The 115,343-nt window shown below is 53.4% G+C and carries 100 protein-coding genes and 9 pseudogenes (1 of these 109 running past the window's edge); 31 read left to right on the top strand and 78 right to left on the bottom strand.

Translation table 11 applies throughout. The annotated features are described in order from the left end of the window. The 5 genes from AC1DKH_RS00545 to glcC form a co-directional block, all read right to left on the bottom strand. Positions 1–1,154 carry the 5' portion of a DUF262 domain-containing protein gene (locus AC1DKH_RS00545; RefSeq protein ID WP_223616332.1) on the bottom strand. 802 nt of this gene lie to the left of the window's left edge, so 1,154 of the gene's 1,956 nt are visible here — the first part of the coding sequence; it begins with the start codon at positions 1,152–1,154; its stop codon lies beyond the left edge, outside the window. Continuing rightward, a complete protein-coding gene (locus AC1DKH_RS00540) occupies positions 1,151–2,629 on the bottom strand; it encodes a DUF262 domain-containing protein (protein ID WP_223616333.1) in 1,479 nt (492 codons plus the stop codon). The genes AC1DKH_RS00545 and AC1DKH_RS00540 overlap by 4 nt, the downstream gene beginning before the upstream one ends. Positions 2,630–2,841: 212 nt before the next feature. Further along, a complete protein-coding gene (locus AC1DKH_RS00535) occupies positions 2,842–4,047 on the bottom strand; it encodes an MFS transporter (protein ID WP_223616334.1) in 1,206 nt (401 codons plus the stop codon). Between the two features lie 187 nt (positions 4,048–4,234). After that, positions 4,235–4,870, bottom strand: coding sequence for a TetR/AcrR family transcriptional regulator (locus AC1DKH_RS00530; RefSeq protein WP_223616335.1), 636 nt, complete (start codon positions 4,868–4,870; stop codon positions 4,235–4,237). A 641-nt stretch (positions 4,871–5,511) separates the two neighbouring features. Next, the gene (glcC, locus tag AC1DKH_RS00525; protein ID WP_477797122.1) at positions 5,512–6,291 is read right to left on the bottom strand and encodes a transcriptional regulator GlcC; all 780 of its coding nucleotides are present in this window, start codon (positions 6,289–6,291) and stop codon (positions 5,512–5,514) included. A 264-nt stretch (positions 6,292–6,555) separates the two neighbouring features. On the opposite strand from glcC, the gene glcD reads away from it, so the two are divergent. Genes glcD through AC1DKH_RS00505 form a run of 4 tightly spaced genes read left to right on the top strand, consistent with a single transcriptional unit; the run spans position 6,556 to position 10,755 of the window. After that, a complete protein-coding gene (glcD, locus tag AC1DKH_RS00520; RefSeq protein ID WP_223616337.1) occupies positions 6,556–8,055 on the top strand; it encodes a glycolate oxidase subunit GlcD in 1,500 nt (499 codons plus the stop codon). Beyond that, complete coding sequence (gene glcE, locus AC1DKH_RS00515; RefSeq protein ID WP_223616338.1) at positions 8,055–9,107, top strand: glycolate oxidase subunit GlcE; 1,053 nt, start codon at positions 8,055–8,057, stop codon at positions 9,105–9,107. The genes glcD and glcE overlap by 1 nt, the downstream gene beginning before the upstream one ends. Before the next feature lie 7 nt (positions 9,108–9,114). Further along, complete coding sequence (glcF, locus tag AC1DKH_RS00510; protein WP_223616339.1) at positions 9,115–10,332, top strand: glycolate oxidase subunit GlcF; 1,218 nt, start codon at positions 9,115–9,117, stop codon at positions 10,330–10,332. A gap of 9 nt (positions 10,333–10,341) precedes the next feature. Then, on the top strand, positions 10,342–10,755 hold the full coding sequence (locus AC1DKH_RS00505) for a heme-binding protein (RefSeq protein WP_223616340.1): 414 nt from the start codon (positions 10,342–10,344) through the stop codon (positions 10,753–10,755). Between the two features lie 104 nt (positions 10,756–10,859). Here AC1DKH_RS00505 and AC1DKH_RS00500 read toward each other — a convergent pair whose 3' ends face one another. Then, on the bottom strand, positions 10,860–11,327 hold the full coding sequence (locus AC1DKH_RS00500; RefSeq protein ID WP_223616341.1) for a 6,7-dimethyl-8-ribityllumazine synthase: 468 nt from the start codon (positions 11,325–11,327) through the stop codon (positions 10,860–10,862). A gap of 236 nt (positions 11,328–11,563) precedes the next feature. Here AC1DKH_RS00500 and AC1DKH_RS00495 point away from each other — a divergent pair. Beyond that, positions 11,564–11,836: pseudogene (locus AC1DKH_RS00495) on the top strand (IclR family transcriptional regulator domain-containing protein); the annotation flags it as partial. A gap of 697 nt (positions 11,837–12,533) precedes the next feature. Here AC1DKH_RS00495 and AC1DKH_RS00490 read toward each other — a convergent pair. From AC1DKH_RS00490 to AC1DKH_RS00450, 9 genes and pseudogenes are all read right to left on the bottom strand, one after another. After that, the gene (locus AC1DKH_RS00490) at positions 12,534–13,328 is read right to left on the bottom strand and encodes an acetoacetate decarboxylase family protein (protein ID WP_223616342.1); all 795 of its coding nucleotides are present in this window, start codon (positions 13,326–13,328) and stop codon (positions 12,534–12,536) included. A gap of 215 nt (positions 13,329–13,543) precedes the next feature. After that, a complete protein-coding gene (locus tag AC1DKH_RS00485) occupies positions 13,544–14,299 on the bottom strand; it encodes a methyl-accepting chemotaxis protein (protein ID WP_477797260.1) in 756 nt (251 codons plus the stop codon). A 102-nt stretch (positions 14,300–14,401) separates the two neighbouring features. Next, positions 14,402–14,602, bottom strand: a pseudogene (locus AC1DKH_RS00480) (HAMP domain-containing protein); the annotation flags it as partial. A 1,402-nt stretch (positions 14,603–16,004) separates the two neighbouring features. Continuing rightward, complete coding sequence (locus AC1DKH_RS00475) at positions 16,005–16,349, bottom strand: cupin domain-containing protein (protein ID WP_223616344.1); 345 nt, start codon at positions 16,347–16,349, stop codon at positions 16,005–16,007. A gap of 14 nt (positions 16,350–16,363) precedes the next feature. Next, positions 16,364–17,749 carry an NAD(P)/FAD-dependent oxidoreductase gene (locus AC1DKH_RS00470; protein ID WP_223616345.1) on the bottom strand — a complete coding sequence of 462 codons (1,386 nt, stop codon included), beginning with the start codon at positions 17,747–17,749 and terminating at the stop codon, positions 16,364–16,366. A gap of 214 nt (positions 17,750–17,963) precedes the next feature. Continuing rightward, positions 17,964–18,734, bottom strand: a complete 771-nt coding sequence (locus AC1DKH_RS00465) for an SDR family NAD(P)-dependent oxidoreductase (RefSeq protein ID WP_477797121.1) — start codon at positions 18,732–18,734, stop codon at positions 17,964–17,966. Between the two features lie 12 nt (positions 18,735–18,746). Continuing rightward, positions 18,747–20,147, bottom strand: coding sequence for an APC family permease (locus AC1DKH_RS00460; RefSeq protein ID WP_223616347.1), 1,401 nt, complete (start codon positions 20,145–20,147; stop codon positions 18,747–18,749). A 63-nt stretch (positions 20,148–20,210) separates the two neighbouring features. Then, entirely contained in the window at positions 20,211–21,677 is a 1,467-nt protein-coding gene (locus AC1DKH_RS00455) for a purine-cytosine permease family protein (RefSeq protein WP_223616348.1), read from the bottom strand. Positions 21,678–21,762: 85 nt separating this feature from the next. Further along, positions 21,763–23,091 carry an OprD family outer membrane porin gene (locus AC1DKH_RS00450; RefSeq protein WP_223616349.1) on the bottom strand — a complete coding sequence of 443 codons (1,329 nt, stop codon included), beginning with the start codon at positions 23,089–23,091 and terminating at the stop codon, positions 21,763–21,765. Between the two features lie 243 nt (positions 23,092–23,334). Between AC1DKH_RS00450 and AC1DKH_RS00445 the strand changes: the two genes are divergently transcribed. After that, positions 23,335–24,081: an SDR family NAD(P)-dependent oxidoreductase gene (locus AC1DKH_RS00445; protein ID WP_223616350.1), complete on the top strand. Its 747-nt coding sequence runs from the start codon at positions 23,335–23,337 to the stop codon at positions 24,079–24,081. A 63-nt stretch (positions 24,082–24,144) separates the two neighbouring features. Here the strand turns inward: AC1DKH_RS00445 and AC1DKH_RS00440 are convergent, their stop codons facing one another. From AC1DKH_RS00440 to AC1DKH_RS00420, 5 genes are all read right to left on the bottom strand, one after another. Beyond that, positions 24,145–24,477 carry a DMT family transporter gene (locus tag AC1DKH_RS00440; RefSeq protein ID WP_223616351.1) on the bottom strand — a complete coding sequence of 111 codons (333 nt, stop codon included), beginning with the start codon at positions 24,475–24,477 and terminating at the stop codon, positions 24,145–24,147. Positions 24,478–24,587: 110 nt separating this feature from the next. After that, on the bottom strand, positions 24,588–26,042 hold the full coding sequence (locus AC1DKH_RS00435) for an aldehyde dehydrogenase family protein (protein WP_223616352.1): 1,455 nt from the start codon (positions 26,040–26,042) through the stop codon (positions 24,588–24,590). A 50-nt stretch (positions 26,043–26,092) separates the two neighbouring features. Continuing rightward, positions 26,093–27,337, bottom strand: coding sequence for an MFS transporter (locus AC1DKH_RS00430; RefSeq protein WP_223616353.1), 1,245 nt, complete (start codon positions 27,335–27,337; stop codon positions 26,093–26,095). 119 nt (positions 27,338–27,456) lie between these two features. Beyond that, entirely contained in the window at positions 27,457–28,242 is a 786-nt protein-coding gene (locus AC1DKH_RS00425; RefSeq protein ID WP_223616354.1) for an acetoacetate decarboxylase family protein, read from the bottom strand. A 321-nt stretch (positions 28,243–28,563) separates the two neighbouring features. Then, positions 28,564–30,108, bottom strand: coding sequence for a PucR family transcriptional regulator (locus AC1DKH_RS00420; RefSeq protein WP_223616355.1), 1,545 nt, complete (start codon positions 30,106–30,108; stop codon positions 28,564–28,566). Between the two features lie 442 nt (positions 30,109–30,550). Here AC1DKH_RS00420 and AC1DKH_RS00415 point away from each other — a divergent pair, with 442 nt between their 5' ends. After that, positions 30,551–31,228, top strand: a complete 678-nt coding sequence (locus AC1DKH_RS00415) for a TetR/AcrR family transcriptional regulator (RefSeq protein WP_223616356.1) — start codon at positions 30,551–30,553, stop codon at positions 31,226–31,228. A gap of 175 nt (positions 31,229–31,403) precedes the next feature. Here the strand turns inward: AC1DKH_RS00415 and AC1DKH_RS00410 are convergent, their stop codons facing one another. The 4 genes from AC1DKH_RS00410 to AC1DKH_RS00395 all read right to left on the bottom strand — a co-directional run bounded on the left by AC1DKH_RS00410 (position 31,404) and on the right by AC1DKH_RS00395 (position 35,158). Then, positions 31,404–32,444 carry an ABC transporter substrate-binding protein gene (locus AC1DKH_RS00410; RefSeq protein ID WP_223616357.1) on the bottom strand — a complete coding sequence of 347 codons (1,041 nt, stop codon included), beginning with the start codon at positions 32,442–32,444 and terminating at the stop codon, positions 31,404–31,406. Positions 32,445–33,139: 695 nt separating this feature from the next. Then, positions 33,140–33,934, bottom strand: coding sequence for an acetoacetate decarboxylase family protein (locus AC1DKH_RS00405; RefSeq protein ID WP_223616358.1), 795 nt, complete (start codon positions 33,932–33,934; stop codon positions 33,140–33,142). Between the two features lie 58 nt (positions 33,935–33,992). Next, a complete protein-coding gene (locus tag AC1DKH_RS00400; protein ID WP_223616359.1) occupies positions 33,993–34,673 on the bottom strand; it encodes a type 1 glutamine amidotransferase domain-containing protein in 681 nt (226 codons plus the stop codon). A 38-nt stretch (positions 34,674–34,711) separates the two neighbouring features. Then, positions 34,712–35,158, bottom strand: a complete 447-nt coding sequence (locus AC1DKH_RS00395; protein ID WP_223616360.1) for a cupin domain-containing protein — start codon at positions 35,156–35,158, stop codon at positions 34,712–34,714. Between the two features lie 128 nt (positions 35,159–35,286). Between AC1DKH_RS00395 and AC1DKH_RS00390 the strand changes: the two genes are divergently transcribed. Beyond that, positions 35,287–36,255 (top strand): NAD(P)-binding domain-containing protein, encoded by a 969-nt coding sequence (locus AC1DKH_RS00390; protein WP_477797120.1) that lies wholly within the window; start codon positions 35,287–35,289, stop codon positions 36,253–36,255. A gap of 52 nt (positions 36,256–36,307) precedes the next feature. On the opposite strand, the gene AC1DKH_RS00385 is transcribed toward AC1DKH_RS00390, so the two are convergent. Both AC1DKH_RS00385 and AC1DKH_RS00380 read right to left on the bottom strand, forming a co-directional pair. Continuing rightward, the gene (locus AC1DKH_RS00385; protein WP_223616361.1) at positions 36,308–37,288 is read right to left on the bottom strand and encodes a helix-turn-helix domain-containing protein; all 981 of its coding nucleotides are present in this window, start codon (positions 37,286–37,288) and stop codon (positions 36,308–36,310) included. Between the two features lie 266 nt (positions 37,289–37,554). Continuing rightward, positions 37,555–38,319, bottom strand: a complete 765-nt coding sequence (locus AC1DKH_RS00380) for an SDR family NAD(P)-dependent oxidoreductase (protein ID WP_223616362.1) — start codon at positions 38,317–38,319, stop codon at positions 37,555–37,557. A 307-nt stretch (positions 38,320–38,626) separates the two neighbouring features. Between AC1DKH_RS00380 and AC1DKH_RS00375 the strand changes: the two genes are divergently transcribed. The 4 genes and pseudogenes from AC1DKH_RS00375 (at position 38,627) to AC1DKH_RS00360 (ending at position 42,613) form a co-directional block, all read left to right on the top strand. Next, entirely contained in the window at positions 38,627–38,848 is a 222-nt protein-coding gene (locus AC1DKH_RS00375) for a hypothetical protein (protein ID WP_223616363.1), read from the top strand. Next, positions 38,845–40,338 (top strand): cytosine permease, encoded by a 1,494-nt coding sequence (locus tag AC1DKH_RS00370; protein ID WP_223616364.1) that lies wholly within the window; start codon positions 38,845–38,847, stop codon positions 40,336–40,338. Before AC1DKH_RS00375 ends, AC1DKH_RS00370 begins: the two co-directional genes overlap by 4 nt. A gap of 133 nt (positions 40,339–40,471) precedes the next feature. After that, positions 40,472–41,755, top strand: a pseudogene (locus AC1DKH_RS00365) (methyl-accepting chemotaxis protein); the annotation flags it as partial. Between the two features lie 153 nt (positions 41,756–41,908). Next, positions 41,909–42,613 carry a methyl-accepting chemotaxis protein gene (locus tag AC1DKH_RS00360; protein ID WP_477797259.1) on the top strand — a complete coding sequence of 235 codons (705 nt, stop codon included), beginning with the start codon at positions 41,909–41,911 and terminating at the stop codon, positions 42,611–42,613. A gap of 405 nt (positions 42,614–43,018) precedes the next feature. Here the strand turns inward: AC1DKH_RS00360 and AC1DKH_RS00355 are convergent, their stop codons facing one another. Together AC1DKH_RS00355 and AC1DKH_RS00350 are read right to left on the bottom strand one after the other, a co-directional pair. Then, positions 43,019–43,942 carry an alpha/beta hydrolase gene (locus tag AC1DKH_RS00355; RefSeq protein ID WP_223616386.1) on the bottom strand — a complete coding sequence of 308 codons (924 nt, stop codon included), beginning with the start codon at positions 43,940–43,942 and terminating at the stop codon, positions 43,019–43,021. A 10-nt stretch (positions 43,943–43,952) separates the two neighbouring features. Next, positions 43,953–44,831 (bottom strand): phytanoyl-CoA dioxygenase family protein, encoded by an 879-nt coding sequence (locus AC1DKH_RS00350; protein WP_223616366.1) that lies wholly within the window; start codon positions 44,829–44,831, stop codon positions 43,953–43,955. Positions 44,832–45,029: 198 nt separating this feature from the next. Between AC1DKH_RS00350 and AC1DKH_RS00345 the strand changes: the two genes are divergently transcribed. Next, positions 45,030–45,776 carry an SDR family oxidoreductase gene (locus AC1DKH_RS00345; protein WP_223616367.1) on the top strand — a complete coding sequence of 249 codons (747 nt, stop codon included), beginning with the start codon at positions 45,030–45,032 and terminating at the stop codon, positions 45,774–45,776. 120 nt (positions 45,777–45,896) lie between these two features. Here AC1DKH_RS00345 and AC1DKH_RS00340 read toward each other — a convergent pair whose 3' ends face one another. The 6 genes and pseudogenes from AC1DKH_RS00340 to AC1DKH_RS00315 form a co-directional block, all read right to left on the bottom strand. Next, on the bottom strand, positions 45,897–46,469 hold the full coding sequence (locus tag AC1DKH_RS00340) for a carboxymuconolactone decarboxylase family protein (protein WP_223616368.1): 573 nt from the start codon (positions 46,467–46,469) through the stop codon (positions 45,897–45,899). A 273-nt stretch (positions 46,470–46,742) separates the two neighbouring features. Next, positions 46,743–50,714: pseudogene (putA, locus tag AC1DKH_RS00335) on the bottom strand (trifunctional transcriptional regulator/proline dehydrogenase/L-glutamate gamma-semialdehyde dehydrogenase). 463 nt (positions 50,715–51,177) lie between these two features. Continuing rightward, positions 51,178–51,543: a histone-like nucleoid-structuring protein, MvaT/MvaU family gene (locus AC1DKH_RS00330; RefSeq protein WP_477797119.1), complete on the bottom strand. Its 366-nt coding sequence runs from the start codon at positions 51,541–51,543 to the stop codon at positions 51,178–51,180. A 278-nt stretch (positions 51,544–51,821) separates the two neighbouring features. After that, positions 51,822–52,064 carry an AbrB/MazE/SpoVT family DNA-binding domain-containing protein gene (locus tag AC1DKH_RS00325; RefSeq protein ID WP_477797118.1) on the bottom strand — a complete coding sequence of 81 codons (243 nt, stop codon included), beginning with the start codon at positions 52,062–52,064 and terminating at the stop codon, positions 51,822–51,824. 237 nt (positions 52,065–52,301) lie between these two features. Continuing rightward, positions 52,302–52,799 (bottom strand): 3'-5' exonuclease family protein, encoded by a 498-nt coding sequence (locus AC1DKH_RS00320; RefSeq protein WP_477797117.1) that lies wholly within the window; start codon positions 52,797–52,799, stop codon positions 52,302–52,304. A gap of 153 nt (positions 52,800–52,952) precedes the next feature. Continuing rightward, the gene (locus tag AC1DKH_RS00315; RefSeq protein WP_477797116.1) at positions 52,953–53,252 is read right to left on the bottom strand and encodes a hypothetical protein; all 300 of its coding nucleotides are present in this window, start codon (positions 53,250–53,252) and stop codon (positions 52,953–52,955) included. A 198-nt stretch (positions 53,253–53,450) separates the two neighbouring features. On the opposite strand from AC1DKH_RS00315, the gene AC1DKH_RS00310 reads away from it, so the two are divergent. After that, entirely contained in the window at positions 53,451–53,750 is a 300-nt protein-coding gene (locus AC1DKH_RS00310) for a hypothetical protein (protein ID WP_150763540.1), read from the top strand. A gap of 126 nt (positions 53,751–53,876) precedes the next feature. Here the strand turns inward: AC1DKH_RS00310 and AC1DKH_RS00305 are convergent, their stop codons facing one another. From AC1DKH_RS00305 to AC1DKH_RS00285, 5 genes are all read right to left on the bottom strand, one after another. Further along, positions 53,877–54,062 (bottom strand): type II toxin-antitoxin system prevent-host-death family antitoxin, encoded by a 186-nt coding sequence (locus tag AC1DKH_RS00305; protein WP_477797115.1) that lies wholly within the window; start codon positions 54,060–54,062, stop codon positions 53,877–53,879. A gap of 48 nt (positions 54,063–54,110) precedes the next feature. Further along, the gene (locus AC1DKH_RS00300) at positions 54,111–54,467 is read right to left on the bottom strand and encodes a hypothetical protein (RefSeq protein WP_477797114.1); all 357 of its coding nucleotides are present in this window, start codon (positions 54,465–54,467) and stop codon (positions 54,111–54,113) included. Between the two features lie 49 nt (positions 54,468–54,516). Further along, positions 54,517–54,921 (bottom strand): DUF6957 family protein, encoded by a 405-nt coding sequence (locus AC1DKH_RS00295; protein ID WP_477797113.1) that lies wholly within the window; start codon positions 54,919–54,921, stop codon positions 54,517–54,519. Between the two features lie 67 nt (positions 54,922–54,988). Next, positions 54,989–55,717: a metallophosphoesterase family protein gene (locus tag AC1DKH_RS00290; RefSeq protein WP_477797112.1), complete on the bottom strand. Its 729-nt coding sequence runs from the start codon at positions 55,715–55,717 to the stop codon at positions 54,989–54,991. A 3-nt stretch (positions 55,718–55,720) separates the two neighbouring features. Continuing rightward, positions 55,721–56,314, bottom strand: coding sequence for a hypothetical protein (locus AC1DKH_RS00285; protein WP_477797111.1), 594 nt, complete (start codon positions 56,312–56,314; stop codon positions 55,721–55,723). Positions 56,315–56,543: 229 nt separating this feature from the next. On the opposite strand from AC1DKH_RS00285, the gene AC1DKH_RS00280 reads away from it, so the two are divergent. After that, on the top strand, positions 56,544–57,002 hold the full coding sequence (locus AC1DKH_RS00280) for a helix-turn-helix domain-containing protein (RefSeq protein ID WP_477797110.1): 459 nt from the start codon (positions 56,544–56,546) through the stop codon (positions 57,000–57,002). Between the two features lie 1,149 nt (positions 57,003–58,151). On the opposite strand, the gene AC1DKH_RS00275 is transcribed toward AC1DKH_RS00280, so the two are convergent. The 5 genes from AC1DKH_RS00275 to AC1DKH_RS00255 form a co-directional block, all read right to left on the bottom strand. Beyond that, positions 58,152–58,415, bottom strand: a complete 264-nt coding sequence (locus AC1DKH_RS00275; protein WP_477797109.1) for a hypothetical protein — start codon at positions 58,413–58,415, stop codon at positions 58,152–58,154. After that, positions 58,408–58,872, bottom strand: coding sequence for a hypothetical protein (locus AC1DKH_RS00270; RefSeq protein ID WP_477797108.1), 465 nt, complete (start codon positions 58,870–58,872; stop codon positions 58,408–58,410). The genes AC1DKH_RS00275 and AC1DKH_RS00270 overlap by 8 nt, the downstream gene beginning before the upstream one ends. Before the next feature lie 850 nt (positions 58,873–59,722). After that, the gene (locus tag AC1DKH_RS00265) at positions 59,723–61,528 is read right to left on the bottom strand and encodes a TniQ family protein (RefSeq protein WP_477797107.1); all 1,806 of its coding nucleotides are present in this window, start codon (positions 61,526–61,528) and stop codon (positions 59,723–59,725) included. 398 nt (positions 61,529–61,926) lie between these two features. Further along, positions 61,927–62,892, bottom strand: coding sequence for a TniB family NTP-binding protein (locus AC1DKH_RS00260; RefSeq protein ID WP_477797106.1), 966 nt, complete (start codon positions 62,890–62,892; stop codon positions 61,927–61,929). Continuing rightward, positions 62,889–64,847 carry an integrase gene (locus AC1DKH_RS00255; protein WP_477797105.1) on the bottom strand — a complete coding sequence of 653 codons (1,959 nt, stop codon included), beginning with the start codon at positions 64,845–64,847 and terminating at the stop codon, positions 62,889–62,891. The genes AC1DKH_RS00260 and AC1DKH_RS00255 overlap by 4 nt, the downstream gene beginning before the upstream one ends. A 773-nt stretch (positions 64,848–65,620) precedes the next feature. On the opposite strand from AC1DKH_RS00255, the pseudogene AC1DKH_RS00250 reads away from it, so the two are divergent. Both AC1DKH_RS00250 and AC1DKH_RS00245 read left to right on the top strand, forming a co-directional pair. Then, a pseudogene (locus AC1DKH_RS00250) lies at positions 65,621–66,281 on the top strand (LysE family translocator). Between the two features lie 196 nt (positions 66,282–66,477). After that, on the top strand, positions 66,478–66,657 hold the full coding sequence (locus tag AC1DKH_RS00245; RefSeq protein WP_477797104.1) for a hypothetical protein: 180 nt from the start codon (positions 66,478–66,480) through the stop codon (positions 66,655–66,657). 130 nt (positions 66,658–66,787) lie between these two features. On the opposite strand, the gene AC1DKH_RS00240 is transcribed toward AC1DKH_RS00245, so the two are convergent. Together AC1DKH_RS00240 and AC1DKH_RS00235 are read right to left on the bottom strand one after the other, a co-directional pair. Further along, positions 66,788–67,003, bottom strand: coding sequence for a hypothetical protein (locus tag AC1DKH_RS00240; protein ID WP_477797103.1), 216 nt, complete (start codon positions 67,001–67,003; stop codon positions 66,788–66,790). A gap of 267 nt (positions 67,004–67,270) precedes the next feature. Next, on the bottom strand, positions 67,271–69,166 hold the full coding sequence (locus AC1DKH_RS00235) for a sigma-54-dependent Fis family transcriptional regulator (RefSeq protein ID WP_477797102.1): 1,896 nt from the start codon (positions 69,164–69,166) through the stop codon (positions 67,271–67,273). 245 nt (positions 69,167–69,411) lie between these two features. On the opposite strand from AC1DKH_RS00235, the gene AC1DKH_RS00230 reads away from it, so the two are divergent. After that, positions 69,412–71,235, top strand: coding sequence for an NAD(P)-binding domain-containing protein (locus AC1DKH_RS00230; protein ID WP_477797101.1), 1,824 nt, complete (start codon positions 69,412–69,414; stop codon positions 71,233–71,235). A gap of 258 nt (positions 71,236–71,493) precedes the next feature. Here AC1DKH_RS00230 and AC1DKH_RS00225 read toward each other — a convergent pair. Continuing rightward, positions 71,494–71,877 (bottom strand): annotated as a pseudogene (locus tag AC1DKH_RS00225) (helix-turn-helix domain-containing protein); the annotation flags it as partial. Between the two features lie 637 nt (positions 71,878–72,514). Here AC1DKH_RS00225 and AC1DKH_RS00220 point away from each other — a divergent pair. From AC1DKH_RS00220 to AC1DKH_RS00210, 3 genes are read left to right on the top strand one after another with little or no spacing between them, the layout of a single operon-like run. Then, a complete protein-coding gene (locus AC1DKH_RS00220) occupies positions 72,515–73,672 on the top strand; it encodes a M20 aminoacylase family protein (RefSeq protein WP_477797100.1) in 1,158 nt (385 codons plus the stop codon). Positions 73,673–73,722: 50 nt separating this feature from the next. Continuing rightward, positions 73,723–75,381: a sodium:solute symporter family transporter gene (locus AC1DKH_RS00215; protein WP_477797099.1), complete on the top strand. Its 1,659-nt coding sequence runs from the start codon at positions 73,723–73,725 to the stop codon at positions 75,379–75,381. A 27-nt stretch (positions 75,382–75,408) separates the two neighbouring features. Then, entirely contained in the window at positions 75,409–75,780 is a 372-nt protein-coding gene (locus AC1DKH_RS00210; RefSeq protein WP_477797098.1) for a DUF485 domain-containing protein, read from the top strand. Here the strand turns inward: AC1DKH_RS00210 and AC1DKH_RS00205 are convergent. From AC1DKH_RS00205 to AC1DKH_RS00175, 7 genes are all read right to left on the bottom strand, one after another. Beyond that, entirely contained in the window at positions 75,738–76,670 is a 933-nt protein-coding gene (locus tag AC1DKH_RS00205) for a LysR family transcriptional regulator (protein ID WP_477797097.1), read from the bottom strand. The genes AC1DKH_RS00210 and AC1DKH_RS00205 overlap by 43 nt on opposite strands. Before the next feature lie 666 nt (positions 76,671–77,336). Further along, entirely contained in the window at positions 77,337–77,954 is a 618-nt protein-coding gene (locus AC1DKH_RS00200) for a nucleoside/nucleotide kinase family protein (RefSeq protein WP_477765032.1), read from the bottom strand. Continuing rightward, positions 77,875–78,117, bottom strand: a complete 243-nt coding sequence (locus AC1DKH_RS00195) for a hypothetical protein (RefSeq protein WP_477754948.1) — start codon at positions 78,115–78,117, stop codon at positions 77,875–77,877. The genes AC1DKH_RS00200 and AC1DKH_RS00195 overlap by 80 nt, the downstream gene beginning before the upstream one ends. A gap of 95 nt (positions 78,118–78,212) precedes the next feature. After that, positions 78,213–79,112: a LysR family transcriptional regulator gene (locus AC1DKH_RS00190; RefSeq protein WP_477797096.1), complete on the bottom strand. Its 900-nt coding sequence runs from the start codon at positions 79,110–79,112 to the stop codon at positions 78,213–78,215. A 114-nt stretch (positions 79,113–79,226) separates the two neighbouring features. Continuing rightward, the gene (locus tag AC1DKH_RS00185) at positions 79,227–80,369 is read right to left on the bottom strand and encodes an FAD binding domain-containing protein (RefSeq protein ID WP_477797095.1); all 1,143 of its coding nucleotides are present in this window, start codon (positions 80,367–80,369) and stop codon (positions 79,227–79,229) included. Between the two features lie 53 nt (positions 80,370–80,422). Continuing rightward, the gene (locus AC1DKH_RS00180; RefSeq protein ID WP_477797094.1) at positions 80,423–81,535 is read right to left on the bottom strand and encodes an alkene reductase; all 1,113 of its coding nucleotides are present in this window, start codon (positions 81,533–81,535) and stop codon (positions 80,423–80,425) included. 37 nt (positions 81,536–81,572) lie between these two features. After that, positions 81,573–82,217, bottom strand: coding sequence for a DsbA family oxidoreductase (locus tag AC1DKH_RS00175; RefSeq protein ID WP_477765036.1), 645 nt, complete (start codon positions 82,215–82,217; stop codon positions 81,573–81,575). A 286-nt stretch (positions 82,218–82,503) separates the two neighbouring features. Here AC1DKH_RS00175 and AC1DKH_RS00170 point away from each other — a divergent pair, with 286 nt between their 5' ends. The 3 genes from AC1DKH_RS00170 to AC1DKH_RS00160 are packed head-to-tail and all read left to right on the top strand — an operon-like array spanning position 82,504 to position 86,491. Next, positions 82,504–83,769: a cytochrome c gene (locus AC1DKH_RS00170; RefSeq protein WP_477797093.1), complete on the top strand. Its 1,266-nt coding sequence runs from the start codon at positions 82,504–82,506 to the stop codon at positions 83,767–83,769. A 5-nt stretch (positions 83,770–83,774) separates the two neighbouring features. Beyond that, positions 83,775–84,239, top strand: coding sequence for a (2Fe-2S)-binding protein (locus AC1DKH_RS00165; RefSeq protein WP_477797092.1), 465 nt, complete (start codon positions 83,775–83,777; stop codon positions 84,237–84,239). Continuing rightward, on the top strand, positions 84,236–86,491 hold the full coding sequence (locus tag AC1DKH_RS00160; RefSeq protein ID WP_477797091.1) for a xanthine dehydrogenase family protein molybdopterin-binding subunit: 2,256 nt from the start codon (positions 84,236–84,238) through the stop codon (positions 86,489–86,491). Before AC1DKH_RS00165 ends, AC1DKH_RS00160 begins: the two co-directional genes overlap by 4 nt. A 230-nt stretch (positions 86,492–86,721) precedes the next feature. Here the strand turns inward: AC1DKH_RS00160 and AC1DKH_RS00155 are convergent, their stop codons facing one another. The 13 genes and pseudogenes from AC1DKH_RS00155 to AC1DKH_RS00095 form a co-directional block, all read right to left on the bottom strand. Then, on the bottom strand, positions 86,722–88,059 hold the full coding sequence (locus AC1DKH_RS00155; RefSeq protein WP_477797090.1) for an OprD family porin: 1,338 nt from the start codon (positions 88,057–88,059) through the stop codon (positions 86,722–86,724). A 136-nt stretch (positions 88,060–88,195) separates the two neighbouring features. Beyond that, a complete protein-coding gene (locus tag AC1DKH_RS00150; RefSeq protein ID WP_477797089.1) occupies positions 88,196–89,851 on the bottom strand; it encodes a cation acetate symporter in 1,656 nt (551 codons plus the stop codon). Beyond that, positions 89,848–90,210 (bottom strand): DUF485 domain-containing protein, encoded by a 363-nt coding sequence (locus AC1DKH_RS00145; protein WP_477797088.1) that lies wholly within the window; start codon positions 90,208–90,210, stop codon positions 89,848–89,850. The genes AC1DKH_RS00150 and AC1DKH_RS00145 overlap by 4 nt, the downstream gene beginning before the upstream one ends. A gap of 31 nt (positions 90,211–90,241) precedes the next feature. Further along, positions 90,242–91,462: an FAD binding domain-containing protein gene (locus AC1DKH_RS00140; RefSeq protein ID WP_477797087.1), complete on the bottom strand. Its 1,221-nt coding sequence runs from the start codon at positions 91,460–91,462 to the stop codon at positions 90,242–90,244. Further along, on the bottom strand, positions 91,459–91,941 hold the full coding sequence (locus AC1DKH_RS00135) for a VOC family protein (protein ID WP_477797086.1): 483 nt from the start codon (positions 91,939–91,941) through the stop codon (positions 91,459–91,461). The genes AC1DKH_RS00140 and AC1DKH_RS00135 overlap by 4 nt, the downstream gene beginning before the upstream one ends. Positions 91,942–92,230: 289 nt before the next feature. After that, positions 92,231–92,950: a TetR/AcrR family transcriptional regulator gene (locus tag AC1DKH_RS00130; RefSeq protein WP_477797085.1), complete on the bottom strand. Its 720-nt coding sequence runs from the start codon at positions 92,948–92,950 to the stop codon at positions 92,231–92,233. 91 nt (positions 92,951–93,041) lie between these two features. Then, entirely contained in the window at positions 93,042–93,959 is a 918-nt protein-coding gene (locus AC1DKH_RS00125) for a LysR family transcriptional regulator (protein WP_477797084.1), read from the bottom strand. A 115-nt stretch (positions 93,960–94,074) separates the two neighbouring features. Beyond that, complete coding sequence (locus AC1DKH_RS00120; RefSeq protein ID WP_477797083.1) at positions 94,075–95,286, bottom strand: MFS transporter; 1,212 nt, start codon at positions 95,284–95,286, stop codon at positions 94,075–94,077. Positions 95,287–95,816: 530 nt separating this feature from the next. Beyond that, complete coding sequence (locus AC1DKH_RS00115) at positions 95,817–97,007, bottom strand: MFS transporter (RefSeq protein ID WP_477797082.1); 1,191 nt, start codon at positions 97,005–97,007, stop codon at positions 95,817–95,819. Positions 97,008–97,122: 115 nt separating this feature from the next. After that, positions 97,123–97,311: pseudogene (locus tag AC1DKH_RS00110) on the bottom strand (SAM-dependent methyltransferase); the annotation flags it as partial. Between the two features lie 83 nt (positions 97,312–97,394). Then, a pseudogene (locus tag AC1DKH_RS00105) lies at positions 97,395–97,520 on the bottom strand (hypothetical protein); the annotation flags it as partial. Positions 97,521–97,594: 74 nt separating this feature from the next. After that, a complete protein-coding gene (locus AC1DKH_RS00100; RefSeq protein WP_223542649.1) occupies positions 97,595–98,212 on the bottom strand; it encodes a LysE family translocator in 618 nt (205 codons plus the stop codon). A 249-nt stretch (positions 98,213–98,461) separates the two neighbouring features. Next, positions 98,462–99,889: a sensor domain-containing diguanylate cyclase gene (locus AC1DKH_RS00095; protein WP_477797081.1), complete on the bottom strand. Its 1,428-nt coding sequence runs from the start codon at positions 99,887–99,889 to the stop codon at positions 98,462–98,464. A gap of 507 nt (positions 99,890–100,396) precedes the next feature. On the opposite strand from AC1DKH_RS00095, the gene AC1DKH_RS00090 reads away from it, so the two are divergent. Continuing rightward, positions 100,397–100,585, top strand: coding sequence for a CopG family transcriptional regulator (locus tag AC1DKH_RS00090; RefSeq protein ID WP_477757018.1), 189 nt, complete (start codon positions 100,397–100,399; stop codon positions 100,583–100,585). 21 nt (positions 100,586–100,606) lie between these two features. Here AC1DKH_RS00090 and AC1DKH_RS00085 read toward each other — a convergent pair whose 3' ends face one another. Continuing rightward, positions 100,607–102,268, bottom strand: a complete 1,662-nt coding sequence (locus AC1DKH_RS00085) for a SulP family inorganic anion transporter (protein ID WP_477797080.1) — start codon at positions 102,266–102,268, stop codon at positions 100,607–100,609. Positions 102,269–102,443: 175 nt separating this feature from the next. On the opposite strand from AC1DKH_RS00085, the gene AC1DKH_RS00080 reads away from it, so the two are divergent. From AC1DKH_RS00080 to AC1DKH_RS00065, 4 genes are all read left to right on the top strand, one after another. Further along, entirely contained in the window at positions 102,444–102,674 is a 231-nt protein-coding gene (locus AC1DKH_RS00080) for a hypothetical protein (RefSeq protein ID WP_046043128.1), read from the top strand. A 243-nt stretch (positions 102,675–102,917) separates the two neighbouring features. Next, positions 102,918–103,862, top strand: coding sequence for a chromate resistance protein ChrB domain-containing protein (locus tag AC1DKH_RS00075; protein ID WP_477797079.1), 945 nt, complete (start codon positions 102,918–102,920; stop codon positions 103,860–103,862). Then, complete coding sequence (chrA, locus tag AC1DKH_RS00070; RefSeq protein ID WP_477760238.1) at positions 103,855–105,213, top strand: chromate efflux transporter; 1,359 nt, start codon at positions 103,855–103,857, stop codon at positions 105,211–105,213. The genes AC1DKH_RS00075 and chrA overlap by 8 nt, the downstream gene beginning before the upstream one ends. Before the next feature lie 82 nt (positions 105,214–105,295). Continuing rightward, positions 105,296–105,748 carry a chromate resistance protein ChrB domain-containing protein gene (locus tag AC1DKH_RS00065; RefSeq protein WP_477760237.1) on the top strand — a complete coding sequence of 151 codons (453 nt, stop codon included), beginning with the start codon at positions 105,296–105,298 and terminating at the stop codon, positions 105,746–105,748. A gap of 20 nt (positions 105,749–105,768) precedes the next feature. Here AC1DKH_RS00065 and AC1DKH_RS00060 read toward each other — a convergent pair whose 3' ends face one another. From AC1DKH_RS00060 to AC1DKH_RS00035, 6 genes are all read right to left on the bottom strand, one after another. Beyond that, complete coding sequence (locus AC1DKH_RS00060) at positions 105,769–106,977, bottom strand: nickel/cobalt efflux transporter (RefSeq protein WP_477797078.1); 1,209 nt, start codon at positions 106,975–106,977, stop codon at positions 105,769–105,771. 7 nt (positions 106,978–106,984) lie between these two features. Beyond that, on the bottom strand, positions 106,985–107,278 hold the full coding sequence (locus tag AC1DKH_RS00055; RefSeq protein WP_477797077.1) for a metal-sensing transcriptional repressor: 294 nt from the start codon (positions 107,276–107,278) through the stop codon (positions 106,985–106,987). Positions 107,279–107,554: 276 nt separating this feature from the next. After that, a complete protein-coding gene (locus tag AC1DKH_RS00050; RefSeq protein WP_477756176.1) occupies positions 107,555–108,286 on the bottom strand; it encodes an MBL fold metallo-hydrolase in 732 nt (243 codons plus the stop codon). A gap of 8 nt (positions 108,287–108,294) precedes the next feature. Beyond that, positions 108,295–109,071, bottom strand: coding sequence for an amino acid ABC transporter ATP-binding protein (locus AC1DKH_RS00045; protein ID WP_477788131.1), 777 nt, complete (start codon positions 109,069–109,071; stop codon positions 108,295–108,297). 31 nt (positions 109,072–109,102) lie between these two features. Beyond that, positions 109,103–109,783 (bottom strand): amino acid ABC transporter permease, encoded by a 681-nt coding sequence (locus tag AC1DKH_RS00040; RefSeq protein WP_477765053.1) that lies wholly within the window; start codon positions 109,781–109,783, stop codon positions 109,103–109,105. Positions 109,784–109,794: 11 nt separating this feature from the next. Continuing rightward, positions 109,795–110,616 carry an ABC transporter substrate-binding protein gene (locus tag AC1DKH_RS00035; protein WP_477756179.1) on the bottom strand — a complete coding sequence of 274 codons (822 nt, stop codon included), beginning with the start codon at positions 110,614–110,616 and terminating at the stop codon, positions 109,795–109,797. A gap of 137 nt (positions 110,617–110,753) precedes the next feature. On the opposite strand from AC1DKH_RS00035, the gene AC1DKH_RS00030 reads away from it, so the two are divergent. Together AC1DKH_RS00030 and AC1DKH_RS00025 are read left to right on the top strand one after the other, a co-directional pair. Beyond that, positions 110,754–111,659, top strand: coding sequence for a LysR substrate-binding domain-containing protein (locus tag AC1DKH_RS00030; protein WP_477760236.1), 906 nt, complete (start codon positions 110,754–110,756; stop codon positions 111,657–111,659). 218 nt (positions 111,660–111,877) lie between these two features. Further along, positions 111,878–112,783, top strand: a complete 906-nt coding sequence (locus AC1DKH_RS00025) for a LysR family transcriptional regulator (RefSeq protein WP_477755691.1) — start codon at positions 111,878–111,880, stop codon at positions 112,781–112,783. An 8-nt stretch (positions 112,784–112,791) separates the two neighbouring features. On the opposite strand, the gene AC1DKH_RS00020 is transcribed toward AC1DKH_RS00025, so the two are convergent. The 4 genes and pseudogenes from AC1DKH_RS00020 to AC1DKH_RS00005 all read right to left on the bottom strand — a co-directional run. Next, positions 112,792–113,214 (bottom strand): VOC family protein, encoded by a 423-nt coding sequence (locus tag AC1DKH_RS00020; RefSeq protein WP_477755684.1) that lies wholly within the window; start codon positions 113,212–113,214, stop codon positions 112,792–112,794. 69 nt (positions 113,215–113,283) lie between these two features. Next, a complete protein-coding gene (locus AC1DKH_RS00015; RefSeq protein ID WP_477797076.1) occupies positions 113,284–114,003 on the bottom strand; it encodes a hypothetical protein in 720 nt (239 codons plus the stop codon). A gap of 188 nt (positions 114,004–114,191) precedes the next feature. Next, positions 114,192–114,722: a DMT family transporter gene (locus AC1DKH_RS00010; RefSeq protein ID WP_477755686.1), complete on the bottom strand. Its 531-nt coding sequence runs from the start codon at positions 114,720–114,722 to the stop codon at positions 114,192–114,194. A 481-nt stretch (positions 114,723–115,203) separates the two neighbouring features. Then, positions 115,204–115,343: pseudogene (locus tag AC1DKH_RS00005) on the bottom strand (glutamine amidotransferase); the annotation flags it as partial.

Here is a 115,343-nt window from a genome sequence, read left to right as displayed (position 1 = left end):
AACTGATATCGCACCTGCCACAAGCACTCGATGAAGGCCTTGGCCTGTTTCGCCTCCGCACTATCGATAAAGCTTTCAAAATATTCGTTCAGTCGACTTTCATGCAGGCGAACTTCGACATCCTCACCGCCATGCATTTGCTGGTAGATCCGGAAGGTGTGCATCAACAACAAGCTGAAACTGATAATGGGCCGGCAGTACCGGATACGCTCCACCTTCTCTTTTGCCTCATCGCTGGCTGGCACTGCTTGCTTAGCCAGCTGGGCAATGCTCACACCCTGTCCAACCTGCGACGCGACAGGTTGAAGCGGAAAGGTCTCTGCACAATACTGAGCCAGATCTTCATTCTTGAGACGCTTCCAATCAGCGGCAGGGAAAACCCGACGTAGATTACGCTCAAAAAAATCGTCCATATTTTCGCAGGCTTGCCAAATCGCATCGTAACGCAGCTTCAATCTTTCGATTTTGCTCAACAGACGCGCCTTGAGAATGTCGCTTTGCTCGAGCTGCACACCGCTATTGTTCATGGTGGAAAAAAGACGGTTCAGATCCATGCCCTTAGGCATGATGTTATTGACCCATCTCACCTTCGAAAAGATGTAGTCCGCGATACTCGCCAGATACTCCTCATCCTTCTGCTTCAACAAGAAGTCCAGATGATCCGCGAGAGCCTTCCGGGCCGCGGACAGATGCTTGAGGTAGTCTTCGTCTGCAGGTGACGATTTCCTAGGGCCCTCCTCCTCTTCAAGCCCGGCCCAAGCGCCGAACAGCCGCTGGACTTCATCACGAATGGCGAACACGAGCCGTGGCTTCTTATCCAGCACGACGAATTGCGCAAGAGCGTTGTCGGGTACTACTGCAGTGAGAGCGAGCGCCAGGAGCATCAACGTTGTCATGCGCTGCTGGCCGTCAATGACCTCATAAGTAATACGCGCATGACTTGGTGCCCGCGGCGTCACAACAGAGGTCAATACCGTGCCAATGTAGTAATGAGGCGCCTTTGTGTCGTGGGCAGTAGTGATCTGATCCAGTAGAGCAATCACATCCTCGCTAGGCCATACATACGGGCGCTGATAGCTGGGAATGATCAGAGCAATGTCCGTGTCACACAACACTGAAGGCGCCTGGACATAGGAAAGGACGCAGGTGCTCATAGGGCACCTACCTGGTTCAAGGAATGCTTCACGAGCATCCGGTCGATAGCTTGCTTGAGCTCCTTGTCGTAAGTGTCTTGCAGTGCTTCGCCGGGCTTTGCCAATGGCATTGAAAAGTACTCCTGCACTGTACGCACGAACCGAAATTTCACACTGTTTTCGTCAAGTCGATTGGATATTGGGCATTCGAACCTCTTCAACGTCTCGACCAACTCATCGTGAGTGAAACTGCTCGCAATCCAGTCCAACACAGGGTTTTTATGGACAAAACTCTGCGCGGTGCTCTCACGCACTGCCTTGTCATTTATCAACCGAGGTGCAAAAACCACGCGGAATAGCCAATACCCAGCTTCCATCAGTCTCTGCCGACCAAACTGACTGACGTACAACAACACAGCGCAATCAAAAAGCCTCAGTAAGAACTCGCTGCCGTTGGCCCTTTTCACCAAGTGATCGTAAAACTGATGAAAGGACTGAAGGTTGCCATCATCGCGTTGGAGCAGCACACTTCGCCTCAACTGCTGAAAGTAATCAAAGTACTGAATGACGTTCACACCAGCGTTCAACGGCTGGCGCATTGCGTACCCTCGCATTACCGCCTGATGCGTTTCGTCTTGAAGGAAGTGACTGATTTTGGCGGTGCGATAGGCCACATCTGCACCCCGCCCCGTGCTCTCAGCAAGTTCAGTGACAATTTCCTCTCTCGCCTGAATAGGCTGACGATGACTGGATAGCGCACGCCATCTGAGTGCTTGCCAGTGGCGCGCTTTCATCACCGAATCCATCGTACCGTTCAAGTCACCCCACGCTTCCCACCGTCTCGCAAAGTTATCTTGATCAACCTGCGGCACCACCCGTAGATGATGTGCTTTCAGAATCGCGGCACCATTGAGCCTGACGCCACCGGTATTCTGGGTTTCAAAAAACCGGTACGCGTCATCCTCATGTGGTGTCACCACCAATGTGACGTTTACCCTGGAGAAGTCTACCTTTGGCAAGGCCTGTTGCTTGAGCCATTGTAGGTTCTGTTGGGCGCGCATCTGAGACTCTGGTGAAGCCAACCAAACACCATTGGCCAGCGTACGCTCTCCAAGCAGATGAGCGAGCAACGCCATGCTGATTAAGCGCTGCTGACCATCGATAATGTTCAGTTGGCCTTTATGCCTCCAAGACTCTCGAGTCTTGTGCACGATAATGCTACCCAGATAGAAATCATGCTGGGGGAGAGTTGCATCTGCAGGCGGGGAAAAATATTCAGTGAGGTCATTCAGCAAACGCTGAAGATGCTTTGTTTGCCAACGATACGGGCGCTGGTACTCGGGAATGTTTAAACGCCCTTCAATCAGACTACCATCGCTCCCACGAATCGATTCGGCAGCCAACAACGCCGCAACCGATGTGCTGGCGACCGCGATTTCGGGAGTTACAAGACCACTGACCAAAGTCAGGTGTTCATCCTTGAGTTGTTCGGTCATTCGCACCCGTTTCCTGAGGTTGAGCATGCCTGGACAGTGGCGTGAGCTTGGAAAATCCTAGCCACACATATAGTGGCCAGATGATCTCAACCAATTTGATCAAAGACAAGAACAGAAGCCTGCGCATTCACCCAGAAGGAGGTGAATCGAGGCCTAACGTGTTTTGTAGGGCCCCGTTTACGGAAAGGTTGTGTAACCGTGTTCGAGGAGCTTTATCGCTGAAGCCCTTCCTCAACCGTGCTCGTAGTACTTACAAGTGATTTACGCTCTAGAGCGTAAGACCAGAAGTAAATCAGGCATCCGATGAATGCCATGGCAGCCCCCACATACCCCGTTGAAGTCCAGCCCCAGCCGGCGTTAATCGCCACTCCACCTAACCACGGGCCTAGAGCATTGCCAAGGTTGAGAGCTGCATGGTTGGACGCGGCAACAAGCGATTGCCCATGTTTACTGACATCCATAAGCCGCATTTGCAGTGCTGGGCAGAGCGCGACCATGCATCCGAGCATCATTGCGCCAACAGCCACACCTGGCAATGTCAGCGACAGCACGGGGAACGCAAACAACGCGAAAAAGCTGAACACCATGATGTATTTTACAGCAGAAAACTTGAATCGATCGTATAGCGCGCCTCCTGCGTAATTCCCGATCAATGTGCCCAGGCCAAACATCACGAGCATTGGCGCGATCCACTCGACCTCAAGTTTTGTGACATTCAAAATCATCGGCGCGAGATAGCTGTACACGCCAAACATGCCAGAGAAACCTATTGAGGCGATTGCCAAAGCAAGCCATACCTGTGGGTTGGCAAATGAAGCCAATTCCTCTCTGACATTGAGTGGTCGCTCACCCTCAACTTCAGGCGCGTTGCGATAAAGCAGAAAGAGACTTGTTAGACTCAGTACAGTGATTGCTGCAAATACTGACCGCCAGCCAAAAATCTGACCAAAATACGTTGCACCTGGCGCACCAACCAGAATTGCTGCCGTCACACCCAGAAGAACCCTACTGACTGCTTTTCCTCGCTTATTAAAAGGCGCCATGGAGGCTGCGAGCACTGCAGCGACCCCGAAATACGCAGCGTGAGGGAACCCAGCCACGAGCCTTGAAAAAAGCAAGGTCTCATAGTTTGGCGCAATTAAACTCACAGCATTTGCAAAAGTATATATTCCCAACAAAAACAGAATGAGCTTTCTCTTGCTCAGATAAACACCGACAAAAACCATAACAGGCGCACCTATCACAACCCCAAGCGCATATGCACTGATTAGGTGAGCCACACTCGTCTCGGGCTTGGAGAAGGCCTCCGACAGGTTTGAGATTAGCCCCATCATCGCAAATTCGCCGGTGCAAAGGGAAAACACACCGACAATCAAAGCCAGTTCAACTAGAAAGTTTTTATTCCTAATCCAATTCACAAATAACTTCCTCTCGAGAAGCGGTAGATTTCCCCTCCACAGCAAACTGAAGCCGCGAACAGGGCAACATTAATTGAAACTTAAAACAACCATGAAACTGAAACCAATTGAAGCCTACCCTGTGCACGAGAGTGAGTCCGCGCCTAAACTGCGTTACCCACCTTTTTCATCCCATAAAAAACAAACATTACAATTTCAATATTCTTTTAGAAACCTCAACACAATAGACCACCGCCGCTTCCAAGCTGGCTTCACTTCCATCCCACTTCCACCAAGCCCCGATACTGTCAAATAGTTTTCTCAAGGCTCGCGCTTCAATAGAACACTGCTTAGCACCCAGGTTCTGCGCAATGGAAAAATACATAAAATCAACAAACCCTTCCCAATCTTCAATTTCTTCGCGCAACCCCTCAGGAAGCAACTTAGCGATCCTGTCGGTAGCGATAAGCGTGTCCCAGATATCATTTTCAGGCCGCTGCAATTGTTGACGGACGTGAAAGTTTATCAATGCATACCAACTTTCCTCTGGTGCTCGCAGATTCTTTAAATCTTCAAATAGTCCATGCGCATAGTGGTTATAGTGCCAGCGCAAAGCGTTAGATAATATTTCGTCTCGGCCACCCGGAAAATGAGAATAAATTGTAGGTGGCTTCAATCCCACTGCAGCAGCGAGGGTACGCATAGAAACACTAGCAATACCATCACGCGTTGCAACCCTGAGAAATGCTTCGAGAATTACCTGTTTACTTGTAGTCAGGCCATTCCAATCGAAGGTACCGAGATACTTCTCCAGTCGTGCAAGTAATTCCTTTGAGCTTTCCATAATTCCCCCGCCCTGTCAGCCACTAGAGCTTGTATCGATTGCGCTCTTAACGCAGTGCGTCATCAAATCAACTGAGACTTCCCTCGCTGGGCCGCATCGCCTCACCGAGAAGGCGTTTTGAAGCCCATACCGCCAACCGCACGAACAGTCGTTCGGGTGCAGTATATGGCAAATGAAGCTCACCAAGCAATCAGATACCCGGCACGCTTTATCAAAAAAATTAACTGTTTAAAATCAATGACTTAACTATAAAAACACTTAGAAAATCATTAACATAAAGCTGAAAAGCGCGCGAGAAAATGCGTTCCGATAACCTAATCGACAGAGCGAACGCCGATCTGCAGACAATTTCTTCCACCAGGCGACGTCGACAATCGCGCAGGCATGAAAACATCAGGAGCAGGCATGAACTGTCTCCTAATGAAAGGTGAGTGCCTGCCGATGAGCCTCAACGTGGGTCGTGAATATCTTGCTGGTCACAGATACCGCTACATGCAAGGCGCAGAAGCGGCCGGTCACGTCGCAGACAATAACCAATGACGCTTAGCCCATAACAGCCTGATTGCTGACACGAGGACGAAGCAACCGATGACAACAAGCCCAGCTTGAGTGCCTAGGCTTTTCGACTTCCAACCTCGCCCTTAGCTCCAACCCTCCATACGCATTGTGGCTCGCACCAGGCGCTGTTCCTCCTGCTCAATCTCCCTGAGGTTATCTCTGATGCTGTGGATGTGTTCCCGCGCTGCTCGTTGAGCCTGTTCAGGTAATTGTTCCATTACGGCGTGATAAAGCTTTGAATGCTGGCGGTCAATTTGGCGTTTCTGAGGAGGGCGACAATAGAGGTTGTTAACCGAAGCAAACACTGTGCTCAACGTCAACTCGCTGAGTGTTTGCAGGGTATGTACCAGTACAGGATTATGAGACGCCTCACTAATCGAACGATGGAACGCGTGATCCAGTTGAGCCTGCACACGCGGATCATGGCGATTTGAGTCTTCTTGCGATCCGACCATTTCGTCGAATCGACGCTTGATGATCATCCGATCTACATCAGTTGCACGCAATGCTGCCAATCGTGCCGATTCACCTTCCAGCAACGCGCGAACCTCCAGCAAATCAAACAGCGTTCGCGGCTGCGAGCTGAAAAGGTGCATCAGGGGCGTGACGTTGTCGGAGCTGCTTAGGCTCGCGACATACGATCCTCGGCCATGCTCTGTTTCAATGATCCCTTTCCCCCGCAAAACCCTTAAGCCCTCCCGCAGAGCTGTACGAGAGCAACCCAGCTTCTCAACCAAGCGCCTTTCCGATGGAAGCGCCTGGCCCACTTTCAGAACCCCGTCAACGATGAGCCGTTCGATCCTCTCCGCTACATGATCAGCAACTTGTGGCTTGCTCTGTTTGTTTGAACTGGAATCATACATCAAAACGCACTCCACAACTGGTACTACCAGAGGATAACGGCCATGAGGCCTCTATCTGATTCTATCGTGATAGCCCTCATTACACCTCTATCAAGCACCATATCCGCGAATAAAGTGGTAGTACCAGTTTAAATCCACATCGACCTAGGTGTTCCCTACCTGCATTGTTGAGTTGTTCAGCTTCGCGAGCCAACACCCGATCACATCGTGCACCAACCTTCGGGAACCGGCCCAAACAACAATAAAAACTGACAAGTGAGCTTCATGAACATTCTCTATGACGAGCGCGTCGATGGCGCACTGCCGCGGCCAGACAAAGCAAAGCTGCTCGCTCAGCTTAGCGATGCCATGCCCAGTCTCGAAATCCTTCATACCCCGGAAGATCTAAGACCTTATGAATGTGATGGTCTGTCTGCTTATCGTGTTATGCCTCTGCTTGTAGTGCTTCCAGATCAAATTGATCAAGTCCAAACGATCCTTAAGCTCTGCCACTCCAATAACGTACCGGTGGTAGCTCGCGGGGCCGGAACGGGGCTTTCCGGAGGTGCACTTCCCCTGGAGCAAGGTGTCCTGCTAGTCATGGCTCGCTTCAATCGAATCATTGAGGTGAATCCGGACTCTCGGTATGCACGAGTACAACCAGGCGTGCGCAACCTTGCGATTTCCCAAGCTGCAGCCCCTCACGACCTGTATTACGCGCCCGACCCCTCCTCCCAGATTGCCTGCTCGATCGGTGGCAACGTTGCAGAAAATGCCGGTGGCGTGCATTGCTTGAAGTACGGACTCACCGTCCACAATTTGCTTCGGGTGGATATTCTCACTGCTGACGGCGAGTTCATGACGCTCGGGAGTGATGCACTTGACTCCCCTGGCTTTGATCTTCTCGCTCTTTTCACTGGCTCCGAGGGGATGCTTGGGGTTGTCACGGAGGTCACCGTCAAACTTTTACCAAAGCCACAAGTAGCGCGGGTGATGCTGGCTAGCTTCGATTCGGTGGAAATGGCGGGCCGCGCGGTCGGAGACATCATTGCGGCAGGCATTATTCCCGGCGGCCTTGAGATGATGGATAACCTATCTATCCGGGCAACAGAAGACTTCATTCATGCGGGATACCCTATCGACGCAGCAGCCATGTTGCTTTGTGAACTCGACGGGGTTGAGGCTGATGTACATGAAGATTGTGAGCGCGTTGAGCAGGTACTGAACCTGGCCGGTGCGACAAGTGTTCGCTTGGCGCGCGATGAGGCCGAACGAGCTCGATTCTGGGCTGGCCGCAAAAACGCGTTCCCGGCGGTGGGTCGGATCTCTCCAGACTACTACTGCATGGACGGAACCATTCCAAGGCGGGAACTACCGAAAGTTCTCAAAGGTATCGATGAACTCTCGAATGAGTTCGGGCTACGCGTTGCTAACGTCTTCCATGCTGGAGACGGAAACATGCACCCACTTATCCTTTTCGATGCCAATCAACCAGGCGAGCTGAATCGAGCAGAAGCACTGGGCGCCAAAATTCTTGAGCTTTGCGTTGCTGTGGGCGGAAGCATTACCGGTGAACACGGGGTAGGTCGCGAAAAGATCAACCAGATGTGTGCCCAGTTCAACAGTGACGAGATCACGCTTTTCCACGCAATTAAAAAAGCCTTCGACCCCAACGGCTTGCTCAATCCCGGCAAGAACATTCCTACGCTCAATCGATGCGCCGAATTCGGATCTATGCACATTCATCGCGGAAACCTACCCTTTCCAGAACTGGAGCGATTCTAATGGGACAAGATCACGACGACTCCACTTCGATGATGGAGCAGGTGATTTATGCGCTCAACGAACGTGTCCCGTTGCGCATCCAAGGTGGTAACACCAAAGCCAATATTGGTCGCAGAGTGGCAGGTGAGATACTCGACACGCGCGTTCACCGGGGCATCATCTCCTACGATCCGACCGAACTGGTGCTCACTGCGCGCGCCGGCACTCCACTAAAAGAAATCGAGGCGGCGCTCGAAGCAGAAAACCAAATGCTGCCTTTCGAACCTCCGCACCTTGGTCAATCCGCGACGCTGGGTGGCATGGTCGCTAGCGGGATGTCAGGGCCGCGTCGTCCGTGGGCCGGCTCCGTCCGAGATTACGTGCTGGGCACACGTATCATCACTGGCCATGGCAAGCTTCTGCGCTTCGGTGGAGAGGTGATGAAGAATGTTGCGGGCTACGATCTCTCGCGCCTGATGGCGGGGAGCTTTGGATGCTTGGGTCTGCTGACAGAGATTTCCCTCAAGGTACTTCCAAAGCCTCGACAGTGTGCCAGCGTGAAACTGGAACTGAATACACATCAAGCCCTCGCAAAACTTGCCGCCTGGGGTCAGCAACCGATCCCCATCAGCGCAGCCTCCCACGACGGTAAATTTCTCCAACTGCGTTTGGAAGGTGGTGAAGGATCGGTGAAGTCAGCCTGTGAGCGCCTAGGTGGCGAAGCGCTGGATGGCAGTTACTGGTCGAAACTGCGTGAGCGGCAGCTTCCATTCTTCGACACATCAGAACCACTCTGGCGAATCTCTGTTCCGAACAACTCTGCCGTCCTAAACCTGCCTGGTAAGCAACTGTTGGACTGGGGTGGAGCACAACGTTGGTTGGTCACTGACGAACCGGCGGAAGTTGTCCGTCTGGCTGTAACGGCGCTAGGTGGCCATGCCACTCGCTTTGGTACTCATGAGTTCCCTTTTCAGCCACTGCCTGAGCCACTGCTGCGTTACCACCAAAGGCTAAAACTGCAGCTTGATCCACAGCGCATCTTCAACCCTGGCCGCATGTACGCGGAGGTCTGAGTACGCCATGCAAACGAATTTGAGCGAACAAGCAAAACGCCACCCTCGCGCAGAGGAAGCCGAGCGCATTTTGCGGTCATGTGTGCATTGCGGATTCTGTACTGCAACCTGTCCAACTTATCAGCTTCTAGGTGATGAACTAGATGGGCCGAGAGGCCGCATCTACCTGATCAAGCAAGTGCTAGAAGGGCAAGAGGTCACCGCTAAAACACAACTCCATCTTGATCGCTGCCTGACCTGCCGTAACTGCGAAACAACCTGTCCATCGGGTGTGCAGTATCACAATCTTCTCGACATCGGGAGAGCAGTTGTCGAGGAGCAGGTACCGCGCGGAATCGGAGAGCGTTTGTTACGCGAGAGCCTGCGCGCCGTTGTCCCGCGCCCGGCTGTATTCAAGGCATTGACCATGGCAGGCCAGCTGTTCCGACCACTTCTGCCAGGAGCGCTGCAAGCCAAGTTACCGCGTCAAGCTTATCCAGCTAAAGCTCGTCCTTCCGTTCGCCATGATCGCAAGGTACTGATGCTCGAGGGCTGCGTGCAACCTTCGCTGTCCCCGAACACTAATGCTGCGGCTGCACGTGTGCTGGACAGACTCGGTATATCCGTAGTCCCCTCTCGGGAAGCAGGCTGCTGCGGCGCTGTCGACTACCATCTGAACGCTCAGGATAAAGGCCTTGATCGTGCAAAACGTAATATCGATGCGTGGTGGCCAGCCATTGAACAAGGTGCGGAAGCAATCGTTCAAACGGCTAGCGGCTGCGGCGCTTTTGTGCGGGATTACGGGCACCTGCTGAAAGACGACCCAGCTTATGCCGCAAAAGCGCAGCGGGTGACCTCACTCAGCAAAGATCTGGCCGAAATACTCAGTGCCGAACCCCTTGAGCAACTTGGCATCCAGTCGGATCTTCGCTTGGCCTTCCATTGCCCTTGCACTCTACAGCACGCCCAAAAACTCAGCGGCGCCGTGGAAAGCATCCTCGGTCGTTTCGGGTTTAGTCTCACAGAAGTACCTGATAGCCACCTGTGCTGCGGCTCAGCTGGCACCTATTCAATCACACAACCAGCTCTATCCCGCCGCCTGCGCGACAACAAACTCAACGATCTGGAAAGCGGCAATCCTGAAGTTATCGTGACCGCCAATATAGGTTGTCAAACTCACCTCGACAGTGCCGGCCGTACCCCAGTACGCCACTGGATCGAATTGGTGGAAGAAGCTCTCGCCTAGGAGAAACTCATGCAACGCAAAGCTGTTCTTGAAAGCGCTGAAATCAACCGTATTGTCACCGCTGCTCGCGAAGAGGCCCTGCGAAACAAATGGTCAGTGACTGTAGCCGTGGTTGACGACGGCGGGCATTTACTCGCTTTAGAGCGCCTTGATAACTGCGCCCCAATTTCCGCCTACATAGCAGCCGAAAAAGCTCGCACTGCAGCGCTGGGTAGGCGGGACACCAAAAACTACGAAGATATGGTCAATTCGGGACGTACGGCCTTCATTAGCGCCCCCCTACTAACTTCATTGGAGGGCGGTTTACCCTTGCTTGTAGAGGGGGTAGTTGTAGCTGCCATCGGCGTGTCGGGGGTCAAACCAGAGCAGGACGCTCAGATTGCCGCAGCTGGAGTTGCAGCGCTTTGTAGTAATCAAGCTTAGAGCTACAGTTTTTTCTGTTTACGTGCCCTCGCGTGAGCGGCAGATCGGGCAGGCCTCAATCTGTTTATGGACTATGAGGTTTCGCCCGATTCAAGCTTAAGGATCTACATAGGCCACAGCCATCCAACAACATTCTTCGGAAAGGGTAGAGAAGACATTAATTTAGAATCTTTCAATGCCGCACTCGCAGTGGCACGCCCTTTAGCTAGAAAATAATCGCAAAAATCATCATGCTGCCATGTCGCTTCTTGACCATTACGAGGGAGCAGCACGATAGGCAGAACCAACGAATCAGTATCAAGACCCACCCTCACCAATCCAGATGTTACTGCATCAGCAATATGATCCTGTCGGAAATTGATATCCTCAAGAATCATCATAGAAACAACAATCGCGTGATAATAACCGGTTTTTGCCAAATCCCTAGCTAAGGTCGGCACTGAAAATGGATCCGCTATCAAGAATGTATCAACTTGACTTTGAGGAATAACCTCACAGAAGCCTTTGAACGTTCTTTCAACAAACTCATCTTGTTCGCCGACCTTGATGAATGCATATTTATCGATTCTCATGGCACCTACCCTTTCTTCTTATCATGTGTCATACCACTGGCTGCATGACCCTTCAAGGGTGCTGAGCGCTTTCTGACACGCAAAGCTCGTAGCGCGATGTTAACGATCGGCTTGGATCAATCAGTCGAACGGAAAGCTCCCAAGGTAGCCTGCCTCACGCAAATCACGTCGAACTATCCTATATTGAATCACTGTAGAGCAGGATCTGTAACCGTGTGAATAGCTTCATGAGGCCTTTAAATACATATTCCTCACCTGCACCTCGAATTCCTCCTGAGCTACAGGCCCTGATCCTAAACGACCGCCAGCGAGGCTGGGTACTGCATCGATCCGATTACTCAACTGCAATTGCTACATCGATCAAAGACCATAAGGGGGTGGTCACTGCTGCGATCAACCTTTCAGGCCCCGATGCAATGATGGATCCTCCTGGTGTGCAGGATCAGTTCAAAAACTTGTTATTGACGTGCAGCGCAGATATCAGCCGCGAGCTGGGCTATGCCCCATAATTGGCATTCTGAAGCGCGCTGAAAACGTGAGACAAGACGCAGCTTTCTCTGTTATCACGGAAGGTAACTGATGGTTGGCGGCGTAGTAAGAAAATAGAGTGATTAAACGTCCATGCGCTTCAGGTGGACTCATGTCTTTTCGGACGAACTATTGAGGCGAAATTGGAGCGACTGACAGCGTCTCACCCGTTTTAGGTCAAGACTGCCCCAGCCTTCCCATGAACATTCGCAGTGTACTCGAAAAAGTTCTGCTGTCACTCGTGAGTCCATTCGGGATCGCCACAGTCATTAAGAGTCCGAGGCAATACTGAGACTTTCCCACCTCCAAACTACTGCTAGGTTCACGGTGACGTGCCGTGGTGGGCTAGATTGCGAACTTAGGCAAATATCTTAACGGGCTACCGACACGGACAGAGAGCCAAATAGCTGGAACACCCAGCCCATTGCGATCAACCAGGTTGCGGTAGGCCCCATTTGCCACTGTTGCACGAAATCTTCCTCTCGTTCAAAAAACTCGAGAGCGATCACTTGACCCCACACCTGTCAAGCGACGGAAACGTAGGTAGCCACGCGACACAACCGCTTGAATATCTGTGCCCTAGGCAAATTCAGCACCAAGACGACCCTATCGATCATAAAATATATCCAGGGTCAGTCGTGATGCTCATGCGCTTTTAATCACTAACAGTTTCAGTTGTTAGCGACGGACGTCAGGCCAGTCGTCGTAAAGACGGCCCATTAGGTATGGTGCATAGTCAACGCCGTCCTTACTGAGATCGACCACCTGCTCGATGATGTAAGACGTCTCGCCACCGAGATGGCCACCGTCTAGGAAGTGTCCCACCGGCACTGTTCCAACACCCGAATCGAAAGGCGAGCCTTTCAAAACGAGATCAGCGGAAACAATAGGACGGAATCGGTTGATTTTGGTTGAGTTTTTAAAGATGGCCAATTCGGGGTTGCGGATCGACCGGCCATTGACCTCGAAACCACAACGCATGTCGAAGTAGTACTCAGGGGCTTCTTCAGACCCTCCCTGCTCCTCGCCGAGCTTGGCGTCGAGGAGGATCAGATCATGGCTTTTACGCCCTGCGACACCATGGAAACCGTTACCGTCCTCGAAGTAGTCGATGAAGCCTTGCTTCTTTGGCATACCCCAAAACTCGCGACCCGTTACGATGTTGACCTCTTCGGTTTCCAGTACGGTGAGGTAGTAGCTGCCTTCCACCCCCTTATACATTGCGTTTACACCAACAATGGCTGCACGATCACGGCCCGCTCGGTTGGATACGCCATGGATCCACTCCATGAAGGAGAGGAAGCCAATGGTGACCTTGGGCTGATCTGGTACATCGAGACATGGCGGGAGAACGCTGCGAACGAATTCTGCTGTAGTCGAGAAATTCACGTAGCTATAGGAGTGATGGGTACGAATATTGTCGTAATAACGGCGATATTCTTCCAGTTGACGCTGAGTCCAGACGTAGCTCATAAGTATCCCTAATTATTATTGATGGAATTACCCGAATTAGATATTTTGCCCTAGCCTCGGTCAATCATACGTTTGGACAAAAAACAAAAGTTTTCCCATACGATGACTCAGCATCTCCTAACAAAGTATGAAACTAGACTGTTAGCCGCCTTATAAGGTGGCAAAAGTAGCAGTAACACACCTTCAAACCATTCGCGCTAAAACGCTCCAAATGATCAATATTTGAACTGCTGAATCAACTTCTTTTGCTGAGCGCTTAGCAGGGTCATAGCCTCACTTGCCTCTGCGGTATGCTTCGCCTCTTTGGCCACTTCAGCAACAGCGAGGCTGATACTTTCGATGTTCTTACTGATGTCTTCCGCAACCATGCTCTGTTCTTCTGCAGCGCTGGCAATCTGGATGTTCATGTCCGAGATCAACAGGACTGCCTCAGTGATTGCACTGAGGGCAGTTGCTGTACCTTCAGCATGCCGAACGCTCTCGCTCATGCGCTTGCTACTGCGATCCATGGCATGCACAACTTCATGGATCCCAACGTTGAGCTTTTCGATCATCGTATGGATCTCCAGGGTGGAGCTCTGGGTCTTCATTGCAAGGTTGCGAACCTCATCGGCGACGACGGCAAACCCTCGTCCCTGCTCACCGGCTCGCGCTGCCTCAATCGCAGCGTTGAGGGCCAGAAGGTTCGTCTGTTCGGCGATAGATCGAATGGTGTTCAGGATCTGGTTGATGTCTTCACTGTCGGTGGCGAGGGCTTGAACCGTCTCTGAAGCGTGCAGTAGGTCATCATGAAGCATTTGCGTCGTCTTGGTACTAGCCTCAACCACCGTCTGACCCGACTGCACAAAGCGATCTGCATCGCCGGCGGCTTCCGCCGCCTTCGCCGCGCTACGTGAGACTTCTTGCGCAGTAGAGGTCATCTCTTGGGCGGCGGTCGCGATAAGCTCGATTGCGGATAACTGGCGCTGCACTTTCGTGTCTGTCAGGGTAGAGTTTTCTCGTGTTTTTTCGGAGGCATCGGCGATGTCTCCCGACAGGGCTGCAATCTGACTTACCAGAAGCCGAAGTTTGCTCAGAAAGCTGTTGAATCCAGTGCCAATGTCACCGAGTTCATCTGATCGCCCTATGCTCAACTCTCTTGTCAAATCACCCTCTCCACCTGCAATGTCACGGAGTCGGATCGCAGTTTCCCTCAAAGGCCTTCCTACTCCGAAGCTAATCAGCCAGAGTAAGAACACTCCTACGGCTGTCACTAAGGCACCCCCAATTCCCATGAAACGAAGGCTGGACTGGGTATTAGATAAAAGAGACGCTTGAAGCTCCCTAGCCTGGTTCATGACCACACTTAAAGGCACCTTTACTAGGAGATTCCAGAACACACCTGTATCAGCAACGCTGATAGGGATGACCAAACGCACCGTGTCATTTGCTTCATCCACTTCGTATTTAGGAGCTCGATCACCAGCGGCCTGTACAAGCAAAAGGTCGCCCGGGGTCAGTGACACGGAGGAAAGCTCACCAAGCTCATTAGGCGCCTGAGTACTGGCCACGTAACGCCCATTACTGGAAAGCAAGCTCATACTTCCCACCCCGGCATACAGGCTGTGATTACTGGTCTCTAGCAAATTCTGAATAAAGCTAAGAGCATAATCGACGCCCGTAATGCCCTCGAATTTGCCGTTGACAAAAATGGGGACTGTAAATGATGTCAATAAAACTTTGCTGCCATCTGTTAAATCATAAGCAGCAGGGTCGATTACGCAGTTTTTCTTGGTCTCCTTCGCACAAAGATAATACTCTCCCTCACGCACCCCGGTTGGTAGACGATTTTGACTTTCTACTGTCGGGGCCGGTTCCACCAGAATTTCTTGCGCCTTACTTCGATACCACGAAGGCATGAATCGGCCTGTTCCATCATAGCCATCTGAACTTCTTCCAGCATATCTAATATCCGATGAACCAAAGGCATTTGGCTCCCATATAACATAGACACTCAATATCTGAGGACTGGCAATCAAAGTTTCGCGAATTAAGTTAGACAGCTGCTCTCGAGACACACTTAATAGCGGATTCCCATCAGCATCGACCTTTCCGATAGACATGTTAACGACCGCTAATTGTTGCGCAACTTGAAGCGCAGATTGGAGCCTGGCTCCTATTTCAAGTGCCTTCGCCTGCCCAAGGCTTGTTAACTCCGCCTGTGTACGGGCAGCCGCCTGCGTATCAGTTGACTCGCGCACAAACTCATTGCTGTTCTCAGTAGTGAAATAACTGATACCCAGAAGCGTCACGCTGATAAAAAGCATGGCGCATCCCGCCTGAACAACAAAAAATGTCTGTATGGATTTAAACTTCATTCTGACATGACTCCAGCAGGGGTTCATAAGGACACCCGAGGATATGATTTGGTTTTCAGCAAACGGGCACCGCCATTTGCAACGTTATTGTTATTTCAAACCCTTCAGTACGCAGGTACTCGGCAACAGCATCACAAGCAGCAGGAAAATCGATGAATTAGAAAAAATCAGTCCCTCCCTGGTAGCGTATCCAGCCCGAGAAAACTCCGCTCTAGAATGTCCGACTTAATATGTGCGAAAAAAAGCCGCCCTCGTGGGCGGCAAAAATTCCGGTTGGTTAGGCCGGAGACAAGCGTGGGGCAATGAACACACCCGTAAATCAAGGCATGATCAAAAAACTTTTTCGAACAGTCTCGCGAACATCCCATTCGCCATGGCAGTTCGCGGGGAACAGAATCGCATCGCCGGCACGGAGCTCGATGGGCTCCCCATCATCAGGAATAAAGAAGCAGTGGCCAGCGACAAAATGACTGAACTCACGCGAAAGCACTTGGCGGCGCCACCTGCCTGGTGTGCACTCCCAAATCCCAGTCAGCAACTGGCTTGGCCCTTCTACCGAATGGGTAGACGTCTCGGAGACCAAATCGCCAAAAGGTTGTGTGACAGGTTTAGAGTCAGGGAGCAGAAAAGCTTCGACGTTCGAAAGAAGAATTGGTTGAGTCATCATCTACTCCAGCATCAAAGGGTTTTGTCTTCAAGGCCCGACGGAGCGAGGCTTGCGAGCTTGCGATCCAACCATGCGGGATTTTCATCCTCAGCTTCGGCGGCTTCTTTACGCTGAACAGCACCACGAACCATCAAGCCACCAAAATAGCGGAACGGCTCCGGAGGGAATCGCTTAGGCTCACGCCCCACGAGACCGCAGCGACTCCACTCATCGTCTAATCCAAGAGCCAAACTTGCCAAAATCCGCCCGCCAAGGCGGCTCGGGCCGACGCCGTTTCCACTCCAGCCAATACCGTAGAAAATGTGAGGCGAGCCATCTAAATGACCGAAGACAGGCAGACTGTCGTAGGTACGATCGATCGGGCCGCACCAGGAGTGAGTGATTGGCACATCGTTTAGCTGCGGATAAGTACGTCGAAAATCGCGTTCCGTATCTTCGCTGAGGTTTGGATTGTCGTCATATCCGCCATCCACACGGCTGGCGAAACTGATCATCCCGGTGCCCTTACCAAACGCGATTCGACCATCCTGCGTGGTACGGTAGTAGTCAACCATCAGCTGAGAGTCAGTGATCGCCTCCCCCCCAGTCCAACCGATTCTTTCCAAACGATCCGGAATTGGCGCGGTGGCAACGATGGTACTCGTAACAGGCAGAATCGTCCGGCGTAGCTCAGGGATCTCGGCAGACCAAGCGTTATGTGCAAGCACGACACGGGTAGCGGCAATCGAACCGTTGGGCGTCTGTAGCAAGGCAGGAGATGAACGCTCGAAATTACTCATGGGGGTATTCTCAAAAATCTTGATACCCTTTTCTAGTGCGACTCGGCGCATGCCGCGAACCAGCCTTGCGGGTTGCACAGTGGCGTTGCTTACCTCCAACACACCCTCAAGATGCTTTCCTGAGCCCGCACGGCGAGCAACTTCATTGTTGGATAGTGGTAGAAACACAGACTCGCCGAGGCGCTGGCACGTTTTCACCACATCCTTCCAGGCACCACGTTGAGCATTGGTGGTGGCTGTCCACAGCCAACCTGCGCGGCGGAAGTGCGCATCAATATTATGCTTAATGCAGAACTGCTCGATTTCGCCAATTGCGGCAGCAGAGGCTCGAGCCAATCGCACCGCCTCATCTTTGCCACATTGCGCCGACAAGGAGCTGATCTTTGGCCACCACGACATGACGAAGCCACCGTTGCGACCGGAAGCACCACCACCGCAAATGTCGCGTTCGATGATAATCACCTTGCACTTAGGATCTAGCTCGACAATCTGCAGCGCCGTCCATAGGCCTACGAATCCACCACCAACGATGGCGACATCCGCCACATGATTACCCTCCAACGAAGGCAAAGGAGTCAGCTCGGAGGAAATCTCCTCCAACCACAGCGAACGCTTCATTTTATTAGCCTGTTCGTGAATCTATCGGTATGTCTACTTTCAGCCGACGAACACAATCATTCAATTGTGAATTAGCCAGAAAATAAAGACTCGACTCATACGATGATATGAGTTTTTCATATTTAAATAAAAATAATAAAAAAGTCGCAAATGCTAATTCGGGTAAATCAGCATTTGCGATGCACAACTGTGCAAAACGTGCATCTAACGAAACTTAAACTAGAGGGCTAAAATGGCCCGCTGTTGCGCCACCGTCCAACGAATATATAGCACCGTTGGTATATGAAGCGTCATCGGAGGCCAAGTGCAGGATCACTTTAGCCACTTCATCAGGCCGAGCAAAACGCCCCAGCGGAACTTCCTTTGCATAGGACTTCATTTCAGCTTCAGGATCACTGGAATCGGAAAGCAGAGCATCCATCATCGGTGTAAGCACGAAACCCGGGCACACCGCATTCGAGCGGATGCCCAACGGGCCGTAATCCAGTGCCAGGCAGCGCACCAGGCCGAGAACACCGTGCTTTGAGGCGCAATAGGCCGCATAAACAGAAGCCCCACGCACAGAGGCATCGGAACCCACTGCTATAAACGAGCCCTTTCCTTGTTTGAGGAAGATGGTCATCGCAGACTTCGCAGTAAGCCATACACCTTTAAGGTTGATATCTACGATAAAATCCCAGTCTTCTTCGCTTTGCTCATGTACCGCGCTTGTTTTTGCCACACCTGCGCAAGCAGCTACAGCGTGGAGATTGAGCCCAGTAGACCTTACGTATTTGAACGCCTCAGCAACCTGCACCTCGTCTCGAACATCCAAGTCCACAGCATGAAAACGATCAGCAGCTATGAACGATTTCGTCTTCTGCAGACCCGCCTCGGAAAGATCGAGACCAACTACAAAATGGCCTTGCTTAGAGAATGCAATGGCGGTGGCCTGACCAATGCCAGACCCAGCTCCGGTTACCACCACAACGGACTGTTTATCCATAAATAACCCACCTCAAATTTTATTTTTATTCAGTACATCCACTACACTGAACACGATAAAGGCAGCAACTGTGAGCGCCACCATTACATAAGGCAGCGCACCAAAAACCCCACCTGGATCAGAGGCAAAGTTATAAACCAAGAGCGCAATAAAAACGAACACACCAATTGAAATCACACCTATCTTAATCAGCTCCCTCTTGCCATCAAGGATTACTTCCTTAATTGCCCCAACACCAAGTAGCACATACGGGGCAATCCAGAACAGCGAATACAGCGTTGACAAGTAAGCAGTAGATTGTAGCGGTGGCGACTCTGCCAGCATTTGTAACGCGACAGGGATAAACGCTGCAGCAACACCCATTAGCACAGTAGAACCAGTTGGTGAACCAAACTTAGGATGAATGCGGGAAAACACCTGGGGAATGAAACGGTCAACAGCAGCAGTGGCAAACACCCGACTTCCGTAATTCATGAACGCCACTAAACTGGCGAACGTGGCAGCACCAAGAAGAAAATCAATCGGCATCTGCAGAAACTCAAGACCAGCAGCAGTAGCCAAGATCTGGGTCGGCGAGTCCCCATTCACAAGCGCGGTCAAATGCTCCGCCATCAGGGGCGCACTCAGGATCAAAATTGCAACGAAGCTGAGACCAGTGATGAGCAACACGTTACGTAGAAGTAACGGAACGTTCTTTTTTGGGGCATCTGTTTCGGCTGCTAGAGCTGCCAAAGCATCACAGCCTACGAAGTAGGCCAAAGCCACAATTGTGCCTTCCGCCAGACGAGCTAACGATACGCCGTCCAAGCTCAACTGAGCATTGAGATCAACACCCGTATTCATGGCAGCGACGATAGTTACCAGTGCAAGCAAAGGCACCGGCAGGAAAGACAACCAGGCTGTCACAGAGATCGAGGCATCTAGCCCACGCCAAGTCAGAATCCCTGCCAGCAGCGAAATCACGACCGCTGTAACAGCCTGAAACCATCCGGCCAGAGCAAACTCCACGCCGAGTGTATGCAGCAAACTGCTGCTGAACGTAACAAAGCAAGCCGAGAGAGCCGCGCATACCACTAAAAAGCCAACGAGATATGAAGCTGCAACGACCCGCTGAGGCAACCTTCCAAGCGCTATACCCACGTATGAAAGAAGCGATCCGGTCACAACGTATTTTCGGGCAAATACGTTAACAGCTGCCGTCATGCAAAGGGCTGCCAGGAGAGCGAGCGCCATGGCGAGCCAGGAACCGTACCCCGCATATAAGGGAATCGAACCGGCAGCAATGGCGGCGCTTGGCCCCAACTGCTGACCCGAGAGCCCCAACATAGTCACCCGCGTTAATGAAACTTTCTGCGCTGGAATCGCAATGCGCTCAGCGTCAACTCCAACACTATCGAGCTCTATCGTTTTCATTATTATTTTCTCATGACATGTTTAGAAGCGGCTTCACATCCAACAAACCGCAGGAAAGGCCCGTCACAGAATTGGTGCGGCGTCCTTGTCTAGATCCGCATCTGCATCTTTGATTAACAGCAACTCAGATCGAACATCGAGACTCATGCAAAACAACCAATAGAGAATGCCGCCCACCGGAATCCCCACAAAGAACGCGTAATCCACACCACCGAACCAAGCAGCGACAGGGCCTTGATAAAACGGCAGGTACATGAAAGGAATCATGGCGACAAACGAGATGACATAAGCTGCCATGCCTCTCCAATTCCATTTCCCATAGATTCCATCAGACCGAAAAATCTCACGCACCGAGTATTGGCCTTTGCGGACAATGAAATAGTCAACGAGATTGACTGCTGTCCAAGGCGCCATGAGATATGCCAGAACGGCGAGCACTGTGTAGAACGTGGTATTGATAAACGTATCGGGCAACAGCACACCTACTACCGTTGCCGAAATACCTAGGATCACGATGGCCTTGATACGTAGTGAACGGCTTGGGTTCGTCGGGACAATACTGTCCAGCGCAGTGATCAGGGTTAATGCCCCCCCGTAAACGCACATGCCGTTGAAGATCAGCAGCGCGATACCCCCTACCACGAGAACCACCGCCCCAAAGCCCGGATAGATCGAATCACCGGCCTGTTGCAGACCTTGAGTCAATGCATCCTTTGGGTAAAAAGCAGCGCAGATAGCACCTACTGCCTCCATGCTGAACACACCGAGACCAGCCCCTATCGCCGTGTAGGCGATAATCGAACGATGGCTCGTAGTTGGAGGCATGTACCTGGAGTAATCAGAAACGAAGAACGCCCACGACAACTGATAGGCTAACGCAGCCGACGTCACCATTAGGAAAGGTGTGAATGAAAACGACCCTTCCAGAGCGAGCATTCCCGAGGTAAATCCCCCGGCCATCGCAAGCCCCACGACGAACACCCCCAGCACAGCAACCAAGGCCATAGTGGTGTATCGCTGCCCAACGTGGAGTAGATTGTAACCGAAGATGGCCACAACAATAGAAACGACACCCAGCACTATCCCCGAAATCGTCGCTGTCCCCAGCTCCAATTGTTGAGCGGTAGCACCCATCAAATTTACGTTCAGAACGACGTAACCCCAATACACCAGTACAGCTACGATCCAAATAAACACCGCACCGTAACGACCAAACTGGGGCCGTGTTTGAACCATCTGGGGCAAGCCGAGATGAGGGCCCTGACTGGCATGCGCTGCGACCGGAATAGTCCCTAGGAACGTGCCTAGGGCTAGGCCAATCAACGTCCAGACAAGATTCAACCCTAAAGCGATACCAATCGCCCCGGTCGCCAAACTGAGCAACTGAGCACTGCCTGCGAACCAGATGGTTGCCTGATCACCAAGACGTCCATGCCGCTCTGACAAAGGCACATAGTCAATCGATCTCGCCTCGACAATTGCGGCACGCCGCTCTCCCTGCGAAGACTCAACGCTAACATTTTCACTCATGTTATTACTCCTACGGAGGGCAGCCTGTCGACAATCATGACCAACTGATCTATTGCACTAGATCAAGCATTTATTATTCTGCGGTTCAGAAAATTTCGAGTGGATAGCTCAACGAGAACCGCGTTTGAGTGATGGAACCTCCGGTACTCGACGCCCCGGAATGCCATGACTGGAAAACTTTCGCCGAAAGATCTTTCGCCGGCCCTGACTGAACAACATATTCTGCAATTATGTTTGTCTCGTGCTCTTTCTCGGATTTTCCATATAAATCAAAGTAAGCTGAGTCTTCAGATAAGTGGGTGCCGTCAATGTCATACCCGCGGAGATGCTTGAGCGTAAACTTCGCCCCAGGGACACCAAAAGTCGACATATCTAGATCATATCGAACCTGAACTGACCGCTCGTTAGGGGCATTGAAATCGGAAATTTCGGTTGCGTTAGCAAGATAGATACCACCACTGTAAACGCCAGCAGCTACACCCGGCCGAGTACTGCCGATAGCAGCATAGTCCTGAGGCTGGTCGCCATCATTTCGCTGTATCGCAAGCAAAAACTTATGTGGGCCAGTTGAGAAAGCAGCAGACACGGATGCTGCAGTGAGATTGATATCACCCGCCTCGGCTTGACCCGAATCAACACTGCGATAGATATTGAAATCAAATGTGAACGCCTGAGTATCCGAAAGCGGCAGTATGTAATTCACATTCGAGTAATACTGATTCATAAGGTCTTTGAACTGGGCCGCGTAAAGCATTACCGACAACTGATCACTGAAGGAGTACGCTCCGCCGGCATAGTCAATTTGTGAAGTGCTCTTTCCGGCATAAGCGAGCCCCAAATCACCGTCATGATTAGTCGAAATGTAGCCAGTACCAGAAGTGAAGTGACCAGCCCCCAAGGCCAGGCCGGAGAGCTCAGCGCTGTCGAGCATCCAACCGGTCGCAGTTTGATTCAGTTGGTAGTAGTTACCAGTAGCGAACACAGGGACTTGAGGTTGCAGGTCACCGTACCGAAGCGTTGTGCTCGACAGCCTTAATTTCACACTGCCGCCAGCCTTGCTGTAGCTATCCGCTGGATTGCCATCATCACGAAAAGGCAATGTCATCGAGCCTACTTGCCCGCTTCCACCATCGAGCTTTGCTGCACCGTAAGCAAAGGCGTCTAGGCCAAACCCAACAACACCCTGGGTGAATCCAGATGTGAAATCCAGCATTTCACCCTGAGTCCAGTCCTTCTGCTTACCTGCATCTCCGGTCTGGTGCCAGTAGTAGTTGCGAGAAAGGAGCTTGAGGTGGCTGCCTTCTACAAAGCCAGCAGCATCGGATTGCTGCTCAGCGTGCGACATAGCGACTGGAAGAATGAATGCACCTACGCAAACATGCCAACGTACTGGGAATTTATTCTTGTTCTTCATTTGTGAAATCCCGAATTAACTACTGATATGAGGGGAACAACCCCCAATACTTAAATCAAACGTAAACTTCCCAGAACTACACTTACGAAGCCATACTAGGCAAAATCCTCCCCACAAGTCACTCGTGCGAAGATACTAATTTGCACACCCAACCCGTACATTCGATCAATTGAGTTTACGAACCAACAGGATTTAACTACTAATGCGGATCCATGTAAAATTACAAATAAACATGGTTAACTTATGCAAGCACGACTGGCAAATAAGCACGTATTTATCACTGGTGGCGCCCGTGGAATGGGTGCCTCTCATGCAATGGTACTTGCCCAACACGGAGCAAAAGTCCACATCGCTGATGTGTTGCACGACGAAGGACGCAAACTGGCAGCACAAGCAAGAGAAGATGGGCTAGCCATTCACTACCTCGAACTGGACGTGACGAGCGAGCAGTCTTGGCAAGACGCAGTTGAGGCTGCGGAGGAGCGCTGGGGTGACATCAATGTGCTGGTGAACAATGCCGGCATCACAGGGCAACCAGGCGGATTTGCTATAGAAGACCCTCAGTTCTGGAGTCGCACAATTGCCGTCAACCAAACAGGTGTTTACCTCGGGATGCGGGCGGTCGTTCCATCTATGCAGCGAGCGGGAGTAGGCTCAATCGTCAACATCTCGTCAATCCTGGGGTTCGTGGGCGATTCGGAATATTTCGCCTATAACGCTTCCAAAGGCGCGCTGCTGACAATGACTCGCAGCGCTGCACTGAAACTGGCAAAACAAAACATCCGGGTGAATACGGTCTGCCCTGGCATGGTCGCCACACCCATGAACGAGGCGGAAGTCGAATTGCAGGCATACATTGACGCAACGCCAATGGGCCGCATGGCGAAACCTGAAGAAGTATCAAACGTTGTGCTGTTCCTGGCTTCTGACGAGTCGTCCTACGTGACCGGCACAGATCTCGTTGTGGATGGAGGCTTCCTAGCCCAGTGACCCCCAACCCAGCCTGCCCTAACCTTAGGGCAGGCCATACTGCACTACATCTCTCGCAGTCAATTAATGCGGCTTCATCGACGAGAACAGTTGAATCGTAACTACCCCCGCCACAATCATCCCCATCCCCACGATTGCCGCCATATCTGGTTTTTGGCGATAGATGACAACACTCACTAGCGTAACCAGCACAATTCCCATACCCGACCATATTGCATAAGCGATGCCGATCGGAATGGTCTTAACCACAATGGCGAGCATATAGAAAGACGAGACATACCCTATGATAACAGCCAACAGAGGAAGTGGTTTTGTTAAACCTTGAATCGATGCCAACGCACTTGTGGCAATAACTTCCATACAGATGGCGATGGCGAGCGCTAAATGTCCGTTCATGCTTCAAACTCCCAATAAAAAAAGCCGGCCAACTTCGTTGGGCCGGCAATTCAGAGAAGCAATAAGCGACCTGCTCAGCACCACAGGTCGCCTTGCTCACATCAGACTGATTAAATGTCTGGGCGAGTGTAAGGGAACCACCAACCCTGAGTTTCAGCCTTAAATTGCATGTGAATGTGCTTCACATCAGTAAAGGCATTAATGCCATCCAGACCGAGCTCACGACCCAGGCCGGACATCTTCTTGCCACCGAACGGAGCGGCAACGTTGTCTTTCAATGGGTCATTGATCCATACGTGGCCAGCATCGATCTCGGTTGCAGCACGCATGGCCGACTCGAAGCTGGAAGTAAAGATGCAAGAGCCAAGGCCGAAGTCGGTATTGTTGGCATGCGCGATTGCCTCATCCAGCGAGCGAATACGGCAGAACGTAGCTTGCGGGCCGAACAGCTCATGGCGCGGCTGTTGTTTCAGCGGGTCAGTGATCTCGACAATAGTCGGCTCGAAGAAGTGACCGCGAGTGAAGCCACCACGGGTGCCACCATGACGGATGGTCGCGCCCAAGCTTTGCAGATGCGCCAAACCTTTTTCGACAGTGTTTACAGCAGCCTTGTTGACCAGTGGGCCGAGGTCAACATCACCCATCGGGTCGCCGATGCGCAGAGTGCGAACCGATTTGACCAACGCATCCATGAAATCGTCATAGATCTTTTCGTGGATGAAGAAGCGCTCGGAACCGGTGCAGACTTGGCCCGAGTTAAGGAAAGCCGAGAAAGTAGCGGCCTTCACTGCCATATCGAAGTCGGCATCATCCATGACGATGAATGGATCGGAGCTGCCCAATTCAAGGAGCAACGGCTTCATACGCTCAGTCGCGCCCTGCATGATTTTCTGACCGGTAGGTACCGAGCCGGTGAATGCAATCATGTGAGTGTCAGGGTGCGAAACCAGGTAGGCCGAGCCTTTGGCACCACAGGTGACGACGTTGAAGATGCCCGGTGGCAGGTGATCGAAGATCTTGGCCAGCAGCAAAGCGGTCATCGGGGTGACTTCCGATGGCTTGACGATGCAGGTGTTACCCGCCGCCAGAGCCGCTGCAACCTGCCAGGTCATTAACAGAATCGGGAAGTTGAAAGGAAGGATGCTGACAATAACGCCCAGCGGCTCACGCACCACCAGGTTCATCTGACCATGCATGTTTGGCTGAACAACCTGGCCACCTTGGGTTCGAGCCACTTCTGCCAGGTGGCGGTAGGCATCAACGCTCCACTCGACTTCGTCGAGAGATTCGCGCAGCGGCTTGCCGCTTTCCTGGGTGAGCAGGCGAGCCAGCTCAGGAGCATGTTCACGCAGACGCGCAGCACAGGTGTGTAGCAGTTCAGCACGCTCGCCGGCACCGACGCGCACCCATTTGCGCTGAGCAGATAAGGCAGAAGCGACGACTGCATCCAGCTCGCTCATGGTGGCCTCAGCGACTTCGGCAAAAATCTCTTCGGTTGCCGGGTTTTCAACTGGAATAGCCGAGCCTTGGCTCTGGACAAACTTGCCATCGTAGTAAATGTTCATTGTTAACTCCTGCTTACTCTACTTAGTTTTTGTTGCACTTTGAATTCGAGTTATGCAAACGCCGAATGCGGTTTAGCTGCTACGTGTTCGCGAGCAAATATCACGGCGATTATATTGAGCACGATCAGGGAAAATGATGCTGCAATAAAGCCATCGGTATAATGGCCAGTGCTGTCTTTCACCATCCCAAGAATAATGGGATAAACAACGCCACCTAACAGAAACCCAACACTCATGATGATTCCATTAGCTGTTGCAGCGAGCTTGATCCCGACAGAATCAGCCGCCAAGCAATATGCTAACGGTATGCCACCGTAAGCAAACAAACCGGATATAGGAAGCATTGCCGCGAGAAGCGTGTAGTTCTTGTTTGCCAAGGCAAACGCACAACCAAAGAAGGCGATCGTCATGCCAATGCCAGAAATAAACATTAGTGGCTTCCTGCGACCCAGACGATCAGAAAGCAACCCAAAACTTACCGCGCAAATCATACCTACCAGCGGATAAAGCGCACCGATCAAGCCGGCATCACTTTCAGTCCAGCCGTTTTCCTCCATCAGGATCGTAGGAACCCAATAGACCGCCACCGCATAGGAACCCCAAACACCGACGAGGAATACAGACGCAACCAAAACGTTTCTATGCGTCAGCGCTGTGAGGAAATCTCGAAGAACCGATTGCAATTTTGGTTGTGAATCTAGCTCCGCGAAATGCTTTGGCTCCTTCAAGAAGAAGATCGCCACAAACATCGTGACAACAAGCACAATCGCACCCATAGCCGACCCGTCACGCCAACCGTAGGCGTTCAGGACATGCGAGTAGGCGTACAGCGCCAACAAGGTGCCAATGCCGTCAGTAGCCAACATTGCCCCCATTGCGACACCAGTCTTACCCGACTGCTCAAACCAACGAAGAGCGAGCGTATAAGGCCCGATGAACAAAAGCGGAATGCCCGCACCAAGGAAAATCCTAGAAAGCAACATGGCGTCATAGGTGGGCACATAGGCGAAAGCCACTTGCCCAACCGCAGATATGAACAGCCCAACAACGGTAATTTTCTTAGCACCCCAGCGATCAACCAACATACCCGCAAAAGGAAGCATAATACCGCCGGCCACAGCTGACGCGGATGCCAACGTGCCTACCATCGCGTAAGTCATGTTCAGATCGGTCATCATTGTGACGATCTGAGTCGAGTAACCTACATAGGGGACAAAAATCGCTACCGTTGCAATGAAGCAAAGAAACAGGGCAATCCATTTCCCCTGGTCACTCGCATGATTATTAGTAGACATGATGTAGTTTCACCTGTTAGCTGAAGTAACTTGTGAGCCGCATACCCCGGAACAACCGGGGCATGCGAGTTACAACTTGTTCTTCATTTCTTGTATGGTGGAAATAGCGCAGTCGCTGATTACTCCGCGAAACGCTTTGGTTTTGGGAAGAATCGGAAATCGTCGTACTTCTGACCGTAGATAAACGGCACATAGGCGTCACGATCTGGCAGCTCATCGAACCATGGAACAGTCCAAGAGGAAGCACCTTCTGCGTAGAAGGCCTCACCCACAGACACGATCGGAATAGTGTCCAGCGGATCCATCTGGGAGCCGTTGAGCTTCAGAGTGCCCTTACCAACGCGAGTACTACGGTACGACTCTTCGGTTTTCATGCAGTTGAGAACTACGTCGTTCTGCAGGCCGATCCCAGTGACGTGCGGCTGAGCTTTGATTTCGAAGTCGTAGTTGCTGGCTTCCAGCGGGCCGAGTTCCGGGCCAAATTCCGCAGAGATCTCGATCAAACGAACACCATTGCGCTCGGTGTAACCGTAGGCATCGTTGCCATCGAAGTACAGCTGGGAGGAAGCGAGCTTCTTGCCTTCACCCCACATTTCACGACCGATAGTCACAGGCATATCGCCGCTCACGAAGAGGGTAAGCATGGTAGTACCGGTGAACTCTTTGTAGCGGCAATTCAGATAGATGACGCCGCAGTCGAACTCGCCGCACAGGGCGCTCTGCCAGCGGGATACGTTAGCGATAGCGATCGGTTTCTCTGGCAACTCAAAGCACGGAGGCAGAACCTTTCGAAGGAACTCGAAAGTAGTTTCGAACTCGATGGAAACTGATTCTACAGTAAAGCGTCCTTTTGAAAGAAGCGCTTGGATTTCTTTTACTTCTTCGGGAGTTTTGACAAAGCCCATAATTATTATCCTCGCTATTGTTCAAATAATTGTTGTTTTCCCGATTCGACGAGAACCGTACCCCATCTTCAGCCCCCCCCACTTGACGAGCAATAGTTCAAACGTAAAAAAATCACCAACCCTGCTGTTCGATCGTACAAGCCAACTTAATACATCTACAAACCACTGACGACATCATAAAAAAACCGAAAAACAGTGAGCATCCTTAAGGGCATAAAAGCGAAACTATAAAAACTGCAAGAACTACAAATAACTAAAAAATAGACGAACGAATCCACGCCTTAGCTAGACGCGAAATTCAGAAACGAATAAATCTTATTTCTAGCCTACTGCTTTATAATTCTCTTCGGCTTGTGCTGACGCCATTGATCCACTTGTACGCTTTGCAAGTGCTCCAGCCAAGTCAGCTGCTTTTAAGGCAAACCATAAGATTGAAACATCGTCCGTGGAATCAAGCGACCTGCCAGTTATATCTTCAATCCGGCGAACGCGATAAACAAGCGTTTGCTTATGGATATGGAGTTTAAGAGCGGTATTTACCCACGAACGGTTATTTTCAAGGAATGTGCGGAGGGTGTGAACTAAGGGAGCATGCTGAGCCTTATCGTACTCTGCAAGCCCCCCCAACACCTTATGGAAGGCCTCGGTCGCATCGTGCAGATTTTGAGGAAGCCAAGGAGCGCTCACTCCGGCATCCGAATAGAAACTCAATGGCATTGAAGTAGTAGCGTGAGCTAGCGCAAGACGAGCTTCACGCAGTGCATTCGTAAAGTCATCCAGGTAATCAAAAATATCGCTTACACCGATTAGGACGTTAAGCGTGGATTGCAGACGCTCTAATGACACATCATCCCAGCAGAGAAAGATGATCTCCTCACCTTGCGCACGAATGATCAGCTCAAAACCCTGCCGGACAAGCGCCAGGTCAATCTCCTTGACGGAAATTATCGCCCCTTCACATACCGCCATTCGCAAATGTTCGACATCCGCACCAGACGCCTCCAGTCGACTTTGAGCCTGGCGAGGAAGAACACGCTTATGAAGCAGGTCGTCAATAAGCTCGCTGCCAAGTCGGAGCTTGGTCTCTCTTTCAACCTTTAGACGTTCAAGTTCAATGCCGATCACTGCGACGATATGGTGAAGCAAGCCATAATCCAAGGCTTCAGCGCTATGAGCCGCTAGCAAACCTCCTCTATATGACGGTACCGACATCAGCACCGTCTCCCCCCCCTCGATAGCACAACGCTGGACGATAGGAGTACTTTGGACTGAGCGAGGACGCAGGAGCAGAACCTCACGATGTGAATCAGGCAACTCCCGCAGTCCTGCCATCCACGGACGCAGTGTTTCTGGCTCGACCAAATGCAGCACAGCACCAACATCGCTGCCTAACGACTTCATCAGTTGCGGCAGGCCAATGCCCTGGATGCTGAGACGAGCGGTTTCATAGATCTTCGTTATGGCAGTACGTCGCGCGTATTCTAGCTGCTTGTAGGCCTCCATCACCGCCTTCGTTACTGCCGAGAAAGGAACGCCGTATTCAGTCATCAGTATGGGAAAACCGAGACTTTCAGCCTCTTTGATAAGCGCATCAAGACAAGCAGGTGCTTTCATGTTGTCGCCAATCATCATCCCAGCCACTCCCCCCGCATGAAGTCGCTGGATGTATGACGCTTGTTGCGAAGCATCGACGGGAATGCCGATGCCTGTGGTCATAAGCACATCACCTTTGCCCAGCCATTCAGAGGGATCGGGCAGCTCGCAAACGTGCGCCCAGCTCACCAACTCATTACCGCCCCTCTCGCCAGCAATCACGCGCGAGCGAAGCTCTGGAATTTGGGCCAGGTCATTCAAGGTAATTGGCATGATGGGCTCCCATTGACAAAACAACCGGTGAGCATTCGATCCTCACCCATAGATACATGCATCAAGCAAAAGATGAGCCAAGCAGGAGTTGTGCCTCATTCACGAGAGGTGCGGGCGATGTAAATTTTAATTTTAACTAGCTATATCAGCTAGTTATGGGCGCAAGCATCGGCCTTATTGATACCTAAAGCCCACTGCGATTCCGACAAGTGAATGGCATGAAATTGTGTATAAACGCATCAACCTAGGTCGAGCGACCGATTTTGTAACCTTTCCCTACGCCACAGGAACACCCGAGTGACACTGGGCACCTCCACCCCACTTGCTCACTCGCCAGATACCTTGTTTCAAATTGCCCACTTTCAGACTTGCCAACATCGTCAATTCCAGCAACTCTTAACGTATACCGCCTGTGCGAGAGCAATTTGTACAAATGAACAGCATGACCAACGAAATGAATAAGCCAGTAAAATATAGCCGTGCCGAAAAACGGTCGCGAAAACTTGACGAGATCAATGATGCGGCTGCGGCAATTTTTCTTCGCGATGGATACGCTGAATTTTCCGCCCGCAAGGTCGCCAAAGAAGTCGGAATAAGTCTAAGCAATTTACAACACTATTGCGGAAACACTGAGAAACTCTACATCGAAATGATAAAATCGAAACTAGAGCGGTACGTCATTAGATTCGAAGAAATTTATCTTAACGATTCAATGCCACCCCTCGAACGATTTGAGTTAGCTATTCGAGAGAACATGCTAGCAACGATGGACGATATGACGGGCAGGCTTTTTTTTCAAATTGGAGCCCTAGCAACTCAAGATGATCAAACCAAGAAAATAATGATCGACCAATACGACCATTTTCTTAGCGGAATGAAATATTTGGTCACTCTTATCAACCCTCATCTCAGCGCAGAGAAGGTTCAAACATACAGCGGACTCATAGCCACGATGATTGAAGGAAACTTCTTCTATCAATGGCAACCAAGCATGCCCCCGCAGGTACGCGCTGACATGATCACCACCGCCGTTGATCTTTGGTGCCAGATACTAACGGGCAAGCCATACTCCAGTAAAACGAACGATGCGAAAACAGTTTTTCATGATTCGCAAATCTAAAACCTAGGGCATTATTAGTGGAACTCTAAGCAGAGATGATTGCGCCCAGAGCGAAACCTCGGTGAATTGTGGGAAGCCCAGAGCCTTGATACTCTTATGGAAATTTATCAAAACATTTAGCCTTTAAAATATAAAAAAGCCGCCCTAAGGCGACTTAACGGTAGGCGCAAACAATCTATTGTTTGACGGCCCAAGCATTGAAGCGCTGCTCCAGCTGCTCTCCATGATCTGCCCAGAAAGATGCGTTCATAGCCACCTGGTGAGCTAGGTTTGTCTCGTCTGTGGGCATATTGCTGCGTCGTGCTGCATCTACAAGCGGAACCGCGGCCCGGTTTACTGGGCCATAAGCGATTTGCTGGGCGAAAGCTTTCTGAGCGTCTGTTTGCAATACAGATTGAATGAAGCGAATGCCTTCCTCTGGGTTTCGGGCGCCTTTAGGAATAGCGTAAGCGTCCATGTCATAAATACCCCCGTTCCAGACAACACGAAGATTGCTCTCGTTCTGCACCGCAGCGATGCGTCCATTGTAAGCAGAGCTCATTACGACGTCGCCGGAAGCGAGATATTGAGGCGGTTGAGCGCCTGCCTCCCACCATTGAATATAGGGTTTAATCTTGTCGAGCTTAGCGAAAGCTCTATCTTGACCTTCCCGCGTACTAAGTACGGTATAAACGTCCTTTGGCTCAACACCGTCAGCCATCAGTGCGAACTCCAATGTATACATTGCTCCCTTACGCAGGCTCCTCTTGCCTGGGAATTTCACAACATCCCAAAAATCAACCCAACCAGTTGGTGCGGTTTTGAGTTTGTCTGCATTGTAGGCAAGCACAGTAGACCATACAAAAAAACCTACCCCACACGTCTGCACCGCACCAGATAACAGATCAGGAGCAAGTTTAGAAATGGCGTTTTGCTCACCAATCTCTTCCAACATACCATCATCACATGCACGCGCCAGTTCTGGCATTTCCATCTCGACTACGTCCCAAGATACGCTGCCGGTATCGACTTGCACCTTAACCTTGGCCATCTCACCGTTGAATTCATCAGCGATGATTCGAGTGCCTGTTTTCTGCGTGTATGGCTCATAAAAAGCCTTTACCTGTGCAGTTTTATTAGCGCCACCATGTGAAACTACAGTCAGGTCTGCGTGGGCCTGGATAGTAAAGGCGCACCCCAAAGCCAATGAAAGGGAAGTACTGAGGATTTTTTGCATTATTATCATCTCCGGTGCTCATAAATCGTCCCTGATTTTGAAGTAATGGTGCCGCTTTAGGCCTCGCCGGCTCACGAGCCGCTGTCTAGTCTTGAGGGGGCGCGCACTCTCAAGCAATCAGACATAACAATGATTTCAAGAGGCATACTCGTACGTCTGTATAAAGGACAGACCGCCAAAGAAAAGCCTATGGTGCGTCACCCATTTGCTCCGCGAACCTAGGCCCATCACTCTCGGACTTACCATGCCTTTTTGCATCCAAGACATCATCGACAACACGAGCCTCCGGACTCGCCTTCTTGGCGGCGCTGATGGAGCAAATCGACGTCTGTGATGGGCTCATGCCTGTGAATTGACTGACCCAACAGAATGGCTCGGATAGGGTGACCTGTAGATGACAACAGGCATTGGTATTCCTCACTCACATGAAGAGCAACAAGCATATGCGGAGCGCTTGGTGCGAGCGAAGGTTACGGGACTTATGATCGGCGAAAACATGCAGGCGCCTGCTGATAGAGCTGCAGTGCGTTGCCCCGTATAAGTTTGCTTTGAGCTGAAAAAAAGGCGCCCTTTCGGGCGCCTAAAAACATCCGCCATGCTGGATGTATCTGCTCAATTTTACGCAGCGTCTGGTACCGCCGCCTGAGCAAAATGAATGACAGGGGCGTCGCTACTTTGAACAATCTGACTCCGTATTATTTGTTCAGATTTTGGAACCGGGCCGGCTTACGGAACAAACGGAAATCGTCAAATTTTTGCCCATAAATAAAAGGTAGGTACGCATCAGGGTCTGGCAGTACTTCCAAGCGCGGTACAGTCCAACTCGACTCGCCTTCGGTGTAATAAGCCGTTCCAACCGATACGACTGGAATGGTGTGAAGCGGATCCAGCGCTGTCCCACTGAGCTTAAGAGTCCCTTTACCTTCACGCTTTACTCGAAGGTTTTCCTGGTTCTTCATGCAGTTCAGAATCGGATCGTGCTGAAGACCAAAGCCAGTAGAGTGAGGCACCGCTTTGATTTCAAAATCATAGCTTTCACTGCTTGAAGGGCCAAGGTCGTCTCCAAATTCGGCTTCAATCTCGATCAAACGTGCACCGTTGCGCTCGCAGAATCCGTAGGCCTCATGGCCGTCCATGTAAACTTGGGCAATGCCCGTTTTCTTTGCCTCCCCCCACATCTCACGACCGATCGTGACTGGCATATCCCCGCTCACAATCAACACGAGCATGGTGGTGCCTTCAAGTTCTTTGTATCGGCATTTAAGCGAGATAATCCCGCAATCAAATTCGCCGCACAGCTCGCTCTGCCACCGTGAAATGCTGGCGATTGCAGTAGGTGTTTCAGGTAGATCAAAACAAGGAGGTAGCACCGACCGTAAGAACTCGAAGGTTGTCTCGAACTCAATCGATACGGCTTCAATAGTGCAACGACCTTCAGAGAGAATTCGTTGAATTTCCTGAAGCTCTTCTTTCGTTTTAACGAAGCTCATGGCAGTCGGTATCCTTAGTATTTTTATAAGGTTTAAAGGTGACAATCTGACGTGTAATTCAAGCTTTTAAGCGTTTGATCACTGCTTCGGCTACTCCCAGAGAAGACGCTGGATTCTGGCCGGTAATCAACGATCCGGAGACAACAACGTGACTTTCCCAATCACCGGACTTCGAGTACACCGCTCCAAGTGCTTTCATTTCAGTTTCGACGAGATAAGGAACAACCTTTTCAAGGCCAACAGCGGCTTCCTCACTGTCACTAAATGCAGTCACCTGGATGCCTTCAACTAGGGGGCGCCCATCGCTCTTGCGAGCATCGAGCAATGCGCAGCCCGCATGGCAGATTGTGGCAACAGGCTTGCCTGACGAAACAAACGACTCAATCAGCGCCACAGAATGGGGGTTATCGCGCAAGTCCCACAGAGGGCCATGGCCACCCGGATAAACAAGCGCGCTTATATCCGATGCCGAGACAGATGAAAGCTTGGCGGTGCCGTTCATGCGCTCTGCCAGAATGAGATCAGACTTATAGCGTTGGTAAAAAGGGTTGCCCTTCAGAGCATCTACCGAAGCTGGATCTACAGGAGCATTACCTCCCAGTGGCGAGCAAAGGCGAACCGGGAGACCGGCGTCAACAAAGCTGTAATAAGGTGCTAGAAACTCTTCAAGCCACAGCCCAGTTTCCCTTCCGGTGTCACCGAGTGTCGCGTGGGAGGTTAATACAAATAAAATACTCATCGTGTGCACTCCAGACGTTTTAGCCAAATGGCTGGGATTCAGGCAGCAGTTTGCTGCTCCCACAATTCTTGGGCGGTAGACCAGGTTTGGTTAACCTCTTTACCGTCGGCGGTTTTCCAGGTGATTGGGCCAACCATCTGAAGGATGAAAGTAGTGTCAGCGAGCATCTTGGTTTCTTCGTGCTCAGCGCCAGTGGCTTCATACAGAAAACCGTGTTTGATACACAACGCACCGCCATTTTCTGGCCCACCGCGCAACTCAAGAATGCCTTCGAACACGTAGCCTTCCGCAGGCCCATGGTGAATGTGCGGCAGCAAAATAGAGCCGTTGGGACAGAAAAACATCACTGTCCAGATGCCAAATTCAGGAGATACATGAAGCAGCTTCCACTTCACACCGCCGGTATGAAATTGCTCTGGAAACTCCTGCCACTCTACTTCGTCAACCTGCACATAAGCGTCTTGTGGTTTCTGGATCTGGTTCATTTCAGGCCTCACGGATTGTGGGTATCGGAGGACACAAGCTACATCCGGGGTTCAGTTCGTCCTATCCAGAATTGGCAACAGGCGTGACCTCTCCGGCTAGGAGGAGCAAAAAAGTAGAGTTGCCGAAAATGGCTATTTACTTATCGGTTCAGCGCTTAGCTTTTGGGGTGTACGCAACCCGGCGAGCGCTCCTCGCCCATATGAGGAATAAGATGATGACTAAAACAATAACGGTAATCGGCACTGGTTTGATGGGCTCCGGCCTTGCACGCACGCTGCTGGCTGCAGGGCGAAAAGTCACGGTTTGGGATCGTCGCACCGAAGCCACTAAGGCTTTGGTAGAGCAAGGCGCGACGCTCGCCCCTTCCTTCGTTGACGCGGTGCACGCAAGCGACCTGACCATCATGATTATTAGCAGCGCTGCCGGCGGTGCATCGCTAATAGAAAGCAATATTGAGGCGCTAGATTTAGCCGGGCGCTTTGTAGCCAATCTCAGCACATCTATGCCAGAAGACGGCCAGCGCTTTCGCACACTCGTAGAGCGTCGAGGTGGCATCTTTATTAACGCCGCCATCTCTTCGTACCCCGACCTGATTGGCGGCCCATACACCGCGATTCAGTACGCATGTGATCCAGTTGTATGGGATGAAATTGCAGAAACCGTAAAACCAATGGCACCGCAAGGCACGATTTACACCGGTGAGGACTTGACTGTCCCACCAATCGTTGACGCCGCGATGACTGGCAGCTTTTATGCTGTGGGCCTGGCCGGCTTTCTTGAGGCAGCGGCGTACGCTAAGACCCAGGGCGTAAGTGCCAGCCAGCTCTCAGAGTTTGCTGACAAAATGCTGGATCTGCTGCGCTATAAAGTGCAAAAAAGCATCAAGGAAATCGAGGCCAATGATTTCAGCACAATCCAGGCGACTGTCGACGTATACCTGGACGCGGTCGTTCAATGGCGTGACGCACTCAAGGCAAGCGGTCTGCGGGCCAGCCATATCTCGGCACTCGCGGATGACCTCAAAATTGCTCAGGATGCAGGTCATGGCGATCTTGGCTTCAATTCACAATATCTAGTGGCCGGGGTAAAAGGCTAAGGATTAGCCAATAAGAAGCCGGCTCTAAAGCCGGCTTTTTATTTCATAAATTTCAATGATGGCGCCTCTGAGCGCCCAACCTACTAACAGTCTGAGATGGGAGCTCTCCGAAAAACTCCTGATAATACTTTGAGAATCTGCCCAAATGGCTGAAACCAGCATCAAGAGCGGCGCCTTGAATTGTTTCCTGGGGAGAGGACATGAGCAGCTTTCGCGCTGTATTCAATCGTACAGATCTTACATAGTTCAGCGGAGTCATCCCCAATACATCTTCGAAACTGTATTGAAGCGTTCTACGACTAATTCTCAAATGACTACAAAGATCTAGTACCCCAATGCTTTCATCATGAACATGGTGAGCAAAAAATTCGCAACTTTTTTCAACGATATATGTCCTGGTCGAAGGAGGTACAACTAACCTACTCGAAGTCTCAAAATCCAAAATTTCCTGCACACAGCCGAATACCCTTTCCAAACCGGAGCTAAATGGAATTTGACCGATACCTGCCTGTACATCGTTCAAGTGAGACTTGAGATTGAGTTCAAAATCGATTTGAGTGTCAGTGGAGGGCTGGATAAATCGCTCGAAAGGTTTCTCCTCAATGTTAAAGAAACCTTCTGTTTTGAACCTTTCAAAAAAAGCCGCCTTACTGACAGTCAGCATCAACGCTTCGATGGGTGCTTTTGAGACTGCATGAAAAGATCGCCCAGAAGAAATGTGGAAAGTGCTCGCATTTACGTATCGACCGTTGAGGAGTACATCTTCGTCAGATCTCACATTTACGATAACTATCGAATCAAGTGGAACATGACAAATTTGCTCGACACACTGGCTGTCCATCGTCTCCCGAGTTACCTGCACTTTTCCGGCAATGGAATGACTCGCGATGGCACCGTGAAAATGAGCTTTTTTCTCAAGCTGATGATAACGATTATCATCCCACTCATTTAAGCCGCCAGCATGCTCAAACGCATCATGCGACTCCATGAAACGAAATTTAGTGCTGCTCTGGGGCGTATGAGTTGCCATCATGAAATCTCGGCTTAGCTAAAAGGACTTGAACTTACAGGCAAGTTCCATGCCGCTCAATACCGCCCTTAATCCCATTCCCCCCAGCTGTTGTCGAAGCGCTCAAGCACAGGCATTGCAAGCCCCAAAAAAAAGCGCGAAGCCGGTAACGACTTTGCGCTTCATATTGCCATGTCACCTTTTCGCACAATACTCGGTCACGTGACCCAGTATGGTGCGATTTTACTCATTTCAAAATTGTTACCCCCGAGAAAAAATAACTCAACTGGCTAGCCAAAGTGCCCTGCAGTCGCCCCACCATCGAGGGAGTAAACGATCCCATTCGTGTAATTGGCTTCATCTGACGCCAAGTGAAAAATGACTTTGGCCACCTCAACAGGCAGAGCAAATCTGCCCAACGGCACCTCTTTTGCGTAAGACTTCATCTCGGCCTCAGGATCGATCGCCTCCGCAAATAAGCTGTCCATCATCGGTGTCTGCACGAAGCCAGGACACACCGCATTGCTACGTATACCCAAAGGGCCGTAGTCCAACGCAAGACACCGCACAAGGCCTAAAACACCATGCTTGGAGGCACAGTAGGCGGCGTACCCCGATGCACCACGCACCGATGCGTCCGATCCAACGGCAACGAACGCTCCGCCTTTTTGTTGCATGAATATTGGCATCGAATACTTCGCCATCAACCACGTGCCGGTGAGGTTTACTCCCAGCGTAAACTCCCACTCCTCCCTCGATAAATCATGAGCCAGTCCTGTGCGAGCAACTCCCGCACAAGGGATCACTGCATGAAGCGGAAGCTTGAGGGATTTGACGAATTCAAAGAGCTCTCCCACCTCATTCTCCCGGGAAACATTCACCACCCGAGAATGGAAAATGTCGGTGCCGATCTTCTGAGCCGTATCCTCCAAGCCTGATTGCGAGAGGTCGCAGCCGATCACACAGAAATTGCTCCTTGCGAAATGGACGGCGGTCGCCTGGCCGATCCCAGAACCCGCTCCAGAAATAACGACGACCCGCATGTCATTGCTCATAGATGCACTCCACTTTTTTGAGACTGAGCCCCTAAAGTAGCGCCAGGGCATGCATGGCCATAGCCAATATCGGCAAAGCTCAAGAAGGCTTTTCGATAGGGGCAGCCTTGTAATGGATTGCCAAAAACGGATACGAGGTGAGAGTCGCAAAGCGTAGGCTGAATACAGGGCGCAATTGGACAGTTTCACCGACTGCCGAAGGGAAGCAATAACAAGCGTCCGGCAACACTTACTACCGCTGCCATAATAATTTTCTAAAACAGCCAAAGCGGACGGCATCGTAAGAACTCGTCCAGAGAGCAACGACATGAGCAAAGCTGACGTTGAACACGGCACAGGAATGATGAGTACAAGCGAAAGCTTGAACACGGATCTGTTGAAACAACTGGAGGCCATGAACCAGCCCGAGCACACCTCCTCCGAATGCTGGAGTAGCGCGGCTTCGCTAGTTCGAGAGGCGTCTGTATGGATCCTCTTTGGTGCTGTCCTTTGGATTGGTACCTTGCTTGCAGTAGGAGCAAACGCATGAGCACTTCACATAGTGTCGAACAAGAAGCACTTGCGGGTCGGCTGCCAGTTCTGGCAGGAAATCGGGTATATAAAACCTATGGCTCATTCCTCTGGACATGCTGCGCTTTCAGTGCCGCCACTTGGGCGTTCCTGATTGGTAGCTATCTTCCTTATGTAGGAGATTGGCGACTCGGCGTGATGGGTTACGTGATTGGCCTCATCATCGGCATGGCACTGGTTTCGCTTGCCTCAGGGGTACCTAGCTACAAATACGGCACCGACCCTATTGATACCGCTAAAGCCTCTTTCGGCTACAGAGGGATCATCGTTCCCCTATTTGGCTTGCTTGCAACCTTGATCGGCTGGTCTTATGTAGTTGAAGCATTGACTGCTAGGGGGGCTGCGAACGTCGCCGCCACCGTCACAGGAAGCCAGGTTACCGGTGATTCACATGAACACCTGGTGATTGGCGTTGCCTTGGCTGCTCTGTTGCTTGTTTGGTTTATTGCATGCAAGGGGCCTAAGTTTTTTGAACGTCTCAACGGTTTCATTGGGCCGCTGCACATGCTTATCACCCTGGTGATGTTCGGCATTCTGGTGCATAAGTTTGGGCTCGAAAACCTTTGGAATAACCAAGTAGCACCGGATCAGATGCTTTCGCATGACCCCGTACAGGGCCTGGCACTTGCCGTTGAGTTTGGTGTCTCCAACGCCATGACTTGGTGGCCAGTCATGGGTGGTCTTACCCGCTTGGTAAAAAGCAAAAATCATGTCATGGGCCCATCAATCATTGGCGTGGGAATCCTCGGAGCAGCGGTTGTCTCCACCGTCGCGGCCCTTGCAGCCATCAGCGCAGGCACTTACGACCCAACGATTTGGATGATCGCTGTTGGTGGGCAAGTGTTCGGCTCAATCGTGATGACCATCGTCCTGACGGCGAACATTGCCACAATGGTTGTGATGATCTACCTGGCAGGTGTTTCAATTCAGCAGGTCAAATTCTTCGCAAGATTAAAATGGGAACTGCTTCTCGCCCTCCTCCTGCTGCCTGGTGTGTACTTTGCCTTTGAGACCGAATGGTTGCTGTCCAAGGTTATGAGTTGGCTGTCGTACAACGGCGTGATGTTCGTGGGCATCTCCGGGATCACGCTGGTTGATTACTTCATCCTGAGACGCGAGCAGCTCGATGCTCCTAGTCTTTTCGCGACTCGCAACAGCAACTATGCCTACTGGGGCGGTGTGAACTGGGCAGCTGTATTAATCAGCATTGTCGCGGTGGTTGGTTATTTGGCTCTGTACGACCCTGTAACAGTCGCAATGAGTGGTTGGTTCCGCTACTTGGGCGCCTCCATCCCTGTGATTGCTATTTCTGGACTCTCCTACTACTTGGCTGTGAGACTCATCGTGGCTCCAATGGGGAAAGGGAGCTATACGAAGGGGACGGCGATCACCAGTCGCCCAACACTTGATCCACAGCCAAAGCCGGGGACAGTGAGGGTCGGCCTCTAGCGGCCCAAACGGCATCCCCCTATGAGCCTCAACTACTAGCTGAGCTCTAAATCAAGTTTCCCTCAGGGCGTCTTCTAGGCGCCCTTTTTTATGCAATGCGCGCAGCTCACTGCGCCCAACAGAGGCGTTGCTCATGCTATCGATGTATTCAATGAAGTTCAGGATGCTGGCCCTGGCAGGACTATGCTTAGTGACGACACTGGCGAGCGTCGTTGCCCTCAACGTCTACCAGGGAAAGGTGTCTTCAGATGGAATCCGAACGCAGAGCAGTGTTCTATTAGAAGTCGCAGCTCGCGATCAGCTCATCGGCAACGGGAAAGCCCAGCAAGCTCGCATAGAAAAAAAATTTAGCGATGCCAATCTCCTTGCTCAGCAGGTAGCTCTGCAGATGGGTACGCTTCGAGATCAGTTTGCGGAGGGTCGGATTAGCGCCGGGAACCTGCGGCGAGATATGGTCAAAAGCATTCATCAAGCAATTGCGGCCAACCCTGCTTTCTTGGGGCTATACATAGCTTTTGAACCTAATCAAGCAGGTGGCGAAGATGAAGGTTTCAAAGGCAAGACAGAGTTCGGCTCAAACGAAATAGGCCGCTTCTCAACCTACTACTCCCGTTACGGCAGTACTACATTCGAATTAGCAGCATTAGACGAAAAAACTATCAACGGCGATCAACCGAATGCTAGCGGCCAACCGATGAATTATTGGTACAGCTGCTCCAAAAGTTCGCTTAAGCCCTGCATCACCGCCCCTTACTTCGACACACTGAATGGCCAAACTGAAGGTCTCGTATCGCTTGCAGTTCCCTACCTAGAAAAGGGCAAGTATGTTGGCGTGCTGGTGGTCGATTTGAGTCTGAATGATCTTCAGGGGCAAAGCGAAAAGCTAGCCCAAGATATTTACGGCGGACATTCGACGGTCAGCATCGTGAGCGATTTGGGCGTAATCGCAGCGAACAGCGCCTCGGCGAAATCAGCGGGAAAATTCACGTCTGAGGTATGGCCCGAAAATGGAGCACTGCTTCAGGCACGAACATTTGCCTCTGGGATTTCAGCCGCTCGCGAACGCGACAATTTTCAGTTGCTACTGCCCTTCTCTCCTATTGGCGAGTCAGCACCTTGGGCAGTGAAAATCGATGTTCCATGGGATACTTTGATGGCTCCTGCTGACAAGCTGGCAGACCAGCTAGATACACGGCGCCGTTCAGGCATGTGGGAAAGTATTTTGTTCGGTGCGCTGCTCGGAACATTAGGTCTCTTGTTATGCGCGGTAGTCATTCACAAATCGCTTCAACCATTGAGTGTGATCACGCTCATGATCAAGGAAATTGCAACCGGCGACGGCGACCTGACCAAGCGAATCAACTACCGCCAGCCTAACGAACTCGGCGAGCTTTCAGGATGGTTCAACCGCTTCCTAGACAAACTGCAGCCGCTTATCAAAGAGATCCAAGCATCAGCCCAGCAAACGCGTGAGGCTGCGACGCAAGCGTCTGCGATAGCACAGGCATCTCGCATTAGGTTGAACTCTCAAGCGAATGAGGTTGATCAGGTCGCTACGGCGTCTACCGAAATGGCTGCAACTGCACAGGAAGTTGCCAGGAGTACCGCATCAGCTGCTGAGGCGGCGCAAAATAGTAATCTCGCGGGAACACAAGCTGATCGGATCATCGTCAACGCGAGTCAAACAATTCATAAGCTCTCCAATGGCATGAGCCAGAACATGTCACAGGTCAAAGCGCTCGCCGATAGCAGTACGAAGATCAGCTCCGTACTGGAGGTCATTCGAGGGATCGCCGAACAGACAAACCTACTCGCGTTGAATGCAGCGATCGAAGCAGCTCGAGCGGGCGAAGCCGGGCGAGGATTTGCGGTTGTCGCAGACGAAGTTCGAACGTTAGCTCGGCGAACCCAAGATTCAGTATCAGAGAGCCAGCAAGTTATCGAGGCCCTCCAACTGAACACCACCAATGTGGTCTCAGCGATGAGCGAAAGCCACTCACTGACATGCACCACGGTTGAAGAGTTTGCCAAGGTGGGGGATGCACTTCAGCAGATGAGCGTCGGGGTCGGAAAGATAAATGACATGACGCTGCAGATCGCTACGGCCACAGAGGAACAAAGCAACGTGGCTGATGAAGTCAGCGCAAACGTCAGCAACATCAGAGACTTCACTCAGAGCTTGGCAGTGAACGGCCAGGAGCTGGAAACTATCAGCATGCACCTCGATCAGTTGGCTAAATCACTCGAAGAAAAGGTCGACCACTTCAAGGTCTGATTTCCGTACTCCGCGCCCTCGGACGGGGGCGCAATCACCATGTTAAACAGAGCTATCTGCCAACGTAGGCGCAAAATGCCAGCTCCAATAAAAAGTGGACTCGACCATCTGTTCGTGAAGTCCTGGCGTTGGACTCCCTGATCCAGGTCGCTGATATCGAACTGATCAGGCAACCCTTTCAATTTACGTAGCGGCAATGAAATCGTGGCGCCAGACCATGCTTGATTCAGGACAACGAGCCAGCCTCTTCACGGCCAATCTTCACTGTATGGAGATGGCCGTTGCTGAGGGGCGCGCAGACCTTGGGATCGCCGCCACATATGCCAATCACATTCAACCTGACCGCCAAGAACATTGACAAAAAAGCCCCGGAGATTTCCGGGGCTTTTGGATTCGCAAGTAAATTTACAGATGCTGTAAAAACCAGTCCGTCGCTGCCTTACTCGAAGCTTCAAAGTATTTGACGTAAGGGTCGAAGTGACCACCTTCAAGTAGAACCAGGGCCTTCGGCTGAAGCGCCTGCTCGTATGCTTTGAGCGCCAAATCCGTGACCGTCAACGTATCGCGCTTGGCCACAAGCATCAGCAGCGGAGTCGGACTTATGCGATCAATGACAGACCCCGGCTCATACTCATTGAGCATCTCAACGCTCTTGAGCGTTACCTCGTTGCGCCAAGCAGGAGCGATGGTTCGTCCACTGTGGACGAAGAAATCGTAGGAATCCTGCCCTGGAAGAGCACAATCACTCGCTGGGTCTTCATTAACGACTTCGAGCATCATAGGGGTTTTGCCCGCATAGCGATCAGCCCGGTCGACCTCGAATGCATCAAGGACTGCCGGCAGCAAGTCGGGTCGAATGGCGAGGCGCACATCCATCGACCCGCTTATATCAGGCACCTGTGCCGCTACACATTTCACCCGGCGATCAAAAGCTGCTACCTGTAAAACATGTCCACCACTGTAACTTGACCCCCAGATGCCGATCCGCTGACTGTCGATCTGCTCAAGCGTACACGCGAACGTGATGGCGTCTCGGTAATCGCGGATCTGAAGGACGGGGTCAACTTCCTGCCGAGGAAGACCTTCGCTCGATCCGAAATTGCGGTTGTCGTAGATCAATACGGCAAAGCCATTTTGCGAAAATACTTCACCGTACTTATCCAGATACTGCTCTTTTACAGCAGTAAATCCGTGGGCCATGACGATAGCCGGATACTGATTCTTTGCTTGCCCGTCAGGAGTGTACAGCCACCCTCGGAGCGTCAAACCATCGGTGGTTTCAAAGCTGATGTCACTGCGCATTGTTGCCTCTCCAAGCGTCGCCGCCAGTTAATGTGCGTTAAAGGATGTCTTCGGCGGTGGTATTCAAAGCGGCATCTGGAGCAACCAGATAATTGGGATCGCGCATCTCGATCCATCCGCAGAACGGTGGGTTCGTGCTCCAGCCCAACAGGCGCTGAACACGCTCGGGGAACTCACGAACACGCTCACGAGGCACAGCGATGTATTGGTTTTCCTCTTGGCGCAAGTAACCCAAAACCAAGGTAGTTGCGATCGCAGTACGTGGTTTGTCCACCGTCGTGTTTTTGCCACCACTGTGGTACGTCGATCCAAGGTAGATCAAGCCGTCACCAACATTCATCTCAGCCGGCACGGATTCCTCGTAGGTTGGCGCACGATCGTCATCCCATTTGTGGCTACCTGGAATAACTCGCGTCGCACCATTTGCCTCGGTGTATTCGCTCAATGCATACAACACCTGGATCTGACTGTCAGGGCCAGGGTGACTGCGGTGGTGCGCAATATCATCCCGATGCAGCGGCTGTGCTCCTTCACCAGGCATGATCATGATTGCCTGGGTTAATGACATCTGCAGCGCTGGGGTGGACACGTGCTGAACACCGTCGAGCCAATATTTGAAAGGCTTGCACAGATGCTTCTCTGCTGCGCCGTACAACTGTGGCTGAGTGATGAGTTCTTGCATGTGCAGTGACCGGGAGAACAGCCCCGATATGCGCCTTGTTTTACGCCCAACGAAGGAACCGTCGCCGTTAGGAGCAACGTCCAGCACATCAGCCAAATCAGCCCATAATCCGTCGATGGTCTCTTGCTTGAGCATGTTTTTAACAATGCACCCACCATCGCGCTCCAGGCACTCAAGGATGTCGTCGATGCTCGCGCTGCTAGGCAGAGTGACCAACGCTTTTTTGCTACTCATCTTGCTCTCCGGAAAACTTCAGGTGTTCGTGGAGCTTTTATACAAGGCGAATGAGCATTCCTTTATCCATAATCGGCAAGCCGACGTGGCTCCGTGGTCGTTTCCTGCCCTCTGCATCCTTTGCCGATACTGGCTAGGCAAGTTTGCGAAGTGCGAATAGCGTCTCCTCAACAATTCCTATCGTTAAGGGGCACCAGAATGAAAAGACTAGAAGGCAAAGTTGCGTTGATTTCCGGGGCGTCATCAGGCATTGGTGCTGCCAGCGCCATACGATTTGCAGAAGAAGGCGCCAAAATTGTCATCTGTGACATCGATGAGGCGAAGGCCAGTTCAGTTGTGCAAGCAATCCACGCTGCAGGTGGTGAGGCAATATTTGCACGCTTGGATGTTCGGGATGAGAGTCAATGGATTTCAGCGTTTCAGGCAGGAGTATCAAAGTTTGGTTTCGTGAACGTCGTCATGAACAGCGCTGGCATCGCGGTATCCGGCAATGTCGAAACCATGAGCTTTGACGACTGGAACAAGGAGCTTTCAGTCAACCTCAATGGCAGCTTCTTCGGCATAAAACATGCCTTCAAGAACCTGCGGGAAAAAGGTGGATCGATTATCAATCTGTCGTCCATCGAAGGCATTGTTGGCCATCCGGAATACGCAGCATATTGCGCAGGTAAAGGCGCAATCCGAAACCTCACCAAATCAGCTGCGTTGCATGCTGGCCGAAGTGGCTACAAGATTCGGGTCAACAGCATTCACCCTGGGTACATCATGACGCCAATGGTTGGAAATGACCCAGTTGAACTGGAGCGTTTGGCCAAGCTGCATCCAATCGGCTTCCTGGGCGAAGCTATTGATATTGCCAACATGGCGCTCTTCTTGGCTTCGGACGAGTCGCGCTTTGCGACAGGAGCCGAATTTGTGGTCGACGGTGGATTCCTTGCACAGTAAGTAGATGCCCCCTTCGCTTTCACCAAGGATGGTGCCAGCGACCACTGCGCAATCCGTTCTATCGCATTGCGGCGCGCTAACGCGACGGCGTAGAAGATGAGTGACGCTGGGGTTGCTACTTCAGCAAGAGCTAGGCTCGGAAAACGGGAGCGGCGCATCTCCATTACGCCGCACGGCAAAGACGTTGAGTGTCATCGCCACCAACGCGTAATATCCAAAAACACCTGTCAACTCGACAACTGCCGGTTCACCAAGCGTACTGACGGCCTCTGTGTACAGGGCGTCATCTACACGACGATATTCATAAAGTGCCTTTCCGAGATGATAGACGATGCGTTCGTCATCACGCTGAAATTCGGGTAAGACCTGCTGCTTGAGAGCCTCTATGACAAGATCGGAGACCCCCGCGCTGCGGGCAATTGGCTCGTGAATTTGCCACTCTGCCTGGGACTGCCACCAGGCAGCAGTGACGAGAATAGCCAGCTCGGTTAATCGTAGTTCCAAGCGCGTACCGTATCTGCAGAACGCACCAAGCGTTTGCGCATGGTTGGCAAGCTCAGGACTGTGAATCCACGCCAAAAACGGGCCGTCGAGGTTGCCTCGTGGGCCACTGAGAATGTCCTTGAGAACAGCTCTCTGTGAATAATCCATCTGTTCTTCAGACAGTGTCCTGAGGCGCGATCGGATGGTCATATCTAATGCTCCTTAAGGCCCACCTTCGAGCTACGTCCCCAGAAAATATTTGCAGCGATTATTCCGATGTCAGAACTAAAACTGCTGCTTGGACGAGCGCTTAGAAATTACAACCCAGATGAAACTATCAGCCATTACGCCCCTATTAGCCAACTTCGTCGTCAGTAGAATTTTAACAGTCGCTTACTCCCGTCTGCATAAATAAGTCCATCCAAGCATATGCCCAATCGTTGCGCCGCTGCCGATGCAAGATTGGGCATGCTTACTAGGCCCTTAGCTGATAGTCATCAGACTCGCATTCCCCCCTGCTGCTGCAGTATTCACACTGACCGCCCGCTCGATGACCAAGCGCTCAAGGGCTATGCAAACTTCACCTCGGGATAGGCCTTGCACACCTACAATTGCGCCCATGCGTTTGGCCACCTGCTGGCATACAGCTCGTAGCTCGTCTGAATCACCGTGGTGCAGAACGCCGTCGAAAACGACCTCATCGTTCTTCCAGTCGGAAACCAGCTTGATTCGAGAAGCTACGTCTTCCGGCAATCGTGCATGCAATGTCTGGCTCACTTCTGTGTTCGGAAAAACTGCGGTGCTACCCACAGCCAAAACCGCTGCAAGCTGCGTCAAGAGATCACCTTCATGTTCTGCCAGGCAGAGAATCGCTTCACGGGGCAGGATCGTGTAGCTGTTGCGCTCACCGGTAGGGCCAGGCAACAAGCGGGAGATACCCGACTGGGACTCGGTTTCAAACTCTGCGCAAAGGCTAGCCAGGTGGCACAGGTCGTTGGCTTGCGCCCAATCCTTGAAAGTATGCAGTGGACGCATCAGATCCAAACGCAGCGGACAATCGATAGCTGCGCTGCTTTCTTCACGCTCCAATGAAGCTCGGACGGAATTGGCCGGACGGGTCGATAGCAAGCGGTAAAGATAAAGTGGGCCTCCCGCTTTTGGCCCTGTACCGGACAGCCCTTCACCACCAAAAGGCTGCACACCAACGACGGCACCGACGATGTTTCGGTTCACGTAAATGTTGCCCACGTGAGCATTGTCGAGCACCTTGGAAATCGTCTCGTCGATGCGCGTATGGATTCCCAAAGTCAGGCCGTAACCGGACGCGTTGATCTGGCCGATTAATTTGTCCAAGTCTTTGCGTTTGTAACGAACGACGTGAAGCACTGGGCCAAAAATCTCGCGCTGGAGTTCGTCCAAACTCTCCAGCTCAATCAACGTAGGCATGACGAAAGTCCCACGCCGAGTTTCTTGTGCAACGTTCAATGCGACCTGATAAACCGGACGACCTTTTTCGCGCATCGTTTCAATGTGCTGCTCAATACCGGATTTAGCCTCGGCATCGATCACAGGCCCGATGTCTACACTCAAACGCTCCGGGTTCCCCATTCGATACTCAGCCATTGCGCCTTTCAGCATCTCAATCACCCGATCAGCGCTATCAGTCTGCAGACACAAGACTCGCAACGCAGAGCAACGTTGACCAGCGCTATCAAACGCAGATGTGACGACGTCTATCACAACCTGCTCGGTGAGGGCAAATGAGTCGACAATCATCGCGTTCTGACCACCCGTTTCAGCGATAAGCGGGATCGGACGTCCTTGGCTATCCATTCGGCCAGCAACATTGCGCTGCAACAGTCGCGCAACCTCCGTTGACCCAGTAAACATAACGCCCTTGACGCGATCATCCCCGACCAAGGCGGCACCCACTGTTTCGCCTTGACCTGGCAGCAGTTGAACGACACCTGCCGGAACACCTGCCTCCAGCAAAATGCGAACAGCCTGCGCCGCGACCAGAGGCGTTTGCTCCGCTGGCTTTGCCAGAACGGAATTACCAGCTGCGAGTGCCGCTGCAACCTACCCTGAGAAAATTGCCAATGGGAAGTTCCAGGGGCTGATGCATACCACCGGCCCTAGCGGACGGTGACCATCATTTCTGAAATCGTTGCGAGCCTGCCCGGCGTAGTACCTCAGGAAATCGACAGCCTCGCGCACCTCTGCAATTGCGTTGGCAAATGTCTTACCCGCTTCGCGCACCAGGATGCCGATCAGTTGCTGAATCTGTCCTTCCATGAGGTCTGCAGCACGCTCAAGAATCGCTGCGCGCTCAGCAGGCTGGGTGGATTGCCAAATGGCCCCATTACTCGCTGCACTGGAGATAGCGTTACCGACATCCTCAATGCTTGCCTCTTGGACATAGCCGACCACATCGCGATGATCTGAGGGATTCAAGATCGCACGAGCCTCGCCCTTGCTTACCTCACATCCAAGAATTGGCAATGCCTGCCACAACTCACTGGAGGAGGCTAACAGGGCGCTGGAGAGTGATGCCAAGCGATGTTCGTTAGCCAAATCAATCCCGGCAGAATTAGGTCTTTCGCTGCCATAGATATTCTTCGGCAAAGGTATCCGAGGATGAGGGAGTCCAAACCCACCTTCCTTGACTGCGATCTCTTCGATGCAGGCTACTGGATCAGCAACCAGCTCCTGGATGGAAATGGAGTGATCGGCGATACGGTTGACGAATGAGGTGTTTGCTCCATTCTCAAGAAGCCGGCGAACCAGATACGCGAGCAATGTTTCGTGGGTACCTACCGGCGCATATATCCGACATGGGCGGTTGAGCTTACCGTCAGATATCTTGCCCACGACTTGATCATAAAGCGGCTCTCCCATCCCATGGAGGCACTGAAACTCATACTGTCCCGTGTAATAGTTCTGCCCAGCTATCTGATAAATCGCGGCCAAAGTATGAGCGTTATGCGTGGCGAACTGAGGATAAATGGCCTCTGGCACTGACAGCAGTTTTTTGGCGCAAGCAATGTACGAAACGTCGGTATAGACCTTACGTGTATAGACCGGATACCCCTCTAATCCCTCGACCTGAGCGCGCTTGATTTCGCTGTCCCAGTACGCCCCCTTCACCAAGCGAATCATCAAGCGGTGACGGCTTCGACGCGCCAGATCGATGACATAGTCGATCACATAAGGACAGCGCTTCTGATAGGCCTGAATAACGAAACCAATGCCGTTCCATCCAGCGAGCGCGGGTTCAAAGCAAAGGCGTTCCAAGAGATCCAGAGACAGCTCTAGGCGATCAGCTTCCTCAGCATCAATGTTCAGGCCAATATCGTATTCTTTAGCCAGCATCGTCAGGGAAAGAAGACGCGGATAAAGCTCCTCCATGACCCGCTCGAACTGGGCCCGACTGTACCTTGGGTGCAACGCAGAAAGCTTAATGGAAATCCCGGGGCCTTCGTAAATACCACGACCGTGGGAGGCCTTGCCGATGGAGTGAATCGCCTGCTCATAGGATGCCAGGTAGTTCTGAGCATCATGCTCGGTCAATGCAGCTTCACCGAGCATGTCGTACGAATAGCGAAACCCTTTGGATTCAAACTCCGTAGCATTCGCAAGCGCGAGCGCAATGGTTTCGCCGGTGACAAACTGCTCACCCATCAGGCGCATGGCCATGTCGACACCTTTGCGAATTATCGGCTCCCCTCCTTTGCCGATAACACGACTCAACGACGAGGCCAGACCTGTCTCATTGTGCGTAGACACCAACTTGCCAGTCAGCACGAGCCCCCAGGTCGCAGCGTTTACGAAAACCGAGGGGCTGTTACCGACGTGCTGTTGCCAATTTCCATTGCTGATCTTGTCGCGAATTAGCGCGTCACGAGTACCTTTATCGGGGATCCTCAACAACGCTTCGGCCAGGCACATAAGTGCCACGCCCTCTTGAGAAGATAGAGAAAACTCCTGCAGCAGTCCTTGCACGAGACCAGCACGACCGCTTGCCCCCTTCTGGTTGCGCAGCTTTCCCGCAATCATTGAAGCAAGCTTATTAGCCGATGCCGCTTGTTCAGCAGGGAGTCGAGCCTGCTCTACCAGCATGGCCACCATTTCTAGCTCAGGACGGCGGTAAGCAGCTGTGATGGCCGAGCGAAGCACCGACTGAGGATGAATGCTCTCAGCGAAGTCGAGAAACGGCTGAAAGCTTTCGGCCATGTCAGATTCGGTGACATCACTTTCAAGCCCACCGTCAGTGGCGGCACAATTGAACCCCAGGAGCTCATCTGATCCAGTTCCCTGCTCTGACCGTTCGATAAAATTCAGAATAAGCTGCTTGATAACCCAATGGGGGGTTCGCTCAACCGCTTCAGAGGCCCTTCTCAGACGTTCCCGAGCATCAGTCGATAACTTCACGCCGACAGTGGTTACAGAACTCATATATGCACCCGTGTGTATTAGTTTCTTGCGATAGAACCAATAAGTGCCAGCGAAAACCTAACCGGAGCTTGAGCTCAACTTAGAGTTAGAATCGCAAACACATCTCAATAGAACTGCGAATAGACGCGCTCAGCTCGTGATTGAAAAAAGGGGTTTCACCGACGCCTGCAAGCACCTTCGTTTGTCCAACGAGATGACGCACCAGTAAAACTTTTCTCGATCAAGACCGAATTGATGGTAGGGGCGGCACCCAAATCCACCTATCCAGAAAGCGAAAGAGGTGTGACTACCCATCGGTTAGGGCGGCGCGATTGCTACCGGTGAGGAGGTGATTTTCTCTTGCGGAATGACCAATCTACGGGCTGGGTAGGCCTAATTGAGCGTGGAGGGGGTTCACGCAATGCGTACTTCAAAATCCATGAACAAAAGGGCCCTCGAAGGGCCCCTTGTACTCAAACCAAACTCACTTGGTCAGCCAGGACTCAACGGTCGCGGAGCCGTGCTCAGCTTTCCATTCCTTCAGAGTCTTGTGATTGCCACCTTTGGTTTCAACGACTTCGCCGGTGTGAGGGTTTTTATAGACCTTAACCTGGCGAGGCTTCCGAGTACTGGCTTGAGGCTCAGCGACTGGTGCACGACGACCAGGCTTCGGATCAAGCAGGTTGATCACGTCTTTCAGGCTGTAGCTGTACTCACCCAGCAGGGCGCGTAGCTTGGTCTCGAATTCGATTTCTTTCTTGAGGCCTACATCGCCTTTCAGCGCTTCGAGAGCCTGGAGCTGTTCGGCAAGGTGCTTTTCCAGTTGGCGAAATTCTGCGAGCTTGGACATGGTCGTTCTCTAGGTAGTTAGTCGCCTAACAATACACCAAAATCTGTAAATCGGATTAAGGCTCAGCGCTTCCGATGTACCGAAATGTCACTGCTGCTCACCCTTAAAAGAAAATTGCGACTTTGCTCCCAATGGGATCGCGCAGATATGTTCCCTACTGCCTTTTGGACAACGAGAGACGCACAAAACCATTCGGAGTCGCCAACCGCGTGAGTATAGAAATCATGGGTAAGGATCAGTGAGCCCCGCATCCAGCGAGTTAGGTTCGCAGCCCTGGTTTACTCGTCCTCCGCTGAAAGCGGTGAATTGAGGTCAACATCTACCTGACCGAGTAGCGCAAAGATTCGAGCGACCAGACGCGTATCCACAGGCAGCATTCGCTCCGGATACATGTCCATGTCAGCAGCCAGAAGCCCGAGAGTTCGGGATACGGATAGATGGGCTTCCATCGGTTCATTCGCTGGCGAGGTCTTCTGAATGTGGTGCGCGGACTTGATGTTGAGGATACGAGGGTCATTCATGACTCAACCTTATGCGGTTCGACGTTGCAGCAACTGCGGCAGGTTCCGCCTGTTCTGATGCCGAAGTGTTGCTCCGATTAAAGGGAGCTTTTGGATGTGAAAATTATGGTTCAGCAATAATTATGGCTGAGCCATAATTTGGAATAATCCAGTCTTGCCACTTCCCCACCGTTGGTGAAACTCGAATCACCTGCAGCACACCGTCCAAAGCTGATCGGCCTACGTCGTAATGCGCCTCTATAGTGACAACACAAGCCGGGAGGCCAAAATCTTGAAAAGCTCTGCAAGCATCCGCGCGTCTAGCAATGCATGGTGGGGCGGATCAGACAGCTCTACCTGTTCAAGAGCTTCCGCATCGACCTCGTTAAAAAGGATCGCGAGGTTGGTCGGTTGATTCAAAACCTGGACTGGCCATGGTTGATGATCTGCACAAACGAGATCATAGAAAAACTTCCAATCCCGATTGGGCTCATCTGAACACACCTCAAGCTCCTCGGCGAAGCTCCCTAGAAATCTTCGAAGAGAGACTTGGGCGTCGCTAAGCGACTGACCACATCGCAGAGGATCGAGCTGCGGTAAAACGTTCTGGATGACAAAGTCACTGCAGTCGTCGAGCGAATAGGTATTCGTCAACTCAACGTAAAACTCTTCGCCAGACTGCGATACCAGCGCTAGAGATATCAACTTCGAGTACTGATTGAGCTGCGTGAATTCGCAATCTAGGAATATTTTCAACGCCCTGTCCTTTTCAACGAGTGCTAGCGTGGCCTGTCATTGGCGCCCATGCTCGTCCCACTATTTAGAGTACCGATCGATCTGCGAGGAGCATGACTACCAAGTCGGCCGAGTATGATGTGGCGCTGCATTTGTGATTGGGCGTGGGGTTTGTCAGTCATCTCCCCAGGGATCGAATTTGTCCCCATACCTAGCGTGTAAGGCGCGATTGCGCTCGATCCGCCTGATCCACGGATCGTAGTCCGCGGGCAAAGCGGTGAGCTTAGCGCTGATGATCATTTGCACCGCATTGTCACGCAGTAACCTACTGGTCAGCTTGCGGTATTCGCCACGCGTAACCACACCATAAATATCGTGATTATCCTTTACATAGAGATCGGTCATTCCTACCCGCATATGGCCATATTTTTTTACGTCTTCGGGGTAGATGTCCTCTAGGCTTAGGTATCCCATTTCGAACTCCGTGCCAAGAATGTACTCACTGAATAGCACTGCCTCTACGCTCCGCAATGTTCAAAGGCGCCACCGATAGCGTGCACCATCATTGAAGTCGTCCCTTCGCGCCAGCGCCTTCAAAAACCAGCCAACAACAAGCGATTTAGTGTGCGCATGATAGCCTCAGCTCAGTTATCACCGTTCCGAGAATCCGCTTTGAACACACCAAACGCACATGCCGATTTTAACAATCTGATCAACGCTCCGAAATTTTCCGATGACCCCATTGGGCAACGTCAGAAAAAGCGGTGGGAGCTCATCGCTGGAGACATTTACAAAAGCACATCCAGAGAGGCATTGCTCGAAGCCAGGGGCAAAGCCGAAGGCTACATCGATGGCCTGGTAGACGCAGGACATTTGTCGACGAGAGACACAGACCGCGACTATCTCATTTTGAGTATCGTCCAACGACGGCGTGAGTTTTTGCAAAAACTGCTGAACGAGTACGGTTATTGAACCTAGGCGAGCTGTCAGCCGTCCGATGGTGAACCAGCATCATAGGATAGAGTCAGTTTGAAGCGCTCCGCAGGGGTAACTCGGAGCGCTGCTGATCGAAACCGTAAAGGGCTAGCAAGCGATTTCTCAGCGGTCTGACCGAGCTAGAGAATCGAGCTTGGCCTGAATATGCTCCAACTCCTCCGTTGAAACGAGCACGGCGATCCTGCGTCCGTTTTCGATGAAAACCGGTTTGCGAGTCGTGATCACTTGGTCGAGCAACTCGTCAAAATGGGCTATTGCCCTAGCGACTGACCATCGTTCATCTGCCATATGACACGGCCCTACCAGGTGATCAAATGATGGCTTTCATACTACCGATTAGAATCTATCGGCTGACTGGAGAAGCTTTAAAAAGCTATCTCTTCCGAGGTCTCGCCTGAAGCTAGCGATGACGTAATTACCATCTTGAGTCTCGAGCAACCAAAAACGCCCTTCTTTCCTCGCCGACTGAATTTTACCCGTGTGAAGAATTGAACCATCAGCTCTGTGGTAGGCATCATCCTTCTCAGAGTGATCGAATGAAACTCCGACGCATGTGTCATCTGCAATAAAAGCGTCGCTGATGAATGCCGTGACAGGCACCGTGTATTTGCGAAGGCTTGCTCGCACCAAACGGCGCAGCTGAAATTCGCTGACATCTTTACTATGAAATTCCAGCTCAATTACTTCAGGCATCCAACTCAAGCTCCAAAACGACCATGAATAAACCGTCGGCAAGCATCGCTCACCCAGCCTTCATTGAAAAAGCGGCACCAATGCTAGCCACTTTTCTCAGTCCTGCCCCTAGAAGGAGGTAGACCGTATTGTTGGTTTCAAACATGCAGCCTTCACTGAAAGACACGCCGAAATTGCTGCGTACCCACATGCCTGCCTGAAATCGACTTCGACTATCGAAAACGACTTCATGCGCGTACAGAGTCGCGGGCAGTAGACCAAGCCTTGTTAGCTTTTCTTTCTCATCTGAGTTGACCGTGAGGTCGATCAGAATCCACTGCCGAACGATGCAAAACGCTTTGCCTGGGAACGCTTTTGCTGCCAAAGAAATCAAGTCTTCTTGTGAGCCTTCCCAGCCGGCTAACTCTTCCCCGGCGCAGTAAAAGAGTTGCGAGATTTCTTCTAACGTAGCCATGTAATTTTCTCGAATTCGTACGTAGCGAAATTCAGTTCGCTGAGGTTCATCACTGAAAGACGGTTCATCAAATCTCGATTAGCAAATCTGGATCGAAACCAGTCTGTTGACTCGGATAGCCGCGAGGGTTGGAGATCACACGGCACCCATTCTTGAGGAAGTCCGCTGAGACGTGGGTGTGCCCGTAAAACCAAAGATCGGCCTTGCCCACGAGCTCCTTCCAGTCATTGGCATAGGCAGCGATCAGGTGCGCGGGAAGATCATCACCAACGAAATCCGACACCGGCGCATGGTGCGTAACTACAACGGTTTTGCCATCGAATGGTTTGTCCAGTTCCTGGGTGAGCCAGGCATAGGCTGCTTTTGATCTAGCGATCAAGTCATCGGGACGAAGTCGCCGGTAACTCTCATCTGTTCTGATGACGGTGAAGTCGTTCATCCGTTCCCAAGCAATACGTTTCGCAGCAACGACATCTCCGGTCGACGAATAATCTGTCCAGGCTGTAGTGACCAAAAAACGGGTTTGGCCCAGGATCAACACTTCGTTTTCGAGAACGTGGACATGTGGCGCTGCGGCGTCCTTCATTTTTCGGAGCGTGTGATCGATGTGGCCGCCATAAAACTCATGATTGCCACACACGTAGACCACGGGGTACCGGAACACCTCGTTCGCCCATTTCACGCCGCGCGTTTTGATATCAATGTCGCCGGCGAGAATGACTACGTCAGCGTCACTTGGGACGGGATCGAACCGAGCGAAGCCGAGGTGCAGATCTGAGTAGATTTGGAGCTTCATGGATTAACCTGCTGCCGTTGTAGTGGCAGAGCGATTCGGGGTCTGACAGTTGGTGCAATGGAAATGCTTCCCGGCGGCAGTCAAGGCGTCGTAGATCACTCGAATATTGCTGAGCAAGCCTGCGTCGGTCACGCTGGGCGAGCTGCTGTAGATTGCTCCGCTATCGACTTTATGAAGCAGTACGCACTCACCGTTTCTGTCATAGCCGACGATCACACTGATCAACTTTTCCATCCGTTCTAAAGAGCTCCCGTTAATGCAAGCGGGAGTAACAACCTGAACCGCCTCAATCGTGTGCTCTCGGCTCCGCTGAGAGATTAGGTGGGCCAACATAGAGGGGTCTGTTGGCATCAATTTTTTGAACCGAACCCCTGCTCCTTCACAAATGCGAAAGCGAACGTGATACCAAAAATCTTCCGAGTCTCGCTCGACCATCCGCCAAGCCATGCGGCCTAGCCCGGGAAATCCCGGTAGGCCGACAAGACAAGTTTCATCTGAAATAAACATGATGGTTATATCCGTAACATCAATATTCTGGTTTGAGAGCTCTAAGGGCGTGAGTGATGCCATACACGCCCTACGGCGCTTCTTCTGCATTCAACGAGCCTGGGTATGTGGCTTTCGGACAAAAAGGAATGAATCCTTGCCGGCTTTTTGCGTCCATTCGCCAGGTGTCAATTTATGCCTAATGTTTTTTGTTGCATCCTTCTTGAAAGTATGATTAAGACAAGAAGAGGATCACGATACCAGACCCACAGGCTCGCTGTACAGAGTAGCTGGGTCAATAATTTGCTGGCCTTATCCTCCGCTTTGAGGACAAGTCGTCATGCTGACTCAGAGTCTCGCGGTGGTGCTTCGCGCGCTACGAAAAACTAGAGAGCTCACTCAGGAACGACTCCCCTCTAGTAGGAGCTACGCCTTTGCCCTAGAGGCAGGTACGCCGAAAAATATATCGCTAGGCAAGCTACGGGAGCTTTCAAAGAGCCTTGAGATCACTCCCCTGGCGCTTATGGTGTTGTGCGAGTCTATAGAGAGTGAACAGGACTCTCAGGAAGTCATAGGCAAGCTGAAGGAGGAGCTTCGTCATCTCCGCTCGATCGGCCTATATGAGGAAATACGCGAGGAGCAGCTAAGCTCCAGCCTCGTATCAAAAGCTAAAGCTCGCGAAATCGCTGACAGCAAGAGACTCGCTGTTAAGCGTCTCAAAGAGGAAGGTAAATCAAGAAAGGAAGTCGCCGAAGCATTAGGTATTTCAAAGTCTTCTGTCCAGAGATTCTGGGTTTGATTGTTTCCAGCCACTCACCTGGACTCAAGTCGTCGCTGGCTAGATCGTTGGGTTGAAACCAGTAGCGGAGAAAAAACGCGAATTGTCTCTGGAGAGAAGGAAGATGCTAAAAATACGTGTATGTCAAAGAGCTTATGCGTGCTTCAGCTAGACGAGTGAGGTGTGGTGAGCCACCTCACTCAGCCCATCGTCGCTCTTGGCAAATGACAGAATGTGGGAATGGTAGGTGCGGACAATCTCAAGCGACTTCTTCTCGGTGAACTAGTTCTACCGACCTTCCCTTACCTCAACGCACGGCCATGTTAATTCAACAATTACGAATAATGCACTGATTCGGCGTTTATTCGCAAAGCCCAACTGTGGATATATCCTGACTTTTGGCCAAGCTATGGTTCATAGAGCCGCTTTCGCAGGGGTGCTGTGCGTACTCCGTATTATCCGTGGTGCCCGGTCTACCGACCTCACGGACGCCACGCACCGTCGCTAAATTGCTGACTCGAGAATGCCCGGACGACCATTTCCCTTGAGCAGCTCGATGCTCTCGCTGAATCGCTGGGTTTAGATGCGATCGCCTTGATGGCGTTGTGTCTGTCAGCGCGTGGAGGGTCGTGCCTCTGGAGAGGATTCTCGATTCGATCGTCAAGCTGACCGACTTCGAAGCCGCCGGTGGGATGAAGCTGATTCGGGAGCAATTCGACGCCACTGGCTCTCTAGTCAAGAGGTCTCGCGGTAGACCGCTAAATACCGAGAATGAGACGGCGGTGCTCGCGCTTAAGGCTGAAGGCGCATCACCTCAGCAGGCTGTTACTAGGTTGGGGTTGGCTCTGACGTCGGTGATGGCATATTGGAGAAAATGAGGACAGTCGGCTAGATTCAAACGTTTGCGTAGAGAGTCCTTCTGAAAGCGACGTCCATGAAACACTGATGTGTTGCGATCAGGGCATCAGCCTAAGTGAGGCTACGAGAAAGCTCGGAATTTACCAGACGACTTGGCGTGAGGCCCATCGATTACGGCGGTTGCAGTCTGAAAGGTTTATGAGTCATTCGCGCACTTTAACCTGCACGTTCAGTACTGGCGTCAGCAGCCGGCCGAATACATAAATCTGAATTCACCGGCTAGACCTAAGTTTGAGTACTCGAGAAACGAGATCATGGATGTGCCGTGCGTTTAGTGCGCTTCTGAGGTTTTGCAACCACCCCCTTTCTTCTTATAGCCGACTGCAGAGCACGACCAGGATCAATCAATTTCATGATATCCATAGAGCTGAAGTCGTAATCACGAGCCAACTTGTCTAGCTCACCTAAAAATCGCGCCGCCTTAATAACTTCAGGATCCCGTAGCAGAGGTGCTATTGCCTCGTACTCCATAGTAATTCGGTTGCTAAGTGCGATGAATTCTTCAACGCTAGTCATTAGTCTTCTCCCCAATGCCGTGGCCATGCCCATCAACCTCGTCCGAAGCAACTAAATCGTGATCAACATTAGTGCTTCGCTCAGAACTAAATTCGTTCGTTTTACCATTGGCACGATGGGAACTCACAGAGATACTCTCATTTTTCCGCGGTCGCGCTGAGGGCGACGCAGCTTCCAATCGCTGAATCATTTCAAGCAATCCGGTATTGGTTCTAGCTTCCAGGCTGTCAACATCGCCGTTTGCGTCACTGCCCGCCCCACCATACCTAGCCGAAAGAAGGTCGAAGACTTGGTTGAGGGTATACCCATAATCTTTGGTCAGCGCTTCCAGCTTGATGTAAAACTCCATATCCAGCTTGTAATCCACGCCGTCTTGCTGCTTCTTCAAACTGCGCAGGGCCTGCTCAAGCTCAAACTCCTTGAGCCGGTACTCGACAAGCGTATGCGTTCTGACCATGAGCTACTCCAACTTCGCGGAGAGACTTGGGAGGTGGCCTACCCAGTATAATAGCCTTCCAGACCTATAGAAACCGCACCCTCGGTGTCACCTGCGACGTATACTCAACATTTTCAGTCACTTAACAGCACTCCATCGGCGCTCACGACCTTTCGTCAGGTTTTATATCAACGTCGGACTGTCAGACGCGCGCATCTTGAGCAGCGTTCAAGGTCACAAAAAGCCTCGAAAACGACTGTTACATGAGCGGTAACAACGTCAGACAATGAGCTGCAAGGTGCGGCACTCAGAGATCATAGAAATTCTGCTGCTGCCCCCGTCAATTTATGGGTATTAAGATTATAGTTGGATTAATGCCGGCGCGAGCTCGGATTAGAGCTGGGATCACCGGCAGGCTTCGATGGCCGTGCTCACGAGGCAGCATTATTTGAACAATGTTTAAAGATAGAGCAGGTGATTTATCTTATTAAATTCAATGTCTTAAAGCGCCTTCATGACCTCGATAGTTGAAGCCTTTCTAATTTCCCGCTGCGGATATATCGAGCAGCGGTTAGCTGCAATCTAGGACAATATTCTGCTATTGTGAGCACTCAGCCGTGAGCAGCCAGCGCCTTGCCTCGCACCCGCCTAGGAGCCGACCAGAGATGGGAAGGTGGAGTTGAGAACGCTATTATTGGCTCGAGCGCTTACTGCTGGCACACCTGAGCATTGAAGGTTTAGTTTTGCTCGACGGGCCAACGTTGCGGATGAATGCAATCAACACGCCACTTCCATAGCCCATTGAGCCAAATGTGAATATTTTCCCTTATTCCCTTATTCCCCCGACCTTCAACTTCTCCGCGGGCACCCTTCACACCCCAAAAGCCCATGCTATGCACTCATAATCCGAACTGCTGAGTGTCGATTTCGCCAACTCCGAAAGTGTGACTCTCTGACTCTTACAATACGCCAAACCGCCTAATGAGGAAACTTCACTACGAAATATAGGAAATGGAAGAGAATACGGCCTAGTAGTGTCCCGTATGAACTTCGCCTCAGAAACATCAATCATTCCAAATCCGACACCTAACATCCAATATGCCACAGCCACATCACGCGGACGCGCCGAATCGGGTTTAAGTTTAGAAAATATCTTTCCATTCAGATTATTCGTTACACCTTGCGGCCTTGTGAGCCGATTGAAGAAATAACATCTCGCGAAGCCTTGTGCTCCATTTCCATTTGGGTCTTGCAGCCAATAAGCCATCAAGAATTCAGCTGCCTTTGCCGAAGGCGTAGTGTCGGCTGTAAGCCCGAAAAACCACCTTTGCATTCTAACTACCAGAGCTAGTAGGCGCTCATTGTCTGCTTTGGCCTGGGTGGATGATGAATGTTGCAGCGGAAACTGCGTGACAAGCCTGGAGGCAGGGCTTGCAGCATACTCAGCGAAAGCCCGCCACGCTTTGTCTAGAATAGTGAAGGTCGAGGTGGCTAGTCGTTCGAAGAGGACTGGCGTGCCGTGCCGCAGACAAACGCTCATCCGCGGTTGCCGCCAATCCAAGCGCATGGCTGGAGCAAGGCCTGCCGCCACATCAACCTTGAAGCACTCCGGGCAGTAGTTCAGCGCCTTGGAGTAAGGAATCATTCCGGCGTTGCTGGGGGTTTTGGAATGGTTGGTGCTGCCAGGGCTTGGCAGTGCGAACTGTGCAGAGATGTAGAGACAGTCAGACAGACTCAATGACTGGAGCAGCTCAAGATTGCACCATTGCATATCGGGGTCTGAGCCACCTTTACTGCAATGCAAAACCAGGTAGTCACCCAAGCTGTGCCCGATGCTGTGACTGGCCCCTATGCTTTGCCTGGCGACCCAAGAAGAGAAGGATTCGTTATCAACCGCTGGGTGGAAATGCAGCAGGCCGCTTTCCGGTAATGTCGAATGCTGCGAAGGCCAGGTGACATCGCAGGGCCCTCCCTTCCCACTCCTCGGTATCTTTGCTCGACCACCAGCGCTACCTGGTCTTTTTGAGGCGGCACAAGTCGCTGCAGAGCCTGCTGATTCTCCTGCAGCTTGTCGGCGATGAAAAATTGAATATTCCTCATCATCACATACCCACATGGCGGGTATTTCATCGCTGACCAATGCTTGCGCTGAGAGGTCGTCGGTGATCTTATCTATCAGGATTCTGATCGCTAAACCAACCTTCCCACGAGACTTTTGGTGCATGGCACCTACGTTGAGAGTTTTAATACGATCCGGGGGGCACGGCGCCAGCACGCTTAGCGCGACGCTGGTGATGAATTGGCCAAACTTTGAGTTGGCTGGCATGGGATGAAGCTTTATAGTTTTGCACTCCACAGAAGCAGACTTCAAAGCGACCTGCAGCCACTTCACCGAGTTAGTATTACCGAACAGCACGAACTTCGCTGCCTGGCTGGCTCGCAGGAGCATGATGATTGTATCTGCGTTGGCACTCTGTGCCGTATCGTCAGAACCGTAAACGTCAACGTCATGGACGATGACGCATTCGTAGTTCCGGGCCTTCAGTACTGCCAGCTCTAGGGCATTCAGGCCTACCGAAGATGACCCAGGCGTGTTACCGATTTCCGGTGGAATCCGAAGCGCAGCGTCCAAATTTGCTTTGAAGCTACCTGGCTCCATAGCCGAGATTCTATCCATGGCCAACACACGGCGACCTGTTGCTCGCAGCTTCCGGGAAAGCTGGCTGGCCAGGGCGGTAGCACCACATCCTGGTACACCTACTACAAACATTACTTCTCGCCGCGCGCGGGCTGCCCCCTCCTCTAAGGCGCTACACTGGCGCTCCATGAACTGATAACACTCGTTCAGGGCGTCTTGGTTGCCAGAGGCTTCAGACCAAAACTCCTCGGGTTCATGGTGGATCAACGCCGAGCTCCTGTCGCGCTTGCGCGAGGTCTGGAAATTGCAATTTTTCTTGGGTTATGGCGTTGCGCTGCAAGAGATGTCGGTATACCACTAACAGCTAGCTCGCCCCGAAGTTCGGTGCGCAGCAAAAAAAGGTGGTTACACCGAACTGTCTGCTTACACCCGCCTGCTTATCCGTCGAGCGTCGTTTCTGGATACGGCATTGGCCGAGTTTCCAGGATCTCCAGTGCTTTGTTGACACCCTGCATGCTCTTCCATGCGTTCAAGATGCTCTCCGCGTTGATGTATTCCTGGCCGCTCTCGACGGCCATCCGACAGGCCTCTCTCAAAATATCCACGACGGCTCGGCGCGAACGGTACTCTACCTGGACACCATTTTCAGTTGTTGTCGTACGGGCGCAGTCAGACAAAACTTTAAGGAGTTCTGAGTTGACGATCGACTTCTGACACAGAGGCATGTAGCAGAGATAGCCGTTCACGAACGATTCCCCTTCGTAATCACTCGTCCATTCAGTTAGCCCAGCTTTCCGAAGATTGAACCGTGTCATGAGTGTTGCATCATTGCTGAAAACCTCGCGAAGACCATCCGGCGTTCCGCTTAACATCACGTTCAACTGCCAATCAGGCCCAGAAAGCCCCTTTATTGCGCCATGCTCTCCATTGAGCCGCTTCTGCGACAGTATCTGGCTAAGCAGCGGGACTTCATCGATGAACACAGCGCGAACATTATTTTCCTTGATCAACTGCTGAGCCAGCGCTATATCACGGTAGGACAGCGTAAGCGGCCGCTTGTAAAACTTCCTCCCCATTTCCGCCAGAAAGAGCTTCATGATGTTCAGGTTTGCTTGGTTCTGCACAAGGTCGATGTAGATCACCTTGCCGGCCCATATTGAGTTCGGCTTGCAGCTTTGTGTCTGCCAGCGCTGACCTAGTAACGATTTTCCAAGCCCAGGATGAGCAATCAAGGACATCCCGGCATTAGAAGTGCACCTGGGTAACGACACCAAACGCTGTGCGCTCAGCTCCGCCGCCATCGCCGTGGGGTGCATAAGAAAGATTTCACGCATGCAGGCAAGCGCCCGCTCTTCGCGTGGCAGGTCGAACAGCTCTTGGGTCTTCTCAGTAAGGTGACTCATAGGTCATCGTCTCCCATCATCGGTGGCGCGGGGCCACGTGGCTGCGATGCAGAGCGTCCTTTCGACGCATCTGTAGCTTGATTGCCCTTGGAAATCTTCGCGTCGGGCGACGAAAAGGGCTCGGTAAGCGTCGTGGGTTCGGTGCGTTGACTCAGTAGGCCTGGGCTTAATGAGGACAACACACGCTCTTGGAGCGCTTTTGACTCTTCCAGCCTCCTCTGTTGCGTATCCGTGACTAGTGACGTCATTAACCTTCGCTGCTCATTAACGTACAGCAACCCTACGATCGTGAGTTGTCCTGTCTTCTGGCCAAACTTTCTTTTGATATCCCACGCCCACATTGTTTTCGGAATACCATCACTATCCTTGTTAATCAAAGAGACCTCGATCCATTCACTATCAAACTCTACCCAGGCTCGATGTATATCATTGTGATCGATCTTGAGCCTTACCGGCGTGCCAACTTTATGTTTGTACGGGCCGACCTCGTAAAGTAACCCAATCGTTAAAATTCCTTCACGCCGAACGCTAATATGATACTCGTGAAGTATGTCTATCCAAAAATGTTTAGGATCTGGTAGGGTTCTCGGAACCCTGATAACGCCATCATGTATACCGAAGCTGTTCTGCCAGTGTTGATTAGGTGTTAATCCATTATCGCCAGGGCGTTCATGCCAAATGCAAATTTGTGTAATTATAAGGATGAATAAATCAGTGATGGAATAAGTAGCCATAGCCTGAGGATTTTCACCCCGAGCAATTTTACGGTTCGATGCAATTGCACCCTTCAGCCTTTGCATGAAAAGTGGGTTTATCTTTCCAAATCCCCGCTCAACCTTACCGCCGCTTTGGGGGCGCATTCTCCTATGCGGAATGATACCGTGCTTGTCAAGACCAACTAGCACGGTTTTGGCGTTTAGGTCACCCCCGCCATCAACTCGATAGTTTTCCCCTGCCCCATATTGCATCCAAACAAATCTGCCAGATAACCCAAACTCCTCCATCAACGCATCTTTAGGCTGTATTGCCATGAGCATGGCATCAGCCAGAGTGTTTCGCGATGACGCTCGGAACGTAAGCGCGAAGCCAAGGTAAGAACCTGTATGATCATCTACTATAATAGTTAGATTTGGTCTACCGAGCCAACGACCAGTTTTGGGATCAGTTGCGTGACAGTCTAATGGGCTATTGTCAGCATGAATCAGTTGCAAGGCATGAGTAGTGAACGTGCCGTGGTCAAATGTGTCAAATTTATCACGCGCTGCTTTAGGGCCTTTATCATTTGCTAGCGCTTCGCGAGCAGAGATATTCTGTTTGTGCCGACGCCTGATAGTTGATGGAGATGGGGCTATCTCACAGGCCTCTAAACACCGCGCCTGAGTACCGTTAATCGCAGCCTGCACGGTGCCGCCTGGGCCTACAGTGTCCTCTTTGCTTGCTGTTGCCATTATGGCTTCGACATTTGGGTCGAAGCGGGTTTCGCCTTTGCGACGCCCTGGTATACCAGGTATTAAACTCTCCCAGTCGGGCCATTTACGATATCTAGCCAACAGGTCATTCAGAACTGTTAATTTAACCCCCAACTTCCCCATGGCCCACACTTTATCGGCCTTGGTTATTTTTTTTGCTTCGGCTCTTTCGGCTTCGTACAATGGATGGATAACACGTGCACGCTCCCTAGCCGTTAGAATCTGATCGTCCGTGTACCTGGACGCCGGCTTCGGCTTTTCAGCCTCTTTGCGTTGTTGCTCTACATCAGCAAAAACCTCCCCCCGAATACGCTCAGTAATATCCGAGGAAATCTTTAGGAGGCTGTCCCTATGGACTTTAGAGGGCTGTTCTAGTTTCCCTGAAGGCTGGACTACATAGCTATCTGTCTCAGTGTCAAAATCGAGAACGGTGAATATTCCACCACGCTCTTCGAGCAGTACGCTCTCGCCCACCACGTAGTCCATGACGATTACTACCGGCGCTGGTCAATAAGCAATGTGCGGTACTGATTAGCGAATTGACGCAGCCTACTGCGCACCAAATTTACCGTTGGGGGTTCGATTTCGTGGAGCTGGCACATATAGCAAACGTGTTGCCAGCAGTCGACCGTGGTATATGACGGAAAATATGAACGCACAAACTCTTTGTGAATGATATAGGTTGTCAAAGGCATGCGGCGATAATTGGCTGATGTTTCTAAGATGACTCTGATGTATTTCGAGAGGATTGACCCATTACCAGCCTCGCGCCCTGTGGGTGCCGATGAGTATTGGGGATGGGCGAGCCGAAACTTTTCCACTTCCTCATACATATGATCCTCGAAAACGCTATAACCATTATCCAGGACGTGCACTCGCGCTGGGCTGAGGGAGAAGCAATGCCCGTCAGACAGCCTGCAGAGTTTTACGATGTCTCGGGGCGGCCGATGGATACTCATCACAACGAGCAGTTCAGGCCCTAAATCCGAGGTTGCGAAAGCGCCTACATATGACATGGAAGAACTCTCCTTTCAGGAGCGATCAAAGTACCAGTGATCGTATGAGAGAGAGCATAGCCCGCGATCAGTCGAGGAAAGGTACCGCTTGTCCAAATCACCGTGGATATGTAACTTATTGATTCATATAGACCTACTTTCTTTGATTACCGTTTTTTGGTGTCAGATTAACGGTGATTTCTGACAGTTATTTTCAAGTTGATTATTTTTCAAGAGGATAGAGAACGAACGGGGATATGTGAAATTGAACAGCACTTAGCAGCCTCTAAATCCCATGTATTCGCCGAAAATCTTTTAGCGTTTACCTTCGCCGCCACTCTACTGACGCTGACTCCAGGCCTCGATACCGCATTGGTCTTGAGAACCGCAACTGTGGAAGGTAAACAACAGGCATTCAGAGCTGCGCCGGGTATCAATGCCGGCTGCCTGTTGTGGGGCGCCGCGGTCGCCTTTGGTCTGGGTGCGTTGATTGCAGTCTCTGAGCTGGCATTCAATCTCTTGAAATACTGTGGCGCCGCTTACCTAGCCTGGCTTGGTTTGGTTTGGTTTGAATATGCTCTTGCGTCCACGTCCCTCACTGTCGCCCGCTGAAACCGACGGAAAGCCAAATGCAAACTGGTTTCTGAAGGGAATGATGGGGAACGTCCTTAATCCCAAGGTTGGCATTTTCTACGTCTCTTTTCTCCCTCAGTTCATTCCCCAAGGGCACTCCTTGATTGCCTGGACATTTGGCTTGGTCAGCATCCACGTGGTGCTCGGTTTACTGTGGTCGTCAATGTTGATTGGCGCCACTCAACCACTGGCTGGCATTTTGCGGCGTGAAAATGTGACCAAGTGGATGGATCGCACCACCGGTATGGTCTTTGTTCTGTTTGCCACTCGGCTGGCTTTCAGCAAGCGTTGAGAACGGCATCTCCCCTGCTTTCACATTTCCATCAGTGATTGGGACGATACCTGCCGAGGAAATATTCCTACTGTTTTTTGCAAAGCGGCCTGAACCGGATGCTTCGCCAAAGCATTGATCTAGAGCCATTGTTTCATTTTGATACATCTGCAAAGTACGCTACGATCCGCCGCACCAAAACGCATAGGGATTGCAGATGAACGTCAGAATTGAAGCGCATGAGGAAGGCAGTGGATGCACGGTCTGGCTCGACAGCAATGCAGTGTCGTTCCAGAACCTGGAAGAAGCGAAGACATACGTGACTCAGTTGCAGGAACGGATTGAAGCCGCATCCAGTTCATTCGCTCAAGGAACAACAGATTCCGAGCAAATGTAAGCGTTCTACCTGGCAGCAGCTTTGGCTGTAAGCCATGGAGGGCTCAGCGCTGCCGGGATTGAAATAAAGCTGTTCATCGCGCCACCCAAAGTGTGGCTTAGGCGGACTAGATTTAAGTGGTGGACGCGGGTCACGCGAGCTTGATGGCTCCGCCTTGGATATCGTCCCGCGCCATTCGCAAGTCATTGGCGTCTTGGTTGAGTCGATGAATCAGGTTGAGTAACCGCTGGCGAAGCACTTCGTCTTGCAGTTGCTCGGCCGCACGCATCACATCCAGCGCCGCGCTCTCATTGTTGGTGGCGACAGCGTCGAGCAGTTTGCGCATGCTTCTTGATGGCCGATTCATCTCCAACCCTCCTAGGTTTCGGTGACGCGAATCATATGGCCGGAATGTTTCGTCAGTGTTTCAGTTGCATGAACTGGTTTTGAATCACCAGCTCGGGCTGGAGCGATTACAACAATCAACATCAGGTGCTACCGCTGACTGAGGCACGTAACGAAGCTCAAGCGAGCCCTTCCCTCTCCGGTCAACAGATAAGGTCGAGAACACATGTCGTTTCTACCTTCAGTCCAAGTCCACAGAGGCAGGAAACGCGACGATGTCATTCTGCACTCAGCCGGGTCGTGAAATACCGTGATGACGCAGTTTGCGATAGAGCGTATTTCGGCTGATTCCTAGGCGGGCGGCAACATGGGCGATATGCCAGTGTTCCGCCTCAATCAACGTTAGCAGCGTCTGCCGTTCGGATACTCCAAGCGGATTTTCGGCCAGCGCGGCTGTCGCTGGCGCCTCCGGCAGCAACTCCGCCAAGTCGTCCAGGGTGACACGCCCCTCCAACGCCAACGCTACCAGTGTGCGCAGACACGTACGCAGCTGCCGAACATTGCCTGGCCAAGGCTGCGCCAGCAAGCGCTCTCTGACACCCGCTTCCAGCCGAACTCTGGCCCCTGCTGTCTCCTCGCGCAGCAATAGGTCGAGCAAACGGCCCTTGTCTGATCGTTCGCGCAGCGGCGGGAGCTGCACGGCGAACCCAGCAATGCGATAAAACAGATCTTCGCGAAAACGCCCTTCGGCCACACAGGCGTGCAGATCCTGGTGGCTGGCACTGATAAGGCGTACGTCGAGCGGACGTGCCGTCGCGCCGCCTAGTGGCACCACTTGACGTTCCTCCAGCACACGCAACAGGCGAGTCTGTAACGCCAGTGGCATATCGGCGATCTCATCGAGAAATAGAATGCCGCCATGGGCCTGCTCCAGCTTACCGATCATCCCGTCCTTGCGTGCGCCGGTGAAGCTGCCGCTGCGATAGCCGAACAGCTCGCTCTCGATCAGCGTTTCTGGAATGGCCGCGCAATTGATCGCCACAAACGGCTGGTTCGCTCTGGAGCTGGCACGATGCAGCGCCGCAGCAAAAGCTTCTTTGCCGGTACCGGTTTCGCCCTGTAAAAACACCGGAACGTCACGCTCCAAAACACGCAATGCGCGAGCAAAGCCGCGTTGCAGGCGCGGGTCTTCCAGACACACGTGCACGTCGTTGATTTTGGGGATTGCAGGAGTAACTAAAGGCACCTGGCGTAAGGGTTCTCGCAACTGTCCGTAGAGCAGGCGTCCGTCCACCAGCCGCATTGGCCAACAGACACTCGGCTGAGAGCTGGCCTGACTCATCACCTGATCGATAGGTGTTTCCAGCAGCATCGTCAGAGATTGCCCAACCACCTGGTCACGACTGAGGCCCAGCAGATCCAGCGCAGCATCATTGACTGAACAGATACGGGCACTCTCGTCGAAACTGAGCAGACCTTCACCCAGCAGCCCAACGAAGCCTGCCTCAGGGTGGAAGCGCAGCAAGTATCGCTGCGGATCATGCCCTAAGAAAAAACAGCTCTCGATCAACTTGGCTGACAGGTTGGTCAACGCCATGGCCTTGAAGCGTTGCTGAAGACTGTGTTCCTCCCGCACAGAGGAGAGGTTGAGCACGGCAAGCAACTCTCCGCTCGCATCAAATATCGGGCTAGCCGAACACGTTAAGCCGACGTGCTTACCCCGGAAATGTTCATCACGACGGATGGTTACGTGCTGTCGCTCGACCAAGCAGGTGCCGACACCGTTGGTACCCTCGCAATCCTCGCTCCATACCGAACCGAGCCACAGTCCGGAACGCTGGAACTCGGCTCGTTCGGTTTCGTTGAACACACTGTCAATCGCCACACCGCGGGCATCGGTGAGTAGCACCACGTGGCCGTCACGCCCGAGTTGTTGGTGCAAACTGCTCATCTGCCAGTGCGCCACGGAGATGATGTGTTCCAGTGGCGCGCGGTGATCCTGTAAGCGTGGGTGCTCAACTACATTAGGCGCGCGGCGGCTGGCGGGATCGAGCTGATGCTGATCCAGGCACCGGCGCCAAGATCGTGTGATGGCCAGGTCAGCAGTATGGCCGTGGCTGGCGGGAGTGCCCTGCACGGCTTGTAGCACTTGTTGTGCATGGGCGTTGATCAAGGCCGGCTTCATTGTTCTTGTTCTCCGCTACGGTTAGGACACGGGGCTGTTCGCAGCTTATATGAAAAGATCGCAACGAGCGCTTTTTGCACCGAGTGACACTCTGTCATCCACCATTTCCAGAATCGTGACAGAGATCCGAATCCAAGTCTGAGCAATACTGCAGCAGCAGCTCTGCAATGGGGCTTTCGCGAAGATGGCCCGGGCCTTGCTGTGGGGCAAGTTGTTACAAAAACAACAAGATCGGGAGAAGCCCCATGAACATCGCTGTCGAAACACCTCTGCAAACGCCGACTGCTCAACTCGCGGCCTGGGTCGAAAACCTCGGCGAGCGTCTCGCCCAACGTGATTTGGACGGCGCGCTGCAATTGTTTGCCGAAGAGTGTCACTGGCGTGACCTGCTACTTTTCAGCTGGAACTTAGTGACCTTGGAAGGCAAGCCTACCATCCGAGACATGCTCGAAACACGCCTCGACCGGACTCGTCCTGAGCGATGGAAACTGGAAGGTGAGGCGACGCTGAATAACGGTGTGCTCGAAGGTTGGATCAGCCTGGAAACCAACGCGGCGCGAGGTAAAGGCTACGTGCGTCTAAAGGAGGGCCTGTGCTGGACGCTGCTGACGACCATGCGCGAGCTTAAAGGCTTTGAAGAACCCAGCGGCCGCCGTCGTCCAATGGGTGCCAATCATGGTCACGCCCATGCCGACAAACGCAACTGGCTGGAACGCCGTCGTGATGAAGAAGCTTCGCTAGGCATCAACACCCAACCTTACTGCCTGATCGTGGGCGGCGGCCAGGGTGGGCTGGGGCTCGCTGCGCGGCTCAAGCGAATGGGCGTGCCAACTCTGATCGTCGACAAAGCCGAGCGTCCTGGCGATCAGTGGCGCGGTCGCTACAAGTCGCTGTGCCTGCACGACCCTGTCTGGTACGACCATATGCCTTACCTGCCCTTCCCCGATCACTGGCCAGTCTTCACCCCAAAAGACCAGATTGGCGACTGGCTGGAAATGTACACCAAAGTCATGGAGCTCAATTATTGGCCGCGTACCGAATGCGTGAGCGCCAGCTTTGACGAGCAAAGTGGCACCTGGAAGGTTGAAGTGCAGCGCGATGGCGAGCGTGTGACTTTACAGCCTACCCAGTTGATCCTCGCCACCGGCATGTCTGGCGTACCCAATGTTCCTAGTTATCCGGGTGCCGAGGTTTTCAATGGTCAGCAGCACCATTCCAGCCGCCATCCCGGTGGAGACGCCTGGAGCGGCAAGCGCGCGGTGGTCATCGGTGCTAACAATTCGGCTCACGATATCTGCGCCGACTTGGTGGAGAACGGCGCCGAGGTGACCATGGTGCAACGCTCCAGCACCCACATCGTGCGTTCCGACAGTTTAATGGATCTCGTCTTCGGCGGGCTCTACTCTGAAGACGCCCTGGAGACGGGTTTGACCACGGACAAGGCCGACATGCTGTTCGCCTCGATCCCCTACAAGGTTATGCCAAGCTTTCATCAACCCATCTTTGACGCGATCAAGGAGCGTGATAAGGACTTCTACGAGCGCTTGGCCAAGGCCGGCTTCATGCTCGATTTCGGTGACGACGAGTCTGGCCTGTTTATGAAGTACGTACGCCGTGGTTCTGGTTACTACATCGACGTCGGCGCATCCGAACTGATCGCTAATGGCACGATCAAGCTCAAGAGCGCGCCTGGCCTGGGTGTCGAACGCATCGAAGCAGATGCCGTCGTACTCAACGATGGCAGCCGACTACCGGCAGATCTGATCGTCTACGCCACGGGCTATGGCTCAATGAATGGTTGGGCGGCGAAGCTGATTTCCCAGGAAGTAGCTGACAAGGTCGGCCGCTGCTGGGGCTTGGGTTCTGGAACCACGAATGATCCTGGCCCGTACGAGGGCGAACTGCGGAACATGTGGAAGCCAACACAACAGGAAAACCTCTGGTTCCACGGTGGCAACCTGCATCAGTCACGGCATTATTCGCTGTATCTCGCGCTGCAGTTAAAAGCGCGCTTCGAAGGCATTGACACATCCGTCTACGGCCTTGCCGAGAGTCACCACACTGGCTGAGTCAAATGGCGCCCAGCCGTGGTTGGGCGCCGCTCCACAATGTCCCGGACGCAGCCTGGATAACAGTGCACCACGCCTAAGCGCAAAGGACGTGGGCAAAGCCCGCATAGAGCTTGATTCCAAAGGTGAAGACCAGTGATAACAATGGCCGGGGTGTTCGCCCCGGCCGCTAACGCCACCTCGTAATATGCCGTTATCGCTGGTATCGGTAAGCTGACCTCGCCGGACGCTTACATTAAAAAATCGATATCGGGTAGGTTTGCAGACCTTAGGTCGATGGGCGCGATCCCAGGCAACCTGATCAGCTCGATTAGCCCGGTAGCATCCTTGACCACCGTTGCGTCTGATCTCACGACTGATCGTAGAGGCTGCTCGCCCTAGCAGCGCGGCCATGGAACGGATCGAGTTACCTGCCACCACTGCACGCGAAATCTCTTCGCGCTCAGCCAACGTCAGCGCCAATCTGGACCTGTGGCGTACAGCGGGTCTGATACCGCCTGTTTCCGCCAAGATGCGCTGTATCGATGAATGGTTTCGATCAAATAGTTGGGCGATGTGCTGGAGAGAGTCGCCTTTCTGCCAGTGATCCCACATCAGTTTTTTCTGGCTTTCGGTGTAATAGATCCGAGGTCTCTGCTTCATCTGCAACACTCCTTCTGCTTACACAGAATTTAGTTGTGTTGCATCGACCGGTTGAATCCACAGCCGATAACTGCCCTTCGTGATGGGCTGCTATCGGCCGATTCTGTTGAAAAAGTCGACCATGGTTTCCGCAGCAGAAAAGTATACGTCCGAGATTGAAATCTTTACTTTCGGCAGAGGCTTCCGGACTCAGATTTCACGTAGCAGTGTGCAAAAAAGGCGTTTTAACCAGTCAATGACCAGGCTGTTTGGGCGAACCGACTTTTTCAACAGAATCGGCCAGAAGCGGTCCTTCACTCATGAAAACCGTCGTTTTGCTGGCGAATCGAGTCCCTGTATTGTTGCGATCGGCGACAATTCCCACCTAAGCCAATTCGATCAGTCTCAGAGTCCTTTCGGAGCGACTGCTGCCGGTCATACTCAACCGAAATCGACCAGCAGCAAACCTTGAAATGAAAGTAACCCGCGCCGCGACCAGGTTGCTGAACCTCCGATAACTACGGGGTGCATCAGCTATGCAAAGAGCACATAGCTACGTCCTAAGTTTGCATTGGTCCGCGGTATTTCCACTCCTGCATGATGCGGACAAGAGTTAGCAAGCTCTACTCTCAGCCTCCAAGTCAAAGGACCCATGCACATGGCTATTTGCCCTGAAATCCAAGCCCTGGCCACTGAAATGCGCGTCTGGCGCCAACAGATTCACAGCCAGCCGGAAATCGCCTTCAAGGAACACAAGACCGCCAACTTCGTCGCCGAACATCTGCGTTCCTGGGATATCGAAACCCACACCGGTATTGGCCAGACGGGTGTCATCGGGGTGATCCACGGCAGCCTTGGCCCTGGACCGAGTATCGCCTTTCGCGCCGACATGGATGCCTTGCCTATCGTCGAAGAAGGGCAGCCCTCATATCGCTCCCTGAATCACGGGATATTCCACGGCTGCGGCCACGATGGTCATACTGCCATCCTCCTGGGTACGGCCCGTCTCTTGGCCCAGAAGCGGAATTTTAGCGGCAAAGTGGTGCTGATATTCCAACCTGCCGAGGAGATCGTCCAGGGTAGTCGGGCCATGCTGGAGGATGGCTTGCTGCAGCGTTTCCCTTTCGATGAAGTCTATTCCCTGCACAATCACCCTTCCCTGGCTGCGGGCACCATTGGCGTACGCACCGGTGCCCAGATGGCCTCGGTGGACTTCTTCTCGATCCGCATCACCGGCGTGGGCAGCCACGGCGGTATGCCGCATTTGAGCGTCGACCCGATCGTTATCGGCTCGAGCCTGGTCACAGCCCTGCAAAGCATCGTGAGCCGCAACGTCGATCCGATAGAAAACGCAGTCGTCAGTGTCTGCCGCTTCCAGGCTGGAGAGACTAACAACGTTATCCCTGAGTTCGCCCAGCTCAATGGCACCGTGCGTACCCTGTCTATCCCTATTCGCCAGCAGGTCATCGAGCGCATGCGTGAGGTCTGCCAGGGGCTGGCACTGAGTCATCATTGTCAAATCGACATGACGCTATCCAACAGCACCCCACCAGTGGTCAACAGTCCGGAGCATACCCAGCACGTGATCCGCGCCGCGAAGAGTGTAGTCGGGGCCCATAACCTGTTCGACAACGTCGCACCGATCATGGCCGGTGATGACGTTGCAGTGTTTCTCCAGGAACGTCCCGGTTGTCATTTCCTGTTGGGGCAGGACGGCCCCATGTGTCACCACCCGCACTACGACTTCAACGATGAGGTGGCGAGCACCGGAGTCGCGATGTTCGAGCAATTAGTGCGCTTGCGCCTTGGCGCCTGACGCAACAACAACAACAACAACAACAACAACAACAAAGCCCGGAGCCCGGCATGAAACCCAAAGCCCTGCCAGCGTGTTTTTCACTGCTGTTCCTGCTGCTGCTTTCGAACCCGGCCAGTGCGGCCACTGGCAGCAGTTACGCCGCCAACTGGCACACCCTGGTGCCGTTTTTCCTGCTGGTCACCCTGACCCTCGGCATCACCCGTTGGGCCAGCCGCCGCAACCACAGCACCGCGGACTTCTACACCGCCGGCGGCGGCATCACGCCCTGGCAAAACGGCTTTGCCTTGGCTGGCGACTACATGTCAGCATCGACCTTTCTCGGCGCCGTGGCCATGCAGGCCCTGTACGGCTATGACAGTTTGATCTATGGGGTCGGCACCCTGGTCGGCTGGCCGATCCTATTGTTTCTGGTGGCCGAACCCTTGCGCAATCTTGGCCATTACACCCTCTCGGATGTGGTTTCGTTCCGCCTGCAAAAACGCCCGGTACACCTGCTGACTGCCGCCAACTCTCTAGTCATCGTGCTGCTCTATCTGGTGGTGCAGATGGTCGGCGCCGGCAAACTGATCCAATTGCTGTTTGGTACGCCCTATCTGTTCTCGGTGGGCATGGTCGGCATTCTGGTCCTGTTTTATGTGCTTTTCGGCGGCATGTTGGCCACCACTTGGGTGCAGATCACAAAGGCCGTGCTGATTTTGGCAATTGGCAGCTTCCTCTGTTTCATGGTGCTGAAAAGTGTCGGTTTCAGTACTAACCAGCTGCTCGACAGAGTGATCCAGGCCTATCCCCAGGGCTTGGCCGTATTGGCCCCCAGTAAACTGATCGCCAACCCGATTGATGCAATTTCCCTTGGAGTCTCGCTGATCTTCGGCATGGTCGGCTTACCCCATATCCTGATCCGCTTCTTCACCGTGAAAAACGGCGCCGCCGCCCGCCAGTCGGCCTTCTACGCCACCTGCATCATTGCTTACTTCTACACCCTGATAGTGGTGATCGGCGCGGGTGCAGCGATTTTCGTCATAGGTAACCCACAGTTCCTCGACACCGCCAGCCAAACCCTGATCGGTGGCAACAACATGGCCGCGATGCACCTGGGTACCTTCTTCGGGGGCGAACTGTTCCTGGGGGTTATGTCCGCCGTAGCCTTCGCTACCATCCTCGCGGTCGTCGCCGGCCTGACCATCTCCGGCGCGTCGGCGGTCGGCCACGATATCTACACCCACCTGTTCCGCCAGAAAGAAAATGACCCCAAGCGAGAACTGAAAATATTCCGGGGGGCTTGCATCACCCTGATCGTCGTCGCCCTGCTGCTCTCGCAACTGGTGCAGAACCTGAACATCAGCTTCCTCGCTGGCCTGGTATTCGCGGTTGCCGCAAGCACCAACTTTCCGATGCTGGTCCTGTCGATATACTGGCGCGGACTGACCACCCGAGGTGTCGTCGCCGCCTGCCTGTGCGGTCTCATCTCGTCGGTGGGCCTGCTGGTACTGGGACCGACGATTTGGGTGGGTGTGCTGGGGCACGATACGGCGATATTCCCTTATTCCAACCCCGCGCTGTTCTCCATGAGCTTGGCCTTTATAGCCGCCTGGGTCGCCTCGGTCACCGACCGAAGCCCGTCGGCCCAAGCCGAGCGCGCCAGGTTCGATGCCCAGCACTACCGTTCGCTGACCGGCATCAACGCCAGCAACGCCGTGGCTCACTGACCCCTAATTGCAAACGAGGTACCTACCATGCCGACCCCGTTCATTGCCCCCAAAAGCGACACGTCTCTGGCCCGTCTGAAAAAAATCCGACTCAGGTTAATCCTGGGGCTGACCGTACTGACCCTGGGCACCTACTTCGGCTTTATCCTGCTGGTGGCGTTTGTTCCCCACTGGCTGACCCTGCCGCTGTCGACAGAGTCGCGGCTGACCACCGGCATCGTGGCGGGAATTGGCCTGTACTGGTTCTGTGTCGCTGTCACCGGCTTCTACACTTGGTACGCCAACCGCCACATCGATCCGCTGTTGCATGAAATGCAGTGCTCGGCCGACGCTGAAGGCACCCGGCCCCGGGTTGATCAACCGTCAACTGCGGGCGTCACGGCCAGCAGTTCGGCGTAACCTGCGAAAATTTTATGGGCCAACGCCTTGGCCCCCTTCACCGAGGGGGCCAAGGTACGTCCTGCAAGGCTGACCGAGCCGAAACGCGCGCTTCGTTGCAGCGGCGGACTCAAGGCGATTTCCTGCAACCGACCGCCGCCCAATGCCTGCCAAAAAGCCGGACGGCTGCCAAAGATCACCGCGTTCCCGGCCAGAGCCAATGCCTCCAGATCTGCGAGCACATCAGTCTGAAAATGAATGGCCGCCTCGATAGATCCCTCAAAATACACATCCAGGTCAGCCATGGCCCAAGCTGACAACTTGATGCAGCCCAAGGGGTAATCCAACAACTCGGCCGGGGTGACCAGGCTTCTTTGCGCCAGAGGATGGTTGGCGGCACAAAAGAAACCGCTGCGCCAACTGGGTAACCAATCGACCTGCAAATCCTGCCGATAGGACAGCAGCGCCACATCGCCGAAAAAAATATCGATTTTCTCCTCCAGCAGCAATCTCAACAACTCTTCATAAGTGCCGCCCTTGACGGTCAGCCGTACCTGCGGTGCATTCAGGGCAAAATGCTCCAGCAGTGGCGTCTTGAGCAGGGCGGCCGCCGTCGGCCCGAAACCCAGGGCAATCTCGCCATACTCGCCGCGCCGCACCAACTCGATGTCCCGGCGCAACTCATTGAGTTCGGCCAGTACCTTACGCGCCCGTTCGGTAAACACCTCGCCGTAGGGGGTCAGCTCAACACCAGTGGGCCCGCGATCAAACAACTGAACCCCAAGTTCGGCTTCGATCGACTGAATGCTCCGAGACAGGGCCGGCTGACTCAAGTTGACCTCGATACTAGCTCGGGTGAATGTCAGGTGCTCTACCAGCCCCAAAACGTGACGCAGTTTCCTAGTATCCATTTTTCTCTTTCTTGACTGTCGGATCTATTGGACATAGCCAAGGACAATCCTACAAAAGCCCACCTGCGTCCAGATTGATCTGACATCGCGGGTTTCGAGTTTCTGCTTTTGGCTGAGTCCTGCCATTGCTGACCGACAGCTTTGGGTCGGCGCGGCGTTTCGCGACAGGCAAAAAACGGTCTGAAGCAGGCTATCGCCAACGACTTAGCCGAGCAGCCGCGAGAACACAATCAGGCGTTTCAGCGAAGTGATTGGGAAACACGACAATATGCATTCCCTGCTTCCCGCTCTTTGCGCCACACCCGCCTTTAGCCAGGTCAAACACGACGTCCTAGATCTGCGATGTACTTACCCATGTGCTTATGGGGCAACGACCGTCATTCATGAACTCTTTTTTATGAACAGAATATTTTTTGCTAGATCGTAAGCAATTGAATGTGCTGTTTTTTTATTAACGGTGAACAATCAACATAACCCATAAGTCAAATTATGTGTCTGGGTGGAACTTCTACCAAAGGTTCTTTCAAGCTACCAATCCCCGATCCCTGTTCGAGCCAACTCAATACCCCAGCTCCAGTAAACTTCGGCTCAGAGTTCGATAACAGGCACCCTGATCAAAGCATCAGCCGGCTACCGCTGCGGCGACAAATCAACCCTTCGATCCTGCTAACGATCTATATCTACGGCTATCTCAACCGCATCAAGGCCGGCGCAGCGAACTTCGCCTACGGGGCATCGAAGGACGCTATAGATCTCAGAAATCACCTGCATCGTTGCGTCTTCGATCGTTCCTTCATTACGGCATAAAACCCAGCCGTGATCTGCAATTGCTCGCTCGAACGCCTTGGTACAAGCAACATGTTCTTCCAGCTTATGGATCACAGTACTGCTCAGCCCACGCCGTCGTGCCGCTGCCCTCGCCCATGAAATTTCAGGGGCGGTGACAACCCCGACATGCAGGTCTGGCACTCGCACGTTTCGATCGATGTTCAACTGTAGAATCTCTGCAAACGGGACTATCCGGCGAAACGCGGCATCAGACGGGTACCAGCGATCGATCAAGATAATGCTGCCTGGTGGCTGTTTAGCCAGCACGTGCTGGGAAATCCAGGTACGGCTATCAGCAAAGCGCTCACAAACCTCCAACTCCAAATCCCGGGTGGGATTTCTGACGAGTTTGTTCACAAGGGTCATTGTTTCACCCCTATAGGGATCGCTTTTTTTCTCGCAAAGTCGGATCACCTTTTTGTTGTCTGCCCTCAGTACTTTCGTAACGGCTTCCAAAAGTGTGGTTTTGCCGGCTCCCTTGGGCCCATCTAGAGAAACAAACAGCGGACGATTCATTTTTCACATAACGATTGATATACGGTTTTTTTGCCCTGTTCGTTCGCTGGAACCGCTTGGCGCGACTACGCGAATCGAGTGGAGGGCCCTTATGAACAGACATTGATGAACACTCTAACCCGGTTTCTGGCTAACGGGTCTCAAAATCCAGGGACACCGATGACGCCCGGGCTGGCTTGCCAAATGCACAGGACGTGCTCAGGGGGCGAGTATTTCCTGAAGAAACTCAATGAACACATTGATGCGACTGGAACCACGATGATTGGGCAGGTACAGCGCATTGATACAAGTGCTCGCACTGCCAGGGTTGACCTCATACTGCTCCAGCACGCGCGTCAGGCGACCTGCGCTGACATCGTCTCGCACCAGCCAATCAGCCAATAGCGTCACCCCACCCCCGGCCAACGCTGCCTCGCGCAGAATGTCGGCGTTGTTACTTTGCAGCCGTCCCTGCACATTCAAGCGAATGATTTCCTCATCGCCCTGGAATGTCCAACTGTGGTGGCCCGTACAGTAATCAAAACGCAGGCATTGATGCTCCAACAGGTCACGGGGGTGTCGGGGCAGTCCGGTACGCGTCAGGTATTCGGGACTCGCCACAACCCAACGCTGGAAATCGCCCAGGCGCTTGCTGACGATGTCATCACTGACGACCGATGAACCAAGACGCACTGACACATCTATTTGCTCGCTGAGCAGGTCACTGACCTCGTCGCTCAGCGAGAGGCTGATCTCCAGGCCGGGATGACGATCCAGCAGTCGCCCCAGATGAGGAGCGATGATGCGTCGGCCGAATTCCACCGGGACGCTGGCCCGTAAGCGTCCTTGAGCTTCGCTGCCACGGTCGGTCACGACGGCATCCGCTTCGTCGATGGCCTCGAGGATCACCACTGCCTTTTCGTAATAGTTCTGCCCCGCCACCGTGACGCTTGTGTTGCGCGTGGTGCGGTTCAACAAGCTGGCGCCCAGCTCGCTTTCCAGCCCCGCTACCTGCCGAGTCACAGACGAAGTGGAGATACCAAGTTTGCGCGCCGCTGACGAATAACCACCACAGCGTACGGTTTCGACAAACATTTTGAGCGCCAGCAACTTATCCATAAACGGCGTCCGGGATAGAAAAGGAAAGGTAGCGACTGTGCATGACCAGGCGTCGTACGTCTTGCATGGCTGTGCTCAATCAGTAGTGGATCAAGCCCGATATGAGCCCCTGAATCAGGATGGAGTGATGCCCATGATCCGATTGCCCATGCTCACCCCCCTGTCCCCCATGCGCCTGCCTTCTGCAAGTTGCTGTTTTTGCCAGGCCTGCAGGGCTTTATCGAGGTCGCCAATGTTGTCGATTGCTTGCGCCAGGAACAGTGCATTGCGGGCCGCCTTGGCCGTGCTTGCGGCGGTATGAGGTCGCGGCACAAAAGCGGCATCGCCGGTCAACAGCACACGTCCGAACACCATTTGAGGAACGTTGAGATCAAGGATCGCCTGGACAAAAATGTCCTTGGTCTGGCGAATCAATTCGCGAAAAGCCGGGTTCGCATGCCGCTCCGCCATTTCCCGTATGTAAGCCTCCTGCTCCGCAGCCAAAGCCCCCGGTGGAATGGAGTGGCTACGCCGCTGGCCGTCGCGATCAGTGAGCACGGCGTCCAGTTCCGGCCCTTGCGCGGCTTTCAAATACCACAGCCAGTTGAACCGGCGCTCGCCAGGATCAACGGAGCCGTTCAAGCCCGGCACCATGTATTCCAACATCAGCGATCCAGGGTCCTGTTGAAAAACAAAATCCTGGTAAAGCTGCGTCTTGGCGAAGTCAGGAAGTCGGTCTTCATCGACAAGTCCACGCCAAACCACATAGCCCGAATAGCTATGTTGCGCCCCGGGCAACACTATATTTCGCACAGATGAACCCGCACCATCGGCCCCCACCAGCAGGTCTGCCTGGGCACGACTGCCGTCGGCAAAAAACGCGGTCACTCGGTGCTCATTCTGAGCCAGATCCACCAGCGTCTTGCCACGGTGATAATGCTCGACAGGAAATGCAGAAAATAACGAGCCGTACAGTGTGTTCCAGGACGTCTGCGTTTGCGGCATCGGTTCTTTATGCACGACGGTACCGGCTCGATCCAGATACAAACGATCATGGGACCGGACACCTAGCGCACGGGTATGTTGGATGCCCGCATAGCGGAAATGCTGCAAGACATCCGCTTGCAGAACAATGCCACCGCCACGGCTATCCATTGCCACGGGGGATCGCTCGAAAACATCGACTTGCCAGCCAATCGCCCGCAACGCCGTGGCGGCAAACAGTCCTCCCAGAGAACCACCGATGACCAGGGCCTTTGGAACATCCGGACTCTTCATTACCCTTCTCCTTGCAGAGTGGTGATTCCCACACCAACCGGTTTTGAGCTGCGTTATGGCAGCGCCGGATAGTCGATGTACCCCTTGGCATCGCCACCAAAAAAGCTGTTACCGTCCGCCAGGTTGAGCTCGGTACGCCCGCGCAGGCGGGCGGGCAAGTCGGGGTTGGCAATGAATGGGCGACCGAAAGCGATGAGGTCGGCACGCCCCTGCGCGATGGCCAGTTCAGCGGTTTCTCCGGTGTAACCACCCGCCAGCATCAGAACGCCGTGGAAGTCAGTACGCAGCTGTTTGATGATGGCGTCCCAGCGCGGATCATTACTTTCATCGAGCACCGTGCCGACCATCATCGGTTCCACCAGGTGCAGGTAAGCGAGATTCCATTGATTGAGCCGGGAAGCAATGTAGCCAAAGGTCTGTTCCGGGGTGTCATCGCCCATCCCCATGAAACGTCCCATCGGTGTCAGGCGCACAGCAACGCGTTCGGCACCTATTTCTTCGGTCACCGCTTGCACGACTTCGAGCAGTAGCCGCGCACGGTTTTCAATACTTCCACCGTAGCGATCGCTACGCTGATTGCTATCGCTGTTGATAAATTGGTCCAGCAGGTAGCCATTGCCCGCGTGGATTTCCACGCCGTCCATACCGGCCAGAAGCGCATTGCGAGCGGCCTTGCGGAAGTCGGAAACGATCGCTTCGATCCCCGGAATGTCCAGTTCCTGAGGTACAGGTACATCACCCCACACCCCCTCACCCTTCTCATTCAGGATGAAGGTCTTGCCGGGGACCGGCTGTGCGGTCGGTGCCACCGGTAAGCCGCCGTCGGGTTGAAACACGGGGTGTGACACCCTCCCCACATGCCAGAGCTGCAGGAAAATGCGCCCACCCTCTGCATGCACGGCTTCGCTGACTGCTTTCCAGCCGTGAATCTGCTCGTCGCTATGGATGCCGGGCGTCCAGGCGTAACCCTGACCCTGCTGCGAAATCTGAGTAGCCTCGGTAATGATCAACGCGGCACTGGCGCGCTGGCGGTAGTACTCGACGTTCATCGATGTCGGTACGTTGCCGGGCTGCCCCGCCCGTGAGCGAGTCAGAGGGGCCATGGCGACACGGTGATTGAGGTTGAGTTGGCCGAGTTTGATTGGGCTGAACAAGTGACGAGACATGATGATTTCCTGAATGGATCGGGATTGAACAAGCGGCTCAAGCTGCCTGGTTTCGTTTCAGTATCTGGATCATTATTTCGGTGGGTTGCGCGCCACTGATCACGTCATCCGCGATCTGAATACTCGGCACCGAGCGCACCCCGGACGCCTTGATTTGCTCTTCGAGTTTCAAGACTTCAGCAGTGCCTTCATCGGTGTTGAGAAAGTCGACAATGGCCCCTCGGTCCAGCCCTGTTTCGCCACCGATATCGGCCAACACATTAAGGTCGCCGATATCCCGCCCCTCGCCGAAGTACGCCTTGAAAATGGCCTTGACCAGGAATGAAGCGTCTTTACCCGCCTGTTGCTCCCGCCATACCAACCGATGCGCTGCCATGGTGTTGGGGGTTGTTTCGACACGCTCATAATGGAAGCCAAGGCCGACGGCCTTACCGGCGTGGGTGACCTGCGCGTCCATGGCCTGGCTGCGCGCCCAACTGCCGAATTTGCCAGAGCGATAGGCTTTACGATCCATGCCTCGAACAGGCATGTCCGGGTTCAATTGGTAAGGCAGGAAACTGATTTGGCGGTCAGTTGAAAAAACCGAAGCGGCAAGCGCGCGTTCGAGATTCACCTCACCGATCCAGCACCATGGGCAGATGAAGTCGTAAGTCACCTGAATAGTGGATGAGTGCAAACTCATGACGGTCTCCTTGGTTGAATGTTTTCACATCCCCAAGGTAAGCGTCCGGCGCCCCCCGGAGAATCCGCCTGCCACGCAACGTTGCTTTTCGCAAAACGCAACGATGAGGTGATCTGCGCGCCGGCGCACTGCCGTCGTTGCGCCCGGCGCAATGTAGCGTTGCGCCTTGATGGGGTACTCCATCACAAGCGCCCTGTTTAAGCTCTCCGAGCAGAAAGTCGCCGTACGCCAATCGCACGCGGCGGATTGAAAAATCTGTCGTTTACTCAGTTCGAGAGGTTAGGCGATGAAGCGCAAGACGATCATCGGTGCCGTTCTGGCGCTTGGCGTGGTGGGGATAGGGTTCGCGTTCTGGATGATGTGGAGGCCGGAAATAGCTACTGCCAGCCAGCCTCAGAGTGCCGGACGCGAAACCCTGGACAGAGGCCGGCGCATCGTCGAAGCGGGAGACTGCGCGGTCTGCCACACGCGGCCAGGAGGCGATTACATGGCGGGCGGATTGCCATTGAAAACGCCCTTCGGAACACTCTTCACCACCAACATCACCCCGGACCGGGAAACCGGTATCGGCAAGTGGTCGCTGGAGGCCTTTGAACGAGCCATGCGTGAAGGCATCGCCCGCGACGGTCACTTTCTCTATCCGGCTTTCCCGTACGTGCACTATCGAAAGTTGAGTGATGCCGATATCGCGGATGCCTACGCCTTCCTGATGAGCGTGGACCCGGTCAAATACACCGCACCTGAAAACCATATGGTTTTCCCCATGAACTTCCGTGCGCTGGTGTCTTTCTGGAACTTGCTGTTCCTGCATGGGGATCCGTTGGAACCACTTCCCGACCGGTCAGCGCAATGGAACCGCGGACGCTATCTGGTCGAAGGCGCGGGACACTGTTCATCCTGCCATTCGCCCCTGAATCTGATAGGCGGCGAGAAGAGCAGCGAACTGTTCAACGGCAGTATCGTCGACGGCTGGACGGCCCCCTCCCTGCGCGGGATGGCCGAAGCGCAACACCCCTGGAATGAAGCCCAATTGGTCGCCTATCTGACGGGCAAGGTCGCCGAAGATCACAGTGCGGCGGCGGGCCCGATGTTGCCGGTCAGCCTGAGCATTGCGCAATTGCCGGTAGAAGATGCCCATGCCATCGCCCGCTATATTCTTGACCTCAAAAAAACCTCTTCGCACGTGACGTTACCGCCCTGCTCCCCTGAGGCCAAGCCCAGTGCCAAGGCGTTGCCGGGTGCGTCGCTGTTCGACGGTGCCTGCGCAAGTTGCCACGGCTCCGCCGCCCCCATGCGCGCCATTGAATCGAGGCCCGCTCTGGCAAACACCAGCGCAGTGACGGCGGACTCGCCACGTAACCTGATCCAAACCATCCTGCAGGGCATCCCGATGTCCACCGCCGCTTCCAGCCACTACATGCCTGCCTTCGCAGACAGTCTGGATGACTCCCACCTCGCCGCAATTGCCGAGTACTTGCGCAACGAGAGCTGCCCGACCAGACCCTGGACAAACCTCGACAAGACAATCAACAGCATTCGGGCTCAGGAGTAACAACCGTGATCACACTCGACATCAACGGCAAGACGCATGAACTGGACATCCCGCAAGACATGCCGCTGCTGTATGCCCTGCGCAACCAGGTAGGGCTCAATGGCGCGAAATACGGCTGCGGTTTGGGTCAGTGCGGCGCTTGCACCGTTTTAGTGAACGATAAACCGGTGTTTTCATGCCTGACACCCTGCGGCGCGCTGGCGGGCAAATCAGTGCGTACAGTGGAGAGCCTGGGCAGCGCCGACAAACCGGGGCCGTTGCAGAAAGCCTTTATCGACGAACAGGCGGCCCAGTGTGGTTATTGCATCGCGGGGATGATCATACGAGCGCAGGCTCTATTGGAGGCCAACCCTCATCCAGACGATGAAACGATCCGTCGCCACATGGCTCCCAACCTGTGCCGCTGTGGCACTCATGTGCGGATCCTTGCCGCTATCAAGTCGGTCATCGCGCAGGGAGACAAGGTATGAAATCCTCTGCGCAAAACGTCGATCTGAGCCGCCGCGCCTTCGTGATAAACGGCACGTTGGTGATGGGATTCGCAATGCTCCCGGGTATCCCGCGTGCCTTCGCTGACACCGAAGTGGACACCTTGGGGACGGCGATCCTGGCGCCGGATCTGCCAGGCAGCCTGCGGGCCACGCCCAATCTGGACGCCTGGATCCGCATAGACGCGAAAGACGGCATCACCGTCTACACCGGCAAAGTGGAGCTGGGCACTGGCGTCAAGACCGCGCTCCTGCAGATCGCCGCTGAACGCCTGGAAGTATCACCTGGTCTCATCCGCTTTCTCACTGCCGACACTGCGCTGACACCCAATGAGGGTTATACCGCCGGCAGCCATACGATCGTCGACAGCGGCACTGCATTGTTCAATGCCGCGGCCCAGGTGCGTCAGTTGTTACTCGAATCAGCGGCACGCCAATGGCGATGCAACATCGACAGCCTGAGCACGCGGGACGCTGTGATCTACGATGGGCAAGTCCGCAGCATGACCTACATACAAGCGGTGGTCGGGGTTCAATTGCATCGCTTCGCATCGGCGAGTTCCCCCTTCAAGCCAGCCAGCAGTTTCACCCTGATCGGCAAATCATTGCCTCGGCTGGACATCCCGGCCAAGGTCAGCGGCGGTGCGGCCTATGTGCAGGACATGCGCCTGCCCGATATGCTGCATGCTCGCGTGATACGTCCCCCCCGGCGCGGCAGTCAGCTACTGGACATTGACGAGGCCGCCCTCAACAAACTCCCCGGTGTGGTGAAGCTGGTCCGTAACGGCAGTTACCTCGCCGTGGTCGCCTCCGATGAATGGCTGGCGGTCAAAGCGATGCGCGAGGGCTACGGCACTGCCCGCTGGACAGAAGGTAATCCGCTACCTGACTCGACACATATCCATCAACTCCTCACCGAGCTGCCAACGCGGCGCTACCCGGTGAGCGCCAAGGGTAACCTCACGCAACCTGAGTCGCGTGCGTACAAGGCACGGGTGACCAAGCAATACCTGATGCACGGTTCCATCGGGCCGTCTTGCGCTGTGGCGTGGTTCAAGGATGGGACGCTGACCGTCTGGACCCACACCCAGGGTGTTTATCCTCTGCGCATGGGCATCGCCCAGATGCTGGGTCTGCCTGTGCAGCAGGTACGCTGCATCCATGCTGAAGGCTCCGGCTGCTATGGTCACAACGGCGCCGATGACGCCGCCGCCGATGCCGCGTTGATCGCCATGGCCCTGCCTGGCAAACCAATACGGGTGCAATGGATGCGCGAACAGGAAAATCTCTGGGAACCCTACAGCTCGGCAATGCTGGCCGAAGTGGAAGCGGGACTGGACGACAGTGGGCGTCTTCGTGACTGGAAATACGAGCTCTGGAGTACTCCGCACAACGAGCGCATCGTCAATGCCGGGCGCCTGTTACCGGCGTGGCTATTGGCCAAACCCTTCACCCCTGCTCCTTCAGTCCCGATCGCCCAACCCGAGGGTGACGGCGACCGTAACGCGGTTCCGTTGTATGAGATACCCAACCTGCAGGTTGACCTGAATTTTGTGCTGACCATGCCATTCAGGACTTCGGCCATGCGTTCGCTCGGTGCCCATATCAACGTGTTCGCCATCGAAAGTACGGTGGATGAACTGGCGGCTCGGGCCGCTGTGGATCCGGTGCAGTTTCGCCTGAATCACTTGAGCGATCCGCGAGCACGGGCGGTGGTGGATCGCGTGGCCAGTGCGTTCCGCTGGCCGCAAAAAGCAACAGGCCCCGGCAGTGGAATCGGCTTCGCCTTCGCACGCTATAAAAACATCATGGGTTACTGCGCCATCGCCGTGCAGTTGCATGTACAGCGCCAGACCGGGCAAGTGACGATTGATCGGGTGGTTGCCGCCGTCGATGTGGGGCAAATTGTCAGCCCCGATGGGCTGCTCAATCAGATTCAGGGCGGCATCGTGCAGTCCGCCAGCTGGACACTCTATGAACGAATCCTCTATGACGCCGGTGGCCTGCATAGCTTCGATTGGAGTGGCTATCCGATCATGCGTTTTCCCGAGGTGCCGAAACAGGTCGAGATCCACATGATCGATCAGCCGGATCAGCCATTTCTCGGTGCCGCGGAAATCGTCCAGGGCCCCATGGCCGCAGCGCTGGGCAACGCCATCAGCGATGCCACCGGCAAGCGTTTGCTCGATCTTCCACTGGCTCGACGTGGCTGGCAGGCAGCGTTGGGATCATGAGCGATCCTGACGTGCTGAATCGGTCGCCTATCGCACACTCGGAATAAAAAAGGCGGTGAAGGATCACTTGCACCGCCCTACCCCAATCAAGGGAAATGTTTCTCTTCTATAAAACATGCCGTTGGAAGAGAACGGCATGTACACGCAACACTCCTGAAAGTGCTGCCTGTCAGTTAAGCGGGCCGCTAACCCGCTGAATATACTTTCACTTGCGTTCTATCGGATAACGTCTAAAACAATGCCAATTGGTAATTAATGATTATCCGATTTTCGTCTTGTTGGCGGGTGTTTGGGATGTTGTTTCGTACCATTGCGTTTTTCCACATGACGCTAACGCCTTTTAACGGTCCCGATTGCACGACATAGGCCAGCGTTATATCGCGTTCCCACTCACTGGAATTGCTGGAAGCGATGGTATTGATGTCATCACCTTTAACGTATACAACCCCCGCCGTCGCACCGGGCAAGCCCAGTTTCGCGAAGTCGAAAGCGTAGCGTGCTTGCCAGGACTGCTCGCCAGCGTGCACGAATTTCTGAACCTGCATTTCCGTGATGGTGTAAGTGGTCGGACCGTCACCCTGGTTTAAATAAGGGAAATCGCTTTTTCCGTTGCTGACCTCATAGCCGGCTCCGAAGGTGTGACCGGCAACGGCATAGGTAAATAATCCACTGAACAGGTTATTGTCGACTTTGCCTTTTATCGTATTACCGCCGTAGTAGCCTGTCGTAAAATAAGCAGGGTCATGGCCGTTTGCACCATCATCCTGGCTATTGAAATATCGAATATCACTGGTCAGAACGCCCGAACCTATTGCCCAGTTATGAATCAGCCCTAGAAAGTGTTGCTTATAGAAATCTTCAAGGTTGCCGTAATAATATTGCAAGGTCAGATCTTTGGTCAGTTTGTAATCGCCACCCACATAAATGAATTTATTGCTGAAGCGACCGGTGACAGGATTGTTGGCACCCGCAATTGACATGTTTTCGTTATTGCTGGAGTTCCGGCCCTTGACCCCGTCAATTTGCCCTCCTACCAGGGTCAGATCCTTGATGTCTGCGGAGGTAACCTGGGTTCCCTGCCAGGTTTGCGGCAGCAAACGCCCGTCATTACTGAAGATAACCGGCAGTTTCGGGACCAGAGTACCAAGCTTCAACTCGGTCTTGGATATCTTCACTTTCCCGGTCAATCCCAGGCTGGAAAAATCGTCAACCGCATGGTTGCCGTCGCTTGGAAACACCACACCACCGAAGTTGGTACCCGTTGGATTGCCATGTTTGCCGGCGCTTGAATCGAGCTTTACGCCCAACATGCCTAAAGCATCGACACCGAACCCTACAGGGCCTTGGGTGTATCCGGAGATGAATTCCAGCTGGAAAGCCTGTCCCCATTCCGCTTGATAACTTTGATTGGCGGCTTTCTGCGCGGGTGTTGCAGAGTCACGATAATCGCTGTTGATATAGTAATTGCGCAGTTTAAGCGCAGCCTTACTATCATCAATGAAACCAGCCGAATGGGCTTGCTGCGCCAATACACACATGGCAGCCGCAACGGTAAAAGAACATTTCATTTATGCGCACCCAAGTTGAGGTTATTATTTTTGTATTAACTATTCAGCGATTTTTCAGGCACAAATTTCCAAACAGCGCACGGAGCATGAGCGCTGTTATTCATAAATTATTTATTGCAGGCAGCCACTACATGGATCAATCAGCTTTGAGTTGAGCCTTCCATGTTGCCGGCGTACCCAGTTCAGAGTCGACCAACTGATTTTCGAATCGATTGCGCTCACTGATGGCACTGGCGGAGCGATCGGTAATGGAAAACCAGAAAATACCGATGAATGCTACGGCCATTGAAAACAGGGCCGGATATTCATAAGGGAACCAGGCTTGCTGATGATGAAGGATCTTGACCCAAACGGTTGGACTGAGAATGCACAGGGTGATTGCCGATACCAGCCCCAACGATCCGCCAATTACGGCGCCACGGGTCGTCAAGCCTTTCCAGTAGATCGATAACAACAGTACCGGAAAGTTGGAACTTGCGGCGATGGAGAACGTTAAGCTCACAATAAAGGCGATATTTTGCTTTTCAAATGCAATCGCCAGGATGATCGACAACACACCCAGTACGATGGTCGTAACACGAGAGACGCGCATTTCGTCACGGTCGCTGGCGGTGCCGCGGCGCAAAGCATGTGCATAGAGATCATGAGAAACAGCTGACGAGCCAGCCAGGGTCAACCCTGCCACTACCGCCAATATCGTCGAGAACGATACCGCACACATGAATCCCAGGAAGACATTACCGCCGACGTTATGGGCGAGGTGAATGGCAACCATGTTAACGCCACCCAATATTCCACCTGATGCATCGTGATAGGCAGGATTGCTCGCAACCAGGGCGATGGTGCCAAAGCCAATGATGACAATCAGCGCATACCCTATGCCGACAAGACCGGAGGCATAAAGAATGCTTTGGCGCGCGGCTTTAACGTCACCGACGGTGAAAAAACGCATGAGAATATGTGGAAGACCCGCCGTACCGAAGACCAGTGCCAACCCCAGGGAGATGGCGGATACTGGGTCGGTAATCAAACCTCCGGGGCTCATGATTGCCCCATGGGATGGATGAACCTGAGTGGCTTGAGTGAACAATTGGTTCAGGCTGAATCCGAACTCGGATAACACCATGAGAGCCATGAAAACACAGCCGGTCAGCAGTAACACTGCCTTGATGATCTGAATCCAGGTAGTTGCCAGCATTCCGCCAAAGAACACATAGATGACCATCAGCGTACCGACGAGCAGTACAGCCGCGGTGTAATCAAAGCCGAACAGCAGTTCCACCAGTTTTCCAGCGCCTACCAGTTGAGAGACCAGGTAAAGCAGCACGATCACGATAGAGCTGGACGCCGCAAAAGCTCGTATGGGTCTTTGCTTCAGCCTGTAGGACAGAACGTCCGCCAGGGTGTAGCGCCCAAGGTTGCGCAATGGCTCCGCGATCAGGAACAGAATGATCGGCCAGCTTGCAAGAAAGCCGATTGAGTAGATCAGCCCGTCGAAGCCACTGGTAAAAACCAGGGCGGAGATGCCCAGTAACGACGCTGCGGACATGTAGTCTCCGGCGATGGCCCAACCATTCTGGAAACCGGTAATTTTGCCGCCTGCCGCATAGTGATCGGCAACACAATTGTTTTTACGCGCGGCCCATCGTGTGACGAATAGAGTGAATACGACGAACGCCAGGAACATGCCTATGGCAATGGGGTTATGTTTGGGCACCGCGGCAGGGACATCGCTCGCGTATACAGTTGCCGAAGTAAGGATGGCCGAGAAGGTAATAAGAAGACGCTTCATTTTTTGAAGCTCCTGATAATTGTTTTTATTTTTGGGTCGTAGCAGGTGTTAGTGCGCCATACGTAGACAGCAACGAGAAGAACCGTAAAGGCGAGCATTGCGAAGCCAATCGGCACGCCCCACGTCATGGGTTGACCTTCGGTGATAGGTGTACCCAAGCGGGCAGGAATAAAGGCCAGCGAAAGAATAAAGCCGAAATATACCGCCAGCATGAGAGCAGTCATGCTCCACGAAAATAATCGTCGCTGTTTTACCAATGCACGAAACTGCGGGTTTTCGAGAATCGGATTTTGAATAGTGTCTTCAAGCTGTTCAGCGGACACGGCCGGGCCACCGTCTTGCGGATATGCATGTTCCATGGTTCTCTCCTGCGAAGGGCGTGTAACTGAATTAAAACTTCACGGGCACTGCGGTTTCACGCATCACGGCTTCTGGAGTCCGGTACAACTCAGCCATTTCGCGCTCTTCCTCGCTTTTCAATTGCGCCTGCATATACGCGCCAAGATGCCTGGCGTGCTGAACTATCGAGGCGCCGAAACGGCAGCGTTGTTCGCTGTAGTCCGCCAAGGCATCTTCAACGGATGCATGTCGCTCAAGTGCTTCGACGATTGCCAAGGCATCACCGGCCGCCTTGGTGACACCCATCCCGCAATGAGGACGGACCACAAATGCAGCGTCGCCGAGCAGAGCGACTCGTCCGAAATTCATCTTCGGTACTTCCAGGTCGTAAATCGGCTGGAACAGCGGTTGCGTTGCTTTCTTCACGACTTCGGCAAACTGCGGGGCAAGTAGCGTATCGGCGGACTTATACATATTGGCGAGCACATCACGACGTATCAGTGCCGGAGGAATTCCACCTTCAAACTGTTTACCGCTCTCATCCCGGAGCAGATTCTTCAACTCATCGTCGCCGCTGGTGCGGTACCAGACAAAGTTGTAACGACGCTCTCCTGCAAGGGTGCTGTTCGACTGGCCAGCAACTGGATACCCCAAAATTTGCTCGCGCGGGGGTAAACAGAACGCAAATTTATCGAAGAGCGATGCGTGGGCGGAGTCGGAAAGAACACCTTCATCGACCAACCCGCGCCATGCGATATAGCCGGCGTATTGCAGGTGTAAGTCAGGTAAAAGCTGCTGGCGAATCGTCGACCGGAATCCATCGGCAGCAATAATGATGTCCGCTTGATGAGTTGTGCCATCAGCCAATGTGACACTGGCATGGGACTCCGTGCTTTCGACCGAGACGACGCTGCCACCGCAACGATAGAGCGAGTCTGGAAAAGCGGCGCGAAGAACCTGGTACATCTTCCCCCACGCAGTCAGCGTTTGCGGGAGCGCGTTCTCGAGCACGACATCGCCGTCCTGGTCCAAAGTGACGCGCGAGAGCACATCGATACCAACCGACGCATCGAGCGGGATGCCCGCTGCAGCCATCGCCTCGAACAATTCAGGGTGTGTAACGATCCCCGCGCCACGTCCAGCGAGTTCATCCGGTACCCGTTCGAAGACTTCTACATCCCAGCCTTTGCGTAGCAACATGTTCGCCGCAAACAGACCACCCAGCGAACCACCTACGACAATAGCGCGGCGCTTGTTCGACATATTAATCATGGCTGCACCTCCACAGTCGCAGCGGCATAGGCGGTGTAGGAACCGACGGCTTCAATCTCGGAGGCCGGGAAGTTGAGTTCGATGGTGACACCGCAAGGATCTTCGATGAAGACCTGATGCAGGCCCAGGCTCGGAACGGTGCGATCACGCCAGGCAATGCCTTGCGCTTTGAAGACGCTCCAGAACTCAACCAGGCCTGTTACCAGAAAAGCAATGTGATCAACGGTTCCAGTGCCCTTCAACGGGATTTCTTTGTCGCCGAGATACTTCTTCAAACCCTCGGGGTTGGAGGGATCGATCCCGATAATGTGGACCGTACCAAAGTCTTGCTCATCCCCTCCCATGTACAACCACACGCCAGGAAAGTCGAACGGCGGCCGGTAACCGGGGGTGAAACCGAGCACCCTTTCATAAAATTGGCTGGACTTTTCCAGGTCGAACGACCGGATCGAGTAATGAGCGAGTTTTCGGACTTGCATGGTGCCTCCAACTGTTTTTGTAGTTATTTATCGGTTGATAAACAGTAAGGCCTGACGAAATTGAAGTAAATAGCCGCAGGACCAAATTTTTTGAGGACTGCCCCTGAACCACGTCGTGGTGTCGTCTCGGCAGGGCGAGTTCCAGGTGTTTGGAAAGGGCTTTTCAGAGCGAAATAGCGGGGTGCGCGCCCTCCCACCACCTATCCAGCTAAAGGCTGAAACAGGTGATGAGTGGTCGACAAAAAAGAAGGGTGGCAGCAGGATGTCATTAGGTGGGCAAGCGGAAAAATCAATTCAAACGAGGCATTTCGCCGAGGTCGTTGTCGACTTGAGCCAATACATGGGGACCGCCATTGAGGAACGCATCGACCATCTGCTCTATCAGCGCGTCAATGTCCTCGGTCACTGGAAGATCGTAGATCCATTTACGCACGCCAATATAGAAAATGCTGGCATGCAAACTCCAGATCAGTTCGAGCTCTTTTTCATTGATCGTTTCACCGGAGGAAGGCGCCAGACCATGGGCATGGCGAATTTCCGCGATAACAGGAATGAAGACTCGCTCACGCAATTTGGCCAGATACCGATCGTTGATGCCTTCACGGGTCAACCCGGCGAAAACGAAGATGCGAATCCATTCTCGCCGCAAAATCACGTTTGCGTATGAAGTATAGAAACGAACCAGGCGAGCCTGAAGGGGCTGCGAACGATCCTTGATCATCGTCTCCCAAGAGGCATCCCACTGATATACCTCGTCGTAAACACGGTCAATCAATGCTTCTTTGCTGGGGAAATAGCGATAGAGCAACGGCTGGGTAACGTCCAGTTGCCGCGCCAGCTCACGAGTGCTTCCCGAGAATCCGCACGTCGCAAAGTGCTCGATGGCTTTCTGCACGATCTGCTTTTCCCGGACCTCTGGCGAAAGACGCCGAGTCGCCGCTTTGACGGTGCCCTGTGAGTCCGCTGATTTTTCCGGCGCTTTCTCGTCTACGTTTTTTGAGTCTTGCATAACGCCTCACTAGAGCTTCATCGAGGCATCATACAAAACAAAAGAATGCGCTGGCTATGAACCCGCCCCGGCTTCTGAGGACGCCAGCAGATCAATTCCTGGGGAGGTGTTCAGGCCCCAGTAATTCACAGATGAAATCGATAAAAGCATTGACGCGTTTGGAGCCGCGATGATTGGGAAGATACAGCGCGGAAATGGCCGAACTTGCATCGTTGGGATTGATCACAAAAGACTCGAACAACGACGTCAAGTTGCCGCTGTCGATATCATCGTCGACAAGCCAATCAGGTAACAGCGCCACCCCACCGCCGGACAGTACAACTTCGCGCAAAACCTCCGCATTGTTGCTTTTGAAGCGGCCTTCAATGGGTACTCGCGTCTCCTCACCGTCCTTTTGGAACGTCCAAACCTGCTGCTTTGACCCGTAACTGAAGCGCATGCACTCGTGCTGCAGCAAGTCCAGAGGCTGTTCGGGAAAGCCATGCGTATTCAAGTACGCGGCGCTGGCAACCGCCCGACGCCGAAAATGACCGATGGTACGACTGACCACACCATCCATCGCTGCTGCCGATCCCAACCGTATCGATAGGTCAACGCGCTCGCCGAGCAATTCGACGATGTCGTCAGAAAGTGTCATGTCCAACACCAAGTGCGGGTAACGCTTCAACAGCGAGGCGATATGCGGAGCAATGAGACGACGTCCAAGCGCCACCGGCACAGAAATACGCAGATGCCCTGCAGGGACTTCCCCACGGTCAGTGACTGAGGCATCCGCTTCGGCCACAGCATTGAGCACCTCCCGCGCTTTCAAATAGTAGGCGGCACCGGCATCTGACAATGAGATTTGACGGGTGGAGCGGTTAAGCAGGACAGCGCCCAGTTCAGCCTCAAGCCCATCGATCATCCGAGTTACAGATGACGTAGCCATGCCTAATTGTCGTGCGGCAGAAGAAAAACCCTTCGAATCCACCGCCTGGACGAACATTTTCAATGCGAGCAGCTTGTCCATGGCACTCCTTGAGTTACCGGGCGCTGACTGGGAACGGTGCGCCTATTTCACTGATTGGATTTGATCACTAACTTGGGGCACCCTCCCCAATCACTTGTCCTGGCGACGGATTTACTCAGTGGGTCTGCCCGCTTCTACGGGACACCATCAAGAACGCGGTCAGAGTGGCCAGTGACAATGCACTTCCGCCGGCGGCAATCGCCAACCAGCTGAAGTGTTCATAAAGCGAGCTGGCCACCGAGGAGCCGATCGCCCCGCCAATGAAGATGCTGATCATGTACAACGCATTCAGACGGCCTCGGTTGGCAGTGCCCAAGGCGTAGACGGCTCGTTGCCCAAGCACCATGTTCATCTGCACGGCAAAATCCAGCGCGATACCCGTAACCGCTAACCCGATCACACCGTAAAAAGGATTGATGAAGGCCGGCAGGAAACTCACTGCGCCCAATATCATGGCCAACTGTGAGGCTCGTCGAGTGTGCCCTGCATCAGCAAGTCGACCACTGATAGGTGCGGCGATTGCGCCGATGGCGCCGACCAGAGAGAAAATCGCAATCTGACTTTGCGTGAGGCCGAACTCCCGGCTCAACACCAGGGGGACAGCAGTCCAGAACAAACTGAACGCGGCAAACATCAACCCTTGATAGAGCGCTCGTTGACGCAATACCGGCTCGCGGCAAAACAGTTGTCCAAGGGACTTCAGCAACTGACCATACGACGCGCGATGGGTCGGTTGCCATTTGGGCATGGTCATGCCGATCACCATGGAGATGACGAGCATCAACGCAGCCGCGCCGATAAATACTGCCCGCCAACCAAAATGGTCAGCAACCAGGCTCGACAGCGGCCGCGCAAGCAGGATCCCCAACAGCAAGCCCCCCATGATCCCGCCCACCACTCGGCCGCGAGACTCTTCCGGCGCCAGATGCGCGGCCAATGGAATCAGCATTTGCACGGAGACCGAGCTGAAACCGATGAGTGCCGAGACGACAAGAAACACACTCGGCTGCCTGGCCAAACCAGCGGCGATCAGGCTGAAGATTGTAACCACGATCGTCGCGATCATCAGTCGGCGGTTTTCCATGAGGTCCGCCAAGGGAACCAGGAAAAACAATCCGAGTGCGTAACCAATTTGAGTCAGCGATACGATAAAGCTAGCGCTGCCATTCGACATGCCGATATCCGGGGCGATCAAGCTGATAATGGGTTGCGCGTAATAGATGTTGGCCACGATCGCACCACAACAAAACGCAAAGAGAAGCACCATTCCCCTCGTCATTGAAGCTTTTGTTATCGCCGCTGCTGTGCCGCTTGTTGAAACGCTCATGCCATGAACTCCTGAGGTTCGACAGCGGTGACTTTCCAATGAAGGTCACCCGCCTGATGTTTGTCAGGTCACAAAATAGGCGGCACGCCCCACCGAGAGAATATGGACATGGCGCAACGTCATGTTGCGTCGTGCGCAAAAGCTGCCTGGGCGCAATCAACGCCTCCCGTGTGCATCATTGGCGTAAATAAGCGGGATACTTCATTGCCCGCACTCACCTTTCCAGGTCGATGCCCATACGGCACCTGTCCTTCATGTGATTGACCTACCCCCCCTTTTCAACGCCCATCGACAAGCCGTTCGTGTTGAGCGCAGACTATTATTAATCGGTCGATTATTAATGCTTTCAACCCAAAAACACTCCTCTCCCTTCTTAACCGCTTCGAGTGTGGGTCGTCGATTTCGAGCTCACGAACGGGCGTACTTCACCGCTTTGGATAGGCTCCGTTTTGGAAGTGCGTGCCTGGCATCCCCTATCCCTTGTCACGCTGACGTCGACACAGACCGATGTGAATACACCACGGGACACCTTACTGCTGCTTGAACAACAATATGAGCAGAGCCGTTGCGGCAAGCAACGCCCCCATGAGGAACGTGCTGCCTGCCCCAAAGTGCTGCCATAGCCAGCCCGCAAGAACACTGGCGATCAGCATGCATACACCACTGACCAAATTGAAAATACCGAACGCGGTGCCCTTGAGCGCATGGGGGGCATTGTCGGCCACCAACGACGCAAGAATGCCTTGACTGAACCCCATATGAAGCCCCCACAAGGCAACGCCCAGCATCATCATGATGACAGAACTGGATTGAGCCAGTAGCAGATCCGCCAAGACGAGCAAGACCATCCCCACATAGAGCAACTTCGCTCGACTGATCCGATCGGATAGCCAGCCGGCCGGGTAAGCGGACAACGTATAGAAAAGCGCCATGACCACCATCACCAGCGGAATCCAGGCGACCAGCAGGCCTGTCTGTTGCGCTCGTAGTACCAGAAATGCCTCGCTGAAACGAGCCAGCGTAAACACCCCTCCAATGATGACGATCCACCAATACCCGGAAGAGAAGTCGTCAAGGACTCTCCAGTGAATTGGAGATCGAAATGTGTGTTCGGTCGGGAGGTGTGTGGGTTCTTTTACTCCTGTGACAATGAGAACCACCGCCACTGCTGCCGGAATAACTGCAAACCACAGGACTAGCTGTATATCTGCGAGCCATAACATGAGCACGATGGCCAGAGCAGGGCCAAGTACAGCCCCGACGGTATCCATCGACTGCCGCAGCCCAAAACAGGCGCCACGGATTTCTGGTGGCGCCACATCTGCGATCAGAGCATCTCGTGGTGCCCCTCGAATGCCTTTGCCAATTCGATCCAGAAAACGCGCTGTAAAGAAAACTTCAACCGAGTGAGCCAGAGGAAAAAGGGGTTTGGACAACGCGGCTAAACCATATCCAAGCAAAAGCAATCCTTTGCGCCGCCCGATAAAATCGCTGAAAGCACCGGAGAAAATCTTGACGAGCATGGCGGTCGACTCGGCAATCCCCTCGATCACCCCGACGGTCAATGCACTCGCACCCAATGTCGTAACCAGAAACACCGGCAGCAAGCTGTGTACCAACTCAGAAGACAGGTCCATGAAAAGGCTGACAAAACCCAACGTCCAGACAATGCGAGGAATACGAAGACGCTCGGCGTTGGTGTGTGGACTTTCGTTACTCATCTTTTCAACCTGAATCGTCCTTGCTGCTGTAGACACAAATGACCGGCAGCCTGGGTCGATTTCTGCCCGTCACGGTAGGCAGAAACTGGCCAGAAACTGTCTGTCGCGTCCAGGTTCAAACCATTTTGCACGTCAACCAAGCACTCCAGAACAGGCTGCTGAAGAAACGGGTCGCGTCCCCGAATCCGGCGTCGTGTAACAGTGTTTGAACCGCCGCCTCAGAATGTGGAGGGTCAGCGCCTTGGAGGATTTTCCCCAGCTTTACCTTCACTTCATCCGGGCTGGCTCCATGCTCCCAGCGCCGGACTCGCCGCTCCGTGCTCGGTGTGCGCTGCGGTTTCATGGCGCAGTCGGAGCCGACGTTGGTGACCTCATGCGCAACGATCAAATGTTGAGTTCGTCGACGAAAACGTCGACTACACGCACCGGATTGGTGTCGCTGACGTAATCGTCGAGGCTCTCGGGAAGCAAGGTGCCTTGACCCCGATGTTCACCTTGAATAAAGCGCTTCATGGGCGATCCTTGCGATGAAATCCTCAGAAATCATAGCAAGGGTATTCGGGCTGGATGGATACTCAATCGTGGACTTATTGAACCAGCTGCCGGATCCCTAGAGACAAAATCAATCCACCGCATAATCGATCAATAGCTTTTTTCCTCCTTCGATACGCTGAAGCGATCTCAGGTTGCGAAAGAGCAATTGCGACCACTCCATACCAAGTCATCGAAACCACCACTACGACTGCCAGCATCGACAAAAACGTGCTTGGTGAAACGTGGGTGGGGGCTGCCGCTGAGAAAATAGCGGCATAGAAGGCCATGGATTTAGGGTTGCCAATGTTCGTAACGACCCCCTGAATGAATGACTGCCGAAAGTTTCCGACGACAGCATTATTACAGGGGGCAAGCGCGCTCTTCCCGGCCTTGAGCAGCAGTCGGAATCCAAACCACATCAGATAGGCTGCCCCCAGAACTTTTACGATCAGCGCCGCCCAAGGGAACGCAGCAAATACAACGCCGATACCAGCGATTGCACAGGTGGCCCAGAATAAATTGACCAATACGATGCCTGCTACCAAAGCCAAAGCTTCTGACCGCGTAGCAGCTACCGCTTTGTGGACTACTGCAACGAAATTTGGCCCTGGAATAACGACACCGGCCAGGTAAACCAAAAAGACTGTCAAAACGGCGGGACCATCGATCATCTGCATTCCTTGCGAGTGTTGTGGCTAGGGACGGTCTTTCAGATCAAGGCCTCCCGCGGACTCAACGTACAACGAAATAATCATTCGATACAGGGCTTTTGAGCGTAGTTGTGTTTTTACACGCTCTCGGCCAAAAGCGGTCGTATGTTGTGAATGGTGCGCTCAGAATGTGGAGATCGAACAACGCCCGATGCTGTGACGCAAAGCTGGGTATCGGTGCCGACGCTTTCAGCGACGTCGAGATAATGGTCAGGGAAGAGGTTGGAGGCTGGTTTTGACGGTAGTGACCACACGGTTACGGCCTTCGTGTTTAGCGTGATACAGGCGTTGATCGGCTGTACGCAGAATTACCTCGATACTGTCGCCGTCGCGGCCAGATTGCGATACGCCGATGCTAACTGTGACCACGGTTGACCGCGGCAGGCCATGAGAAGAACTATTTGCAACGGTGCTTCGCAGACGCTCAGCGATTACGTGCGCGCCCTCAAGTGAAGTCTGAGGTAGCAGTATCATGAATTCTTCCCCGCCCACTCGGGCTACGCCGTCATATGGCCGGATCGAATCGAGGCATATCTCCACGAAACTCTTCAGGATGTCATCGCCAACCTGATGCCCGAAGCGATCGTTGATGGACTTGAAATTATCCAGATCGAGTGCCAACACGGAGAACGGCGCACCGCCGCGCGCGGTCCGGCCAATTTCGGCTTCGACTCGCTCCATGAACCGACGCCGATTATCAGCACCTGTCAGTGGGTCGGTCGCCGCAAGGTGCCCGAGTTCTTGATTGGTGCGCTGGAGTTCCTGCAGGGCGCTCTCGGTGTACGCCATCGCTTCGGCAAGACGCACCATTAACTCCTCTTGGCTGTAAATCTTCGAGAACGACCGCGTGGTGAGGAACGCTTGCACTACCCCATAGCTCAACATGAAGAATCCACCGGCGAAGATCGCATGAGCGAGCCACCACATATGGTTCCACGGACGTGCAAGGATGAAGGCGAAAGATGACAGCGCGAACGCGGTAACCGAGATGACAAAAATCATCATCAGCGGCGAACGGATACGGCGCAGCAGGAGCATTATTACGGTCAATGTGGAAAGAACGAGGGCACCCCCTTCCATCGAGAGGCGCACCGCGAGATTGCCGGCGATCGACGAGTACGCAACGTACGCCACTGCCACGTCAACCAGCAGGAACAGTCCTATCCAGGTCAACCACGGGCGGGCCTTCATTCGTTGGTCCGCGACATCTGGTGGGCGGTGGTACGACAGCATTCCAACTAACAGCAGAATCGACATGACCAGTCGAGAGGCCGGTCCATAGAGCAGGAAGAGCCAGATATTGTGGTGCGCTTGCCCAGTGAACGCACCATGCAACGCGTAGATCAGTACAAAACCGAGAAAACCAAGCGTCATCCATCGCAGCAGCGGATCTCCCGATGACTGATAGCAGCGCCACGTTACGTAAGTAACAAACAAGCCTGCCAAGGTGGCTGTCGTGATCGCAACGATATGGAACAGGTGATTCTCGAATGTAAGGCTGGGGTCTTGAAAGAAGTATAAGTAGCCAATCAGATAGGCCGGAACCAACGCAAATCCCGCGAGCACCAAGTAGGCGTAAATCTTGACTATGAGGCGAACGGCTTCAGGTGGCTCGCCGGTGGCGATGAGATTGCTCATGGCTCCCTCCAATTTTAAATCCATTTAGCCAACACCGGTCCGGTGTTGGAGGCGCCTACATGCCAACGGTCCCTCGCATCATTACGCAGATATGGGATGGACCGACCTATGGAATTTCAATTTTAGACTCCTTACCAACTTCTGCTGCACAAGCAGGTAAAAATGTTCACGCGAACGCAATCATCTAACAACGAATGTCTCGTTATTCTCATCGGCCAAGGGTTAGCTGTCCTTCCTGAAAATCAGGTGGACACCATCCCTGGACTAGCGGAGTCAGCCAGATGACTTTGCCGGACGCGTACAGTTAATTGCCCCAGTCTCCCTAGCCATAAGGCAGGGGATGGGGATTATCCACGCTGAGTCGAAGCAGCTCCGACTCATCACCCACCGTGAGAGCCAAATCTTTTCTTGTGGGTAAAGTCGAAGTAACGAGCAGCACAGTGACAGCACGGGACAAGGCAATTACAATTTGATTAACATCTAGCGACTTGAGCGATTGAATACCCTATGGAAAGCAAGACTGCGCGCCTCACTGTGCTCATTGATCCCGTCAAGAAAAAAGCCTTCGAGGAACTCTGTGCAGCACAAGACCTGACACCTTCGCAGGTTGTCCGTCAACTGATTCGTGACTACCTGGACACCCACGGTGCCAGCTATTCGACCAAAAGTAAGCATGCCGCCACTACCAAGTCATAACCTGATACGGGCGGTAAGCCCCTAGAGGGTCGACGGGCCCTCTGCAATACTGACCGCTTTAGCCAGCGCGGTGTTGAAGTCGGCGTGGTAATGCTCCGTGCCGATTTCTTGCAAGATACCTACCCTATCGAGCTTGTGGAGCACCTTCGTGTTCGCTTCGCAGAGTTTCACCACGATGTTGCGTTTGTGCAGTTGCTGAATGACCTCCTCCAGCACCTGCAAGCCAGTGATATCCATAAACGGTACACGCTTCAAGCGAATAATCAGCAGACGTGGATCGGTATGGGTCTGTGCCAAGACTCGCTCGAAGGTCTCAACCGCGCCAAAGAACAATGGCCCTTCAATCGTATAAATCAATGTCCCTGGCGGCAGGCGAGTGTGGCCATTGGCCCTCAGCTCTTCTTCAAGCTCGTGCTCGATTACCTGTTGCACCTCCACAGATGAAGCCATGCGGCGCATGAAGTGCAGCATCGCAAGAATGACGCCGATATTCACGGCGATCACCAGGTCACTGAACACTGTGAGGCTGAAAGTGATGAGCAGAATAGCTACGTCTGCGCGTGGAGCCCGCTGGACCATGCGTTTGAAGTGCTTCAACTCGCTCATGTTGTACGCGACCACGAAAAGAATGGCGGCCAGGGCGCACAGTGGAATGTTTGAGGCCAGAGGTGCCAGAAACAGAATAATAAGCACCAAGGTGACCGCGTGCGTAATGCCGGCCAGCGGGCTCGTGCCGCCGTTACGGATATTGGTTGCAGTACGGGCAATGGCTCCGGTAGCTGCGAAACCGCCAAACAATGGCGTGACCAGATTAGCCACTCCCTGACCGATCAGTTCCTGATTGGAATCGTGCTTGGTGCCCGCCATGCCATCGGCCACCATTGCGGACAGCAGCGATTCGATTGCTCCAAGCATGGCGATAGTGAACGCCGGACCAATCAAATCGATGACGCGAGACAACGTGATTTCAGGCAGGCTCAACGCTGGAAGGCCTTGAGGTATGCCCCCAAATGCACTGCCAATCGTGGCTACCCCCTCGAAATGAAAGGTTGACTGTATCGCTGTAGCTACTGCCATTGCGACTAATGGGCCAGGTACCCGTTTGAGTCCGGGAATTCTGGACGCGGTTGTGACCAGCAAAAGACTAAGTACCGCCAGCAGGGTCGTGGCCATGTGAAGATCCGGGAGCGCCTGGAGCAAATGCCAGATCTTTTCATGGAAATGCACTCCACTGATCTTCGGTAAACCGAAAAAGTCTTTCCACTGTCCGACCCAGATGATCACGCCGATGCCCGCAGTGAATCCGACTATCACCGGGTCAGGGATAAACTTGATGATTGCACCGAGGCGGGCCATCCCCAGCAATAACAACATGACCCCCGCCATCATCGTGGCGATTTGCAGACCGTCAACACCATGCTTGGCCGTGACCCCCGCCAGAATCACAATGAACGCACCTGTCGGCCCGGCAATCTGCAAGCGGCTTCCGCCAAAGAGTGAAACCAGCAGACCACCGATGATTGCGGTGTAGATGCCTTGCTCAGGTTTGACGCCAGATGCAATGGCAAACGCCATTGCAAGGGGGAGCGCCACGACCCCGACGATCACGCCAGACACCAAATTGCGGAGCCAATGCTCTCGCCCCAACAACCCCGCCTTCCATGCCTCACCTATTGCAATCATGGCTAGCTCCTCAGTGGATGCATGTGCATAATATTAACATACAGTGATAATTGAAATGCCCTTGATCCACCGCTTCGTGCGGCTGGAGATGTTTATAGTGAAAGTTCAGATGGAGCTGGGCGGGCATGCACTGCAAATAGAGAATCTTGAGAGCGCGCGTAGCGTGGTGACTGACATGAATCGTAAAACTGTGAAAAGCAAACACGCCGAAGGCGTGACCTTTGACACCCATGTGATCGCGAATCCAACCAACCCCAAGGAGTGGATCGTGTTCTTCAAGAAGGACGCCGGGAGAAGTTATTTCCTGGTTGATGACAACGAGGAAGTCGAGTCTTTCGGGCATCTGGATGACCTGATCGCCGAGCTTCGAGACTTGGGCCTCAAGACCGCTGAAATCCATTTCTAAAAATCAATGCCTTTCTGGTAGTGCCCATATCGCACACCCTGCTTACTCCCGTCTCAAGCCAATTCGCCAAAATTTCCGTCATGAAGGCAATGCTGTTCAGTTAAGGAAATTGTAGGAGCGAGCTTGCTCCTACAGAGGACCACATTCGCTTAACTGAACAGCATTACGTCATGAAGGGGGCTTTTCGACCGCCCGAATCAGCGCTACTGTAAACATCACTACAAAAAAACTAGCGAGCTCTACATGTTAAACTGGCTAGCGTTGATTCTTGGCTTACCGACAGCGAATGCCACCGAGCGCATGCGCGCTTGGCGTGCACTGAAAGCTGCTGGTGCGGCGGTTCTGCGTGATGGTGCCTATCTGCTGCCTGATACCGGTGTCTGTCGTGAAGCGCTCGCAGCTGTCGAACGGGACATCCTGGCCATCAATGGCACCGCATTTGTCCTGCCTGTCATGGATCCTGACGGTGAGCGTTTTGTCGGGTTGTTCGACCGCAGCGAGGACTACGGCAAGCTACACGCAGAGATCGAAGAATGCCGTGGGCAGCTCAATCCTGAAAACGCATTGGCCCTCACGAAACAGGTTCGCAAACTGCGTAAAACCTACGACCTGCTGACCAACATCGATTACTTCCCAGGCAAACCGAAGCAACAAATCGACGCTGCTTTGCAGGAGTTGGAGACAGCAGTCAGCAGAGTCCTGTCCCCAGACGAACCGCACAGCCACAACATACCCATAACGGTGCTCAACCGTGACGACTTTCAGGGGCGACTCTGGGCAACCCGCAAGCGTCCTTGGGTTGACCGCCTGGCTTGTGCCTGGCTGATCCGTCGCTTCATTGACCCCAATGCTCAGATCCTCTGGCTGGACACGCCACAGGACTGTCCGGCCGATGCGTTGGGCTTCGATTTCGATGAGGCGACTTTCAGTCATGTCGGCAACCGCGTGAGCTTCGAAACCCTGCAAGCCAGTTTTGAGCTTCAAGAGTCCGGTCTGAACCGCATTGCGGCCCTGGTGCACTACCTCGATATCGGAGGCATTCAGCCGGTGGAGGCTGCCGGTGTCGAGCGTGTGCTGGCAGGACTGCGCGAAACCATTACCCACGACGACCATTTGCTGGTCGCTGCGAGCGGCATTTTCGACGGTCTGCTCGCCGGGTTTGTGAAAGAGGAACAACCCAATGAGTAAGGATTTGGCACCAATGGTTGAAGAAGAGCTGTTGAGGCCGGAAGCGATCAGTTTGCGTGAAGCGTTCCGGTTCTGGTTGAAGCTCGGCTTCATCAGCTTCGGCGGGCCTGCGGGACAGATCTCGATCATGCATCAGGAGTTGGTAGAGCGGCGGCGCTGGATATCCGAGCGCAGATTCCTGCATGCCCTCAACTACTGCATGTTGCTCCCTGGGCCAGAGGCTCAGCAGTTGGCAACCTATATCGGCTGGCTGATGCATCGAACTTGGGGCGGGGTGATTGCGGGCGTGCTGTTTGTGCTGCCCTCTTTGTTCATCCTGATCGCTTTGTCGTGGATGTACATCGCCTTCGGCGAAGTGCCTGTGGTTGCGGGGCTCTTCTATGGCATCAAGCCCGCCGTGACCGCCATCGTCGTGCAGGCGGCCCATCGAATAGGCTCTCGGGCATTGAAGAACAATTGGCTATGGGCGATAGCGGCAGCCTCATTCACCGCAATCTTCGCGTTCAATGTGCCGTTCCCTTTGATCGTTCTGGGTGCCGCACTGATCGGTTATGTCGGTGGACGCCTGGCACCCGAAAAATTCAGAGCCGGGGGCCATAGCGCCGCAAAAAAATCCTTCGGCCCGGCCTTGATCGATGACGACACTCCGTCCCCGGAGCATGCCCGGTTCAGCTGGTTGAAATTGGCATCGCTCGCACTGATTGGCGCCGCACTATGGGCATTGCCGATGGGGATTTTGACCGCACTCTTTGGCTGGGAAGGCACTTTGACCCAGATGGGCTGGTTCTTTACCAAAGCGGCGCTGCTGACGTTTGGCGGGGCCTACGCGGTACTCCCATATGTGTACCAAGGCGCGGTTGGTCACTATGGCTGGCTAACCCCGACACAAATGATCGACGGATTGGCGTTAGGCGAAACCACACCAGGGCCGCTGATCATGGTGGTGGCCTTCGTCGGCTTTGTCGGGGCCTATGTCTCGCAAGTGTTCGGTGCCGATCAAATGTTTCTGGCTGGGGCTGTCGCCGCCTCCCTGGTGACATGGTTCACCTTCCTGCCCTCGTTCCTGTTCATCCTCGCGGGTGGCCCGCTGGTGGAGTCGACCCACAACGAACTCAAGTTCACGGCACCGCTAACTGCCATTACAGCGGCAGTCGTCGGCGTGATCCTCAATCTGGCGTGTTTCTTCGGTTATCACGTGCTATGGCCGAAGGGCTTCAGCGGCAACCTCGATTGGCCCTCAGCCCTGATCGCCATTGCAGCGGCAATTGCCTTGTTCCGCTTCAAGCGGGGCGTTATTCAGGTGCTGATGACCTGCGCACTCGTCGGCTTGGCAGTGCATCTGTTGCGCTGAAAACACGAGCTGGTTAACAGTCTATGGCGGGCACCGGGCTCGCCAGATCACCCAGCCTACCGAGCTAGGCAGGAGGTGTTCCATGAGGTGGATTACCCGTGAACGACCCAAGATCGACCGCATCGCCTGTCCTTGGTTGATCGCTCGTTTTATCGATCCGCAACCCGAGTTTTTGTATGTGCCCAGCGCTGATGTGCTGCGCATAGCCGCAGAGAAAGATGCTGCACCTTACGACATTCCCGGCGTTGAGCTGACCCATGAGGGCGAGCTGTGCAGCTTCGATGCATTTCTAAAGAAGTACCGGCTCAGTGAACCCGCCTTGCAGCATCTGGCCAGGATCGTGCGCGGCGCTGATACCTCTCGCCTGGATCTAACGCCGCAATCGGCCGGGTTGTACGCCATCTCACTGGGACTGTCGAAGTGCTTTGCGAATGACCATGAGATGCTGGTACACGGCCTGATCCTGTATGACGCACTCTACGCATGGTGCAAGGAATGCCAAGGTGAAACGCATAACTGGCCTGCGCAAATGTGAAGAGTCCCGGTTACACAGCGTTATGCGGTCAGGCCGATCCAGCCATGGAAGCCTACGTACAGACCTACACCGATGATCAACACGCTCGACAGGTATGGCGCTCGACGAGCCACGGAGCCCAGCCATGGCCAGCGATTGGACGCCTGTTTAGCGCCAATGGCCGCCGCCACTCCCACCGCCACCAAGGTAATCGCCAAGCCAATGCTGAAGCACAGAACCAGCATCCCACCCAGCGCCACTTCTTTAACCTGTAGGCACAGCAGCAGTACGGTGATGGCCGCAGGGCACGGAATCAAACCGCCTGTAAGACCGAACATGACGATCTGGCCTGTGGTGACCTCACGGTTGGTAAAGCGCTTGCGGATGTCGTTGGCATGCGCACGTTCATGCGCATCCTGATAGCCATCAATCGACAACTCCAGGCCTTCCGGTCCGGAAGGCGCATGCCCGTGATCATGCTCCTGATACTCCAGATCGTAATCATGGGAATGCCCCGCATGCCCAAGGCTCAAGCGAGCACTGAATTCATGCGGCTCCGGGATATCGACTGCCGACTCCAGGAAGCCTTCGCGCTCGACAAAAGAGAAGGATTGCGTGCTGCCGTCTGGACGAGTCGTCATCAGGCGAACATCTGAGGCAGCCCAGGCATGTCCGGTCAATGTTTTCAGGCGCCAATGCGGTGGCATGTCTACTTCGAATATCGACAGTTCGACACGGCCATGGCCGGTATCGATTCGGTGGGTTTCATCATGATGGTCATGGTCATGGTCATGGTCATGGTCATGGTCATGGTCATGGTCATGGTCATGGTCATGGTCATGGTCATGGTCATGGTCATGTTCGCCGTGGTGGTGGTCATCACCTTGCTCGAACTTGAACATCTGCTCACCGCGCCAGGTACGCCACAGCATCCAAAGCGCAATCACGATGATCAGTGCGCAGGACGCCATCTGGAAGTACGGCTCAGTGGTTTGAGCGTCGAGGCCTTGGCCCAGGTACATGCCGCCGATGGCGACCAACCAGACCACTGCGGTGTGCGACAGCGTCGCGGCCAAGCCCAACAGAACGGCCTGTTTGACCGAGCCACGGATGGCCACGATAAAGGCCGCCATCATGGTTTTTGAATGGCCTGGTTCCAGGCCATGCAAGGCACCGAGCAGAATGGCGCTCGGGAAATACAGCCAGGCGTGAGCCCCGCCTTGTTGCAGCAGTTCAGCGAAATTGGGCATGTCAGACCTAGAGGTACTTGGTGATTTGCTTGAAGGCTTCCAGTGGTGCGCGCTCGCCAGTGTTCAACGCCGAGACAGTGTCCTCCAGGCAGTGATCAATGTGATCCTGTATGAGCGTGCGCTTGGCTTGGCACACCGCTTTTTCAACAGCATGCAGCTGCTGGGCAATGTCTACGCACTCACGCCCCTCTTCGATCATGGTGATGATTGCGCGTAAATGGCCGTCTGCCCGCTTGAGGCGTTTGATGATCGCCTCATGACTTTGGTGGACGTGTGGGTGCGCGTGTTCGTGCTCACTCATGATTTGAGTCTTCGAGATTAGAGAATTACGCGAATCTTATCCCCCCTGGGGGGATACAAGCAATCTAGAATCCGTCTGCACCTGGGTATAGATCCGGGCGGTCAATTTCTGGCTACTGCGACAGGCAGTTATAGCTCGGTTTCAGCCCATCGCAACAGGCGACAATCAGCCAGAAGCTGCCCTTCATGAACGGCAGCAATGGCCAAAAGTGGGCAATCGTTTACGGTGAAACGATGCTCCAGACGGATATAACACTCTATTCGATAACCCGCCCGATCAGATCGTTGCCTTGGCTGATGTGCCGTGAAGATATTGCCTCGCAATAGCCTTCATCTGCTCGGAGGACATGACTGCGCCATGTCCTCCGTGAATGCACTGCACCTCCAGATCGATCAAGCGTTGCATCGTCTGACGGTAAAGAGCCTGGTTCGAGCAGGGCAGGTTATCGACCAATCCACCGATGTAGATGACATCACCACTGAAAAGCACACCTGCAGATTCGTCGAGTAGGCCGATGGAGCCATGAGAGTGACCGGGTAAATGAAGTACCCGTAGCTGTTTGTCTCCCAGATCGATGATGTCTCCCTCCTCTACGGTCTGGGTCAATGGAGCCGGCCTGATGCAGTAGTGCTCCGGCGACCAGTTCAGGCAAGGAGATTGCGTCACTGCGCCCGGCAAGCTGCGAAACACATGAGCCAAGGTGTCCTGATCAACCATGCGGGCAAAATCTTCCGCCTCAGCTGGGTGCCCGAGTCGTGTTTCGAACTCATGGAAACCGCCGACATGGTCGGCATGAATATGGGTCGCCACCGCAATAAGCCGCTTACCTTCTTCTAGAGCCAGGGCTGGTCGTAACGGAACCAACCCCATGCCGAAATCAATCACCAGATCGGCATCGCGCCCTCGCACGTGAAAGAGGTTGGCGGCAAAGTAGCGGTGCACATAAGGCTCGCTCAAGCACGTGATGCCATCGCCCAGGTCCTGCCTTTCGTACCATTCATCCCTCATGGAGCACCTCAATGCAGAAGCTGGCCAAGAAAGCGCTGGGTTCGTTCGTGGCTCGGCTGGGTAAATATTTGATCAGGCGAACCACACTCGACGATTTGACCTGCATCCATGAAGACAACTTTGTCAGCCACCTTGCGAGCAAAGCCCATTTCGTGGGTAACACACACCATGGTCATCCCCTCTTCCGCCAGTTGAACCATGGTGTCGAGCACCTCTTTGATCATCTCCGGGTCCAGCGCTGAGGTTGGTTCATCGAACAGCATCACTCGGGGGTTCATGCACAAGGCTCGTGCAATGGCAACTCGCTGCTGTTGGCCTCCCGACAGTTTGGCGGGATAGCAGTGGGCTTTGTCCGGGATGCGTACCCGCTCCAGGTAATGCATGGCCAGTTCCTCTGCTTCTCGACGAGGCATTTTGCGTACCCAACGTGGAGCCAGGGTGCAGTTTTCAAGAATAGTGAGGTGAGGAAATAGATTGAAATGCTGAAACACCATACCCACTTCACTACGCACCCGGTCGATGCGTTTGAGCTGACCGGTAAGTTCCACGCCGTCGACGACGATGCGTCCTTCCTGGTGTTCCTCCAGGCGATTGATGCAGCGAATCAGGCTGGACTTGCCAGAACCGGAGGGCCCGCAAATGACCACCCGTTCGCCCTGCTGGACATCCAGATCAACATTTTTCAGTACTTGGAACGTCCCGTACCATTTGCCAAGCCCCCGAATTTCCACCGCAGTTGGCTGAGTCTTGGCAAGCGCGACTGGCGTATCAATGGACAGTTTCATGGTGTCTCCTGTTTTGCCCGGAAAACCGCCCTTAGCGGTAGCCATTGGAAAGAACGCGCTCGACGCGCATCTGCAAGCCCGTCAATACCGAGACCAGCAACATGTAGTAAACCAACGCAGCGCTGTACCACTCCAGGAACTGAAAACTCGTGGCAATTGCAAACTGGGTGGTGGTCATCAATTCATTCAAAGAGATGATGGTCGCCAGGGAAGTCGCCTTGAGCAGCGAGATGAACTCGTTAACCAAAGCAGGTAGCGCAATACGTAAGGCTTGCGGCAACACCACCAGCATGAACACTTGCCATCGATGCAGGCCCAATGCCGCTGCGCCTTCGCGCTGGCCGCTGCTCACCGCAGCAAATGCACTGCGAAATATCTCGGTCAGATAGGCGATCTGTATCAGCGTCAGAGCAATGAATGCCGCCAGAAAAGGCGTGAACCAGCCACCACGAAAACTGGGGAACAGTTGCGGTAGCCCATTCCAGATAAACAGCAAGACCAGCAACGCCGGGGCACCACGGAACAACCACACATAACTGGCCATCGACCAGCGCACGCCGCGCCGCGACGAAGTTGCACAGGAGCCGGTGAACAGCGAAACACCCATCGACAACGCCATCACACCAACCGACAACACAAGGGTCAGCAACGCCCCTTTAGCCAGCGGCCAGCCGAATACGGCGTCCAGGAATAACGAAGAATCAAACACCATGACGCTCACCCTTACTGCTGAGCCAATTGGACGTCTGTCGACTGGGTTGGCAGATTCCACTTGGCGAGCAGCGTTTTCAGTTCACCACTTTGCTGCAAGGCACCCAGCGCATTGTTGAGTTGTTGCAAATCGGCAGTGTTCTTGCGCAGGTAAAGTCCAAACAGGTCAGCGTCTGGATAGGTGTAGGTAATCTGTAGTTGCCCAGGTACCTGGGTACTGCGATAAGCCGCCGTTGTATCCTGGGTGATCGTCGCGGTTGCTCGCCCTACGAGAACCTGCTGGATGACCGCCGAAGCCGACGGGTACGTCTGCATGCTGATGGGCTTGCGACCGTTTTCTACCAGCTGTTTGTTGAGAGCCTTTACCGTGTCCTCGTAGGTGGTGCCCGCCTCGATAGCGATCACCTTGCCGCTCAGATCTTCCGGTTTGCGGGTTTGCTCATCCCGTGCCGACGTCACCATGACCTTGGACGATTTGAAATAGCCAACACCGTCGTAGCGCTTCAAACGTTCGCTGGTAAGGGTCATGCCGCTGGCAACGACATCACAACGTTCTGAGTCGAGAGACGGCAACAGACCTTTGAAATCGCCCACAACCAACTGGAGTTTTACGCCCCAGTGTTTGGCCAGCGCAGCCATGACATCCACCTCAAAACCAACCATCTGGGTGTCGCCGGGCTTGGCGTAGAACTCCATCGGTGGAAACTCGCCGGCCGTACAGACTTTTAATGTGTCGCCCTGAGCGAACGAAGGTTTCGTGCTGCTCAGATCAGCTGCAACGGCCAAGCTGCTGGCCATACCCAAACCCAGAAAAATTGCGGCTACTTGTCTCATGACATTTCTCTTGTTGTTTTGGTGGTTTAGAGGAGGAATGCGGTAACGCAGGGCAATGGTGCTGGCGACAAAGAGGGCAAACAAGCTAAACTTTTTATAGGGTTATTCTTTAGAAAAACTGAAATATAGGCACGGCAATGGCGCTCCCACCTCTCCATAGTTTTCGGGTATTCGAATGTGTCGCACGACTGGGGAATATTGCCGCGGCGGCGGTGGAGTTACATGTCACCACGGGCGCAATCAGTCAGCAGCTTCGGGTTCTGCAAAGTGGGCTGGGTAAGGAGTTATTCGAGAAGCAAGGTCGACGACTGGTCCTGACCGACAATGGCCGTCTCTTGCAACATCGGGTAGCCAACGCGATTTGCGAAATCCAGGATGGGGTGCGACAGCTGTCCAGTGAACATGAGGGAGAACGGCAGAAAATCGAATTGACGCTTTCTATTCCCAGCGTGCATGGCGTCACTTGGCTTGCCACACGGCTTTTCGCGTTCATGGATGACAATCCGCACATCAAGTTGAATGTCATCACCGCAAGTTACTTCAATACAGTTGATTGGCGACGAGCCGATCTGGCCGTGATTTACGGCGTCCCTCCCTGGCCTGGCTTCTGGTGGCGATTACTGCACGGCATCCGCATGACACCCGTATGTAGCCCCCAACTATTGCGCGGCCCCAAGGCCATTCGAAGCGTGTCCGACCTGGCTCATTATCGATTGCTTCATGAAGACGATGGCGCCCAGTGGCGACGCTGGCTGTCCGAGGCACGCTTTGGACAATCGAGTGACTCGGATATTTACTTCGATGATTTCGGCATGGTTCTGCAAGCTGCTCGCGATGGGTACGGCGTGGCACTCAGCGACGAGGTTGTGTCCGCCCGCGATCTGGATGAAGGCCGACTGGTACAGCCTCTCGCCCTTGCCGTGCCAGCTTTGCAGAACTATTACTGCGTGTGCAGCGAAGGTAATCGCGATCGTGAGGAAGTGAGCAATTTCATCGAGTGGTTGATTGCGCAATCGCGACTACCTGTTACGCCCCAGGTGTAAATTGCTTTTCGTAGGGAGTCGGATCATACGACAGCATGACGGCTTCAACCCGCTGACTTCGAGTGTGACCGTCCGCTTTGGGATGTGGATTGAACCAGTCAAGGCAACAATTTCGGTATTGCTCCAGGAGTCGTCACCCTGCTCCGGTAGAGTGATCTGTCATCGCTTACGACAGTTTGGTACGCTGTCCTGACGCACCTGACAGATTCGAGCCCATGCTGGAAGAGCTACGAAGAATCGACCTAAATCTATTGCTGACCCTTCATGCATTGTTGTTGGAGCGGCACGTGACTCGGGCATCGGTTCGACTGCATAAGAGCCAGCCAGCTGTCAGCCATGCCCTGGCTCAACTTCGAGCGCACTTTGACGATCAATTGCTGATTCGTCGCGAAGGGCAATTGGTGCTCACCGCCAGAGCTCAAAGCTTGCTAGGGCCTCTTGAACAGGCGTTAAGGCACCTCAATGACTTGCTGGGGGCTTCTGACTTCGACCCCAGCAGCTCTCAAGCACGGTTCCGGCTATCGCTGTCCGACTATGCCACTCGCCGGGTACTGCCTGGCTTGGTACGGCATGTTCGCAATGTAGCGCCTGGAGTGGATCTGGCTGTCAGCCAAGCGAGTCGTGAAACCATGATGGCCCAATTAGCTGATGGTGAGCTCGATGTGGCGCTTGGTATCTTTCCGGAGTATCCGGATGGCATCCATGTGCAGGAGCTTTTCCCGGAGCATTTTGTCAGCCTCGCCGACGAAAGCGCCCTACCGGAATGTGGCTGCCTGACGCTAGAGGAATGGCTGGAGCGTCCGCATGTGATGCTTGCCCTTCGGCCTGATGCGAATGACGAGATCGAAAGAGTGCTGGCAAGCATGGGACTGCGTCGAAGAATCGCTGTGGCACTTCCTCATTGGAGCGCCGCAATCGAGCTCATTGCCGGCACAGACCTTATCCTGACCGTTGCGAGCTGGGCCGTCAGTGGGCTCGACAGATATCCAACGCTCCGAACGTTCGATGCTCCTCTAGATCTTCCCGTCCTGTCCTATCAACAAGCATGGCATGCCCGTAAAGACGCAGACCCTGCCAACAGGTGGATCAGGGAAGCAATCTTGAAGTGCAGCCAGAGCACCTGAATCTTGACTTAAGCAGCTCCCGACTCAGCGGGGCCTTTGAGCTCAACCTGATTACCGTCAGGATCGAAGCAGTAAATCGATAGACCAACGCCTTCGGCCCCGTACCTAGTCACCGCCTTATCAGCAACGATGTCAAAAGCTTGCAAGTGGGCAAGGATCGCCTGCTCATCGAAGGGTTCGACTCGAAGGCAGAAATGATCGACATTACGTCGTTCTTTCCCTGGCGCCCCGCCGCCCATGGCACCCAAGGGGCCATTAACGTCCACCAGATCGATCATCGAGCTTCCCGCTGTAAGGTGGATCATGGCGTACTGGTCATTGCGCTTCTTAATTGAGCATCCGAGAACCTGGGTATAGAAATCGACACTCCGCTCCATGTCCTCAACTCGCAGGACAACGTGGTCGATGTGCTGAACTTTGAAAATAGACATTCAATCGTCTCCTGAGGCAGAAAGCGAACCTCCGTTGCCAAATGGTACGGAGGCTCGTGAGCGTTAGACTTAGTGAATCTTGTCGAACAGAGTTGGCATGTCGCCGGAGAAGTCCACCCAGGGATTGGTGTTCAACAGATACGCATGGGGCGCAGTAGGCTCATCGTAGTGGACTACGAACTCTTCGGGGCCGTGAGCATATGCCACGATCAAGCCCTGTTTCGCATCCATGTATCCGGCGTGAATGCCCATGCCTGGATAACTCAAGCGAATCGCTATTTCCTCACTGGCTGGGCCAACGGTGAGCCGTACTACAACTCCTTCGGGCAGCGCGAACATCCAGGTGAAGGGGCCGCCCGATACGACGGTCATCACTTCATCGATACCTACACCGTTCTCGGCCATGTTGACGTGGAAGCGACCGAAGCTCTCCAGAACGCCGGCACGGTGTTCGTCAGGGATGGCCAGCATGTCATAGACCTTGGGATAGGGGGCAACGCCAGGCTGATGGGTGGAAAGAAGGCCGCCACGTGGCGTCTCGGGCACACGGCCAGCCAGTTCGATCTGCTCAAGCAACTCTGCGCGGTTCAGGCTGAAGAGCCTGATCAGTTCTTCTTGCTCGGCCTCGGTGACAGTGCGGGACTGCGATGCTTTCAAAATGGGTTTGGCTGCGTCCGGAATGCTCACGGTGCTTGCACGAACACCTACGCTCCGAAGCACGGCGTTTACTTCTTCAAGGCCAACAGCGTTCGGACGGCCATCACTGAATTGCAGTTTCACGATATTCATAAATAACACTCCGATCTTTCTACGAAAATATAGTGCTGAACTTCCGTTCATATGCACCTCATGTCAGCCGAGAAAGATTTCTCGGCTATTCGCACACAAGCCGCGTGCGTTGGTTCGACTAGAGGGTCGACCTGAATAAAAAGGGCTGGCTACCAAGAGCGACCACCAGCCGAAAGGGAGGCTCTGGTTTATTTGAGGTTCGCGTTGACCGTTGCGGTCTGAATCAACTTTCCGGAATTAGCGGGCTCTTTGTTTGAGCCCACTTGAACCACGATCAATCCGAAGAAGATGATCAGCACCCCTGCAACCCGAACCAAGTTGATTGGCTTCGCGGTCAGGCCGAGGAGGCCAAAGTGATCGATTAGCATCGCGGCTATGACCTGACCCACCATCACGAACAAGATGTAGTTCGAAGCGCCAAGCTTTGGGGGCAGGAAGGTGGCCATTGCGACGTAAATGGCCCCGCTGAATCCGCCTATCCAGAGCCACCAAGGCCCCTGCAACGCTCCCGCAATGTTTGGCTGCGGTATGCGAAGAACCACGATGGTGGCGATCAGCACAGCTGAGCTGACGATCAGCGAAGTAAGGGCAGCCCAGAGTGGATGACCGAGCTCGCGGCCAAGGGCGCCATTGCTGGAGGCTTGTAAAGGAATCAAGGCGCCGGCAATCAGAGCCAGGCCCATTGGAACAGTTGCAAGAATCGAGATCTTCCCAAACATGACCGTAACCTCTCGTGTTTCGGTGTGGATGGGGAGATATTGATGTATGGGTATTATGAATGGAAATCGACAATACGCACACGTCATATTCGCCTGACGAATGCATCGCGTTAAGTACGTGCCTAGGTGGGCAAGCTTCTCCTCATGCCAATTTTGGTTAAGCGGGTATCGCTTGGTTGATGTCATTCCAGTGATACCTACTGAGACAGGGTCAGTACGTAACGGTGCCCGTTTCTATTCCAGCACTGTGTCTTCTGGCTTCAACATCTACGACAACAAGGAAAAGTGTCGCCTTTCTGCCAGTGATCCCACATCAGTTTTTTCTGGCTTTCGGTGTAATAGATCCGAGGTCTCTGCTTCATCTGCAACACTCCTTCTGCTTACACAGAATTTAGTTGTGTTGCATCGACCGGTTGAATCCACAGCCAAAAGCAGCCACTCGAACACATCACCTGATCGGCTGTTTTGCAGCACGACGTGGTCACCGATGTTCCGCTGCCAACATTGACCTGAACTGAGAAATGATCTCTGAAGATAGCCCGGCACCTTCGAACACTGCGCAGGTGAAGCTAACGGGTGCAGGGCCTGGAGCAGTTATGATGCGGTCTGCAACCACAGCTA

The organism is Pseudomonas sp. 05L36 (assembly GCF_056398125.1).
The sequence above is the reverse complement of the archived record's forward strand: the minus strand, read 5'-3'. Positions and strand labels throughout refer to the sequence as shown.

What these genes read in the sequence shown, in the direction of transcription:
- AC1DKH_RS00045 (WP_477788131.1), bottom strand. Translation starts at nt 109,071, where the DNA reads ATGAAACTGTCCATTGATACGCCAGTCGCGCTTGCCAAGACTCAGCCA.
- AC1DKH_RS00350 (WP_223616366.1), bottom strand. Translation starts at nt 44,831, where the DNA reads ATGAGTAGCAAAAAAGCGTTGGTCACTCTGCCTAGCAGCGCGAGCATC.
- AC1DKH_RS00100 (WP_223542649.1), bottom strand. Translation starts at nt 98,212, where the DNA reads ATGATCGATGGTCCCGCCGTTTTGACAGTCTTTTTGGTTTACCTGGCC.
- AC1DKH_RS00205 (WP_477797097.1), bottom strand. Translation starts at nt 76,670, where the DNA reads ATGGATACTAGGAAACTGCGTCACGTTTTGGGGCTGGTAGAGCACCTG.
- AC1DKH_RS00300 (WP_477797114.1), bottom strand. Translation starts at nt 54,467, where the DNA reads ATGCCTGAAGTAATTGAGCTGGAATTTCATAGTAAAGATGTCAGCGAA.
- AC1DKH_RS00270 (WP_477797108.1), bottom strand. Translation starts at nt 58,872, where the DNA reads ATGGTCAGAACGCATACGCTTGTCGAGTACCGGCTCAAGGAGTTTGAG.
- AC1DKH_RS00400 (WP_223616359.1), bottom strand. Translation starts at nt 34,673, where the DNA reads ATGAGTATTTTATTTGTATTAACCTCCCACGCGACACTCGGTGACACC.
- AC1DKH_RS00080 (WP_046043128.1), top strand. Translation starts at nt 102,444, where the DNA reads ATGAATCGTAAAACTGTGAAAAGCAAACACGCCGAAGGCGTGACCTTT.
- AC1DKH_RS00035 (WP_477756179.1), bottom strand. Translation starts at nt 110,616, where the DNA reads ATGAGACAAGTAGCCGCAATTTTTCTGGGTTTGGGTATGGCCAGCAGC.
- AC1DKH_RS00160 (WP_477797091.1), top strand. Translation starts at nt 84,236, where the DNA reads ATGAAATCCTCTGCGCAAAACGTCGATCTGAGCCGCCGCGCCTTCGTG.
- chrA (WP_477760238.1), top strand. Translation starts at nt 103,855, where the DNA reads ATGAGTAAGGATTTGGCACCAATGGTTGAAGAAGAGCTGTTGAGGCCG.
- AC1DKH_RS00290 (WP_477797112.1), bottom strand. Translation starts at nt 55,717, where the DNA reads ATGAAGCTCCAAATCTACTCAGATCTGCACCTCGGCTTCGCTCGGTTC.
- AC1DKH_RS00145 (WP_477797088.1), bottom strand. Translation starts at nt 90,210, where the DNA reads ATGGAACATGCATATCCGCAAGACGGTGGCCCGGCCGTGTCCGCTGAA.
- AC1DKH_RS00130 (WP_477797085.1), bottom strand. Translation starts at nt 92,950, where the DNA reads ATGCAAGACTCAAAAAACGTAGACGAGAAAGCGCCGGAAAAATCAGCG.
- AC1DKH_RS00490 (WP_223616342.1), bottom strand. Translation starts at nt 13,328, where the DNA reads ATGAGCTACGTCTGGACTCAGCGTCAACTGGAAGAATATCGCCGTTAT.
- AC1DKH_RS00220 (WP_477797100.1), top strand. Translation starts at nt 72,515, where the DNA reads ATGGCTATTTGCCCTGAAATCCAAGCCCTGGCCACTGAAATGCGCGTC.
- AC1DKH_RS00260 (WP_477797106.1), bottom strand. Translation starts at nt 62,892, where the DNA reads ATGAGTCACCTTACTGAGAAGACCCAAGAGCTGTTCGACCTGCCACGC.
- AC1DKH_RS00540 (WP_223616333.1), bottom strand. Translation starts at nt 2,629, where the DNA reads ATGACCGAACAACTCAAGGATGAACACCTGACTTTGGTCAGTGGTCTT.
- AC1DKH_RS00195 (WP_477754948.1), bottom strand. Translation starts at nt 78,117, where the DNA reads ATGTCTGTTCATAAGGGCCCTCCACTCGATTCGCGTAGTCGCGCCAAG.
- AC1DKH_RS00405 (WP_223616358.1), bottom strand. Translation starts at nt 33,934, where the DNA reads ATGAGCTTCGTTAAAACGAAAGAAGAGCTTCAGGAAATTCAACGAATT.
- AC1DKH_RS00370 (WP_223616364.1), top strand. Translation starts at nt 38,845, where the DNA reads ATGAGCACTTCACATAGTGTCGAACAAGAAGCACTTGCGGGTCGGCTG.
- AC1DKH_RS00175 (WP_477765036.1), bottom strand. Translation starts at nt 82,217, where the DNA reads ATGAGTTTGCACTCATCCACTATTCAGGTGACTTACGACTTCATCTGC.
- AC1DKH_RS00075 (WP_477797079.1), top strand. Translation starts at nt 102,918, where the DNA reads ATGTTAAACTGGCTAGCGTTGATTCTTGGCTTACCGACAGCGAATGCC.
- AC1DKH_RS00305 (WP_477797115.1), bottom strand. Translation starts at nt 54,062, where the DNA reads ATGGCAGATGAACGATGGTCAGTCGCTAGGGCAATAGCCCATTTTGAC.
- AC1DKH_RS00085 (WP_477797080.1), bottom strand. Translation starts at nt 102,268, where the DNA reads ATGATTGCAATAGGTGAGGCATGGAAGGCGGGGTTGTTGGGGCGAGAG.
- AC1DKH_RS00425 (WP_223616354.1), bottom strand. Translation starts at nt 28,242, where the DNA reads ATGGGCTTTGTCAAAACTCCCGAAGAAGTAAAAGAAATCCAAGCGCTT.
- AC1DKH_RS00135 (WP_477797086.1), bottom strand. Translation starts at nt 91,941, where the DNA reads ATGCAAGTCCGAAAACTCGCTCATTACTCGATCCGGTCGTTCGACCTG.
- AC1DKH_RS00340 (WP_223616368.1), bottom strand. Translation starts at nt 46,469, where the DNA reads ATGACCATCCGATCGCGCCTCAGGACACTGTCTGAAGAACAGATGGAT.
- AC1DKH_RS00180 (WP_477797094.1), bottom strand. Translation starts at nt 81,535, where the DNA reads ATGTCTCGTCACTTGTTCAGCCCAATCAAACTCGGCCAACTCAACCTC.
- AC1DKH_RS00230 (WP_477797101.1), top strand. Translation starts at nt 69,412, where the DNA reads ATGAACATCGCTGTCGAAACACCTCTGCAAACGCCGACTGCTCAACTC.
- AC1DKH_RS00280 (WP_477797110.1), top strand. Translation starts at nt 56,544, where the DNA reads ATGCTGACTCAGAGTCTCGCGGTGGTGCTTCGCGCGCTACGAAAAACT.
- AC1DKH_RS00360 (WP_477797259.1), top strand. Translation starts at nt 41,909, where the DNA reads ATGGCTGCAACTGCACAGGAAGTTGCCAGGAGTACCGCATCAGCTGCT.
- AC1DKH_RS00190 (WP_477797096.1), bottom strand. Translation starts at nt 79,112, where the DNA reads ATGGATAAGTTGCTGGCGCTCAAAATGTTTGTCGAAACCGTACGCTGT.
- AC1DKH_RS00095 (WP_477797081.1), bottom strand. Translation starts at nt 99,889, where the DNA reads ATGAGCAATCTCATCGCCACCGGCGAGCCACCTGAAGCCGTTCGCCTC.
- AC1DKH_RS00030 (WP_477760236.1), top strand. Translation starts at nt 110,754, where the DNA reads ATGGCGCTCCCACCTCTCCATAGTTTTCGGGTATTCGAATGTGTCGCA.
- AC1DKH_RS00505 (WP_223616340.1), top strand. Translation starts at nt 10,342, where the DNA reads ATGCAACGCAAAGCTGTTCTTGAAAGCGCTGAAATCAACCGTATTGTC.
- AC1DKH_RS00455 (WP_223616348.1), bottom strand. Translation starts at nt 21,677, where the DNA reads ATGAGTGAAAATGTTAGCGTTGAGTCTTCGCAGGGAGAGCGGCGTGCC.
- AC1DKH_RS00445 (WP_223616350.1), top strand. Translation starts at nt 23,335, where the DNA reads ATGCAAGCACGACTGGCAAATAAGCACGTATTTATCACTGGTGGCGCC.
- AC1DKH_RS00295 (WP_477797113.1), bottom strand. Translation starts at nt 54,921, where the DNA reads ATGGCTACGTTAGAAGAAATCTCGCAACTCTTTTACTGCGCCGGGGAA.
- AC1DKH_RS00315 (WP_477797116.1), bottom strand. Translation starts at nt 53,252, where the DNA reads ATGGGATACCTAAGCCTAGAGGACATCTACCCCGAAGACGTAAAAAAA.
- glcD (WP_223616337.1), top strand. Translation starts at nt 6,556, where the DNA reads ATGAACATTCTCTATGACGAGCGCGTCGATGGCGCACTGCCGCGGCCA.
- AC1DKH_RS00330 (WP_477797119.1), bottom strand. Translation starts at nt 51,543, where the DNA reads ATGTCCAAGCTCGCAGAATTTCGCCAACTGGAAAAGCACCTTGCCGAA.
- AC1DKH_RS00120 (WP_477797083.1), bottom strand. Translation starts at nt 95,286, where the DNA reads ATGAGCGTTTCAACAAGCGGCACAGCAGCGGCGATAACAAAAGCTTCA.
- AC1DKH_RS00125 (WP_477797084.1), bottom strand. Translation starts at nt 93,959, where the DNA reads ATGGACAAGCTGCTCGCATTGAAAATGTTCGTCCAGGCGGTGGATTCG.
- AC1DKH_RS00275 (WP_477797109.1), bottom strand. Translation starts at nt 58,415, where the DNA reads ATGACTAGCGTTGAAGAATTCATCGCACTTAGCAACCGAATTACTATG.
- AC1DKH_RS00150 (WP_477797089.1), bottom strand. Translation starts at nt 89,851, where the DNA reads ATGAAGCGTCTTCTTATTACCTTCTCGGCCATCCTTACTTCGGCAACT.
- AC1DKH_RS00465 (WP_477797121.1), bottom strand. Translation starts at nt 18,734, where the DNA reads ATGGATAAACAGTCCGTTGTGGTGGTAACCGGAGCTGGGTCTGGCATT.
- AC1DKH_RS00170 (WP_477797093.1), top strand. Translation starts at nt 82,504, where the DNA reads ATGAAGCGCAAGACGATCATCGGTGCCGTTCTGGCGCTTGGCGTGGTG.
- AC1DKH_RS00415 (WP_223616356.1), top strand. Translation starts at nt 30,551, where the DNA reads ATGACCAACGAAATGAATAAGCCAGTAAAATATAGCCGTGCCGAAAAA.
- AC1DKH_RS00430 (WP_223616353.1), bottom strand. Translation starts at nt 27,337, where the DNA reads ATGTCTACTAATAATCATGCGAGTGACCAGGGGAAATGGATTGCCCTG.
- AC1DKH_RS00285 (WP_477797111.1), bottom strand. Translation starts at nt 56,314, where the DNA reads ATGCAGAAGAAGCGCCGTAGGGCGTGTATGGCATCACTCACGCCCTTA.
- AC1DKH_RS00115 (WP_477797082.1), bottom strand. Translation starts at nt 97,007, where the DNA reads ATGAGTAACGAAAGTCCACACACCAACGCCGAGCGTCTTCGTATTCCT.
- glcF (WP_223616339.1), top strand. Translation starts at nt 9,115, where the DNA reads ATGCAAACGAATTTGAGCGAACAAGCAAAACGCCACCCTCGCGCAGAG.
- AC1DKH_RS00475 (WP_223616344.1), bottom strand. Translation starts at nt 16,349, where the DNA reads ATGACTCAACCAATTCTTCTTTCGAACGTCGAAGCTTTTCTGCTCCCT.
- AC1DKH_RS00420 (WP_223616355.1), bottom strand. Translation starts at nt 30,108, where the DNA reads ATGCCAATTACCTTGAATGACCTGGCCCAAATTCCAGAGCTTCGCTCG.
- AC1DKH_RS00450 (WP_223616349.1), bottom strand. Translation starts at nt 23,091, where the DNA reads ATGAAGAACAAGAATAAATTCCCAGTACGTTGGCATGTTTGCGTAGGT.
- AC1DKH_RS00055 (WP_477797077.1), bottom strand. Translation starts at nt 107,278, where the DNA reads ATGAGTGAGCACGAACACGCGCACCCACACGTCCACCAAAGTCATGAG.
- AC1DKH_RS00090 (WP_477757018.1), top strand. Translation starts at nt 100,397, where the DNA reads ATGGAAAGCAAGACTGCGCGCCTCACTGTGCTCATTGATCCCGTCAAG.
- AC1DKH_RS00265 (WP_477797107.1), bottom strand. Translation starts at nt 61,528, where the DNA reads ATGGATAGAATCTCGGCTATGGAGCCAGGTAGCTTCAAAGCAAATTTG.
- AC1DKH_RS00345 (WP_223616367.1), top strand. Translation starts at nt 45,030, where the DNA reads ATGAAAAGACTAGAAGGCAAAGTTGCGTTGATTTCCGGGGCGTCATCA.
- AC1DKH_RS00500 (WP_223616341.1), bottom strand. Translation starts at nt 11,327, where the DNA reads ATGAGAATCGATAAATATGCATTCATCAAGGTCGGCGAACAAGATGAG.
- AC1DKH_RS00375 (WP_223616363.1), top strand. Translation starts at nt 38,627, where the DNA reads ATGAGCAAAGCTGACGTTGAACACGGCACAGGAATGATGAGTACAAGC.
- AC1DKH_RS00185 (WP_477797095.1), bottom strand. Translation starts at nt 80,369, where the DNA reads ATGAAGAGTCCGGATGTTCCAAAGGCCCTGGTCATCGGTGGTTCTCTG.
- AC1DKH_RS00040 (WP_477765053.1), bottom strand. Translation starts at nt 109,783, where the DNA reads ATGGTGTTTGATTCTTCGTTATTCCTGGACGCCGTATTCGGCTGGCCG.
- AC1DKH_RS00255 (WP_477797105.1), bottom strand. Translation starts at nt 64,847, where the DNA reads ATGGACTACGTGGTGGGCGAGAGCGTACTGCTCGAAGAGCGTGGTGGA.
- AC1DKH_RS00385 (WP_223616361.1), bottom strand. Translation starts at nt 37,288, where the DNA reads ATGATGGCAACTCATACGCCCCAGAGCAGCACTAAATTTCGTTTCATG.
- AC1DKH_RS00380 (WP_223616362.1), bottom strand. Translation starts at nt 38,319, where the DNA reads ATGAGCAATGACATGCGGGTCGTCGTTATTTCTGGAGCGGGTTCTGGG.
- AC1DKH_RS00240 (WP_477797103.1), bottom strand. Translation starts at nt 67,003, where the DNA reads ATGAATCGGCCATCAAGAAGCATGCGCAAACTGCTCGACGCTGTCGCC.
- AC1DKH_RS00215 (WP_477797099.1), top strand. Translation starts at nt 73,723, where the DNA reads ATGAAACCCAAAGCCCTGCCAGCGTGTTTTTCACTGCTGTTCCTGCTG.
- AC1DKH_RS00050 (WP_477756176.1), bottom strand. Translation starts at nt 108,286, where the DNA reads ATGAGGGATGAATGGTACGAAAGGCAGGACCTGGGCGATGGCATCACG.
- AC1DKH_RS00325 (WP_477797118.1), bottom strand. Translation starts at nt 52,064, where the DNA reads ATGAATGACCCTCGTATCCTCAACATCAAGTCCGCGCACCACATTCAG.
- AC1DKH_RS00245 (WP_477797104.1), top strand. Translation starts at nt 66,478, where the DNA reads ATGAACGTCAGAATTGAAGCGCATGAGGAAGGCAGTGGATGCACGGTC.
- AC1DKH_RS00015 (WP_477797076.1), bottom strand. Translation starts at nt 114,003, where the DNA reads ATGAATATCGTGAAACTGCAATTCAGTGATGGCCGTCCGAACGCTGTT.
- glcE (WP_223616338.1), top strand. Translation starts at nt 8,055, where the DNA reads ATGGGACAAGATCACGACGACTCCACTTCGATGATGGAGCAGGTGATT.
- AC1DKH_RS00140 (WP_477797087.1), bottom strand. Translation starts at nt 91,462, where the DNA reads ATGATTAATATGTCGAACAAGCGCCGCGCTATTGTCGTAGGTGGTTCG.
- AC1DKH_RS00470 (WP_223616345.1), bottom strand. Translation starts at nt 17,749, where the DNA reads ATGAAGCGTTCGCTGTGGTTGGAGGAGATTTCCTCCGAGCTGACTCCT.
- AC1DKH_RS00390 (WP_477797120.1), top strand. Translation starts at nt 35,287, where the DNA reads ATGGCTATTTACTTATCGGTTCAGCGCTTAGCTTTTGGGGTGTACGCA.
- AC1DKH_RS00460 (WP_223616347.1), bottom strand. Translation starts at nt 20,147, where the DNA reads ATGAAAACGATAGAGCTCGATAGTGTTGGAGTTGACGCTGAGCGCATT.
- AC1DKH_RS00020 (WP_477755684.1), bottom strand. Translation starts at nt 113,214, where the DNA reads ATGTCTATTTTCAAAGTTCAGCACATCGACCACGTTGTCCTGCGAGTT.
- AC1DKH_RS00530 (WP_223616335.1), bottom strand. Translation starts at nt 4,870, where the DNA reads ATGGAAAGCTCAAAGGAATTACTTGCACGACTGGAGAAGTATCTCGGT.
- AC1DKH_RS00395 (WP_223616360.1), bottom strand. Translation starts at nt 35,158, where the DNA reads ATGAACCAGATCCAGAAACCACAAGACGCTTATGTGCAGGTTGACGAA.
- AC1DKH_RS00060 (WP_477797078.1), bottom strand. Translation starts at nt 106,977, where the DNA reads ATGCCCAATTTCGCTGAACTGCTGCAACAAGGCGGGGCTCACGCCTGG.
- AC1DKH_RS00410 (WP_223616357.1), bottom strand. Translation starts at nt 32,444, where the DNA reads ATGCAAAAAATCCTCAGTACTTCCCTTTCATTGGCTTTGGGGTGCGCC.
- AC1DKH_RS00155 (WP_477797090.1), bottom strand. Translation starts at nt 88,059, where the DNA reads ATGAAATGTTCTTTTACCGTTGCGGCTGCCATGTGTGTATTGGCGCAG.
- AC1DKH_RS00065 (WP_477760237.1), top strand. Translation starts at nt 105,296, where the DNA reads ATGAGGTGGATTACCCGTGAACGACCCAAGATCGACCGCATCGCCTGT.
- AC1DKH_RS00440 (WP_223616351.1), bottom strand. Translation starts at nt 24,477, where the DNA reads ATGAACGGACATTTAGCGCTCGCCATCGCCATCTGTATGGAAGTTATT.
- AC1DKH_RS00235 (WP_477797102.1), bottom strand. Translation starts at nt 69,166, where the DNA reads ATGAAGCCGGCCTTGATCAACGCCCATGCACAACAAGTGCTACAAGCC.
- glcC (WP_477797122.1), bottom strand. Translation starts at nt 6,291, where the DNA reads ATGTATGATTCCAGTTCAAACAAACAGAGCAAGCCACAAGTTGCTGAT.
- AC1DKH_RS00210 (WP_477797098.1), top strand. Translation starts at nt 75,409, where the DNA reads ATGCCGACCCCGTTCATTGCCCCCAAAAGCGACACGTCTCTGGCCCGT.
- AC1DKH_RS00010 (WP_477755686.1), bottom strand. Translation starts at nt 114,722, where the DNA reads ATGTTTGGGAAGATCTCGATTCTTGCAACTGTTCCAATGGGCCTGGCT.
- AC1DKH_RS00435 (WP_223616352.1), bottom strand. Translation starts at nt 26,042, where the DNA reads ATGAACATTTACTACGATGGCAAGTTTGTCCAGAGCCAAGGCTCGGCT.